Genomic DNA, 94249 nt, shown 5'->3' on the forward strand with positions numbered 1-94249 from the left:
CTCGGTGACGAGATGCTCTCGGTGAACCTCTCAGGTTCCATGACAGATGGGGAGGACGTCCTCGCCCGTCATGTTTTCCGCCCTTGGGATCCGGGAGCCACCCATGAGCACGTCTGCCCCCCGTCTGACCGCCCTCGATGCCCTGCATCGTTCGCTGGGCGCGACCATGACCGACTTCGCCGGCTGGGACATGCCGCTGCGCTACGGCAGCGAGCGGGACGAGCACGTCGCCGTCCGCACCAAGGCGGGCCTCTTCGACCTCTCCCACATGGGCGAGATCACGGTCACCGGCCCGCAGGCGGTCGAGCTGCTCGACTTCGCCCTGGTCGGCAACATCTCCACGGTCGGCGTGGGCCGCGCCCGCTACACGATGATCTGCCAGGAGGACGGCGGCATCCTCGACGACCTGATCGTGTACCGGCTCGGTGACACGGAGTACATGGTCGTCGCCAACGCCTCCAACGCGCAGATCGTCCTCGACGCGCTGACCGAGCGCGCGGCCGGCTTCGACGCCGAGGTCCGCGACGACCGCGACGCGTACGCCCTGATCGCCGTCCAGGGCCCGGAGTCCCCCGGCATCCTGAAGTCGCTCACCGACGCCGACCTGGACGGGCTCAAGTACTACGCCGGCCTGCCGGGCACGGTCGCCGGGGTCCCCGCGCTGATCGCCCGTACCGGCTACACGGGCGAGGACGGCTTCGAGCTGTTCCTCAAGCCGGAGCACGCCGAGGGCGTCTGGAAGGCGCTGACCGAGGCGGGCGCGCCGGTCGGCCTGATCCCCTGCGGCCTGTCCTGCCGTGACACGCTGCGCCTGGAGGCGGGCATGCCGCTGTACGGGCACGAGCTGACGACCTCCCTCACCCCGTTCGACGCCGGTCTCGGCCGGGTCGTGAAGTTCGAGAAGACGACGAACGAGGGCCGCTTCGTCGGCCGCGAGGCCCTGGAGAAGGCCGCCGAGCGCGCCGAGACCGCCCCGCCGCGCAAGCTGGTCGGCCTGGTCGCCGAGGGCCGCCGGGTCCCGCGCGCCGGTTTCTCCGTCGTCGTGAACGGAGAGGCCGTCGGCGAGGTCACCTCGGGCGCCCCGTCGCCGACGCTCGGAAAGCCGATCGCGATCGCCTACGTGGACGCGGCGCACGCCGAGCCCGGCACGCAGGGTGTAGGTGTGGACATCCGCGGCACCCACGAGCCGTACGAGGTCGTGGCGCTGCCCTTCTACAAGCGCCAGAAGTGACGGCGCACCGGAACTGACGAAGGGGCGGGCGTGAGGTTTCCCACCCCCTCATGTCTCACCCCGCGTCTCATCCCGTAAGACCCGCGTTCATCAGCACTCCCCCGATCCAGGAGAATCACGACATGAGCAACCCCCAGCAGCTCCGCTACAGCAAGGAGCACGAGTGGCTGTCGGACGTCGTCGACGGCGTCGCGACGGTCGGCATCACCGAGCACGCGGCGAACGCCCTCGGTGACGTCGTCTACGTGCAGCTCCCGGAGGTCGGGGACACCGTGACCGCGGGCGAGTCCTGTGGAGAGCTGGAGTCCACCAAGTCCGTCAGCGACCTCTACGCCCCGGTGACCGGCGAGATCGTCGAGGCCAACCAGGACGTCGTGGACGACCCCTCCCTGGTGAACACCGCCCCGTTCGAGGGTGGCTGGCTGTTCAAGGTGCGCATCACCGGCGAGCCGGACGAGCTGCTCACCGCCGACGAGTACACCGCCTTCACCGCAGGCTGACCGAGACCCGTAGGGATCGATCCATGTCGCTTATGAACACCCCTCTCCATGAGCTGGACCCGGACGTCGCCGCCGCCGTCGACGCCGAGCTCCACCGCCAGCAGTCCACCCTCGAGATGATCGCCTCGGAGAACTTCGCTCCGGTCGCGGTCATGGAGGCCCAGGGCTCGGTCCTCACCAACAAGTACGCCGAGGGCTACCCGGGCCGCCGCTACTACGGCGGCTGCGAGCACGTCGACGTGGCCGAGCAGATCGCCATCGACCGGATCAAGGACCTGTTCGGCGCCGAGTACGCCAACGTCCAGCCGCACTCCGGCGCCTCCGCGAACCAGGCCGCGCTCTTCGCGATCGCCCAGCCGGGCGACACGATCCTGGGCCTGGACCTGGCGCACGGCGGTCACCTGACCCACGGCATGCGCCTGAACTTCTCGGGCAAGCAGTTCAACGTGGTCGCGTACCACGTGGACGAGGCCGGTCTGGTCGACATGGCCGAGGTCGAGCGCCTCGCCAAGGAGCACCGCCCGAAGGTGATCATCGCGGGCTGGTCCGCCTACCCGCGTCAGCTGGACTTCGCCGAGTTCCGCCGGATCGCCGACGAGGTCGAGGCGTACCTGTGGGTCGACATGGCCCACTTCGCGGGCCTGGTCGCGGCCGGTCTGCACCCGAACCCGGTCCCGCACGCCGACGTGGTCACCTCGACCACGCACAAGACGCTCGGCGGCCCGCGCGGCGGCATCATCCTCGCGAAGAAGGAGTTCGCGAAGAAGCTGAACTCCTCGGTCTTCCCCGGCTTCCAGGGCGGCCCGCTGGAGCACGTGATCGCGGCCAAGGCCGTCTCGTTCAAGATCGCGGCCTCGGAGGAGTTCAAGGAGCGCCAGCAGCGCACCCTGGACGGCGCCCGGATCCTGGCCGAGCGCCTGGTCCAGGACGACGTCACCGCGCACGGCGTCTCGGTCCTGTCCGGCGGCACGGACGTGCACCTGGTCCTGGTGGACCTGCGCAACTCCGAGCTGGACGGCCAGCAGGCCGAGGACCGCCTCCACGAGGTCGGCATCACGGTCAACCGGAACGCGATCCCGAACGACCCGCGTCCGCCGATGGTCACCTCGGGTCTGCGCATCGGTACGCCGGCGCTCGCGACCCGCGGTTTCGAGGCCGAGGACTTCGCCGAGGTCGCCGACGTCATCGCGGAGACCCTGAAGCCCGGCTTCGACGCGGACGCTCTGAAGGCCCGTGTGACCGCTCTGGCCGAGAAGCACCCGCTGTACCCCGGCCTGAAGTAATTTCGTACCCTTTTGTTGGTATGAAGCTCCGGGGCACCGCGCACACTGGACAGTGAGCCGGTGCCCCACCCCTTTGTCCCGCTCGCTTTCCTGCTCTGTTCTGCACCACCCCGGCAGACAACGGCGTCAGCCCCCCACAAGGAGTCCCCCGTGGCCATCTCGGTCTTCGACCTGTTCTCGATCGGCATCGGCCCGTCCAGCTCGCACACGGTGGGCCCGATGCGCGCGGCCCGGATGTTCGCGCGCCGGCTGAAGAACGAGGGCCTCCTGGCGCACACGGCGTCGATACGGGCCGAGCTGTACGGCTCGCTGGGCGCGACCGGCCACGGGCACGGCACGCCGAAGGCGGTCCTGCTGGGCCTGGAGGGCAACTCTCCGCGCACGGTGAACGTGGAGACGGCGGACGACGAGTTCGAGCGGATCAAGTCGAGCGGCCGGATCAACGTCCTCGGGATGCACGAGATCCCCTTCGACTTCGACGCGGACCTGATCCTGCACCGGCGCAAGGCGCTGCCGTACCACGCCAACGGCATGACGGTCTTCGCGTACGACGTCGAGGGCGCGCTGGTCCTGGAGAAGACGTACTACTCGGTCGGCGGCGGCTTCGTCGTGGACGAGACCGTGCTTTCTCAAGAGGGGGCCGAGGGCTCGGACCCGATCATCCCGGACGACACGGTCCTGAAGTACCCCTTCCGCACGGGCGACGAACTGCTCCGGCTCGCGAAGGAGACCGGCCTGTCGATCTCCGCGATGATGATGGAGAACGAGAAGGCCTGGCGCACCGAGGACGAGATCCGCGAGGGCCTCCTGGAGATCTGGCGGGTCATGCAGGCCTGCGTCTCGCGCGGCATGTCCCGTGAGGGCATCCTGCCCGGCGGCCTGAAGGTCCGCCGCCGCGCCGCGAACACGGCCCGCAAGCTGCGCTCCGAGGGCGACCCGGCGGCGCTCGCGATGGAGTGGATCACGCTCTACGCGATGGCCGTGAACGAGGAGAACGCGGCGGGCGGCCGCGTGGTCACCGCCCCGACGAACGGCGCGGCGGGCATCATCCCGGCGGTCCTGCACTACTACATGAACTTCGTGCCGGGCGCCGACGACGACGGCGTGGTCCGCTTCATGCTCGCGGCGGGCGCGGTCGGCATGCTCTTCAAGGAGAACGCCTCGATCTCGGGCGCCGAGGTCGGCTGCCAGGGCGAGGTCGGCTCGGCCTGCTCGATGGCGGCCGGCGCCCTCGCGGAGGTCATGGGCGGCTCCCCGGAGCAGGTCGAGAACGCGGCCGAGATCGGCATGGAGCACAACCTGGGCCTGACCTGCGACCCGGTCGGCGGCCTGGTCCAGATCCCGTGCATCGAGCGCAACGGCATGGCGGCGGTCAAGGCGGTCACGGCCGCGAAGATGGCCCTCCGCGGCGACGGCAGCCACCTGGTCTCCCTGGACAAGGTCATCAAGACGATGAAGGAGACCGGCGCGGACATGTCGGTCAAGTACAAGGAGACGGCGCGGGGCGGTCTCGCGGTGAACATCATCGAGTGCTGATCACCATGGGCTGATCAGCGCGGGCTGATCAGCGCCTGCTGATTCCCGGGGCGGTCCGGGCCTCGTGCGGGTTCGGCTCGTCCCGCAGCAGTGGCACCGGGCCCCGCAGCGCGAATCCGCCGGGGAGGTCCAGCCGGCCGCCCCGGCGCTCGGCGATCACCGCCCCTTGCGCCCCCAGGCTCACGTCGACGGCGCACTCCCCCGACCGCACACCGGTCAGACGGGCCTCGCGGACCACACAGACGAGCCCGGAGATCCAGAAGACCACACTCAGCTGCACGTCCAGTGTGCCTATCTTCGCGCCGTCCACGTAGACGTCGACGTAGGGCCTGTGCGTGGAGGTGACCCGGTGGGTCGCGAGCGCGACGACCTCCTCGCTGCCCGGCAGGTCCCGGGTACGGCGCGCGGCGGACTTCAGCGCGGAGTGGCCGCGCCAGCCGGCGGCGGCCAGGTCGCACACGTCGAGGCCGAGGAAGTCGTCCACGACGGTGGCCAGCTCGTGCTCGACGGCCCGGTCGGCGGCGGGCGTCCGGCCCCGTACGGGCGCGAGCAGCGGCCCGGCCGTGCCATGGGCGCGCAGGGGGCCGTCAAGACCTTCACCTTCGCCGAGCAGGAACGAGCGGACGGTCGTCGGGGTCGTGGCCCTCAAGGGCGCGGTCGTGGTCATCGGTCCTCCTCGTCGAGGGTCTGCCGACCGGGGTCCGGGTGCGGGTCGAGCCGGGTGGTGTGGGTGGGCGGCTCGCCGGGCGGCCGGTACTCGGCCAGCGCCGTGTCGCCGGTGGCGGGCCGCAAGGTCGCTCGTACGTGGTTGCGCACCCAGCGGGGGCCGCGGTGCAGCCGCCCGAAGTAGACGGCAGCGGCGGCGGCGAGGGCGAGCGCGCCGCCGAGCGACGCGGGGCCGACGACCCATCCGACGGGGGTGGAGCCGCCGCCGTTGCCGCCGGGCGGGACGGTCGGGTTCGGGTCGGTCGGATTCGGGTCCGTCTGGTTGGGGTCGGTCGGATTCGGGTCCGTCTGGTTCGGGTCGGTCGGATTCGGGTCCGTCTGGTTCGGATCCGTCGGGTTGGGGTCGGTCGGGTTCGGCTCGTCCGTGACCTCGTACGAAGCCTCGTCGTACTGCTCCGGATAGTCCTGGCAGACCGCCAGCACCGTGTGCCCGCTCGGCTCCGCGTCGCTCGGTACCGGGATCTCGGTGACGAAGGTGGCCTGCTCCGTGACCGGGGCGGTGGCAAGCGGCTCGTCGCCGTCCCACAGCAGGTCGACGTTCGAGCACCGGAAGCCCGTGCCCTCCGCCTGTACGGTGCCCCCCTTCGCGCCCTCCTCGGCGGCGAGGGTGAGGAGCGGGTCCCCCGGGGTTTCGACGACGTAGGTGGCCTCCGCGGCGAGGGACGGCTCATCGGTGCACACGGCCTGGAACGTGTACGTGTCCGGGTCCGCATCCGCCGGGACGGTCTCCGTATACGAGAAGTCGCCGTTCTCCGACACGGGGATGCCGGACGCGATCTCGGGCCCGCCGACCACGTGGAGATACACGGTGCCGGCGGGGCACCCGTGGAAGCCCGTGCCCCGGACGTCGATCACATCCCCGACGGAGCCGTGGTCCGGGTCGAGCGAGAGGAAGGCCTCGGCATCCGGAGGTTCCGTCGTCGGCGGGGGCGGTTCCGATGTCGTCGGCGGTTCCGTCGGCGGTTCCGTCGTCGGCGGCGGTTCCGACGTGTCCGGTGGCGGCTCCGACGTCGTCGGCGGGGGCGTCGGTTCAGCCGCTGCCGGGATCGCGACCGGTCCCACGCTGATCGCTACGCTCAGAAGCACAGCCATCAGCAATCGACGCACCAGCCGCGCGGCAGTGACCATAGGGAGGAGGGATGAGGGAACACCCCCATTTTCCCACCAGGTTCACACCCGCGCGCGTCGTCCCTCCCGGCGGCTCAGCCCCGGGTCACCGGCGGCCGGACGAGCGGCAACTCACGTGCGTAGGCACGGAGTACGCGCCGCCCGCCCCGCGCGGCCGAGGTCAGGCCTTGCTGAGGTGCGCCCAGAACTCGTCCCACGACAGCTTGCCGTCGTGGTTGTCGTCGCGCTGCTTGATGAGCGCCTCCGCGACCGTCTCGGTGACGTTGAAGTCACCCAGCTGGGCCATGACGCTCTTGTACTCGGAGGCGGTGATGTAGCCGTCCTTGTCCACGTCGAACCGATCGAACGCCGTGCGTGCCGACTCGATGTCCGCCACTGTTTCCGCCCCTTCTTGGTGCTTCTCTGACGGGGTCAGATTAGCGGGCGCCGTCGTATCGGATGATGGGGGTATGAGCGACGATGTGGCACGGATTCTCGCGGACGCGGCCGAAGGGCGGTTCCCGCCGCCGGACGGGACGACGACGGTCGTCCCGCAGCCGAGCACGCGCGACGCCGGGGTCCTCGCCTTCACCGCGCACTCGGTCGTCTTCACCGACCAGGATCCGGAGTGGGTACGGGCGGAGCTGGCCGCGACGGCCAGTGACCCGCTCGCCGCGTCGATGAATCCGGGGTTCCTGCTGGCGCTCATGCGGCGCACCGGGCGGCGGATGAACACCGTCGACCTGCTCACCGTCGCCCCCGCCCTGCCCGGCGCCCCCGAGCTGCCGCTGCGGGAGATCCGGGATCCCGAGCACCCGCGGGTCGCGCGGGCGCTGAAGTACCGCGACGACGTCCGGGTGTGGGGCGCCGACGGCGGCGTGGTCGTCCTCGGGCGTGGCGTCGCCGGGCGCTGGGAGGCCGCGATCGAGGTGGACGAGGACGTCAGGCACCGGGGAATCGGCCGCGCCCTCGCCCTCGCCGCCCGGCACCTCACTCCGGGCGACGTCGTCTGGTCCCAGCAGTCCCCCGGCAACGCGCGCAGCGTCCGGGTCTTCCAGGCCGCCGGCTACCGTCCCGTCGCCTCCGAGGCGCTGCTGGTCGCCGCCTGACGGTCAGCGGAAGACGCCCGTGTGGCCGAGCGAGTACCGGCCCGGCTGCGGGTAGACCGCCAGACCGTGCGGGCCGCCGCCGACCGGGATGCGAGCCAGCTGCTTCCCGGTCGTGGTGTCGATGGCGTACACCTCGGCGTCGTACCGGCCGGACAGCCACAGCACCTTGCCGTCGGCCGAGACACCGCCCATGTCCGGTGAGCCGCCGTCCGGCAGCCGCCACTTCTTCGTCAGCCTGTTCTGGGCGAAGCCGAAGACGGAGATGGAGCCCTCCCCGCGGTTGGGGATGTACATCTCCTTGGAGTCGCGGGAGATGTAGAGGCCGTGGGCGCCCTTGCCGGTCGGCATCAGCTGCGGGGTGGTGAACTTCTCGCCGTCGAGGACCCACACGCCGTGGGCCATCATGTCGGCGATGTAGAAGGTCTTGCCGTCCGGGGAGATCTTCACGTCCTGCGGCATGGCGCCCTCGAAGGGCAGCCGCTGCTGGCCGATGACCTCCATCTTCTCGGTGTCGACCTTCAGGAGCTCGCCCGAGAACTCGCAGGAGACGACGAAGTACCGGCCGTCGGCGGAGAAGTCGGCGTGGTTGACGCCGTAGCAGCTGACCGGGACGGTCTTCTTCCGTTCCATCGTGTGGGGGTCGCGGAAGACCAGTTCGCGGTCGAGGGAGGCCATGACGACGGCGTACTTCCCGTTGGGCGTGAAGTACAGGTTGTACGGGTCGTGGACCTCGACGGCCTTGCCGGCGACGCCGGTGGCCGGGTCGATCGGGGTGAGCGTGTGGCCCCGGTTGTTGTTGACCCAGAGGGTCTTCAGGTCCCAGGACGGCACGACGTGCTGCGGCTGGATGCCGACCGGGATCGTCTCGATCACCTTGTACGTGGCCGGGTCGATGACCGAGACCGTGTTGGAGTTGGTGTTGGGGACGTAGACCCGGCTCGGGAAGCCCTTCACCACGGGCGAGAGCCTGCCGGGGCGGTCGGCGGCGTAGATGTCGTTCGGGTCGAGGACCGGCGGCATGCCCGGAAGCCCCGCGGGGGCGGCCTTCTTCGGTACGGCGGGGAGCACGGCGGCCTCCTCCCGGCCGCCGCCCCGGGGCTCGGCGGCCGGGTCCGCGGTGCCGCACCCGGCTAGCGCGGCGAGCAGCGCGGCGGCGAGGAGGCTCTTCGTGCGCGTCGTGATCGTGCGCGTCGTGATCGTGCGCGTCGTGAGAGGCAGCATCAGGTCAGCAGCTCCGTGGTCGTCACCGCGCGCAGGCCGCGGCGGTCGAGTTCGGCGAGGAGGGGCGGCAGCGCGGCGAGGGTGTCGGGGTAGCCGAAGTGCAGGCTCACCACGGATCCGGCCCGGACGCGCGCGGTGACGTTCCGGACGACGGCCGGGCCGCCGGGCGAGGTGTGGTCGAGGGAATCGACGCCGTACGAGAGGACGTGCGGGTATCCGGCCCGCCGGGCGGCCCGCCGGACGGCCTCGCCGGCGTGCTGGGTCCTGGAGGGGCGGAACCAGGTGCCGATGGAGCCGGTGAGGCGGCGCAGCCGGGTGGCGCAGGCGGCGATCTCGGCGTGTGCCTCGTCCTCGGTCATCGCGTTGACGTCGAGGTGGCGCTGGGTGTGGTTGCCGAGGTCGTGGCCGCCGTCGAGGACACGGCGGGCGAGATCGGGGTGGGCATCGAGCCACTCCCCGACGGCGAGGACGGTGACCCGGGCGCCGCCCTTCTCGGCCTCGGCGAGCAGGGCGCGGGCGAGGGCGGGGTCGCCCTGGCCGTGGAAGGTGAGGGCGACCTGGGGGCGGGCGGGCGGGCCGTCGGTGATCTCGACGGGCAGCCCGGGGAACCTGCGCGGGGCCGGGGCCTCGGGCGGCCTGGGGGCGGGCGCGGGGTCCCGGGGCGGCGCCGGACGGGTCTCGGTACCGCAGGCGGTCGTGAGGGCCCCCGCGGCGGCCCCTGCGAGGGCGGCGGCCGCACCTGCCCGGAGCGCGCCACGACGGTCGGTGAGGGTCACGCGCCCATTAAAGGGGTGATCTGTCCGGAAAATTACGATTGGGCCAATTCAGGACGTTTGCCACCCCGCGCCAGGCGTCCGACATGCGGACAGGTCGAGGAAACACCCGGTGAACGCCATACTTATTCACCATTTACAAGGTTCGTGCTGCACGTCACCAATGATTCATTGGCGATGCGTGACGGTTTGACCGATTTTGGCCCGATAGGGACTTTTGGCGGCAAGGCCACCTGTCTGCCATAGTCGAAGCCACGACCCCCATTGACCCGGGCCAGGTCGTCTTCGAGCACCGTGGGTTACACCCCCCCCGACCCGCGGCGCTCCCCACACAGAAGCCCCCGCTCCGGGGGTTTTTGTGTATCAGCGGTCGGAGACCCGCATCTCGAACCAGGTGGTCTTGCCGCGCGGCTGCAGGTCCACGCCCCAGCGGTCGGAGAGCTTGTCGACGAGGAAGAGGCCGCGGCCGCTGATGTCCATCTCCTGCACCGGCATCAGACAGGGCAGACCGCGCGAGGGGTCTCTGACCTCGATCCGGATCCAGCCCCGGCGGCGCAGCAGCCTCAGGGCGAAGACGCGCGCCCCGGTGTGCCGGACGGCGTTCCCGACGAGCTCCGAGACGAGTAAGACCGCGTGCTCCGCGATCAGCGGCGTCAGGGCCCACTGCCGGAGCACCACGCACTGCGTGAGCCGGCGGGCGACCGCGGCGGACTCGGGACGGGACGGCAGGCGGACATCGTCCTCGGCCGGGTTGCCGTACAACTCCAGGGTCTTGAGGGCCTGTTCGTCCTCGGCGGTCGGCACCCACCGTGCGGCGGTCGCACCGCCGTGCTGCCGCGGTTGTTCCACACCCTCCAGGCCCGCCATGCCCCCATCATGGCCGCACGGACGCGGCCGCGTGGCCGTTCCGGAGGAATCCGTACCCCGGAATTGACGATTCCGCGAGATTCCTCCGGCATATGCCAGCGGCCATACCCTCCACCTGCGGCCGAGCGGCCGTCAGACGAACTTGGCCTTGCCCGGGCCCTCCTCGACGAAGCTCCGCATCCCGGTCTCCCGGTCCGCGGTCGCGAACAGGCCCGCGAACCAGGTGCGTTCGATCGCGAGGCCGGTGTCGATGTCGGCCTCCAGGCCCTGGTCGATCGCCTCCTTGGCGGCGCGCAGCGCGATGGCCGGGCCCTGCGCCAGCTTCGCGGCCCAGGCGTGCGCCTGCTCGTACACCTCGGCCGCGGGGACGACGCGGTCCACCAGACCGAGTGTCAGGGCCTCCTCCGCCTTGACCATCCGGCCGGTGAAGATGAGGTCCTTGGCCTTGGAGGGGCCGACGAGGCGGGAGAGCCGCTGGGTGCCGCCGGCGCCGGGGATCAGGCCGAGCAGGATCTCGGGCTGGCCGAGCTTGGCGGTGTCGGCGGCGATGCGGTAGTCGGCACAGAGCGCCAGTTCGCAGCCGCCGCCCAGGGCGTAGCCGGTGACCGCGGCGACGACGGGCTTGGGGATGCGGGCGATCGCGGTGAAGGAGTCCTGGAGCGCGCGCGACCGCTTCACCATGGCCGCGTGGTCCATGACCTGCATCTCCTTGATGTCCGCGCCGGCCGCGAACACCTTCTCGCCGCCGTACAGGATCACGGCGCGCACGTCGTCGCGGTCGCTCGCCTCCTGGGCCAGCTCGCGCAGGCGGTCCTGGACGGCGATGTCGAGGGCGTTCATCGGGGGGCGGTCGAGCCGGATCGTGCCGACGCCGTCCGCGACTTCGAGGTTCACAGTCATACCCGGCAGGTTAGCCGCCGTTAACGACAAGGGGCCCGGTGCTGTTGCTCACAGCACCGGGCCCCTCCAAGAAGGTTGTTACTTGATCCACTCCGACCAGGACATGTTCCAGCCGTTGAGGCCGTTGTCCGGCTGGATCTGCTTGTCCTTCGAGTTCTTCACGACGACCACGTCACCGATGAGCGAGCGGTCGTAGAACCAGGCCGCCGGGGTCGAGCTGTCACCCGCGCCGCGCGCGTCGCGCAGACCGACGCAGCCGTGGCTGACGTTGGCGGAGCCGAACGTGCCCGAGGAGGCCCAGTAGTTGCCGTGGACGAAGGTGCCCGAGGTGGACAGGCGCATCGCGTGCGGCACGTCCTTGATGTCGTACTCGCCACCGAAGCCGACCGTGGCGCCGTTCATCCGGGTCACCTTGTACTTCTCGCTGATGACCATCTGACCGTTGTACGTGGTCGTGGACGGGGCGCCCGCGGTGATCGGGATGGTCTTGATGATCTTGCCGTCGCGCTCGACCTTCATGGTCTTGGCGCTGGCGTCGACCGTGGAGACCTGGCGGCGGCCGATGGTGAAGGAGAGCGTCTTCTTCTGCTTGCCGTAGACACCCGGGCGGCCCTCGACGCCGTCCAGGTTGAGCTCGACCTTCACCTTGGTGCCGGCGGCCCAGTAGTTCTCCGGGCGGAAGTCGAGGCGGTCGTTGCCGAACCAGTGGCCCTCGATCTCGACGGCGGGCGTCGCGGTGACCTTGATGGCCTTCTCCACGGCCTCGGGGTCGGTGATGCCCCGGGTGAAGCGGATGGAGACCGGCATGCCGACGCCGACGGTCGAACCGTCCTCGGGCGTGTAGTGGCCGATGAACGTGTTCTTCGGGGTCAGCGTGGTGAAGGTGGTGTCCTTGGCCGACTCACGGCCCTCGGAGTCCTTCGCGATCGCGTGGACCTTGTACTGCGTGCCGGCGGAGAGGTGCCCGACGGGCTGCCAGCTGGCGCCGTCCGCCGATATCTTGCCCTCGATCTCGGCACCCTTGGTGTCCGCGACCGTCACCGTCGTCAGCTTGCCCTGCTCGGCCGTGACCTTCAGCGCGCCGCTGGTGGCGACCGCGTCGGCGCCGTCCTTCGGAGTGATCGTGACGACCGCCTGCGAGGCGGCGATCTCCTGCTTGGCCCCGCCGTCCTTGCCCGGCTCCTGCCCGCCCTTCGCGCCGGTGGTGTCGCCACCACCGCACGCGGTCAGGACGAGGAGCAGCGCCCCCGTCGCCAGCGCCCCCAGGCGGGTGCCGCGGCGCCTGCGTCCGGTGGTCGTTCCGGATATCGGCTGCCCGTTCACTATGGTGTTCTCCCCTCGCACGACCCGGCACTGCCTGGGCCCCACCCCCGTGCACATCCTCTCGCGCACACGGCGCTAGATAATCACACTGGAAGACACGAAAGTTCCACGCGAATGTCACCGTTCAGTCCCAGTTCGCACGGGGTTCGGGTCGGCTGCCCCTGTCATCGCAAGGCGCTACCCGCCTTCCACTCCTCCCATCCCATGTTCCATCCCCCGAGGCCGTTGTCGGGAGCGACCTTTCGGTCACGGGAGTTGACGACCTCGACGACGTCGCCGATGAGCGTGCGGTCGAAGAACCAGCCCGCCGGGGAGTCCGCGCTGCCGCCCTTCTCGTCCCGCAGACCCACACAGCCGTGGCTGACGTTGGCCGAGCCGAAGGTGGAGGGTGCGGCCCAGTAGTTGCCGTGCAGGAAGGTCCCGGACTCGGTCAGCCGCATCGCGTGCGGCACGTCCTTGATGTCGTACTCCCCGCCGAAGCCGACCGTCCGGCCGTCCATCCGCGTCACGTCGTAGAGCTCCGTGACCACCATCTTCCCGTTGTACGTCGTGGTCTTCGGCGCCCCGGCCGTGATCGGCAGCGTGGCGAGCAGATCGCCGTCCCTGCGCACCTCCATGGTGTGCTCGGCCGCGTCGACGAGGGAGACCTGGGAGCGGCCGACGGTGAACCCGACGCGCTTGCTCTGGATGCCGTACACCCCGGGCGCCCCTTCCAGGTCGCGCAGGGCGAGGTCGACGGTCACCTTGGTGCCGGGCCGCCAGTACTCCGCCGGGCGGAAGTCGAGCCGCTCCTTGCCGAACCAGTGGCCGACCACGTCGACCGGCGGGTCGGAGGTGACGGTGATGGCCCGCTCGACGGCCTCGCGGTTCTCGATGGCGCGGTTGAAGGAGAAGGAGACGATCATTCCGGTGCCGACAGTGGAACGGTTCTCCGGCTTGAAGTAGCCGATGAACCGCCGCTCGGGAACGACGGTGGTGAAGGTGGTGTGCCGGGCGGAGCGCCGGCCGTGCGCGTCGAGCGCCACGGCGTCCACGCTGTACTTGGCCGCGAGGGCGAGCCGGGAGTCCGGCCGGGGCCGCCAGCGCAGCCCGTCCGCGCTGATCTCGCCGGGCACCTCGGCCCGCTGGGCGTCCTCGACCTGGACGACGGTGACCCGCTCCAGACGTCCGCTGTCGATCCTGACCTCGATCGGTCCCTCGGCCGGCACGCCCTTGCTGCCGTCCTCCGGGCTGACCCGGATGACGTCGCCGGGAGCCCGCGCCTTCCCGGGCAGCGGGAGGCCGATGCCTCCGCCGCCCTCGCCCGTGCCGGTGCAGCCCGCCACGCCCGCCATCAGTGCCGCCACCGCGAGCGCGCGGCCCGCCCGCTTCCATACGAATCTCACGCTCGGCCCAACGACGGCCACCCTCCAGGGGAAACGTCCGTGCGGGTCATGTTGGGAGTACGGCCGTACGGGCAGAACAGGTGGGAGGACCCCGTGCGGGGAGCCGTGGCCGGGACGCCGCGGGGCCGCGCCGCGCGGAGCCCGACGAGCCGCGGGAGGCCGACAGGTGTCGAGCGCAGCCGAGCAGAAGGCGGAGGCGGTAGGGGACGGCGGGGGGCTCTCCGCCGCCCCGGAACGGGCCCGGCCGCCCACCGGGTGGCCGGGCCCGGTGTGGCCGGGCGCGCCGACGCCGTTGGGGGCGCGCGTCCGCAACGGGCCCGACGGCGTCACGGGCACGAACTTCGCGCTGTGGGCCGGCGGGGCGGAGGCCGTCGAGCTCTGTCTCTTCGACACGGACGGGGCCGAGCGGCGGCTGCCGCTGACCGAGCTGACCCACGAGATCTGGCACGGCTTCGTGCCCGGGGTCGGTGCCGGGCAGCGGTACGGGTTCCGGGTGCACGGCCGCTGGGACCCGTGGACGGGCGCCCGCTGGAACCCGGCCAAGCTGCTCCTCGACCCGTACGCGCGGGCGGTCGACGGAGACTTCGCGCTGCCCTCGGAGGTGTACGGGCACGTCCGGGACTGGCCGCAGCAGCATGTGGCCGACACCGTGCGCGACGACCGGGACTCCGCCCCGTACGTGCCGAAGGGGGTCGTCGTCCTGGACGACGACGACTGGGCGGACGACCGCAGGCCGAAGACGCCGTGGCCGGACTCGGTCATCTACGAGCTGCACGTGAAGGGGTTCACCCGGCTGCACCCGGGCATCCCCGAGGAGCTGCGCGGCACCTACGCGGGGCTCGCGCACCCGGCTGCCGTGGACCACCTCGTACGGCTCGGGGTGACGGCGGTGGAGCTGTTGCCGGTGCACCAGTTCGCGCACGAGGACCATCTGCTGCGGCGGGGGCTGCGCAACTACTGGGGCTACAACTCCATCGGGTACTTCGCCCCGCACGCCGGCTACTCGTCCTCGGGGACCACCGGGCAGCAGGTCGGCGAGTTCAAGCGGATGGTGCGGGCGCTGCACGCGGCCGGGATCGAGGTCATCCTCGACGTCGTCTACAACCACACCGCCGAGGCGGGCGAGCTGGGGCCGACGCTGTCCCTGAAGGGCATCGACAACCGGGGCTACTACCGGCTCCAGTCGGACGCCCGCCGGTACGCCGACTACACCGGCTGCGGCAACACCCTGCACGTCGTCCAGCCGCAGGTGCTGCGGCTGATCACCGACTCGCTGCGGTACTGGGTGACGGAGATGGGCGTCGACGGCTTCCGGTTCGACCTGGCGGCGGCCCTGGCCCGCTCGATGCACGACGTCGACATGCTCTCCCCGTTCCTCGCGGTCATCGCCCAGGACCCTGTCCTTCGGCGGGTGAAGCTGATCGCCGAGCCCTGGGACGTCGGCAACGGCGGCTACCAGGTGGGCGCGTTCCCGCCGCTGTGGACGGAGTGGAACGACCGCTACCGCGACGCCGTACGGGACTTCTGGCGCGGCGCGCTGCCCGACGTGCGCGACCTCGGCTACCGGCTCTCGGGCTCCAGCGACCTGTACGCCTGGGGCGGACGGCGGCCGTACGCCTCGGTCAACTTCGTCACCGCCCACGACGGCTTCACGCTGCGGGACCTCGTCACCTACGAGCGCAAGCACAACGAGGCCAACGGGGAGGGCAACCGGGACGGCACGAACGACAACCGGGCATGGAACTGCGGGGCCGAGGGCGAGACCGACGACCCCGACGTGCAGTCGCTGCGGCTGCGTCAGCTGCGGAACATGCTGACCACGCTGCTCCTGTCGACCGGGGTGCCGATGCTGGTCGCGGGCGACGAGATGGGGCGCACGCAGGGCGGCAACAACAACGCCTACTGCCAGGACAACGAGACCAGCTGGCTGGACTGGTCGCTGCCCGAGGACCCGGGGCGGCGCGAGCTGCTCGCCCTGACCCGGCGGCTGCTCGCACTGCGGCACCGGCATCCGGTGCTGCGCCGCCGCGCGTTCTTCTCCGGCCGCCCGCAGGGCGCGGACGGGCTGCGGGACCTGGCGTGGTTCACGGCGGACGGCACCGAGATGACGGAGTCCGACTGGTACGCGCCCGCGGCCACGCTGGGCCTCTACCTCTCGGGCCGGGACATCCCCGGGCGGGACGAGCGGGGCCGGCAGGTCACCGACGACAGCTTCCTGGCGATCCTGCACGCGGGCCCGCGCCCGGCGGAGTACCGGCTGCCGGGACCGCCGTGGGCGGAGTCGTACGAACTGGTCCTGGACACCGCCCTGGAGGACCAGACGCGCGCCCCGGAGACCGTGTACGCGGGCGGGGCGACGGTGACGGTGGGGGCCCGGTCGGTGTGGCTGCTGCGGGTCGGGGGGTGAGGCGGGGCCGCCCGGTCAGGCGCGGCCCAGGATGCCGCGTTCGTACGCCAGCGCGACCGCCGCGGCCCGGTCCTTGGCACCGAGCTTGGCGTAGATGTGCGTCAGATGGGTCTTCACGGTCGCCTCGCTGATGAAGAGCTCGGCGGCGATGGCGCGGTTGGAGGTGCCCTTGGCGACGAGTTCGAGGACCTCGCGTTCGCGGGCGGAGAGCGGCTCGTCGGCGGGGGCCGCGGGGGTGCGGACGCGGGAGACGAGGCGGCCGGCGACGGCGGGCGAGAGGACCGTGCGCCCCTCGGCGGCGGCCCGGACCGCCGCGAACAGCTCCTCGCGCGGGGCGTCCTTGAGGAGGTAGCCGGTGGCGCCCGCCTCGATCGCGGGCAGGGTGTCCGTGTCGGTGTCGTACGTGGTGAGGACGAGGACCCGGGAGCGGGCGCCGCGCCGGGTCAGCTCGGCGATGGCGTCGACGCCGTTGCCGCCGGGCATCCGCAGATCCATGAGGACGACGTCCGGGTCGAGGCTCAGGGCGAGTTCGACGCCCTGGACGCCGTCGGCGGCCTCGCCGAGGACGCGGAACCCCGGGTCGGCGGTGAACATGCCGCGCAGGCCGTCCCGTACGACGGGATGGTCGTCGACGATCAGCAGGGTCGTGGGGGTGCGGTCAGCCATGGTGCACCAACGGTACGCGCGCGGAGACCGCCGTGCCCTCGCCGGGGGAGGTCTCCAGGGTGACGCGGCCGGCGAGGCGTTCGGCCCGGGCGCGCATGCCGTCGAGACCGAAGCCGCCGCCGGTGGTGCGGGCGGGGACGGCGCGCGGGTCGAAGCCGCGCCCGTCGTCCCGTACGTCGAGGGTGATCTCGTCGCCCATGTACGAGAGGGTGACGCCGGCCCGGGTGGCGCCGGAGTGCCGTTCGGCGTTGGCGAGCGCCTCCTGGGCGATCCGCAGGAGGGTGGCTGCGACCTCCTCGTGGGTGGGTTCCTCGGTGCCGGTGACGGTGAACCGGGCGGTGATGCCGGTCCGTTCGGACCAGGCGGCGACCGACTTCCTGAGCGCCTCGGGGAGCGGGTCGTGCTCCAGGGCGGCCGGGCTCAGGTTCTGCACGGAGCGGCGGGCCTCGCCGAGGCTGTGCCGGGCGAGGTCGGCGGCGCGCTGGACGTGGACCCGGGCGAGGTCGGCGTCGGGGGTGGCGGTGACGACCTGGAGCTGGGCGATGATGCCGGTCAGGCCCTGGGCGATGGTGTCGTGGATCTCGGCGGCGAGCCTGCGCCGCTCGTCGGCGACCCCGGCCTCGCGGGCCTGGAGCAGGAGCTGGGCCTGCAGGGCGGCGTTCTCGGCGAGGGCCTGTTCCAGGCGGGCGTTGGCGCGGCCGAGTTCGGTGATGGTGGCCGCGCGCTCGGCGGCCTTCACGGCCTCCCGCGTCCCGAGGTGGGAGAAGCCGATGGCGAGGCAGGCGTTGAGCGCGAACAGGCCGCCGAAGGCGACCCAGACGACGGGCGTGCGGGGCGGGAGGCCGCCGGACTGGGATCCGGCCATGATGACGGCGGTGACGAGGAGCCCGGCGCGGACAAGCCGGCGGGGCAGCAGCTGGGGGCCGTCGAAGTAGCCGATGGTCGCGTGGACGGCGAAGAAGGGGTTGAGCCAGGTGAGCGCGAAGGCCAGGGCGGTCCGGACGGTGAAGTAGACGGTGGACGCCGGGCCCGGGGCGCCCAGGAGGAGCGGGCCCCCGCCCTGCTCGGGCGCGGGCTCCGGGGGTGCGGGGGCGCGGCGGCGGTGGACGTCCCAGCCGACCTGGACGACGAGCGTGACGGCGACCAGGGCCGCGGCCGCGGTGGCCTCCGTACCGCTCATGGCGATCGCGTCGGCCGTCGTCGCGGCGAGGACCGCCGCGAGGGCGAGCAGGCCGTACGGCCCCCAGCGGAAGAACTGACGCCAGCGCTCCTCGACCGTCGTCGTGCCCATCGCGGCCCCTCCCCCGTCTCCCCGTATCGGTCCGCGGCCGTCACTCCCAGCGGAAGCAGCGTGCCGCCGTGCCGGTCAGGACGACCGTCCACAGGGCCATCACCCCCAGCGCGGCCCAGGCGGTACCGGCGCCGGCCGCCGCGGTGTCGAGGGCTTGGGAGGCGGCGCCGGAGGGCGTGAACCGCACGATGTCGCGCAGAGTATCCGGCATGGCCTGGACGGGGAGCCAGACTCCCGCGGTGAACATCGTCGGGAAGAAGACGGCCGTGCCGACGGCGGTGGCGATCTTCTGCGTACGGGACACGGCGCAGACGGCGGCACCGAGCGCGAGTCCGCCGGCGACGGCGAGCAGCAGCGCGAGGGTGTACCCGGCGAGTTGCCGGGGCAGCCGGACGTCGAAGGCGAGGCGGCCGAGGGCCATGACGAGCGTGCCGGAGACGAGGGCGGCGGCTCCGTGCAGGACGATCTGGGCGGTCAGGAGGGAGGCCGGGCGGACCGGGGTCGTGGACATCCGGCGCAGGATGCCGCGTTCGCGGTAGCCGGCCAGGACGGGCGGCATGGCCTGGACCCCGGCCATGATCACGGCGAAGAGGACGGCGACGGGGACGTACAGGTCGACCAGGCGCCGGCCGCCGAGGTCGGCGGAGACCTCGCGGAAGGACGGGATGGAGCCGAGGATCGCGAGGAGGACGGCCGGCGAGACCATCATCCAGAACAGGGAGCCCGGTTCCCGGGCGAAGAGCCGGAGTTCGGTGCGCAGGACGGCGGCGGTGGCGGAACGGTTCGCCCGGGGCGTGGCGGTGGTGGTGGCGGTGCTCACGGCTGGTCGGCTCCTGTCAGGTCGAGGAAGGCGTCGTCGAGGGTGGCGTCGGCGACCCGGAGTTGGCGGGCGGTGACGCCCCGGCGGGCGAGGAGGGCGACGAAGGCGTCGACGGTCGCGTCCGTGCCCTCGACGACGGTCCGGCCGTCCCGGGTCTCCACCGCGGCCGCCTGCGGCAGGGCGCGCAGCTCGGCCGGGTCCAGCGGGGTCCCGGCGGCGAAGGAGATGACCTTCGCGGCGGTGGAACGGCCGATCAGGCCGTCGGGGGTGTCCAGGGCGGCGATCCGACCCTTGTCGACGACGGCGATCCGGTCGCAGAGACGCTGGGCCTCCTCCATGAAGTGCGTGACGAGCAGGACGGTCACCCCGGATGCCCTGACGTCCTCGATGAGCGACCAGGTGTCGCGCCGGGCGCGCGGGTCGAGCCCGGTGGTGAGCTCGTCGAGGACGACCGCGCGCGGGTCGCCGATCAGGGCGAGCGCGATGAACAGCCGCTGCTTCTGCCCGCCGGACAACTTCCCGAACCGGTTCCCCAGCTGCCCTTCGAGCCCCAGGCGCTCGACGAGCCCGCGCCAGTCGGCGGGCCGTTCGTAGAAGGAGGCGTACAGCTCGAGGGCCTCGCGGACGGTGATCTTCGGCTGGAGCTCGCTCTCCTGGAGCTGGACGCCGAGGATCCGGGTGACCTCGGCATGGCGCGCGACGGGGTCGAGCCCGCCGACCCGTACGGTCCCTGCGTCCGGGGTCCGCAGCCCCTCGACGCACTCCACGGTGGTGGTCTTGCCGGCGCCGTTGGGGCCGAGGATCCCGAAGATCTCGCCCTCCTCGACCGTGAAGGAGACCCCGTCGACGACGACCCTGTCGCCGTAGGCCTTGCGCAGGCCCTGTACTTCGATCATTGGCATCGACATGGCTCAAGGCTCGCGCCGCCGGGCGCGGCGCGGCATCCGCCATCGCGCTCGACCTCCGGTCAACCGATCGGTTGATGCCCGGTACGACCTGCGGGTCTCCGGTGCGACCGCCGGGTGGCCGGAAAACCACATGAGCGGTGTCAGTGGTGAACCGTAGGCTCGCTCGTGATGCCCGGAAAAGATGCAGTCACCAAGAAGTCCGCCGTGCGGAACCTGCTGCGCCTGTGGCCGTACGTGCGCCCGGTCCAGGGGCGGTTGGGCTCGGCCGCCGTGGTCGCGATCGTCGCCTCGTGTCTCTCGCTCGTCATTCCGCTCGTCCTGAAGTGGATGGTGGACGGGCCCGTCGCGGCCGGGGATCCGGGCGGGGTGTGGCTCGGGGCGCTGTATCTGCTGCTCCTCGGGATCGCGGAGGCGGTGCTCTTCGGCTTCCGGCGGTGGCTCGTGGCCCGGCCGCTGGCCGGGGTCGAGGCACGGATGCGGGCGGATCTGTACGCGCGGCTGCAGCGGCTGCCGATCGCCTTCCACGACCGCTGGGCGTCGGGCCAGCTGCTCTCGCGCGGCACGACGGATCTGATGCTGGTCCGGCTCTTCCTCGCCTTTCCGCTGACGTTCCTGATCGTCAACGGCGTGACGATCCTGGCCGGTTTCGTGCTGCTGCTCGCGCAGGACTGGACGCTCGGGCTGCTGCTCCTGACCCCGGTGATCCCGCTGATGGTGCTCTGCTCGCTCTTCGAGGCGCGGTACGCGGTCGTCGCGCGCCGGGCCCAGGACCAGGTCGGCGATCTGACGACCGTGGTCGAGGAGAGCGTCCTCGGTATCCGGATCGTCAAGGGCTTCGGGCGCCACCGCAGCCAGGCCCTCGCGTTCCGGGCGCTCGCGGAGCGGCTGCGGGGTACGGAGCTGGTCAAGGCCCGGCTGCTGGCCGGGATCTGGGCGCTCATCACGATCATCCCCGAGCTGGCGATCGGCGCCGCGCTCGTGCTCGGCACCGTGCGGGTGGCCGACGGGCAGCTGTCGGCCGGCACGCTCGTCGCCTTCCTGTCGACGGCGCTGGCGCTGCGCTGGCCGGTGGAGTCGATCGGCTTCCTGCTCGCGATGAGCCAGGAGGCGGCCACGGCGACGGAACGGTACTTCGAGGTGATGGACGCGCCGGAGGAGACGTCGAGCGAGGCGTCGGGAGAGGCGTCGGGGGCGGGCAGCCCGCCCGGCGTCGCGGTGTCCGGCGCGCGGGACGGGGTGCGGTTCGAGAGCGTCACCTTCCGCTTCCCGGACGCGCCCCCGGGCGCTCCGCCCGTGCTCGACCGCGTCGACCTCCACATCCGGCCCGGTGAGACCCTCGCCCTGGTCGGCGGGACCGGTTCCGGCAAGACGACCCTGACCGCCCTCGTACCGCGGCTGCACGAGGCGACCGGCGGGCGGATCCTGCTGGACGGCGAGGACATCGCGCTCATGGAGCGGGAACGGCTGCGCGGGCTCGTCGCGACGGCCTTCGAGGAGCCGACGCTCTTCTCGGCGACCGTCGGCGAGAACGTCCTGATGGGCGCCGCGGACGCGGCCGGCGAGCCCGAGCTGTGGCGCGCGCTCGCCGTGGCCCAGGCGGAGGGCTTCGTCGCCGCCCTGCCCGAGGGCGCGGACACCCAGGTCGGCGAGCAGGGGCTGAGCCTCTCCGGCGGCCAGCGCCAGCGCCTCGCGCTGGCCCGCGCGGTCGTCGGCCGGCCCCGCTTCCTGGTCCTCGACGACCCGCTCTCCGCGCTCGACGTCCACACGGAGGCGCTGGTGGAGGCCGCCCTGCGCGAGGTGCTGCGCGACACCACGGCCCTGGTCGTGGCCCACCGTCCTTCGACGGTCCTGCTCGCGGACCGGGTGGCGCTCCTGTCGGAGGGCCGGATCGCGGCGGTGGGCACCCATCACGAACTGCTGCGGAGCAACGCCGAGTACGCCTGGCTGATGTCCGGCGAAGGGGCTGAGGGACGATGACGGATCCGAAGAAGTCCGGGAACACCGGCGGTGCCGCGACGACCGGCGGCGGCGCCGGGACCGGCGGCGGTGCTGCGACCGGCGACCCCTTCGACCAGGACGACCTGCCGACCGCTCCCGGCGCCACCGGAGCCCTGCTGCGCTCGCTGCTCTCCGCGCACCGGGCGCGGGTGGCCGTCGCCGCGCTTCTGCTGCTGCTCCAGCAGGGGGCCCTGCAGGCGGGGCCGTTGCTCGTCGCGTACGCCATCGACCGGGGCGTGCCGGCCCTCGGGGACGGGGACTACGGCCCCGTCGTGGCCGTCGCTCTCGGGTACCTGCTCTGCGCGCTGGCGGGCGGGTTCTTCCAGTACGCGTTCCTGCGCCGGGCCGCCCGCGTCAACCAGGACGTGCTGCTCGATCTGCGCGGGCGGATCTTCCGCCACGCGCAGGTGCTGAGCGTCGACTTCCACGAGCGGTACACCTCGGGCCGGCTCATCTCCCGGTCCACCACCGACGTGGAGTCCCTGCGCGAGCTGCTCTCGGAGGGGCTGCAGGAGCTGATCGCGGTCGTCCTGGCGTTCGTCTACATCTCGGCGATGCTGCTCTGGCTGGACCTGGGGATCGGCGCGGTCGCGGTCGCCTCCTTCGTCCCGCTGTATCTGCTGGTGCGGCTCTACCAGCGGCGCTCCGCGGTCGTCTTCGCCGACCGGTCCACCGCCATCGCGGGCGTGATCGTGAAGTTCGCGGAGACGATGAACGGCATCCGGCCGGTGCGGGCGTTCCGCCGGGAGCGGGCCAACGAGACCGAGTTCGCCGGGCTCAACCACCGGCACGAGCGGTCCAACGGCGACGCGCTCCTGGAGATGGCGCGCTATGTCGTCGGCTCCCGGCTCGTCGCGAACACGGCCGTGGCGGGGATGTGTCTGTGGGGCGCGTACCGGGTCGCGGGCGGGACGCTGGAGCTGGGGGTGCTCGCGGCGGCGGTGCTCTACATGCGGCGGCTGTACGACCCGATCGACCGGCTCGGGATGTTCCTCAACTCCTACCAGTCGGCGGCCGCCTCGCTCGGCAAGATCGCGGGCCTGCTCGCGCAGGAGCCCGGTGTCCCGGAGGCCGCTGCGCCGAAGGAGCTGCCGGCGAGCCGCGGCGGTCGCCCCGGCCGCGAGGTCGTCTTCGACCGCGTGCGCTTCGCCTACCGGACCGGCGGCGAGGTACTCCCGCGCTTCGACCTGACGATCCCCGCTGGGCAGACGGTCGCGGTGGTGGGTGCCACGGGCGCGGGCAAGTCGACGCTCGCCAAGCTGCTCGCCCGGTTCTACGACCCGACGGAGGGGCGGGTGCTGCTCGACGGCGTGGACCTGCGCGAGCTGGCCACGCCCGAACTGCGGCGGGGTGTGGTGATGGTGACGCAGGAGGCGTTCCTGTTCTCCGGGACGGTCGCCGAGAACATCGCGATCGGGCGGCCGGACGCGAGCCGGGAGGAGATCGAGCGGGCGGCGAAGGCGATCGGCGCGCACGACTTCATCGCGGGCCTTCCGGACGGCTACGACACGGACGTACGCAAGCGCGGCGGCCGGATCTCGGCGGGGCAGCGGCAGTTGGTGGCCTTCGCGCGCGCCCTGCTCGCGGACCCGGCGGTGCTGATCCTGGACGAGGCGACCAGTTCGCTGGACGTGCCGGGGGAACGGGCGGTGCAGCGCGCCATGGACACGGTGCTCGCGGGCCGTACGGCCGTGGTGATCGCCCACCGCCTCTCGACCGTCGAGATCGCGGACCGGGTCCTGGTGATGGAGGCGGGGCGGATCGTGGAGGACGGCGCGCCCGGTGAACTGAGCGGTGGCGAGGGGCGGTTCGCGGGGCTGCACCGGGCCTGGCGGGACAGTCTCGTGGGGTGAGACGCTCGCTTCGCAGGGTGGCTTCGGCACGGACGGCGGGGGGGCCGGCATGGCGGGGACGAGCTGGGCGACACACGAGTGCCGGTGCGGTCATCCGCGCTTCCGGCACGGCGAGCCGGCGTTCTCGGGCGCCTGCGGGACGTGCGACGGCTGCCGTCGCTTCTCGACGGCGCCCGCGGCGCACGAGGAGACGTGCGCCTGCGGCTGGTGTTCGTACCGGGGGCTGTCCGAGCGCGAGGTGCGCAGACCCCACCCGAGCTGCCCGAACCAGGACCCCGACTGCATCGGCATCCACCACCTGGACGGCTGAGGACCGGCGCCGCCGGGGACCGACCGGCCCGGCGGCAGTAGGGCCGTAACAAGCCATGCCGTGGCGCGAATCCGAGGGTGGCCCGATGCCGTCGCGGAGCGGTCGGCGGACGGGCGCAGAAGCGGTCCAGCGCCGTGGCCGCCCCGCGCGCTCCGGCCTCGGCGAACGGCGGACGGCGTCACGACCATGATCGATGAAACGTCCGGTTAACGAACGCGGGGTTTCGGGCTCCGGACGATTTCCGGCCAAGTTGTTGACGCGCTCCTGACAGATCACGGTCACGGCTGCCACTCTCTCCCCGTCTCGTATGAGAGTTCGTGCTCCACAGCTCTGTTTGCACTGCCCGGACGACCCACCCAGCCGCCCGGTACCCCCTCGCAAAAGGAGTCTGCGTGAGATCCACGCCCAGCCGTCGCGCCACCGCGACCGGCGCTCTGATCGCCGCCGCCGCCATGATCGCGGTCGGCGTCCAGACCGGTTCCGCCACGGCCGCCGACCCCGGCCTGCCCGTCGCCCCCAAGGCGCAGGCGGCCGGCCAGGCCAACCCCGGCAAGCTCCCGGCGGACCTCTCCCCGGCCCAGCGCACCGCGCTGATACGCGCGGCCGACGCGGACAAGGCGGCCACCGCCAAGTCCCTCGGGCTCGGCGCCCAGGAGAAGCTCGTCGTCCGTGACGTCGTCCAGGACCGCGACGGCACGACCCACACGCGCTACGAGCGCACGTACGCCGGGCTCCCGGTCCTCGGCGGCGACCTGGTCGTCCAGGAGACCAAGGCCGGCGTCACGCAGGGCGTCACCAAGGCGTCCCGCGCGGAGCTGAAGAACGTCGACACCACCGCCGACGTCGCCCCGGCCGCCGCCGAGAAGCAGGCCGTCGCCGAGGCCAAGGCGGAGGGCTCCAAGGAGAGCGCCGCCGAGCGCGCGCCGCGCAAGGTCGTCTGGATGGCGCAGGGTTCGCCCGTCCTCGCGTACGAGACCGTCGTCGGCGGCCTCCAGCACGACGGCACGCCGAACGAGCTGCACGTCGTCACCGACGCCACCACCGGCAAGAAGCTGTACGAGTGGCAGGCCGTCCACACCGGCACCGGCAACACCCAGTACAGCGGCCAGGTGACCCTCGGCACCGCGCCGTCGTACACGCTGACCGACACCGGGCGCGGCAACCACAAGACGTACAACCTCAACCGCGGCACGTCCGGCACCGGAACGCTCTTCTCCGGCGCCGACGACATCTGGGGCGACGGCACCCCGCAGAACCTGGAGACGGCGGGCGCGGACGCGCACTTCGGCGCCGGCGTCACCTGGGACTACTACAAGAACGTGCACGGCCGCTCCGGCATCCGCGGTGACGGCGTCGGCGCGTACTCCCGCGTCCACTACGGCAACGCGTACGTCAACGCCTTCTGGCAGGACTCCTGCTTCTGCATGACGTACGGCGACGGCTCGGGCAACACCAAGCCGCTCACCTCGATCGACGTGGCCGCGCACGAGATGACGCACGGCGTCACCTCGAACACGGCCGGCCTGGTCTACAGCGGTGAGTCCGGCGGTCTGAACGAGGCCACCTCGGACATCTTCGCGGCGGCCGTCGAGTTCTACGCCAACAACGCCCAGGACCAGGGCGACTACCTCGTCGGCGAGAAGATCGACATCCGCGGCAACGGCACCCCGCTGCGGTACATGGACAAGCCGAGCAAGGACGGCTCGTCCAAGGACGCCTGGTACTCGGGCATCGGCTCGATCGACGTGCACTACTCCTCGGGCCCGGCGAACCACTGGTACTACCTGCTCTCCGAGGGCAGCGGCGTCAAGACCATCAACGGCGTCACCTACGACTCCCCGACCTCGGACGGCCTGCCCGTCACCGGCATCGGCCGGGACAAGGCGTCGCTGATCTGGTTCAAGGCCCTCACCACGAAGTTCGGCTCCAACACGAACTACGCGGGTGCCCGTACGGGTACGGTCGCGGTCGCCACCGAGCTGTACGGCGCCGGCAGCCCCGAGGTCCTGGCCGTCGAGCACGCCTGGGCCGGCATCAACGTGGGCTCGCGCCCCGGCGGCGGCAACCCGGGCGGGAAGGTCTTCGAGAACACCGCCGACGTGTCCATCCCGGACAACGGTGCCGCGGTGACCTCCACGGTCAACGTCACGGGTGTCACCGGCAACGCGCCGTCGACCCTCAAGGTGGACGTGGACATCGTCCACACCTACCGCGGTGACCTGGTCGTCGACCTGGTCGCCCCGGACGGCTCGGTCTACAACCTGCACAACCGGACGGGCGGCAGCGCCGACAACATCGTCCAGACCTACACCGTGAACGCCTCCTCGGAGGTCGCCAACGGCGCCTGGAAGCTCCGCGTCCAGGACCGGGCCGCGATCGACACCGGGTACATCAACAGCTTCAAGCTGACGTTCCCGTAAGCCGGCAGGCACGTACGGCGGCCCGGACGGACTCGTTCCGTCCGGGCCGCCCCGCGTTCTGCATAGGCTGGCCGCATGATCAGGGTGTTGCTCGCGGACGACGAGGCGATGGTGCGGGCCGGGGTGAAGGCGATCCTCGCCGCCGATCCGGGGGTCGAGGTGGTCGCCGAGGCGGGCGACGGCCGGGAGGCCGTGGAGCTCGCGCGTCGGCACCTGCCGGACGTGGTCCTGCTCGACATCCGGATGCCCCGGCTCGACGGGCTCGGGGCGGCGGAGGAGCTGCGGCGGGTGGTTCCGGACGCGGCGGTCGTGATGCTCACGACCTTCTCGGAGGACGCGTACATCGCCCAGGCGCTCGGCTCGGGAGCCGCCGGCTTCCTGCTCAAGTCCGGTGACCCGAGGGAGCTGCTCGCGGGTGTGCGGGCGGTGGCGGGCGGGGCCGCGTTCCTCTCCCCCGAGGTCACCCGCCGGGTCATCACCCACCTGCCGACCGGAAGGCTCTCGCGGGCGGCGGAGGCGCGCGAGCGCCTGGACCCGCTGACGGTCCGGGAGCGCGAGGTGGTCGCGCTGGTCGGCGCGGGTCTGTCGAACGCGGAGATCGCGGCCCGGCTGTACGTCGTCGAGGGCACCGTGAAGGCCCATGTGAGCGCGGTCCTGTCCCGGCTCGGCCTGTGCAACCGGGTCCAGTTGGCGATCCTCGCCTACGAGGCGGGCCTTGTGGAGGACTGACGGGCCCCGACCGCCCCGACTTTCGTCGGGGGTCGCGGGGTGCGGCCGTCCGGCAAGCTGGGGGGATGCGCCGTGTACGACTCCGGGACCTGCTGCTCGACCTGGGCCTGTGGGGGCTGCTCGCCACCCCCGTGATGCTGCGGCTCGACCCGAACGACGGCGGCTCCTGGACGCAGGTCGTCGTGGGGGTCGTCGTGCTCGGCGCGGCCGTGGCCTGCTGCCGTGCCCTGCCGCTGGTCTCGCTCGGCCTCGCCGTCGCGCTGAGCCTGGCCACGTCGCCGGAGCTGTTCACCCCCGCGTACGCGCTCGCGCTCGTCGTCTTCGGCTACCTCGCCGGGCGGCGGCAGCAGAAGCCCCTCTGGGCCGCCCCGGCCCTGTTCGCCACGGTCGCGGCGCTCGGTTTCGCGCTCGTCCCGCTCTCGGACGGGAACGTCTCCCAGGGGTTCACGGTCGTCCTCGTCCTGGCCCTCGCGATCGTGGCGCCCTGGCTGACGGGCCGGTACGTGCGCCAGTACGCCCGCCTTGTACGGGCCGGCTGGGAGCTGGCCGCCCACATGGAGGCCGAGCAGGCGGCCGTCGCGGACCGGGAGCGGCTGCGGGAGCGCTCGCGGATCGCGGGCGACATGCACGACTCGCTCGGCCACGACCTCGCGCTGATCGCGCTGCGGGCCGCCGCTCTGGAGGTCGATCCGGCGCTCGGCGCGCGACAGCAGGCGGCGGCCGGGGAGTTGCGGCTGGCCGCGGCCGACGCGACCGCTCGGCTGCGGGACATCATCGGGGTGCTGCGCGAGCCGGGCGCGCCGACCACGCCCGTCGGGGAGACGGTCGAGGAGGTCGTGGAGCGGGCCCGCGCGTCCGGTCTCGGGGTGGAGCTGACGCGGCGCGGGCCGGACGGCACGACCCCGCCGATGGTCGACCGCGCGGTCCACCGCCTGGTGGTCGAGTCCCTCACGAACGCTGCCAAGCACGCGCCCGGCGCCCCGGTCCGGGTCGTCGTCGAGCGGACGGCGGACACGGTCACGGTCGCCGTCTCGAACGGGCCCGCCGACGGGTCGGCCGACGGGCGCGCCGACGGATCCGCCGACGGATCCGCCGACGGGTCCGCCCTCGCCGCCACCGGCGGCTCCGGGCTCGTCGGGCTCGACGAGCGGGTGCGTCTGGCCGGCGGGCGGTTGAACCACGGGGCGCGGGCGGACGGCGGGTTCGTGGTGCGGGCGGTGCTGCCCCTGGACCCCGGGGCGGCCACGCCCGCGCCGGTCCCCGCGCCCACCTCCGTACGGGAACGGGACCGGGCGCGGCGGGAGGTGCGGCGCGGGCTCGCCCGGGCGATCTGGATCCCTCTGGCGCTGGTCGCCGCGCTCGGCGTCGTGATGCTGGCCTTCGGTCTGTGGACGCAGTCCCGGTCCTTCCTGGACCGGGACGACTTCGCCGCCCTCCGCGTCGGCGCACCGCTGGCCGCCGACTCCGAGGAGCTACCGCCGCACCCGCTGGACGGGCCGCCCGCGACCGCCCCGGCCGAGCCGCCCGGCATGGACGGCTGTCTGTACTACCGGGCGACGCTGACGGCCTCGGTGCCCGTCTACCGGCTCTGTCTGGTCGACGGGCGCCTCGCCGACAAGGCGGTCGTGGGGTGAGCCCGGGTCAGTTCGGGTTCCCCGCGTGGGTCAGGGTCTCCCAGGAGACGAAGTAGTTGTCGGTGCCGGAGGGCCGGTGGGACTCGGTGTAGGCCTTGGTGTTGGTCATCCCGATCCCCATCCGGCCGTTCAGCGCGTTGTACCCCATCTCCGTCACCCGGCCGAGGCCCGGCTTGATCGTGCCGCCGCAGAGCCAGGACGGGACCGCCGTGCCGTTCTCGTACTTCGTGTGGAAGCCCAGCGCGTGCCGCAGCCGCTCGGAGACCTGGGGGTAGAGGTCCGCGCCCTGGATCCGGCTGGTCTCCGCGGTGTGGACGGCGGCGGCGAGGCCCCAGCCCGTGTGGCCGAAGTCCCGGCAGGTCTCCTGGGAGATGCCGTCGACGAAGGTGGACTGGCCCTGCCAGTACTTCACGATCTCGTCGCGGGTGTCGATGGAACTGTTCGGCGGGGGCTTCGGCGTGGAGCCGTCCGAGGCCAGGTAGATGTAGGCGGGGACCCGCCCGAGGTAGGTCGACACGGCCTTGTCGTAGGCCGCGCGGTCCTCCAGGTGGACCGCGATGCCGATCGCGGCCTCCGTCATGATGAGTTCCCAGTTGCCGTTCTTGGTGGCCGCGCCGTTGATGACCTCGGGCAGGTAGACGTTCCGCAGCATCGTCGCGAACCGGCCGGAGCCCGCCCAGCTCCCGGTGTACGTGTGTTTGATGATCTCGGCGGCCCGGGGCCAGGAGGAGCCGGCCCAGCCGGTCTGGAGCGGGGCGTTGGAGTTGGTGTGGTCGGTGATCACGGCCGACCAGGCGTCCATGATCTCGATCGCCTTCTGGGCGTGCCGGGCGTCCCGGGTGATGTACCAGGCGAGCGCCTGCGTGTACGCGGCGACCGCGTCCTGGCGCTCGTCCGTGCAGCCGTTGTTGGGGTTGGAGGACGAGCCGCACTCGACGATCGCGCGGGGCTTGGGCGCCCGGCTCAGGGAGGCGTACGAACTCGCCGTCATCTGGTCGTACGCGGCCTTCCAGGGCTGCGCGCCCGCCTGCACCTTCGCGCGTACGAAGTCGAGTTGGGGACGGGAGACGACGACGCCGGGGTGGGTGAAGGCCGCCGGGGCGGCGACCTTCGCGGGGGTCGAGGCGGACTGCGGCGGGCCGGCGAGGGCCGGCGGCGTGACCGTGACGGCGACGGCCGCCGCGAGGGCGAGGACCAGGGCTCTGAGGCGCATGTGGGGGGTGCCTTTCGTTCCTGTGTGTGAACGCCGGACGGAGGATTGAACTCCGCGTCGAACGTGGAACGTAGAGGCACCCCATGGACACGTCAAGACCCTGGTCCAGACCACGTCACCTCAGGAGCACCCCGGCCCCCTCCCCCGTGCACTCCGTCGGCAGGGTCACCAGACCCATCTCGGCCGCCGAGGCGAGCAGCGGATGGGCCGGCAGCACCCGAACCGTACAGCCGAAGCAGCCCGTACGGTCCAGGACGAGGGAGCCCTCGTAGAGCTGCCTACCCTCCAGGTCGGGTCCGCCCACCGGCTTCAGCACACAGATCCGGGTCTCCACGAGCGCGTCGTCGGGGGTCACCCGGCCGGCCACCGCCTGCACCTCGACGTCGTCCGAGCCGAGTTCGCCGAGGGCCACCCGGACCCGTACCGCCGTCGTCGCGCCCAGCTCCGCGTCGGCCAGGTCCTCGTCGAGCTCACCGATCTCGACGTGGTCGAGGGCCACCTTCGGCCAGCCGCCCCGCACCCGGGACTTCCAGCCCGCCAGCTCCCGCGCGGCCGCCGGGGCGAGCGCGCGGTGGGCCAGGGCGGCCGGGGCGTACAGCTTCTCCACGTACTCCCGCACCATGCGGTCGGCGAGCACCTTCGGGCCGAGGTCCTGCAGCGTCCTGCGGACCATCTCCGTCCAGCGGGCCGGCACGCCGTCAGGACCGCGATCGTAGAAGCGCGGTGCGACCCGGCGCTCGATCAGCTCGTAGAGCGCGGCCGCCTCCAGGTCGTCGCGGCGCTCCTCGTCCGTCGCCGCCGCCCCGTCGGCCGTGGGGATCGCCCAGCCGAAGTCCGACTCGAACCACTCGTCCCACCAGCCGTCCAGGACCGAGAGGTTGAGGCAGCCGTTCAGGGCCGCCTTCATCCCGCTCGTGCCGCAGGCCTCCAGCGGGCGCAGGGGGTTGTTGAGCCAGACGTCGCAGCCCGGGTACAGCTTGCGCGCCATGGCCATGCCGTAGTCCGGCAGGAAGACGATCCGGTGCCGCACCCGGGGGTCGTCGGCGAACCGCACCAGCTCCTGCACGAGCCGCTTCCCGCCGTGGTCGGCCGGGTGCGCCTTGCCCGCCACCACGAGCTGCACGGGCCGCTCGGGGTGGAGCAGCAGCGCCCGCAGCCGGTCGGGGTCGCGCAGCATCAGCGTGAGCCGCTTGTAGGAGGGGACCCGGCGCGCGAAGCCGATGGTGAGCACGTCCGGGTCCAGGACGGAGTCCGTCCAGCCGAGTTCGGCGGCCCCCGCGCCCCGCTGCCGCCAGGACGCCCGCACCCGTTCCCGTACCTCGGTCACGAGCTGTTCGCGCAGGGTCCTGCGCAGTGCCCACAGCTCCCGGTCGTCGGCGCCCTCGGCGCGTCGGCCGATCTCGGGCGCGGTCCACGTCGGCGCGTGGACTCCGTTGGTGATGGAGCCGATCGGCACCTCCTCCGGGTCGAAGCCCGGCCACAGGCCGCCGAACATCGCGCGGCTGACGGAGCCGTGGAGGGTGGAGACGCCGTTGGCGCGCTGGGCGAGCCTGAGGCCCATGGCGGCCATGTTGAAGAGCCCGGGTTCGCCGCCGAGCGGGGTCTCGTCGCCGAGGGCGAGGATCCGGCCGACGTCGACGCCGGGCAGCTCGCCGTCCTCGCCGAGGTGGCGGGCGACCACGCTCCGCTCGAAGCGGTCGATGCCGGCGGGGACGGGGGTGTGGGTCGTGAAGACCGTACCGGCGCGGACGGCCTCCAGGGCCGCGTCGAAGTCCAGCTCCTTCCCGTGGGGCCCGTTCCCCGCGAGTTCGCGGATGCGTTCGAGGCCGAGGAAGCCCGCGTGGCCCTCGTTGGTGTGGAAGACCTCGGGTGCCGGGGCGCCGGTGAGCCGGCACCAGGTGCGGACGGCGCGGACCCCGCCGATGCCGAGCAGCATCTCCTGGAGCAGCCGGTGCTCGCTGCCGCCGCCGTACAGCCGGTCGGTGACCTCGCGTTCGGCGGGGGCGTTGCCCTCGACGTCGGAGTCGAGCATCAGCAGCGGTACGCGGCCGACCTGCGCGGTCCAGATGTGGGCGTGCAGGCCCCGGCCGCCGGGCAGCGCGAGGGTGACCCGGGCGGGTGTGCCGTCGCTCTCGCGGAGCAGCGTGACGGGCAGTTCGCCGGGGTCGAGGACGGGATAGTGCTCCTGCTGCCAGCCCTCCCGGGAGAGCGACTGGCGGAAGTAGCCGTGCCGGTAGAGCAGGCCGACGCCGACGAGCGGGACACCGAGGTCGCTCGCGGCCTTGAGGTGGTCGCCGGCGAGGATGCCGAGACCGCCGGAGTACTGGGGCAGGGCCGCGGCGACCCCGAACTCGGGCGAGAAGTAGGCGATGCCCGCGGGCAGCCGCGCGCCCTGCTCCTGCTGTTCCTGGTACCAGCGGGGGGCGCGCAGATAGTGGTCGAGGTCCTCGGCGGCCGCGCGCAGCCGGGCCAGGAACTCCTGGTCGTCGGCGAGCGCGGCGAGCCGGGCGGCGGAGACGGAGCCGAGCAGCCGGACCGGGTCGAGGTCGTCGGCGCTGCGGATGTCGCCCGCGCGGCCCGCCTGGTCGGCGTGGTCGGGGTCGACGGAGCGGAAGAGTTCCCTGGTGGGGTCGTGCCAGGACCAGCGCAGGTTCCGCGCCAGGTCGGTGAGGGGTCGAAGGGTGTCGGGGAGGACGGGACGCACGGTGAATCGACGGATTGCCTTCACGCGTTCCACCTTCGCAGGCGAGTACGGAGCGGAGCCGACGCACCACGCTGTGCAGTCGGTCTGTGCATCCAACGAAGGTAGGTCACGCACGCGCTCCCGGGCCACGGCGCGCGGGGGTGGTGCCGTGGCCCGGGAGGGGCGTCAGCGCGGCGCGGCGGCCGGAAGGACCGGTTCCGCGGGCCGCACGTCGTAGGGCGAGCCCTGGTTGACGGTGGTCGGCTCGGCGGCCCCGGTGGCGGCGTAGCGCTCGGCGATGTCGGCCAGTTCGGCGGCGGGGATCACCTGGTGGATGTCGGTGAAACCGTGCGGGGCCCGCTGGTGCGCCAGGTTGATGACGACCTCGGGGCCGAGCCGGCGGCCCGCGCGCTGGAGTTCGGTGGTGACCGGCCTGCGGGCCGCTTCGTACGCGGCGAGGGCCTCCGCCGGGTCGCGGTGGAGCGCGAGGGAGTGGGCGAGGGCGCGCGCGTCGAGGATCGACTGCGAGGCGCCGTTGGAGCCGATCGGGTACATGGCGTGGGCCGCGTCGCCGATGAGGGTGGTCCGGCCGTGGGTCCAGCGGGCCAGCGGCTCTCGGTCGACCATCGGGTACTCGTGGGCGGCGGTGGCGGCGCGGAGCACCTCGGGGACGCTGACGCCCCCGAACTCCCAGCCCTCGTAGTGGTGCAGGAACGTGTCGACCGGCACCGGCCGGTTCCAGTCGCCGAGGTACCTGTCGTCCGTCTCGCCGACGGGCCGGGCCAGGGCCCAGTTGACGAGGACCTCGCGGAAGGGACCCGAGGGCGTGCTCATCGGATAGACGACGGCCTTCTGCCGGTCGTCGCCCGCGATGAACATGAAGGTGCCCACCGACCGGGCGGGCATCCGGGAGACGCCCCGCCAGATCAGCGTCCCGTTCCACGGCGGCGCCCCCTCGCCGGGGTTGAGCGCCGCCCGGACCGCCGAGCGGATCCCGTCGGCGCCGACGAGCACGTCCGGTTCGAGGGAGGCCCTGCCCCGGACCGCGCCGTCGCGGTGGACCAGCTGGACGCGGGGGCGGCCGTCGGCCAGCGGCTCCACGCCGGTCACCCGGACACCGCTCACCAGGGCGGCGGTGCCGAGCCGTTCCCGTACCGCCTCGGCCAGGACCTGCTGGAGGTGGGCGCGGTGCAGGGAGAGCTGCGGCCAGCGGTAGCCGGCGCCGAGACCGCGGGGCTCGCGGGAGATCAGGCCGCCGGAGCGGTGGTAGTAGCGCAGCTCCCGGGTGCGCAGCGCCCCGGCTTCGAGGCGGGGCAGCAGGCCCAGCGCGTCCAGTTCGCGCACGGCGGCCGGCATCAGGTTGAGGCCGGCGCCGACGGGACGGCTCGCGCGGACGGACTCGACGACGGTGACCCGGTCGAACCCGGCGGCGTGCAGGGCGAGGGCGGCGGTGAGCCCGGCGATGCCGCCGCCCGCGACGACGACATGGAGCAGGCCGGCGTCGGGGTACGGGGGTGCGACGGCGGTCATCGGACGCCTCCCCGCTGCGCGGCGGCGTGGGCTCCGTGGCCGGGCGTCCCCAGCGCGCCCTGCGCCGCGCGGCGCACCAGCGTGTCGTTGTCCCGGGTCAGGTCGAGGATCGTGCGCAGCAGGGCGACGGGTGCGCCGCCGCTGCCCTCCTCGTACAGCCGCACGTCCTCGGCGTAGGCCTTGCGGGCGATGCCGATGTGGCGGGCGCGGAAGGTCTTGAGGATCTTCAGGACCCGGCCGAGCGCGAGCGCGGAGGCGGCCAGCTGCGGGGGCAGCCGGTGGCCGCTCTCCCAGCTGACGGCCGCCGAGAGCTTGCTGACGGCGGACACCCCGCCGGCGTGCCGGGCGTGGAAGGCCCGCCAGGACGGCAGGCCGTACGGGACGGACTCGGCGAGGAACGCGTCGTACGCCGGGTCGGAGCGGTCGCACTGCCAGAGCGTCAGATCGATCAGCCAGAGCGGGACCTGGGCGGCGGCGGGTCCGAGGTAGGAGCGCCCGCCGATCTCGACCTCCTCGAAGTACGGCCGCAGGGTCAGCGCGAAGTACTCGGGGCTGACCTGGGCGACGGTGACGTCGATGGCGTCGACGATCGACTGGACGTGGTGCGCGATCCGGTCGAGCGCGACCGCGAAGCCGGGGTCGTACGGTTCGAGGCCGGCGAGCCGCCCGCAGCTGTCGAGGGCGGCGACCAGACCGGGGAAGGCCGTCCGGACGGCGTCCTGCAGCCGGGCCTCCATCGGATCGCCGGTGTACGTCCGGCGGCGCGGGCCGAGCGGGTTCCACGTCGTGTAGTGGTGGACGGTGTCGCGCGGCACCATGTCGGTGCGCCGGGCGAGGAGTTCGAGGATCGGGAGGACCTCGGGCACGGCGGCCGCGGGCTGGATGCCGTGACGTTTCAGCGAGCCGAGCAGAAGGCCGAGGTCGCGCATGGCCGCGAGCGCGTCGATCACGCTCCACTCGGCGGCCGCCTCCCGGTCCGGGACCAGCGCCCGCAGGGCGACGGTCAGCGCGGCCGTGTCACCGCGCTCGTTCATCCCCGGCACCGCCGCCAGCAGTGCGTCGGCGCCGAGCGGGTCGGCGGCGCGTATGTCGGCTATGCGGTACCGCGGATCGCCGCGTTCCTCCAGCCGGGGCGCGACGAGGTCGTACAGGGCCATGGGAATGCCCCCTCTGTCAGGGCGCGTTCGCCTCCGGGCACCGCGCGCGGACGTCGCCGGCCGCTCGCGCGCGGGCCCTCGTTCCTCGAGACCTGCGCACGCGCTTCCGTCACGACTCCCGCGGCGCCCTTCGGATCACGCGCCGGGTCTACGGGTGGTCACCGTGCTCACCGTGGTTCGGTCACGCGTCCCTGGCGTGGCGGCGCCGGGCTGGGCGTGGGCAGGCGCAAGCGTAGAGAGGCCACCGCGGCGACGGCGGCGAAGGCCCCGCCGACGAGCAGAGCGGCCCGGAAGCCGTCGGTCTGGGCCGCCGCCGTGGCCGATTCCGTACGGGTGGTGGCGACGGCCACCAGGACGGCGAGGCCGAGCACCGAACCGAACTGCTGGGCCGTGTTGACGAGTCCGGAGGCGAGCCCGGTCTCCTCGGGGGCGGCGTCGGCGGTGGCGGCCACGTTGGTGGTGACCATGACCAGCGGCAGCGCGGCGCCGAGGAGCAGGCTCGGCGCGAGGACGGTGGTGAGGAACGTGCCGTCGGAGCGGAGCGCGAGGGCGAGCCAGACCGTACCGGCGCACAGCAGCACGAAGCCGAGGGTCATGGTCCGGGTCAGCCCGAAGCGGAAGATCAGCCGCCCGGCCTGCGGGGCGACGGCGACGACGACCGCGGACAGCGGCAGCAGACCGAGGCCGCCGCCGAGCGGCGCGTACCCGATGACGCTCTGCAGATAGAGGCTGACCAGGAAGAACATCGGGAACAGCGTCATCTGGGCCAGCGCGCTGAGGATGTTGGCGAGCCGGAGCGCGGGACGGGCGAGGACCGCGGGCGGGACGAGCGGCCTGCGGGCCCGGGTCTCGACGACGGCGAAGACGGCGAGCAGGAGCAGTCCCGCGCCGCCGGCGGCGACCGTGTGCGCGGACACCCAGCCCTGATCGGCGGCGCCGACGAGGGCGTACGCGACGAGGGCGAGTCCTGCGGTGACGGCGAGGGCGCCCGCGAGGTCGAAGCGGTCGCCGTCCTCGGGCGGCGCGGTGCGCCCGTCCAGGAGGCGCACGACGAGGACGCCGAGGAGCAGCGCGGCGAGGACGTTGAGCCAGAAGGTGGAGCGCCAGCCGAGGAGGTCGGTGAGGACGCCGCCGAGCACGGTGCCGAGGACACCGCCCAGGCCGCCCATCGCGGCGAAGGCGGCGAGCGCCTTGTGCCGCGCGGGCCCGTCGGGGAAGAGGACGAGCAGCAGGGCGAAGGCGGCGGCCGCGGCGAACGCGGCGCCGACCCCCTGCGCGGCCCGGGCGGCGACCAGGACACCGGCGTGCGGGGCGAGCGCGCCGAGCGCCGAGGCGGCGGCGAGCAGCCCGAGCCCGGCGAGGAACACCCTGCGGTGTCCGAGCAGGTCGGCGGCGCGGCCGCCGAGGAGCAGCAGCCCGCCGAAGGCGATGAGGTACGCGTTGGCCACCCAGGACAGCCCGGCGGAGCCGGCGCCGAGGTCCTCCCCCATCGAGGGCAGCGCGACGTTGACGATCGCGGTGTCGAGGATCAGCAGCAGCTGGGTGGCGGCGAGCAACGGGAGCGCGCCGCGCGGGACCGGGGCGACCGTCGGGACCGGGGCGGACTTCCGGAGCCGGTCGGACTTCGCGACCGCGTCGGACTTCTGGCGGCGGCCGGCCTCCGCGACCGCGTCGGGCTTCGGGCGGCGGCCGGCCTTCACGCGGCGGCCTCCACGCGGCTCGGGGCCGCGTTCCGCCTGCCCCCCGGCAGGCGGAACGCGCCGGGAGCCGGCGGGCGTCGCCGATGCCAGCCGGGGTCAAGGGCGCGAGCCCGGCGCGGTCCGGCCCCGGGCTCGCACCACCCTCGTGGGCGAGGATGTCGCCGACCCGCGCAGGCCCCGGGCGCCGTCACTTCGTCGTGCCCAGGTCGTAGCCGTCCAGGCAGGTGCGGGCGAGGCTCTCGCAGGCGTCGGCGGCCCCGGCCCAGGTCTGCATCGTCAGATAGACGTGCGGGGCGCCCTGGTAGAAGCGCTCGTACTGCTCGTGCCGGCCCGCGAACTCCGAACCGAGTGCGTCCCAGGCCAGCTTGAGGAGCTTGAGCCGGTCCTCCGCGGGGTCGCCGGGGGTGCGGACGTACCGCTGGATCAGCGGCCCGAGCTCGGGATGGAGCAGATCGCGCGAACTCGCCGGGGTCTGCACGATCGCACCCCCCGCGAGCAGCTTGATGTCGGCGACGACCCGCGGATAGATCTCCCCGGCCATGATGCGCTGGGCGAAGGAGAGTTCCTGCCCCGGCCGCACTCCGCCGCGCCCGCCGGTGACGGGTTCCCAGGAGGCCTCGGCGCCGAGGACGAACGCCTTGGCCTGGGCGACCGCGCCGAGCAGCCGCCCGATGGCCTGGACGACCTGCGGGACCTGGTCCGTCCCGTTGGAGCGGGCGAGCAGGATGGCGAGTCCGGCGAGGAACTCCAGCTTGGTCCAGAAGCGGGTGGACGACTGGTGGGTGAAGTGCAGATAGGCGGGCGTCTCCCACCAGATGGCGCCGGTGGCGGCCACGTCCCGATAGGTCAGCACGCGTTCCCAGGGCACGAACACGTCCTCGCACACCAGCAGTGCGTCGTTCTCGTCGTACCGCGAGGAGAGCGGCGCGTCGAACACCGACCGGGCGTTGCCTTCGTACGAGGTACGGGAGATGAGCTTGAGGCCGGGGGTGTCGACGGCCACGGAGAAGGTCACGGCCCGGTCGACGGCCTCGGCCGGAAGCGGCTCGATGGTCCCCACCAGAATCTCGTCGGCGAAGACGGCCCCGGTACCGATGGTCTTGGCCCCGCGCACGACGATCCCGCCGTCGCGCTCCTCGACGACGCGCACGCCCTCGCAGGCGGGATCGGTGATGGTGAAGGCGCCGTACAACCCGCCCTCGGCGAGCCGCCGATGGAAGGCGAGCGCGTGCTCGCCCCCGGCGAAGTCCCCGCGGTCGAACACCTCGGGCGCCGCGGCGAACCCGGCGGCGCCGGAGGCCATGTAGTCGGGCGTGCGCCCCAGGAACCCGTAACTGGCCTCCGCCCACACCTTGTACGCGCGCCGCCGGGCGACGAGGTCCTCGTAGGACCGCGGCACGGCGTAGGCGCGGTGCACGCCTCCGGAGAGGAGCGTCTCGCGGTGCGCCGCGTCGTGGGCGAGGTCGAAGAGCCCGGCGAAGGAGGCCGCGGTGGCCCGGAAGGCGGGGTGCGCGGTGACGTCCTTGACCCTCTCACCGTCGAGCCAGACCTCCCGCCCGTCGCGCAGCGCCTCCAGATACTCCTGCCCGGACCTCGTCACGGTGGTATCGCCTCTCCTCGTACGTCACGGCTGACTGCCGGTCCCGAGCCTTCACGGCCCGACACGCACGAGGCAATGAACGACCGTCCACCGGTCCTTAAGAACCGGCCAGTCCGCGTACGCTCACGCGGCTTTTGTGCCCATCGCGCACCCCCACCCGCCGCCGTCGGCACAGCCGGACGCCCCTCGCCGCGCGCTCCCGTCGTGCGGCTCACGCCGCATGGCAGATCCCCGCGCGGTACTCCCCCGGTGTCATCCCGAACCACTTGCGGAACGCGAGGTGGAAGCCGACCGCGCTCTGGTAGCCGACGCGGGCGGGGACCGCGGACTGGGGGAGGGAGGTCTCGGCGAGGAGGCGGGCGGCTTCCTGCATGCGGCGGGAGGTGAGGTGGCGGGCCGGGGACTCGCCGACGAGTTCGCGGAAGGCAGCCGTGAACGCCGAGCGGGACATGCCGACCTCGCGGGCCAGGGAGTCGATCGTCCACGGCTGCGCGAAGCGGGTGGCGATCATCACCACGGCCTGGCTGATGCCGGGGTGCCGGAGCAGGGGCAGCGAGGTCGGGTTGTCCGCGAGGTCGCGCAGGAGCGGGCGGAGCGCCAGGACCAGGGCCATCTCGAAGGCACGCAGAGTGATGAGCCGGTCCCCCGGGCCGACCGGCCGGTCCGGGGCGGCCAGCAGGCGCAGGGTGTCGCGCAGCAGCGGCTCGCGGTCGACCTGGGCGCCGTCCAGGACGAGCGCCCAGGGCAGCGAGGTGTAGAGCGTGCTCGCCGCGCTGGCGTCGTAGTGGAGTCCGGCGCACAGCAGCCGGCTCACCGCGCCGGTGCCGTCGATGCGGATCTCGCCCGACGTGCCGGGTTTGCGCTCGGGCAGGACGGCCCGCAGCGGTACGCCCTGGCGGTCCGGCGTGTCGGAGAGCCGGTGGGCGCTGCCGGTCGGGAAGACGATCAGGTCGCCCGCGTGCAGCTCCAACGGAGGGTGACCGTCGCCGGTGATCCAGCAGCCCCCCTCGACGATGTAGTGGAGCACGGCACAGCTCTGCTCCGCGTCCCCCTCGATGGCCCAGGGTGCGCGGACGTGCCAGCGGCTGTCGAAGACTCCGGTGAGCCGGAGCGGTTTGAGCAGCTCGCTCAGGAGGTCCTCGGCCTCGTCTTCCTCACGCCGGTCGTCACGGTCGGTTGCCACGGTGTCCATGGACGATCCTTCAACTTCCGCCCCGGTTTGTTAATTGAACGGTGTGAGCCGCCGCCGCCAGCCTGGAGGAGACGACACGGCAGCCACCACACCCTATCGAAGGGCCTCTACGACACATGTCCAGTCAGATACCGATGCGGGTCGCGGTCGTGGGAGCGACCGGTTTCCAGGGCGGCGCGATCGCACGTCTGCTCGTCGAGCGGCACCACCGGGTGCGGACGCTCACCCGTCGCCCCTCGGGCGACCGGCCGCCGCTGCCCGGCGCCCTGTTCGTCGCGGGCGACCTGGCCAGACCCGCGGACGTACGGCGGCTCTTCGAGGGGACGACGCACGGTGTGGTGACGCTGCCGCTGGTGTACGAGCCCGAGCGGATCCGCGCCTACGCGCGGAACGTGGCCTTCGCGGCCCTGGCGGCCGGCACCGTGCGGCTGGTCCTGAACGCCAACACCCGTGTCCCGCAGGGCCCGACGTCGGTGGCCGCGTTCGAGACCCGGCGGATCGCCGAGGAGGAGCTGCGGAGCGCCGGCGTCCCGCTGGTGGTCGTACGGCCGCCGGTCTATCTGGACAACCTGTTCTCGCCGTGGAACGGACCGGCCCTGGTCGACGAGGGCGTCCTCGCCTATCCGCTGCCCGCGTCCACGCCGACGGCCTGGCTCTCCCACCGGGACCTGGCGGAGGCGGTGCACGCGGCGCTGACCGTCGAGGGTCTGGAGGGACGTACGTTCGACATCGGCGGGGCCCGGTCGCTCACGGGCGACGAGCTGGCGGCCGCGTTCGGCCGCGGGCTCGGCCGCGCGGTGCGGTACCTGCAGCTGGCGCCGGAGGTCTTCGAGCGCGGGCTCGCCCAGCTGCTCGGTCCGGAGACGGCGGCGGGTGTCGCCGGGATCTACCACTACATGGCGACCGGCGCCGACCCGCTGCTGCTCGCGGGCGACGACGGGGTGTCGGCGGACGTGCTGGGGGTGCGGGCGGCGCCCGTGGAGGAGTGGGTGACGCGCCAGCCGTGGCAGATGTGGTCGGGAGACGCGGAGGAGCAGTCGCCCTCGGCCCAGGGCTGACGATCGAGACGACCGGCCTCGTCCCTCAGGGACGGGGCCGGTTTTACGTGTCGGGGCGCTTGCCCGCGCGACTACGCCCGAGTAGTTAACAAAGCGCCGGATTGCCCACCCGAAGTGGGTGGAAGGCTCCTCCGGTACAACCCCGTGTCACCCCCGTACGAGCCCCCCGTACGGGCCCCGGCCGAACCGGGCCGAGGCACGTACGCGCACCACCGGACAGAAGCCCGTACGTCCACCCGAACCACCCCCGTACGTCCACCCCGAACCACCCCCTTACGTCCACCCGGTACACCCCCGTAGACCCGCCATCCGAGTGAACGCGGACAGGAGCGGCCATGCCCGCAACCCGCCAGCCGTCGACGGAGCTACAAAGAGCGCACCACCACCCGCACCCCCGTACCCCCTCAGGTGATGCTGTGAATCCGCTCATGGGACGCATTCCCGTACTCGACGTCCGCCCTCTGGTCGACTGCGGCCGACGCCCCGCGAAGGCGGTGGCCGGGGAGACCTTCGAGGTCACCGCCACCGTGTTTCGCGAGGGCCACGACGCGGTCGCCGCCAATGTCGTGCTGCGCGGCCCCTCCGGCCGTCCCGGCCCCTGGATCCCGATGCGTGAACTGGCCCCCGGCACCGACCGGTGGGGCGCCGAGGTCACCCCGGACGCCGAGGGTCTGTGGACGTACACGGTGGAGGCGTGGAGCGACCCGCTGGCGACCTGGCGGCACACCGCGAAGATCAAGATCCCGGCCGGGATCGACTCCGAGCTGGTCCTCGCCGAGGGCGCGGAGCTGCACGAGCGCGCCGCCAAGGGCGTCCCGAAGAAGGGCGGCGGCCGGGAGGCCGTCCTCGCGGCCGCCGACGCGCTGCGCGACGTCTCCCGCACCGCCGCCGCCCGGCTCGCGGCGGCGCTCGCCCCGCAGGTCACCGAGGCGCTGACGCGGCACCCGCTGCGCGAACTGGTCAGCTCCTCCCCCGCGTTGCCGCTCCGGGTGGAGCGCGAGCGGGCGCTGTACGGCTCCTGGTACGAGTTCTTCCCGCGCTCGGAGGGCGTGAAGAAGGTCCGGGGCAGGACGGTCGCCGGGACGTTCCGTACCGCCGCCGAGCGGCTGCCGGCGATCGCCGCGATGGGCTTCGACGTGGTCTACCTCCCGCCGATCCACCCCATCGGCACCACGCACCGCAAGGGCCCCAACAACGCGCTCGCGGCGAGCCCGAACGACGTCGGCGTGCCGTGGGCGATCGGCTCCCCCGAGGGCGGCCACGACGCCGTCCACCCGGACCTGGGCACGATCGAGGACTTCGACGCCTTCGTGGCGCGCGCCCGCGAGCTGCGCCTGGAGATCGCGCTCGACTTCGCGCTGCAGTGCTCGCCCGACCACCCGTGGGTGGAGAAGCACCCGGAGTGGTTCCACCACCGCGCCGACGGCTCGATCGCGTACGCCGAGAACCCGCCGAAGAAGTACCAGGACATCTATCCGATCGCCTTCGACCGGGACATGGACGGCATCGTCGCCGAGACGGTCCGGGTGCTGCGGCACTGGATGGACCACGGTGTGCGGATCTTCCGGGTCGACAACCCGCACACCAAGCCGGTGGTGTTCTGGGAGCGGGTGATCGGTGAGGTCAACGGCACCGACCCGGACGTGATCTTCCTGGCGGAGGCGTTCACCCGGCCCGCGATGATGCGCACGCTCGGCACGGTCGGCTTCCAGCAGTCGTACACGTACTTCACCTGGCGCAACACCAAGGCCGAGCTGACGGAGTACGTGACCGAGCTGTCCGGCGACGCGGCCGCCGCCATGCGGCCGAACTTCTTCGTGAACACCCCGGACATCCTGCACGCCTACCTCCAGCAGGGCGGCCGGCCGGCCTTCGAGGTGCGGGCGGTGCTCGCCGCCACCCTCTCGCCGACCTGGGGCGTGTACGCCGGCTACGAGCTGTGCGAGGCCACCGCGCTGCGCGAGGGCAGCGAGGAGTACCTGGACTCGGAGAAGTACCAACTGCGGCCCCGCGACTGGGAGTCGGCCGAGCGCTCTGGCGCCTCGATCGCGCCCCTGATCACCACGCTCAACCGGGTCAGGCGCCGCCACCCGGCGCTGCGAAGGCTGCGGAACGTGCACTTCCACACGACCGACAACGACGCGGTGATCGCGTACAGCAAGCGCTCGGGTTCGAACACCGTTCTGGTGGTCGCCAACCTCGATCCGCACCACACCCAGGAGGCCACGGTCTCGTTGGACATGCCGGAGCTCGGCCTCGACTGGCACGAGACCGTACCGGTGCGCGACGAGCTCACCGGTGAGACCTATCACTGGGGCAGGGCCAACTATGTGCGCCTCGAGCCGGGCGTCACGCCCGCGCACATCCTCGCCCTGCGACCGTCCCCGACGATCGGAGGGTCACCCACATCATGACCGTCAACGAACCCGTCCCCGACACCTTCGAGGACACGCCCGCCAAGGACCGTGACCCGGACTGGTTCAAGAGGGCCGTCTTCTACGAAGTGCTCGTGCGCTCCTTCCAGGACAGCAACGGGGACGGCGTAGGCGACCTCAAGGGCATCACCTCGCGCCTGGACTACCTGCAGTGGCTCGGCGTCGACTGCCTCTGGCTGCCACCGTTCTTCAAGTCCCCGCTGCGGGACGGTGGCTACGACGTCGCCGACTACACCTCCGTGCTCCCGGAGTTCGGCGATCTCGCCGACTTCGTGGAGTTCGTGGACGCGGCGCACCAGCGCGGCATGCGCGTGATCATCGACTTCGTCATGAACCACACGAGCGACGCGCACCCGTGGTTCCAGGAGTCGCGCTCGGACCCCGACGGGCCGTACGGGGACTACTACGTCTGGGCCGACGACGACAAGCAGTTCCAGGACGCCCGGATCATCTTCGTCGACACGGAGACGTCGAACTGGACCTTCGACCCGGTGCGCAAGCAGTACTACTGGCACCGGTTCTTCTCGCACCAGCCGGACCTCAACTACGAGAACCCGGCGGTGCAGGAGGAGATCCTGTCGGCGCTGAAGTTCTGGCTGGACCTCGGCATCGACGGCTTCCGGCTCGACGCGGTGCCGTACCTGTACCAGCAGGAGGGCACCAACTGCGAGAACCTGCCTGCCACCCACTCCTTCCTCAAGCGGGTCCGCAAGGAGATCGACGACCACTACCCGGACACGGTGCTGCTCGCCGAGGCGAACCAGTGGCCGGAGGACGTGGTCGACTACTTCGGGGACTTCGCCTCGGGTGGCGACGAGTGCCACATGGCGTTCCACTTCCCGGTGATGCCGCGCATCTTCATGGCGGTACGGCGGGAGTCGCGCACCCCCGTCTCGGAGATCCTGGCCAAGACCCCGGCGATCCCGGACGGCTGCCAGTGGGGCATCTTCCTGCGCAACCACGACGAGCTGACCCTCGAGATGGTGACGGACGAAGAGCGCGACTACATGTACGCGGAGTACGCCAAGGATCCCCGGATGCGCGCGAACATCGGCATCCGGCGGCGGCTCGCCCCGCTCCTCGACAACGACCGCAAGCAGATGGAGCTGTTCACCGCGCTGCTCTTCTCGCTGCCGGGTTCACCGGTGCTGTACTACGGCGACGAGATCGGGATGGGCGACAACATCTGGCTCGGCGACCGGGACGGCGTGCGGACGCCGATGCAGTGGACGCCGGACCGGAACGCGGGCTTCTCGTCCTGCGACCCGGGGCGGCTCACGCTGCCGGCCATCATGGACCCGGTCCACGGCTTCCAGGTGACGAACGTGGAGTCGGGGATGGCCTCGCCGTCCTCGCTGCTGCACTGGACCAAGCGGATGATCGAGATCCGTAAGCAGAACGTGGCCTTCGGCCTCGGGTCGTACACGGAACTGCCGTCCTCCAACCCGGCGGTGCTCGCCTTCCTCCGGGAGTCCGGGGACGACCTGGTGCTCTGCGTGAACAACTTCTCGCGGTTCGCGCAGCCGACGGAGCTGGACCTGCGGCAGTTCGACGGGATGAGCCCCGTGGAGCTGATCGGCCAGGTGCGGTTCCCGGCGATCGGACAGTGGCCGTACCTGCTGACCCTGGCGGGTCACGGCTTCTACTGGTTCCGCCTGAAGAAGAGCCGGTTGACGACTCCCACCCGCAGTTCCTGACGAGTTGTCAGTCAACTGCCCGGGGTGGAGCGGGTTTCCCCCGCGCCACCCTGGGCACTGTGTCCCACACACAGTCGATTCAGGTCCATACGGGCCTTCTTGTCGGGCCCATACGGATCTTCCCCATCCGACACGTCCCGCACATCCGGACAGCCGAAGCCGCCATCCGGGACACTCTGCGCATTTGAACTCGATTCACGCGAACTCAAATCTGCGCCCCCCGGGGAAAGGACGCGATGCCATGCCGGAGACCGCATCCACCACCCGGGCCCCGGCCGCCCTCCTCCCGTCACTCGCTCCCCTGCTCCATGAATGGCTGCCCCGGCAGCGCTGGTTCGCGGGCAAGGGACGCCGGGTCACCGGATTCACCCTGGAGGCGGCCACCGAGCTGCTGCCACTGGACGGCACGGGACCCGGGCTGCTGCATCTCCTGGTCCGGGTCGAACAGCCCGGCCGCCCGACGGGCACACCCGCCGACTGCTACCAACTCCTCCTCGGTGTCCGCACCCAGCTGCCGCCCCGGCTCGCCCCCGCCCTGATCGGGCGGATCCGGCAGGGGCCGCTGGCAGGCCGGGCGGTCTACGAAGGGCTGCGGGACCCGCGGCTCGCCGGACTGCTCTACGAACGGCTGCGCACCCCCGGCCGGATCGGCCCGCTGACCTTCCGGGGCACGACCGAACTGCCCGCGTCCCTCGCGCCCAGGGTCCTGGACGCCGAGCAGTCCAACTCCTCGCTCGTGTACGGCGATACGTACATCCTGAAGATCTTCCGCCGGGTCAGCCCCGGGCTCAACCCCGATCTGGAGCTGCCGCTCGCGCTCGCCGGCGCGGGGTGCGCGCGGGTGCCCGCGCCGGTGGCCTGGTTCGAGTCGGGCGCGAGCACGCTCGGAGTCCTCCAGCCCTATCTGCGGGACTCCCGCGACGGATGGCGGCTTGCCCTCGACGCCCTGGCCGAGGGCCGCGAGTTCACCGCAGAGGCGCACGCGCTGGGCCGGGCGACGGCCGAGGTGCACCTCGCGCTCGCGACGGCGCTGCCGACGGAGCGGCTGCGGCGGACCCAGAGCGCGCACCTGGCCGCCGAGATGGACCAGCGGCTGCACGCTGCCGCGCAGGCGGTGCCGGCGCTGCTGCCCCACGTACCGGGGCTGCGGTCGGTCTTCGCGGCGGCCGGCGAGGGCTCCGGGTACCTCCAGCGCGTCCACGGCGATCTCCACCTCGGTCAGACCCTGCGGGCTGCGGACGGGGGCTGGGCGGTGATCGACTTCGAGGGCGAGCCGGCGAAGCCGCTCGCCGAGCGCTGCCGCCCGCAGCCCGCGGTCCGTGACGTGGCGGGCATGCTCCGCTCCTTCGACTACGCGGCGCGCACGCACCGCCCCTGGAAGCCGGAGTGGGCGGCGCGCTGCCGGGCCGCGTACTGCACGGGCTATGCCGAGGCCGCGGGCACCGACCCGCGCGCGGACCCGGCGCTGCTGCGCGCCTACGAGACCGACAAGGCGGTCTACGAGGTCCTCTACGAGGCCCGTCACCGCCCGGACTGGCTCCCGGTGCCGATGGCGGCGATCGAACGCCTGGCGGGCGGGGAGTGACCCCCGAAGGGCCGTGCGAGGCCCGTTCGGCGGAGTGTCCTGTGCGGGACCCGCGCCGTTGCGGTTGCGTGGGAACCGGCGCGTATTCCTCAGCCCCACACCTTCCGACACCCTTGCAGGAGGCATCCCCGTGACCGCCCGATCCGCTCGCAAGACGGCAGCGCCCCCGGCCAAGACGCCCGCCCCCCGGGCCGCCCAGGAGGCCGAACGGAAGGCGGTACGGAAGGCGCCGCCGCTCGACCCCGGGGACCGGGCGCGGCTGCTCGCCGGCGAGCACCACGACCCGCACGCGGTGCTCGGCGCGCACCCGGTCCGCGGCGGCGTCGCGATCCGGGTCCTGCGCCCGTTCGCCCGTGAGGTCGCCGTCCTCGCCAAGGGCAGGCGCGTCGCCCTGCACGACGACGGCGACGGCTTCTTCTCCGGGCTGCTGCCCCTGCTGCGCAAGATCCCGCCGTACGAGCTTCGCGTCCGCTACGACGGCGACGAGCTGCCCGTGGAGGACCCGTACCGCTTCCTGCCCGCCCTCGGCGAGCTGGACCTCCACCTCATCGGCGAGGGCCGGCACGAGGAGCTGTGGAAGGCGCTCGGCGCGCGGACGATGGTTCACCAGGGCGTCACGGGCACCCGGTTCACGGTCTGGGCCCCGAACGCGCGGGGCGTGCGCGTCACCGGCGACTTCACGCACTGGGACGGCACGGCGCTGCCGATGCGCTCGCTCGGCGCCACCGGCGTCTGGGAGCTGTTCGTCCCCGGGATCGGCGAGGGCGCGGTCTACAAGTTCGACATCACCCGCCCCGACGGCTCCCACACGCTGCGCGCCGACCCGATGGCCCGCCGCGCCGAGTGCCCCCCGAACACCGCGTCCGTGGTCACCGACTCGTACCACGAGTGGGAGGACGCCGGGTGGATGGCGAGCCGCGGCGCGCGCCCGCACCACGAGGCCCCGCTCTCCGTCTACGAACTCCACCTGCCGTCCTGGCGGCCGGGGCTGACGTACCGCCAGCTGGCCGAGCAGCTCCCGGCGTACGTCCGCGATCTCGGCTTCACGCACGTGGAGTTCATGGCCGTCGCCGAGCACCCCTTCAGCGGCTCCTGGGGCTACCAGGTCACCGGCTACTACGCGCCGACCTCCCGGCTCGGCACCCCCGACGACTTCAAGTACCTCGTCGACGCGCTGCACCGGGCCGGCATCGGGGTCCTGATGGACTGGGTGCCCGCGCACTTCCCGCGCGACGACTGGGCGCTCGCGGAGTTCGACGGCCGGCCGCTGTACGAGCACGAGGACCCGCGCCGCTCGGCCCACCCCGACTGGGGCACGCTGGAGTTCGACTACGGCCGCAAGGAGGTGCGGAACTTCCTCGTCGCCAACGCGGTGTACTGGTGCGAGGAGTTCCACATCGACGGCCTGCGGGTGGACGCCGTCGCCTCGATGCTCTACCTCGACTACTCGCGCGAGCACGGCGAGTGGCTGCCGAACGAGTTCGGCGGGCGGGAGAACCTGGACGCGGTCGCCTTCCTCCAGGAGATGAACGCCACCGTGTACCGGCGCTGCCCCGGTGTCGTCACCTTCGCCGAGGAGTCGACGGCCTGGGACGGCGTGACCCGGGCGACCGACCAGGTCGGCCCCGGCGGCTTCGGCGGGCTCGGCTTCGGCATGAAGTGGAACATGGGCTGGATGCACGACTCCCTCGGCTATGTCTCCAAGGAGCCGGTGCACCGCAAGTACCACCACAACGAGATGACGTTCTCGATGGTGTACGCGTACAGCGAGAACTACATCCTGCCGATCTCCCACGACGAGGTCGTGCACGGCAAGCAGGCGCTGGTCTCCAAGATGCCCGGCGACTGGTGGCAGCGGCGCGCCAACCACCGCGCGTACCTCGGTTTCATGTGGTCCCACCCCGGCAAGCAACTCCTGTTCATGGGGCAGGAGTTCGCGCAGGGCGCGGAGTGGTCCGCCGAGCACGGCCCCGAGTGGTGGCTGATGGACGAGACGTACCACTCGGCCGGTGACCACCGGGGCGTACGGGACCTGGTGCGCGACCTGAACACGGTGTACGCGGCGACCCCGGCGCTGTGGGAGCGGGACACCGCCCCCGAGGGCTTCCAGTGGGTGGTGGGCGACGCGGCGGAGGACAACGTCTTCGCCTTCCTCCGCCACGACGCCGAGGGCGCTCCGCTCCTCGCGGTGAGCAACTTCTCGCCCGTCGTGCGGCACGACTTCCGGCTCGGCGTCCCGGACACGTGCGCGGCCTGGGCGGAGGTCCTGAACACGGACGACCAGCGGTACGGCGGCAGTGGCGTGGCGAACACCGACCCGGTGAAGACCGAGTCGGTGCCCTCCCACGGCCGTTCGGCGAGCGTGCGGATGACGCTGCCGCCGCTGGCGACGGTCTGGCTCAGGCCTGCGTGACGAGCCGCCCGGGCCCGCCTGACGGTCAGGCCCGGGTGATGATCCCGAGTCGCTGGGTGGCCCGGGTCAGCGCCACGTACAGGTCGTTGATGCCGTGCGTGGCGCCGGCCCGGATGCCGTCCGGGTCGACGACCAGGACCGTGTCGAACTCCAGGCCCTTGGCGTGCCGGGGGTCGAGGACGACCACCGGCCGGGTCAGGTCCGGGTCGGGGCCGTGGGAGGCCTCCGGGAGCGCGGCGGTGAGCGCCGGGTGGAGGTCCGCGGGGGCGATCACGGCGAGGCGGCCCTCTTCGCGCGCCTCGGCGGCGACCACGTCGGCGGCCTCCTTCACCGGGTCCTCGACCACGCGCCGCCAGGGCTCGACGCCCGTGGAGCGGACCGAGCGGGGCGGCTCGAAGGCCGGGTCGGCCTCGCGCCGGACGTCGGCGGCGACCGCCATGATCTCGGCCGGGGTGCGGTAGTTGACGCCGAGCCGTACGAGTTCCCAGCGGTCGTCCACGTAGGGCGCGAGGATCTGCTCCCACGCGCCGACGCCGGCCGCGTCACCGGTCTGCGCCGGGTCGCCGACCAGGGTCATGGAGCGGGTCGGGCTGCGGCGCATGAGGAGCCGCCAGGCCATCGCCGAGAGCTCCTGCGCCTCGTCGACGATGATGTGGCCGAAGGCCCAGGTCCGGTCGGCGGCGGCGCGTTCGGCGGCGCTGCGGTGGTCGGCCTCCTCGTGCCGCTCGGCGAACCGCTCGGCGTCGATGATGTCGTGGGCCGAGAGGACCTCGGCGGCGTCCTTGTCCAGCTCCTCCTTGTCCTCGAACTCGTAGGTCCGCGAGGCGTAGCTGACGTCGAGGACGCCCTGCGCGTACTGGATCCGCTTGTCCCGCTCGGCCTCCTCGGCGGCGCGGGCGGCGGAGTCGTCCACGCCGAGGAGCTCGGCGGCCTCGTCGAGCAGCGGGACGTCGGCGGAGGTCCAGGGGCCCTCCGCGCGCCTGATCGCGTCCGCGTCCCCGTCGGTGTCGAGGTGGGTCGGCTCGGCGAGGTAGTCGGCGAGGAACGACTCGGGGGTGAGGGCCGGCCAGAGGGTCTCGACGGCGGAGTGGACCTCGGCGTTGGCGGCGATGCCCTTGGCGAGCAGGGCGATGTCGTCGGGGCCGAGGAAGTTGGGGCCGCCGTACGGGTCGGCCCCGATGCGGTCGGCGAGCTGGGCGGCGAGCGCGTCGAGGATGTTGAAGACGAAGTACGGCCGGGCGAGGTTGTGCGGCAGTCCGGTCTCGCGGGCCTTGTGCCGGGCCTCCAGGGCCATGTCCCAGTCGATGACCAGGTCGCCGTCGTCGTGGGGGACGATCAGCGGCGCGCCGCGCTCGGGGACCTGCTGCCGGTCGCGTACCGCCGCGGCGAGCGCGGCGGCCATGCCGGCGGCGCCCTTCACTGCGGCGGCGCGCGGGGTGTCCGTGCCGGTGGCGCGCACGCCGGGGAACAGTTCGGCGGGGGTCGCGAGCAGGACGCCGGTCTCGCCGAGGGAGGGCAGCACGTTGCCGATGTAGCCGAGGAAGGCGGGGTTGGGGCCGACGATGAGGACGGCGCGCTTGGCGAGCTGCTCGCGGTGGGCGTAGAGCAGGTACGCGGCGCGGTGCAGGGCCACGGCGGTCTTGCCGGTGCCGGGGCCGCCCTCGACGACGAGGACGCCCCGGTGCGGGGAGCGGATGATGCGGTCCTGCTCGGCCTGGATGGTCTGCACGATGTCGTGCATGCGCCCGGTGCGGGCGGCGTCGAGTGCGGCGAGGAGGACCTCGTCGGCGTCGCGGTTCTCGTGCCCGGTGCGGGTCGCGTCGGCGAGGTCGAGCACCTCGTCATGGAGGGCGGTCACCTCACGGCCATGGGTGGTGATGTGCCGGCGGCGGCTGAGACCCATCGGTTCGTAGCCGGTGGCGAGGTAGAAGGGCCGCGCGATCTCGGCGCGCCAGTCGACGACGAGCGGGGTGCGGTTCGGGTCGTCCTCGCGGATGCCGATCCTGCCGATGTGGTGGTCGCGTCCGTCCCGGAACACGAGCCGCCCGAAGCAGAGTCCGGTCTCCCCGGCGTCGAGCGCGGCGAGGACCCCGCTCTGTTCGGCCACCAGCACGTCCCGCTCCAGACGGCCCTGGTTGCCGACCCAGGGCGCCTTGAGCGCCGTGCCGACGGCGGCCTCGGCCTGGTCCCTGAGGTCGTCGAGTCGGGCGTAGAGCTCGGTGATGAATTTCTGCTCGTTCCGAAATTCCTCGGTTGACAATTCGACTCCCGGCGCGATACAGTGCTTTTAGTGAACTTCTCCGTGCCTTTGCCGTGCACAGACACGGAACTTCAAAATATACGCGACGCACAACCCCGACTGTCAATTCTAGTCGGGGTATTTTTGTGTGCCATGGGGAGAGACAGCACGGGGAGAGACAGGGCAGCGGCGGCACGCGATCTGCTGATCGCGCGAGGAGCGGACCGGCTCGACCACCCGGGCGGCACGCTCCTGGCCCACCTGGAGCGGGCCGAGACCCGACTGGCCGCCTGGGGCGCCCGCGAGGAGCTGCGACTCGCCGGCCTGTGCCACGCCTTCTACGGCACGGACGGCTTCGCCGAGAGCCTGCTGCCGCTGGAGCGGCGGGCGGAACTGGTGGAGGCGATCGGCGCGGGCGCGGAGGAACTCGTGTACTTCTACGCGAGCTGCGACCGGGAATTCTCGTACCCGGCCCTGGAGACCGAGGACGGCCCCTTTCGGGACCGTTTCACGGGCGGGACGTGCATTCCGACGGCCCGGCAGCGGGCCGACTTCGCGGAACTCACGGCGGCGAACGAGCTGGACGTCCTCGCGGCGAACGAGGAACTGCGCGCCCGTTACGGCGCCGCCCTGCTGCGGCTCTTCACCCGCTGGCGGGGGCTGCTCAGCGAGCGAGCGCTGGAGGACCTCGCCCTCGTCGAAGGACTCGGAAGCCGCCCCGACGACCGCGGCCGTTAAGCCCGTGCGCTGCGGACCCGGCTCCGTTACCCTCGGCCGTATGAAGCCTGCCGCGGTCATCACGACGACGCCGGAGAGTGTCCCGGCGCGCTGACCGCTGTCTTGACGTCACGAAGCCCCGGGGCCGAGCGCCCCGGGGCTTCGTCGTTCCTCCGGTGGCCGTTCGCCCCACCCGTAGGAGGACCGGATGAACCACGACCGCCACGACCACCGCAGGCTCGGCCGCGAGCTGGAGCTGTTCGGGACCGACCCGCTGATCGGGGCCGGACTCCCGTACTGGCTGCCCGACGGGGCCGCCGTGCGGCACGCGTTGGAGGAGTACGTCCGCGAGGTCGAGCGGCGGGCCGGGTACCGGCACGTGTACTCGCCCGTGCTCGGCAAACGCGAGCTGTACGAGATCTCCGGGCACTGGGAGCACTACAGCGACGACATGTTCCCGCCCATGGAACTGGGCGGCGAGCAGGTCGTCCTGCGGCCCAGCCTCTGCCCGCACCATGCCGTCGTCTACCGCTCCCGGGCGCACAGTTACCGTGAGCTGCCGTTGCGCATGGCCGAGCTCGGCCCCATGTACCGGTCCGAACTCTCGGGCGTCCTGGGCGGGTTGACCCGGGTGCGGTCCATCCAGCTCAACGACGCGCACATCTTCTGCACCCTGGACCAGGTCCGCGAGGAGGCGGCCGGCGCCCTGGAGCTGATCCGGAGGGCGTACGAGGCGATGGGCATCGAGCCCGCGCGGTACCGGCTCTCCCTGCCGGGGCCGGGCGGCAAGTACGTGGACGCGCCCGAACTGTGGGCCCGCTCGGTCGCCCTCCTGGAGGAGGTGCTCGACGCCTCCGGGCTGCCGTACGAGGCGGCGGAGGGCGAGGCCGCGTTCTACGGCCCGAAGATCGACGTCCAGGTCGCGGACCGCGCGGGGCGGGAGTCGACCCTGTCGACCGTACAGATCGACTTCCACCAGCCGGAGCGGTTCGACCTGCACTACATCGGCGCCGACGGCGCCAGGCACCGGCCGGTCATGATCCACCGCAGCGTCGTCGGCAGCGTCGAGCGGGCCGTCGCCCACCTGCTCGAACAGCACGGCGGCGCGTTCCCCGCCTGGCTGGCCCCCGTGCAGCTCGTCGTCCTCCCGGTCGCCGAGTCCGAACGCCCCGCCGCCGAGGCGCTGGCCGCCCGCTGCGTCGCACGCGGCCTGCGCGCCGAGGTGGCGGGCCCGGACCGCGGCACCCTGGGCGCCCGCGTCCGGGAGGCCCGCCTCGTCCCGTACCAGGCGGTGATCGGCGCCCGCGAGGCGGAGGCCGGCCAGGTCGCCCTGCGCCTGCGCGACGGCCGCCGCCCCGCCCCGCAGGCGGCGGAGGAACTCGTGCGCCGCATCGAGGAACGGGTGGCCGCGCACGACACCGTGCTCTGGGACGAGGTCTAGGCCGTGTCCGGAAAGTATGGCCGTCCGCCCGACAGGGCGTCGCGAGCCGGGCCAGACTTTCCGGACACGACCTAGGCCGTCAGGGGGTCACCGGTCGATGCCCGTGCCGCGGGTGGGCCCCGGCACGGGCGGCGGGGGTGTCGCCGGGGCGGCGGGCCCCCGGGGAGCCGGGGGCCGGCTCGGGGCGATGGTCACACCGGGCATGAACGCGGCGCCCGGGTTCACCCGGATCGTGGTGTCGCCCTGCTGAAACCCACGGCTGGGCGCGGGGACGGCGGCTGCCGGAGAAGCCGGTTGCGGGCCGAAGTCGCCGCGGTCGGTGGTGATCAGCCCGGTGGCCAACCCCTGCGCGGCGAGCTTCTCGGCGTTCTCCCGACCGACGGAGTAGCCCCGGCCCGTCACCGTGTCCGCGTACAGGCTCCGGATGAACCCTTCCGGCGCCATGCGGCCGCCGTACCACTCCGCCCCGGTGTCGAACCTCTGCCGGCCGGTCAGCCAGCGGTCGGCGTTCTGCGCAAGACACTGTTCCTCCGGGACCTCGACGGAGAGCACGACACGCTGGTCGTACCCCTCCCTCTCGAGGTCCGTGAAGAGGTTCGCCGTCCAGTCGAACGCCCGCAGGGACTGGTCGTAGAGCAGGTTGTAGCCCTCGGCTCGGGCCCACGTCTCGACCAAGTCCTGAACATGGCCCGACTCCCGGTGCACCAGGGACGCCTTCTCCGACGGGGCCAAGCGGCGCCCGTCGGACAGACGGTCGAACTCCGCCGGCAGCTCGGGCGCGCCACCGTACTCGAACAGCTGCACCTTGAACTCGTCCGGGTCGAGCACGACGTAGTCGTCGAGGTCGACACCGTGGACGCGGCGCAGCTGCTCACCGAGCTCGGAGTCCTGGCTCTGCCACTCCGGCAGGCTGCCCTGCGCCCTGCCCTTGCCGGACCCCGGCGCACCACCCGTGAAGAGCACGGCGTGGCCGTCGCGGGGCTTCCCCTTGCACTTTTCCTTGAACCCTTCGATGAGCGCGTCGTGGATCCGCGCCCGCTCGGGAGTCCAGATCCCGCCCATGGAATGGCGGTTCGTGGTGTCGAACTCGCCCCCCATCGCCAGGTCTCCCCCGATGCCCATCCGGTGCTGAAGCTCCCGGTAGACCGGCTCGTACTCCCCCGTCACCCACACGCGCGCTTCCCTCCCCCTGCTCGCGACCTACGTTCCGCCGTCAGAACCCACGCCGCAGAAGCAGGGCGCGGATCTCCTCGATGTCCTCGGCGGTCAGCCTGCCGAGCCCTCGTGCCTGGTTGACCACGGCGAGCGTGTTGTCCTGGTGCGTCGGCGCCGTGTGGGTGGGGTCGAACCACTCCTCCTCGAAGTCCCAGGCGCCGATGGTCGCCAGCGCCTCGGCGCGGGGGATCTCGCCCGCCGCGTAGCGCTCGATGTACGCACGCAACGACGGCTTCCCGTCGGTCACCCGACGCTGCCACCCCTGCGCTTCGCGCGTGCGGATCTCCTCGATGTCCTCGGGCGTCAGCTTGCCGAGCGTCCGTGCCTCGTTGAGCACGGCCCTGGTGTTGTCCGGGTACGGCGGCCCCGCGGGGGCGTTCCACAGCGCCTCGAAGTCCCAGGCGGCGATGGTCGCCAGGGCTTCCTCGCGGGGGATCTCGCCCGCCGCGTACCGCTCGATGTACGCACGCAACGACGGCTTCTCGCCGGTCATGACTCCCACCCTGGCCTCTCTGTCGTCCTCGCCTCGGGCGATCCTGCCAGACCTAGGGCCGGAGCGGCGGTAGTACGTCCGCGAGCTCCTTGAGGAGCAGGCGCTTCGGGCGGGCGCCGACCATCGATTTCAGGGGTTCGCCGGCGCGGAAGAGCATCAACGTGGGGGTGGCCAGGACGCCGTGGCGGAGGGTCGTCTCCGGGTTGTGGTCCACATTGATCCGGACGATCTTCAGGTGGTCCCCCTCCTCCTCCGCGATCGACCTGAGCACCGGGCCCAGTTGGCGGCACGGCGCGCACCAGTCGGCGGTGAACTTCACCAGGACCGGGAGGTCGGGGTCCGCGGCGAGGACCTCGGTGTCGAAGGTCGCGTCGGTCACGTCCGTCACATGGGTCATTTCGTCAGCCTCCGAGTTCGCATGTGGGTTCCGGGCCGCCGGGCTGCTCCGCCTCGGCCCGTAGCAACTGCGCGGCGACCTGGGCGCGTACCGCCTGGAGCTGGTCCACGAGGGCGTCCAGCTCCGCCAGCTTGCGGCGGTACACGTCGAGCGAGGCGGGGCAGGCGTCGCCCGCCGGGTGGCCGGCTCGCAGGCAGTCGACGAACGGCCGGGTCTCCTCCAGTTCGAACCCGAAGTCCTGCAGGGTCCTGATCTGCTGGAGGAGGCGCAGGTCGTCCTCGTCGTACGTGCGGTAGCCGTTCTCCGTGCGCCGGGCGGCCAGGAGGCCACGGGACTCGTAGTAGCGCAGAGTCCGCGTGGTCGTCCCGGCCCGCTCGGCCAGCTCGCCGATTCGCATGGAGGCGAACGTACGCCTTGACGCCGACGTCAAGGCAAGGACGTCGTCAGGGGCGACGGGCCGCCGGCCGCTCGTGGGCGAGCACGGACCAGATCTGGGTGTCGTGGCGGACCCCGTCGTACGGCCAGGACTCGCGCTCCGTGCCCTCCAGGGTCATGCCGAGCCGCTCGGCCACGGCGGCGCTGCGCGCGTTGTCCGCGCGGCAGTGCCACGCGGCGCGGTGCAGACCGCGGGTGCCGAAGGCCCAGTCGAGCAGGACGCCGCACGCGGTCGTGATCAGTCCGTTGCCCTCGGCGGCCGGCTCCAGCCAGCAGCCGATCTCGCAGTTGCCCGAGGCGGCGTCGAGGGACACGAACATCACGCCGCCGACGAGCGTGCCGTCGAGCCAGATGCCGTAGAGGCGGGCGCCGTCGGCGGCCTGCCGCTCGGCGTAGCGGAGCAGGGTGGCCCGGGCCCCGTCGAGGCTGTCGGTGACGAAGGCCTGTCCGACCCACGGCCGGATGTGCTCGCGCGCGCGGTCCAGGTTCGCGGCGAACTCCTCGGCGTGCCAGGTCTCCAGCGGGCGCAGGAGGGCGTTGTCCCGGAGCGGGAGGGAGAACATGGCGGCGACCCCATTCGCATAACAAGCGTTACGGCTATGTACAGTAGCAGCATGCCACGCGCCAAGGGGGACCACGAGGCCCGCCGACTCGAAGTCTCGGAGGCGGTCTGGCGCGTGCTCGCGAGCCGGGGGTTCGGCGGGCTGACCCTGCGGGCCGTGGCCACGGAGCTGGGCGCGACCACCGGTCTGCTGACCCACTACTTCCCGGCCAAGAGCGACCTGGTCGCCCACGCCCTCGACCTGCTCGACCAGCGCACCACCGCACGCTCCCGGCGCACCTCGGGCACGGGCCTCACGGCCGTACGGAACGCGCTGCTCGACATCCTGCCGCTGACCCCCGAGGCCACGGACTCCAACCGGATCTGGGTCTCCTCCTGGGACACCGCACTCGCCGACCCGGCTCTGCGCGCCGACTACGCGGGAAAGTACGCGCGCGGCCGCGACCGGCTCAGGGACGCGCTCGCCGCGGCCCAGGAACTCGGCGAGCTGCCTCCGGGCGACCCGGCGCGGCTCGCCGCGGGCGCCCTGTCCTTCGCGCTCGGCCTGGTCGTGCAGGCCCTGCTCGACCCGGACGCCTTTCCGGCCGAGCGCCAGGTCGAGCTGCTGGACGACTACCTGGCCGCGCTCGCCGCCCGAGCTGAATGAGCTGACCCAGCTGCCCGAGCCGACTGAGCTGACTGAGCCGCCTGAGCCCTCAGGCCTCGTGGGTCGCGCCCGGTGGCAGCAGGGGTTTGCGCTCCACCGGCGAGGACAGGACGATCGAGGTCGTCGTGCGGCCGAGGGCGGAGGTCTGTTCCAGGATCTCTTCGAGGTGGATGGTGTCGGTGACCGCGACCTTGAGGATCCAGCAGTCCTCGCCGACGACGTGGTGCGCCTCGACGACCTCCGGGCGGGCGGTCAGTTCCAGCGTCCGGGGGTGCTTGAGGGTGTAGCCGCCGTGCGGGTTCACCCGGATGAAGGCCTGGATGCCGTAGCCGAGCCTGGCCGGGGAGACATGGGCGCCGTAGCCGGTGATCGCCCCGCACGCCTCCAGCCTGCGCACCCGCTCGGTGACGGCCGCCGGGCTCAGGCGGACGCGGCGGCCCAGCTCGCTGAGCTTGATCCGGCCGTCCGCCTGGACGAGTTCCAGGATCTGCCGGTCGATGGCGTCGAAGGACCCCGCCGAGGTTTCGTTGGCGGCGGGACGCAGATGCCGTGGTTCCTTCGGCGCGGCGGCCTGGACTCCCATGTTTCCCCCTTCAGCTGACGAACGCCCAACGTAACACTTGTCGTATGGACATTCTGATCATTGGCGGGAACCGCTATTTCGGAAAGCGGCTGACGACTCGCCTTTCGGATTCCGGGCATTCCGTGACCCTGCTCAATCGCGGTTCTTCCGGCGCGCCGGAGAGGGTCGCGCACATCGTCGCCGACCGGAACGACGAGGCCGCTCTGGAAAAGGCGCTGGGCGATCTGACCTTCGACGCCGTCATCGACCAGGTCTGTTACACCCCGCTCCAGGCCTCAATCGCCCGACGGGTTTTCGGGTCGCGCACCCGACGCTATGTGATGACGTCGACGGTCGAGGTGTACGCGTACGAGGACTCCGCGGCGCCCGTGCGGGAGGAGGCCGTCGACCCGCGTACCGTCGCCGTCGACCCCGACCTCCCCTGGGACGACCAGGAGTTCCTCGACGCGCACTACGGAGAGGGGAAGCGGCAGGCGGAGGCGGTCTTCGCGGCCGAGCCCGCGTTCCCGTACACGGCGGTACGGGTCGCCCATGTGCTCGGCGGCGCGGACGACTTCACGGGGCGGGTCGGCCACTACGCGGACCGGATCCGGGCGGGCCGGCCGATCGCCGTGCCGGCGGTGAACCACCCGGCCACCTATGTGTACGTCGAGGAGGTCGCCGAATTCCTGGCGTGGGCGGTGGAGCAGGAATTCACCGGGGCCGTCAACGCGCATTCCCACGGGCCGCTGACCACCGCCGAGATATGCGCCGAGATCGAGCGGAGAGTGGGCGGTCGTGCCGTATTCCGGGAGGTGGAGGTCGGCGAGGTGTCGCCGTTCTCCTTCGCCCGTTCGTACGGCATGGACAATTCTCGCGCGACCGCGCTCGGATTCTCCTTCCGGCATTCCTCGGAGTGGCTCGGCCAGGCGCTCTCCGAGACGCTGGGGGTGCGCTGATGCGGTACCGCGCGCTCGGGGACGTACGGGTCGGGGCGATCGGGCTCGGCGCCATGCCGCTCTCCATCGAGGGGCACCCGGACGAGGCCCGCGCCCTGGCCACCGTCCACGCGGCGCTCGACGCGGGTGTGACCCTGCTCGACACGGCGGACTCCTACCACCCGCCCGGCGGCGAGCCCGGCGCCGGCGAACTGCTGGTGGCGCGGGCCCTGGCCACGTACGGGGGTCGTGGCCGGACCGGTGATGTGCTCGTCGCGACGAAGGGCGGGCGGGGGCGGACCACCGACGGCGACTGGACGGTGGACGGGCGGCCGGAGCACCTGCGGCGGGCCGCGGAGGCCTCGGCGCGGCGACTCGGTGTCGAGGCGATCGGGCTCTACCAGCTCCACAAGCCGGATCCGGCCGTGCCGTACGCGGAATCGCTGGGCGCGATACGGGAGTTGCTGGACGCGGGCACGATCCGGCTGGCCGGCGTCTCGAACGTGGACGTGGCGCAGATCCGGCTCGCGCGGGAGGTGCTGGGCGAGCGGCTGGTCTCCGTACAGAACCGATACTCCCCCGCCGTGCGGACCGCGGAGGCCGAACTGCGGCTCTGCGCGGAGCTGGGGCTCGCGTTCCTGCCGTGGAGCCCGCTGGGCGGGATCTCGCGGAGTTCGCTCGACGGGGCGTCGGACCTGGCGGAGGACCCGGAGTTCGGGGCGTTCCACCGGGTGGCGCGGGCGCGCGGGGTGAGCCCGCAGCGGGTGGCGCTCGCGTGGCTGCTCGCGCGGTCGGAGACGGTGCTGCCGATCCCTGGCGCGAGTCGGCCGGAGACCGCACGGGACTCGGCGGCGGCGGGCGAACTGGTGCTGGATGCACAAGAGTTGGCCGAGCTGGACGCGGCGGATCCGGGCGAGCCGGGCGAGCCGGGCGAGCCATAGCCGGCCTCGCCGACGTTCGGCGGGGCTTCGACGGTCGAAGACACCGCGCCCATTGACGGGTGCGGTGTCTCCAACTACAAAAGCTTTCTGAGAGCGCTCTCAGGCGCTCGTCCCCCCAGCGGAGGTGTTCTTCCTTGAGCTCCCTGAGCCGCGCCAGACGCACCCCACTCCTCGCCTCGCTCCTCGCCGCCGCCCTCGCCGCGGGCGCCCTGCTCGGCCTGGGCGGCGCCGGCACCGCCAGCGGCGCCGTGCCCCCGGCCCCCGGCTGGTCGCTCCAGTGGAGCGACGACTTCAACGGCCCCGACCGCGCCCTGCCGAACGCCGCCGACTGGCAGATCGACACCGGCCACGGCTATCCGGGCGGCCCCGCCAACTGGGGCACCGGAGAGATCCAGAACTACACGTCGAGCCCCGACAACGTGCGTCTCGACGGCACCGGCAACCTCCGCATCACCCCGCTCAAGGACGGCGCGGGCAACTGGACGTCGGCCCGGATCGAGACCAAGCGCGCCGACTTCAAGGCCCCGGCGGGCGGCACCCTGCGCATCGAGGGCCGCGTCCAGATGCCGAACGTGACCGGGGCCGAGGCCGCCGGCTACTGGCCCGCCTTCTGGGCTCTGGGCGCGCCCTACCGGGGCAACTACTGGAACTGGCCCGCCATCGGCGAGTTCGACATCATGGAGAACGTCAACGGCATCAACTCGGTCTGGGGCGTGCTGCACTGCGGCGTGAACCCCGGCGGCCCGTGCGGCGAGACCACCGGTATCGGTGCCAGCCGCGTCTGCCCGGGCGCGAGCTGCCAGTCCGCCTTCCACACGTACCGCTTCGAGTGGGACCGCTCGGTCACCCCCAACGCGCTGCGCTGGTACGTGGACGACCAGCTCTTCCACAGCGTGGACGAGAACCGGGTCGGCGCCCAGGCTTGGGCCGACATGACCAGCCACGCCGGCTACTTCCTGCTGCTCAACGTGGCGATGGGCGGCGCCTTCCCCGACGCCCTCGGCGGCCCGACCCCGACCGCGGCGACGGTCTCGGGACGGCCGATGCTCGTCGACTACGTGGCGGTGTGGACGAAGGGCGGCGGTACGACCCCGCCGACGACTCCGCCGACCACCCCGCCGCCCTCGGGCTCCTCGCAGCTGTACCTGCGGACCGGCGGGGGCGCGGGTGACGCCCAGGCGGCCGCGTCGACGGTGACGCTCGCCTCCGCGGGCGGCGCCAACCACGACGGCAACCCCACCAACCCGCAGGTCTTCACCTCCGGACCGATCACGCGGACGTACAACGGCGGCGCCACCCAGTTCGACCTGTTCGTGGACGCCGGCGCGGTCGTCGCCAACGGTCAGCAGGTGCGGGTCAGTTACGACCGCACGGGCGACGGGAGTTGGGAACGGGTGGAGACGTACGCGTACTTCGCCACCGATCCGGTCCCGGGGTACGAGCACTACACGCAGGCGAGCGGTCTGAAGTCGGCGACCGGCAGCCACGGGAACCTGTCGAACGGCCGGGTCCGCGTCGAAGTGTGGAACGCGATCGGCAACGGGCCGAGCACCGTCGGTGTGGGCAACCAGTCGGTGGTCCGGATCCCGTTCTCCTGACGGCGGGCGCGGAGCACCAAGGGAGCGCCCCCGGCCGTGTGCACGGCCGGGGGCGTTCCGTACCCCGGAGCCCGGATCCGGCTCAAGGCCCGGGAGCCGGGGCGGTCTTCGGATCGGATCCGATTCGTCGGATCCGGAGCCTTGGATCCGATGTCTTGGATCCGATGTCTTGGATCCAGAGCCTTGGATCCGATGTCTTGGATCCAGAGCCTTGGATCCGATGTCTTGGATCCAATATCCATGATCCTGGATCCAATGCGCCGTATCCAAGGCTCTGGATCCGGTTCGTTGAATTCGGTCCGTCGGCTCCCCAGCCTTGGATCCGATATTCGATATCCGATATCCGATGTCCGATCGGGCTCAGACGGTCGCGCGGACCTTCCCCTCCTCGTCGTCCGCCCGCTGGTCCGGCACCGGACCGTCCTCGTCCGGCTCGGCGACCGGGCCGTGGTCGTCGACGAAGGTCTTCTCGTCGAACGGGACCCGTCCGGCGAGGACCTCCGCGACCCGCTCCTTGTCGATCTCCTTGGTCCAGGTGCCGACGAGGACGGTGGCGACGGCGTTGCCCGCGAAGTTCGTGAGGGCGCGGGCCTCGCTCATGAAGCGGTCGATGCCGACGATCAGACCGACGCCGTCGACGAGCTCGGGGCGGTGGGACTGCAGGCCGCCCGCGAGGGTCGCCAGGCCGGCGCCGGTGACACCGGCGGCGCCCTTGGACGCGATGATCATGAAGACGAGGAGCGAGATCTGCTCGCCGACCGAGAGCGGGTTGCCCATGGCCTCGGCGACGAAGAGGGAGGCCATCGTCAGGTAGATCGCGGTGCCGTCCAGGTTGAAGGAGTAGCCGGTCGGGACGGTGATGCCGACGACGGGCTTGCTGACGCCCAGGTGCTCCATCTTCGCGATCAGCCGGGGCAGCGCGGACTCGGAGGACGAGGTGGAGAGGATCAGCAGGAACTCACGGCCCAGGTACTTCAGCAGCGTGAGGATGTTGACGCCCGCGACGATCCGGAGCAGCGCGCCGAGCACCACGAAGACGAAGAGGGCGCAGGTCACGTAGAAGCCGATCATGATGACCGCGAGCGACTTCAGCGCGTCGATGCCGGTCGCGCCGACGACCGCCGCCATGGCGCCGAACGCGCCGATCGGGGCCACCCACATGATCATCGCCAGGATCCGGAAGACAAGCCGCTGGATGTGCCCGATCCCGCGCAGCACGGGCTCCCCGGCCCGCCCCATGGCCTGCAGCGCGAAGCCCGCGAGGAGGGCGACGAGCAGGGTCTGCAGGACCTCGCCCTCGGTGAAGGCGGAGACCAGCGTGTGCGGGATGATCCCGAGCAGGAAGTCCGTGGTGGACTCGCTCGCCCCGCCCGCCTGCTTGGCGCCCGCCTCGGCCAGTTCCTTGGTGAGGTGGAGGCTGGAACCGGGCTCCAGGATGTTGCCGACGAGCAGACCGATCGCGAGGGCGACCGTCGACATGACGAGGAAGTACCCGAGCGCGAGCCCGCCGACGGCCCCGACCTTCGCGGCCTTGCGGACCGAACCGACGCCGAGGACGATCGTGCAGAAGATGATCGGGGAGATCATCATCTTGATCAGGTTCACGAATCCGGTACCGAGCGGCTTGAGCTCGACGGCGAAGTCCGGCGCCACGAAGCCGACCGTGACGCCGAGGATCACGGCGCCGATGACGGCGATGTACAGATAATGGGTGCGGTCCCGCTGTGCGGCCACGGGGTCCTCCTCGTGCTGATGGGGGTGTCCACGTCCCGGTGGATCCCCGCGACTATCCATCAGCCTGTGACCCGGGTCACGCTTACGTTCGTTTCGTTCATGGCCGAACTGTCACACTGGCCCGCATGCGCATACCCCTCCCCCGGCCCCGCAGCCTCGCCGGCCAGCTCTTCGCGATGCAGGTCGTGCTGGTGGCGGCGATCGTGGCCGGGTGCGCGGTCTTCGCGTACGTCACCGATCGGTCCCAGGCCGAGGAGACCGCGCGCCGCCAGTCCACCGCGGCCGCGACGGCCGTCGCCGCCTCCCCCTCCGTGCCCCAGGCGCTCCGCTCGCCGAACCCCACGGCCCTGCTCCAGCCGTACGCCGAGTCGGTACGGAAGCGGACCGGCGTCGACTTCGTGGTGGTCATGTCCCCGGACGGCACGCGCTGGTCGCATCCCGAGGGCGTCGAGATCGGGCGCACGTACCGGGGCCACATCGAGCCGGCGCTCCAGGGAAGGACCTTCTCCGAGACGCACATGGGGGTGCTCGGGCGCTCGGTGCGGACGATCACGCCGGTGTACGAGGACGGGAAGGTCGTCGCCCTGGTCAGCTCGGGCATCACCATCGAGAAGATCAGCGAACAGGTGCGGGAGCAGGTCACGGCCCTGCTGGGGATGGCGGGGGCGGCCCTCGCCATCGGCGGAGCCGGTACGTACGTGATCAACGCGCGGCTGCGGCGGCACACGCACGGGATGAACGCGAGCGAGCTGAGCCGGATGCACGACTACCACGAGGCCGCGCTGCACGCGGTGAGCGAGGGTCTGGTGATGCTGGACGGGCAGCGCAGGATCGCGCTCATCAACGACGGCGCGCGGGAGCTGCTCGGCCTGGACGCGGAGGTCGTCGGCCGGTCGGCGGCCGACCTCGGCCTGCCGGTCTCGCTCACCACGGCGCTGCTCGCCTCGGAGCCGCGGGTGGACGAGCTGCATCTGACGGCGGAGCGGGTGCTCGTGGTCAACACCCGGCCGGTGGTCGGCGGGGAGCGCCGGGGTACGGTCGCGACGCTCCGGGATCGCACCGAACTGCAGGCGCTGACGGGTGAGCTGACGTCGGAGCGCGGGTTCACGGAGGCGCTCCGCTCGCAGGCGCACGAGGCGGCGAACCGGCTGCACACGGTCGTCTCGCTGATCGAACTCGGCCGGGTGGAGGAGGCGGTCGGCTTCGCGACGGCGGAGCTGGAGCTGGCCCAGGCGCTCACCGACCGGGTCGTGGACGCGGTCGGCGAACCGGTGCTCGCGGCGCTGCTCCTCGGCAAGGCGGCGCAGGCCAACGAGCGGGGTGTGGAGCTGACGCTCACCGAGGACAGCCGTATCGACGACGGGCTCCTGCCGCCGGAGATCCCCTCGCGGGACCTGGTGACGATCCTCGGCAACCTGATCGACAACGCGGTGGACGCGACGAGCGGCACCCCGCACGCGCGGGTCGCGGTCACCGCCCGCACGTGCGACGGTGAACTCCTCCTGCGGGTCGCCGACACCGGGCCCGGGGTCGAGGAGGGCGACCGGGACGCGGTCTTCGACCGCGGCTGGTCCACCCACGGCCCGGCCAGGGGCCTCGGTCTGGCCCTGGTCCGACAGGCGGCCACCCGCGCCTCGGGCACGGTGACCCTGGCGGACACCCCCGAGGGCGGCGCGGAGTTCACCGTACGCCTGCCCCTGGCACAGCCCCTGCCGAAGCCGCGATCACAGCCGAAGCCGCAACCCGGCGTTCCCGACTCGGAGGTGTCCCTGTGAGCACGAGCAGCAGCCGGATCGGTGACCAGGGCATTCGCGTGCTGGTGGTGGAGGACGACCCGGTCGCCGCCGACGCGCACGCCCTGTACGCGGGGCGGGTGGCCGGGTTCACCGTCGTCGGGGTGGCGCACTCCCGCGCCGCCGCCGTGCGGGTCCTCGACCGTACGCCGGTCGACCTCATCCTCCTCGACCTCTACCTGCCCGACGGGCACGGCCTCCAGCTGCTCCGCGCGCTGCGCGCCGGTGGCCACTCGGCCGACGTCATCGCCGTGACCTCGGCCCGCGATCTCGCGATCGTGCGCGAGGGCGTCTCCCTCGGGGTCGTCCAGTACGTGCTGAAGCCGTTCACGTTCGCGACCCTGCGGGACCGGCTCTCCCGGTACGCCGAGTTCCGCGCGGCGGCGGGCGAGGCGTCCGGTCAGGACGACGTCGACCGGGCCCTGGCCGCGCTGCGCGCCCCGCAGCCCGCCTCGCTCCCCAAGGGCCTGAGCGCACCGACCCTGGAGGCCGTCACCCGCACCCTGCGGGGCGCCGCCGAGGGGCTGACGGCGACCGAGGCCGCCGCGGCCGTCGGCATCTCCCGGATCACCGCGCGCCGCTATCTGGAACACCTGGTCACCGACGGGCGGGCGGCGCGGGCGCCGCAGTACGGTCAGATCGGCAGGCCGGAGCTGCAGTACCGCTGGATCCCGTCGGGTGTCCGCTGACCGGACGCCCGCCGCCGGTCACCGAACCGACGGGTGATCATTACGGATGGTTACCACCGGGTTCCCACGTTTCTACGACATCCGGCCTTGGGCGAACGCACCGTAGCCACTGGTCACGTTACGCATCTACGGTGACGGCGTGCACCACACCCCTCCCCCTCCTCCTCCGTTCAACGCGCTCGCAGCGCGCCGCCTCCGTGAGGGTCTCGGCATGGCGCCGGGTCATGTCGCCTACGGTCTGCGCGCGCAGTACGGTCTCGCCGTCGCCCCCGAGACGGTCGTCGCCTGGGAACGCGGGCGCCTCGCGCCCTCCGCCCAGGAGCTCACCGCCCTCGCGGGGGTCCTGTGGTGCGCTCCGGGCGAGCTGATCGCCGACGCCACGACCCTGCGCGAGCACCGGATGGCCCGCGGTCTCCCGTCGGACGAACTCGCCCGGCGGGTAGGCCTGGACGGCCCCGGCTATCTCCGGATGGAGGAGTCGGGCCGCTGGCGCGGCAACGAACGCCAGACCGCCGCCCTCGCCGAGGTCCTCGGCCTCGGGCCCCGCGAACTGCTGCAGGTGACCGGCCGGGCCGACGAGCTGGCGGCGCTGCTGCGGGACGCGGCGACGACGCGCTGGCAGGCGTACGTACGGCCGGTGGTGAAGCTGCTGCCGCTGCCCAAGCGGATCCTGGAGCCTGCGCTCCAGCGGCTGCACACCGACTACCACGCCAAGATGGCGGCCACCAGCAGCTGGGGCGCCTCGGGCGGCAGCGGCGACGCGGGCCGCGAGTACCTGGACGGCATCGTGGCCCACTTCTGGGACGCCGTCGGCCCCTGAGCCAGGACGCCGGACCCTAGGGTGGTGGCGTGAGACGACACATACCCTTCGAGAACCTCCACAACTTCCGTGATCTGGGCGGCTATCGGACCGCCGACGGCGGCACCGTCCGCTGGCAGCTCCTCTACCGGGCCGACTCCCTGGCCAAGCTGCGCGGCCCCGACCTGGGCGGCTTCGGCGCGCTGGGCGTGGAGACCGTCATCGACCTGCGCTACCCGTGGGAGATCGAGGCCAAGGGCCGGCTGCCGCGGACCGCGGAGACCGACGGGATCGCCTGGCACAACCTGAGCATCGAGCACCGCCCGTACGACCAGGCGGAGATCGATCCCGACGTCGACCCGTGGCGCTATCTCGCCGACCGGTTCGCCGAGGTCGCGGCCGACGGCGCGGCGGAGCTGCGCGAGGCCCTGGAGGTCGTCGCGGCGGCGGACGGTCCGCTGGTCTTCCACTGCGCCTCCGGGAAGGACCGTACGGGTCTGCTCGCCGCGCTGCTGCTCGGGCTGCTCGACGTCTCCGACGAGCAGATCCTCGACGACTTCGCCCTGACCGAGCTGGCCACCGCGCGCCTGGTCGCCGACTGGCACGCCGCCCACCCGGGGCGCGAGCTGCGCTGGCCGGGCTACGGCCGCGCACCGGCGGAGATCATGCGGCTCGTCCTCGCGGACCTGCGCGCCACCTACGGGTCGGTGTACGGGTACGTCACCGGTCACGTCGGTCTCGACCCGGCCGTGGTGGAGGCGCTGCGCGAGCGGCTCGTGGAGCCGGCACCGCTCCCGGACCGGCCCTGGGTCGTGTCCGGACACGACCCAGGCGTGTCTAGCGGCGGTCGAAGCTGAAGAGCTGGCCGGCGGCGTCCGCGCGGCAGGGCGCCTGGGCCAGCTTCGCCCACTCGGCGGCCCGGTCGCCGACGACGGTCACGCAGGCGTCCGGGGTCGCCGAGCCGGCGGGGACGATGCGGTAGCCGGTGACCGGGCTGCCGAAGGGTTCCAGGCGGAACGTTTCGACCCGGCTGGTGTTCCCGCACTCGGAGTCCTCGAACGCGGCGTCCGCGATCCGGCCGCCGGACGGGATGCCCGAGCAGCCGGGACCGTAGTCCGGGTGGTCGGAAACGATTCGCCACCCGCCCGCGCCGAGGTCCTTGAGCGCATAGCGGGGAACGTCGGCGCCCGCGCAGGGGCGCTGGTGGATCTGGCCGCTGCGGCCGCCGCGCCGCTCGTTCAGACAGAGCTCGGAGCCGATCACCCGGATCTGCACGTCGCCCTCGGCGGGCGCGGTGACGGTCTTCGGCCGGTCGCCGCTCCCGTCCGTCACGAGGGCGCCGACCAGGCTGACGGCGGCGAGGACGAGCCCGGCGACGGCGACGACGGCGACGAATCCACGGCGGAACCGGGACGGAGGGCCGGAGGACTCCTCGTCGGCTCCCTCGCCGGTCCGGCCACCGTTCCCGGCACTGGCACCGGCACCGGAGCCGCGTTCGGCCGCGTGCACGACCTCCTCGGACCTCGGCCAGGATGCCCCCGCCTCCACCGCGCCCTGATCCGCCGGGCCTTCGTCCTCCGCGCCCTGCCCCATCGCCACCGTCCCCGCGTACACCCCCCGTACCGCCAGCTCCTTGCGGACGCCCTGCCAGCTGTCCAGCTCCCCGGGGCTCACGCCACAGGCGCGCACGAAGGTCGCGAGCAGTTCCTCTCGGGGGACGGTCGAGCGGGCGAGCATGTTCGCCACGGTCGAGCGGGGCAGGACCTCGCCGAGCGCCTCCGCGCGGGCCGACAGCTCCCGGTAGGTCAGCCCGGACCAGTCCTTGAGCTGCTGCAACAGGGCGATGAACGAGGCGGCGTCGGTGGCCTCGCGCGGGTCGGGTGCGCCGCCCCCGCCGGCCGTTCCCTCGGTCATGCGCACTCCCCGCCCCTCCCCCGGGCCGAGTTGGGACATGTCCGGGACAGCCCCAAGCCTTGTTGATCCGCCTGTTCAACTCAAGAGTGGAAATCGGCAATTCCGGTCAGGGCCGGAATCGGCACGGGGGAAGCACAGGGGCACGGGGGAAAGCACGGGGGAACGGGAAGGGCCCCGATCGTCCACGGGGGGACGATCGGGGCCCTTCACCGGAACTCGGGACCTCCTCGGGACCTTCGTCCCGGACGGCCGGGTCAGAAGACCGACTCGGCCTCGGACATCCGGCTCTCCGGCACGGTCTTCAGCTGCGTCACGGCCTCGGCCAGCGGCACCATGACGACGTCCGTGCCGCGCAGCGCCGTCATCCGGCCGAACTCGCCCCGGTGCGCGGCCTCCACGGCGTGCCAGCCGAAGCGGGTCGCGAGCACCCGGTCGTACGCGGTCGGCGTGCCGCCGCGCTGGACGTGACCGAGGATGACGGGCCGGGCCTCCTTGCCGAGGCGCCGCTCCAGTTCGACCGCGAGCCGGTTGCCGATGCCCTGGAAGCGCTCGTGGCCGTACTGGTCGATCTCGCCCTTCTGGTACTCCATGGAGCCCTCGGCGGGGTGCGCGCCCTCGGCGACGCAGACGACGGCGAACTTCTTGCCGCGCGCGAAGCGCTCCTCGACCATCTTGACCAGGTCGTCGACCTGGAAGGGCCGCTCGGGCAGGCAGATGCCGTGGGCGCCGCCGGCCATGCCGGACTCCAGCGCGATCCAGCCGGCGTGCCGGCCCATCACCTCGACGACCATCACGCGCTGGTGGGACTCGGCGGTGGTCTTGAGGCGGTCTATGGCCTCCGTCGCGACGCCCACGGCGGTGTCGAAGCCGAAGGTGCGGTCGGTGGAGGAGATGTCGTTGTCGATCGTCTTCGGTACGCCGACGACGGGCATGCCGGCGTCGGAGAGCATCCGGGCGGCGGTCAGGGTGCCCTCGCCGCCGATCGGGATGAGGACGTCGATGCCGTACTTCTTCGCCAACTCCGGGGCGGACTCGGCGGCTTCGGCCAAGCGGTTGCGCTCCAGGCGGGCGGAGCCGAGGATGGTGCCGCCGCGGGCGAGGATGCCGCTGACCGCGTTGAGGTCGAGCGGGCGGACATGTCCGTCGAGGAGACCCTTGAACCCGTCCTCGAAGCCGATGACTTGGTCGTCGTGGCCGGTGAGCGCGCGGTGCACGACCGACCGGATCACTGCGTTCAGGCCAGGACAGTCGCCGCCTGCGGTGAGAACTCCGATGCGCATCGTGCTGTGTCTCCTGCTCGGTAGCGGTACATGTGAGCTCTGTCGATTCTCACACGCCCAGCGAGGCACCCGCGCTCCCTGCTACTCCGCACGCCGGACTTCTGGGGCCTTTCGTCCCGGTTTTCAGGCCGTTCGCCCGCCCTGCGTCCTATCCACCCCCAGAGGTATTGTCAAGGGGGTATCGCCACCCTCACGGGGTTTTTTGAACACACCCGGTTGACGAGACCGGGCGGACAGGACTGGACAGGAGCCACGGCGTGACGCGCAGCGTGTACGTGACCGGGATCGACCGCGGAGACGGCCGGCAGGTGGTCGAGCTGGGAGTCATGGAACTCCTGACCCGCCAGGTGGACCGGGTGGGGGTGTTCCGGCCGCTGGTCCACGACGGGCCCGACCGTCTGTTCGATCTGCTGCGGGCGCGCTACCGCCTCACCCAGGACGCCTCGACGGTCTACGGCATGGACTACCACGAGGCCTCGGCGCTCCAGGCCGAACAGGGCACCGACGAGCTGGTCTCCCGGCTCGTCGACCGCTTCCTCGCGGTGGCCCGCGACTACGAGGTCGTCCTCGTCCTCGGTACGGACTTCGCCGCCACCCAGCTCCCCGACGAGCTGGCGCTCAACGCCCGTCTGGCCAACGAGTTCGGCGCCTCGGTGATACCCGTGGTCGGCGGCAAGAACCAGACCGCCGAGTCCGTACGGGCCGAGGCCCGCAACGCCTTCCGGGCGTACGACGGGCTGGGCTGCGACGTCCTCGCGATGGTCGTGAACCGGGCGGCCGGCGAGGACCGCGCGGCCATCGCCGAGCGGCTCGGCGCCCGGGTCCCCGTGCCCTGCTACGTGCTCCCCGACGAGCCGGCGCTCGCGGCGCCCACGGTCGCCCAGATCACCCACCACCTGGGCGCCTCGGTGGTGCTCGGTGACGACGCGGGCCTGGCGCGCGACGCGCTCGACTTCGTCTTCGGCGGCGCGATGCTGCCGAACTTCCTGAACGCGCTGACCCCGGGCTGTCTCGTGGTCACCCCCGGGGACCGCGCCGACCTCGTCGTGGGCGCGCTCGCGGCGCACTCGGCGGGCACCCCGCCGATCGCCGGTGTGCTGCTCACCCTGAACGAGCGGCCCAGCGAGGAGATCCTGACCCTGGCGGCCCGGCTCGCGCCCGGCACGCCGGTCATCTCCGTCCCCGGCAACAGCTTCCCGACGGCCGCCGAACTCTTCTCCCTCGAAGGCAAGTTGAACGCGGCGACGCCCCGCAAGGCGGAGACGGCGCTCGGCCTCTTCGAGCGGCACGTGGACACCGCCGATCTGCTGAAGCGGATCTCGCTGGCCCGCAGCGGCCGGGTGACGCCGATGATGTTCGAGCACGAACTCCTGGAGCAGGCCCGCGCCGACCGCCGCCGCGTGGTCCTCCCCGAGGGCACCGAGGAGCGGGTGCTGCGCGCGGCCGACGTGCTGCTGCGCCGCGACGTCTGCGACCTGACCCTGCTCGGCGACGTCGAGGTCATCCGCAAGAAGGCGGCGGACCTGGGCATCGACCTGTCCTCGCCGGCCACCCAGCTGATCGACCCGCAGACCTCCGAGCTGCGCGACGGCTTCGCGACGAAGTACGCGGAGCTGCGCGCCCACAAGGGCGTGACGGTGGAGCTGGCGTACGACGTCGTCTCGGACGTCAACTACTTCGGCACGCTGATGGTCGAGGAGGGGCTCGCGGACGGCATGGTCTCCGGCTCGGTGCACTCCACGGCCGCGACGATCCGGCCCGCCTTCGAGATCATCAAGACCAAGCCTGGGGGCACCTCCCAGGGCGAAGCCTCTGGGGGAGCCTCGATCGTCTCGTCGGTCTTCTTCATGTGCCTCGCCGACAAGGTACTCGTGTACGGCGACTGCGCGGTGAACCCGGACCCGGACGCGGCGCAGCTCGCGGACATCGCCGTGCAGTCGGCGGCCACCGCGGCCCGCTTCGGCGTGGAGCCGCGGATCGCGATGCTCTCGTACTCCACCGGCACTTCGGGCTCGGGCGCGGACGTCGACAAGGTCCGCGAGGCGACGAAGCTGGTCCGGGAGTCCCACCCGGAGCTGCGGATCGAGGGGCCCATCCAGTACGACGCGGCGGTCGAGCCGTCCGTCGCCGCGACCAAGCTGCCGGGTTCGGAGGTGGCGGGCCAGGCGACCGTGCTGATCTTCCCCGACCTCAACACCGGCAACAACACCTACAAGGCCGTGCAGCGCTCGGCCGGTGCCGTGGCGGTCGGCCCGGTCCTTCAGGGTCTGCGCAAGCCGGTGAACGACCTCTCGCGCGGCGCGCTCGTCAGCGACATCGTCAACACGGTCGCCATCACGGCGATCCAGTCCCAGGTCCCCCAGGAGCCCACGGCATGACCTCCCCCACGCGTGTCCTCGTCCTCAACTCCGGTTCCTCGTCCCTGAAGTACCAGCTCCTCGACATGAAGGAGCACAGCCGGCTCGCGGTCGGCCTGGTCGAGCGGATCGGCGAGGAGACCTCCCGGCTCGTGCACACCCCGCTCCTGGGCGGCGGCGGCGAGAAGCGCGAGCGGACCGGGCCGATCCCCGACCACGCGGCGGCCCTGAAGGCGGTGGCCGAGGAGCTGACGGCGGACGGCCTCGGCCTGGACTCCCCCGAACTGGCCGCGATCGGCCACCGGGTGGTGCACGGCGGGCTGCGGTTCACCGCGCCGACCGTGATCGACGAGGAGGTGCTCGCCGAGATCGAGCGGCTCGTGCCGGTCGCGCCGCTGCACAACCCGGCGAACCTCACCGGCATCCGTACGGCGATGGCGCTCCGCCCCGACCTGCCGCAGGTCGCGGTCTTCGACACCGCGTTCCACACGACGATGCCGGAGTCGGCGGCCCGGTACGCGATCGACGTGGAGACGGCGGACGCGCACCGCATCCGGCGGTACGGCTTCCACGGCACCTCGCACGCCTACGTGTCGCGCGAGACGGCGAAGCTGCTCGGCAAGGAGCCGGCGGAGGTGAACGTGATCGTGCTGCACCTGGGCAACGGAGCCTCCGCCTCCGCCGTCAGGGGCGGCCGGTGCGTGGACACCTCGATGGGGCTGACCCCGCTGGAGGGCCTGGTCATGGGCACCCGCTCGGGCGACGTCGACCCGGCGGTCACCTTCCACCTGAAGCGGGTGGCGGGGATGTCGGCGGACGAGATCGACACACTGCTCAACAAGAAGTCCGGGCTCGTCGGGCTCTGCGGCGACAACGACATGCGGGAGATCCGGCGCCGGATCGACGAGGGCGACGAGCGGGCCGCGCTCGCCTTCGACGTCTACATCCACCGGCTCAAGAAGTACATCGGGGCGTACTACGCGGTACTCGGCCGGGTGGACGCGATCGCGTTCACGGCGGGTGTCGGCGAGAACGCGGCCCCGGTGCGGGAAGCTGCGATCGCGGGCCTGGAGGAGCTGGGCCTGGCGGTGGACGCCGACCTCAACGCCGTACGGTCCGACGAGGCCCGGATCATCTCGCCGGAGTACGCGCGGGTGGCGGTCGCCGTGGTGCCGACGGACGAGGAGCTGGAGATCGCGCGCCAGAGCTACGACCTGGTGGCTCGATAGGGGGCTTCTCGGGCCGCTCGTCGGGCGCTCCGGAAGTGAACGCCTGAGCGACCCCGCGCCCATTTGTACTTTCCACCAGACGGAATATTCCGCCGCGAAACAAACCGATAGGATCCGCCTCATGCGCCGTTCCAAAATCGTCTGCACGCTGGGCCCCGCCGTCGACTCGTACGAGCAGCTGAAAGCGCTCATCGAGGCCGGTATGAACGTGGCCCGATTCAACATGAGCCACGGGACCCAGGCAGAGCACCAGGAGCGGTACGACCGTCTCCGCAGGGCGGTGGCCGACACCGGCCGCGCCGTCGGCGTGCTCGCCGACCTCCAGGGCCCCAAGATCCGTCTGGAGACCTTCGCGGAGGGTCCCGTCGAGCTGGTGCGCGGTGACGAGTTCACCATCACCACCGACGACGTCCCGGGCGACAAGTCCATCTGCGGCACCACGTACAAGGGCCTGCCCGGTGACGTCTCCAAGGGCGACCAGGTCCTGATCAACGACGGCAACGTCGAGCTGCGGGTCGTCGAGGTCGAGGGCCCGCGGGTGAAGACCGTCGTCATCGAGGGCGGTGTCATCTCCGACCACAAGGGCATCAACCTGCCCGGCGCGGCGGTCAACGTCCCGGCCCTGTCCGAGAAGGACGTCGAGGACCTGCGGTTCGCCCTCCGGATGGGCTGCGACATGGTCGCCCTCTCCTTCGTCCGCAACGCCGACGACGTCAAGGACGTCCACAAGGTGATGGACGAGGAGGGCCGCCGGGTCCCGGTCATCGCCAAGGTGGAGAAGCCGCAGGCGGTCGAGAACATGGCCGACGTGGTCGCCGCGTTCGACGCCGTCATGGTCGCCCGTGGCGACCTCGCGGTGGAGTACCCGCTGGAGAAGGTCCCGATGGTGCAGAAGCGCCTCGTGGAGATGTGCCGCCGCAACGCCAAGCCGGTCATCGTCGCCACCCAGATGATGGAGTCGATGATCACCAACTCCCGCCCCACCCGCGCCGAGGCCTCCGACGTGGCCAACGCGATCCTGGACGGCGCGGACGCGGTCATGCTCTCCGCGGAGTCCTCCGTGGGCGCGTACCCGATCGAGACCGTCAAGACGATGTCGAAGATCGTCGCGGCGGCCGAGGAGGAGCTGCTCGCCAAGGGCCTGCAGCCGCTCGTGCCCGGCAAGAAGCCACGTACGCAGGGCGGCTCGGTGGCCCGCGCGGCCTGCGAGATCGCGGACTTCCTGGGTGGCAAGGCGCTGATCGCCTTCACCCAGTCCGGCGACACCGCGCGCCGTCTGTCCCGTTACCGGACGATCCAGCCGATCCTCGCCTTCACCACGGACGAGTCGACCCGCAACCAGCTCACCCTGAGCTGGGGCGTGGAGTCCTTCCTCGTCCCGTTCGTGGAGACCACGGACGCGATGGTCGACATCGTCGACGCGGAGCTGCTGAAGCTCCAGCGCTACGGTTCGGGCGACACCATGGTCATCACGGCCGGCTCGCCCCCCGGCGTCCCGGGCACCACGAACATGGTCCGGGTCCACCACCTTGGCGGCGACAAGGTCTGACGCCCCCACAGCACACGACATGGGGAAGGCCCCCGTCCGGATCGGACGGGGGCCTTCCCCATATGCGGCTCCCGGATGGCTCGGGGGTGGTGCGTCAGCTGGGCTCGACCGTGTTGCGCAGGCCGGGGACCTTGAGGGTGCCGCCGAACTGGCCCGCCTGGATGACTTCCACGTTCGTGAAGAAGGCGAACGGGACGTCGAGCGGCGGCGGGGTCTGCGGGTTGAAGGTGATCGGGATCAGGCCGAAGAGGTTGCCCTTCAGCTGCTCCGTGTACATGGTCACCGTGCCGTTGCGGATGGTCGACGTCGAGCCCTTGTCGGAGCGGACGTGGCCCGTGTAGCCCGGCTCGTGCACCGTGAGCTGGTGCAGGTCCTTGATGTCGACCTCGCTCGCGGTGAACTTCAGCGCCTTCTTGATCTTGCCGCTGCCGGTCTTGACCTCGACGATGCCGTGGTACTTCAGGCCCTTCAGCGTGAGCAGGCTGCTCTCCAGCTTCCACGGCTCGTCCGGCAGGAGCGGGATCCCCGGCTCCAGTTCGGCCGCCGCGAGCGCCTTGGGGTCGGGCTCAGGGCACGGGAAGCGCGGCTTGGCGCCGTCGGGTATCGCCTCGTCCTTCTTGGCGTCGAGACCCTTGGCGTCCTCCGGCAGCTCCTCGACCTTCTGACCTGCCTCCTCGGCGGCCTTCTCGATGGCGGCCTTGGTCTTGTCGACCGGGCCGTCGGTGGAGTCGGCCCTGCCCGCGTCGGCCTCGCCCTTGTCGGGGTCGGTGGTCGGGGGCTTGGCCGGGGCCGTGGTGGCCGTGGGCGCGGGCTTCGCCGGCTTGGTGGCCGTGGCGGAGGGCGTCGGGGTGGCCGTCGGCGTGGTGTTCGGACCGTCGAAGAGGTCCTTGATCTTGTCACCGAGGCCCAGCGGGTCGAGCGGGTTGACGCTCTTCGTCGCGGTGGGAGTGGGCGTCGGCGCGGGGGACTTCTCCTGCGTGGCCTGCTGCTCCGTGGTGGCCGTCGCCGACGGAGTGGCGGTCGGCTTCGGGGACTCGCCGCCCTCGCCGGTCTCCGGCTTGGGCGACTCGCTCGCGCTCGCGCTCGCCGTGGGCTTGGGCGTCTCGGCGGGCTTCGTCGTCTCCTCGGTCACCGGCTCGTCGGAGCGGGTCACGCACGGGCCGGGCGCGAAGGGGATGTCCTTCTCGTCGGCGACGGCGAGCCTGGGCGCCATGCCCATGCCCATCAGTACCGCGGTCGGCATGGCGGCCAGGGCCATGGCCTTGCCCGCGGGCCCCTGGATCTTGTTCAGCAGCGACTTGCGCGGAGCCGCGTGCCGCGGACCCCTGCGAGCCAGAGTGGCGCCGTCCGCAGCCGCCGCCGACTGCGCCGACTGTGTGTCGTCACCCCGCACTGTTCCTCCCGCCGTTGGCGTCGATCGTCGATTCGGTCGCCTGCGCACCGGGACCCGCCTGCGGGTCCGGCTCCTCACCGGCGCGCTGCTCCGGGACCGGGGCCTTGCCGAAGTCGACCGTGCCGGTCGTCTCCGTCGCCTCGGTGCCGTGCTGCTGACCGTCGTACTCGTGCTCGCCCGCTACGGCCTCCGTACGCTCGCCGGCCGGCTCGGCCGACGGCTGCGCGGTCGTCTCCTCCGCCGGCTTGCCCGGGGCCCACGCCACGGAGAGTCCGCCGCCGACCAGGGCGAGCAGGAAGCCCATGAAGAAGCCGCCGAGGTTGGAGACCGGGATGGAGACGAGTGCCAGGACGATCGCCGCGACGCCCGCGAACACCCGGACGATGGGCTGGAACCACATCGTCAGACCGAGCGTCACCAGAAGCACGCCGATGATCAGGGCGCCGGCGCCGCCCGTGGTCGCCATCGCGATCGTCATGTTGCCGAGTCGCAGGTCGGCGTACGGGAAGTAGGCGATCGGTACGCCGCCGATCATGGTGAACAGTCCGGCCCAGAAGGGACGGCTGCCCCGCCAGTCGCGGAAGCGGCGCACGCTCTGGTTCGGGACTCCGCGGGAAGCAGTGGACTCGGCGCTCATGGAAAACAGCTCCCTGGAAGCGGTGTTGCGATGAGAAGTGGAGAAGGTGGCACTGGGGCCGGGAACGGGCGGGGCCGTACGGAACGAGTCGACGGCCCGCGCCCGCCGGGCATTGCTGCCGGATACCGCACCGAGTGACTACTCGGTGAAGCACTCCTTGGTGCCCTTGTGCAGCTTCAGGCTCAGGTTGCTGAGCTTGAAGGTTCCGGCGGTGGTCGCCCACGCCTTCTGCTCCACGTTGGTCAGCGTCGCCGTCTCGGCGCGCTGCGAGAAGCCGTACGGGTTGGCCTTCGTACCGGGCTGGATGCCCGGCTTGCCCTCGGACTTCGGGAGCGAACCCGCGGCCACACCGATGTCGATGTTGCCGAACTCGGCGTCGGCCTTCAGCGAGGAGACATCGAGGTAGATGTCCTTCGCGTAGACCGGCTTCTTCGGGTCGGTGCCGGCGCGCAGCTCCAGCGAGACGTTGCCGATGAACGGCACGTCCGGCGTCACCACGGACTGGCACATGTTGCTGATCCAGGCCTCGGAGAAGCCCGAGACACCGACCGGCTCGGCGAACGGCTTGCCGTGCAGGTCCTTACCGGCGGCCACGCTGCCGTACTGGACGAAGTCCTTGCCGACAAGGCTGTCGGCCTTCACCTTGAACTCCTGGCCGGAGATGCTGAAGGACGCGGCGAGCGCGCCCTGAGCCAGGCCGACACCGATCGCGGCCGTCGCGGCCACACTCGGCACCATGACGACGGCGAACCGCTTCCATCTGGTCCCGCCACGAACCTGGGACTTCATGAGAATCCTCCTTCTCGGACGTACATCTCCGGATGGGCCCAGGGCCCGTCCTGGGATGGGAGAAGTGCTACGTCCTCGGGAAGGAGCGCCGAACACCGGGCGCGCGGAGCGTCCGACTTCACCGGCGATCACCCCCGAGCGACAACCACTGGCCACGCCTTGCGCGCAACCTCTTGGACAGGCCCTGCCGGTAAGAGCAGGAACCCCCCTGTCCACGGCCGGCGCCACTGCCACCGGCCCGCTCGGTGGGGACCCTCCGCCGCGGACCCGGATGGTTGCCGGGGTGGTGCGGTATCGGACCGAGCGTCGCCGATCGTGGTCCATTCCGGGCGCCCGCACAAGGGGGTTCGTTACTCGCTAGTAACGGACGGATAACCTCGCCACGACAGCGCGATGCCGCGTGGCCACACAGGGTGCAGCCCGCGGCATCGGCAAAGCGGGAAGAGTATGCGGAAACCCGGACACAATCACGGGTTCGATTTACTGCAAGTAACAGCGGCCGCGATTACCAAGTTTTGGTAAAGCGCGGCCGCGTCATGTCGCTCTGTCGCCAAATCGGCGCGCCCTCCCGGGGGAGGGAAAGGGTCAGAACAGCACCCGGGCGAGGGCCTGTCGAGCCGCCGTGACCCGGGGGTCCTCCGGGCCGATCACCTCGAAGAGCTCCAGGAGCCGCAGCCGCGCCGCGTCCCGCTCCTCACCCGCCGTGCGCCGCACGGCGTCGACGAGCCGGCCGAAAGCGTCCTCGACATGACCGCCCACCAGATCGAGATCGGCGGCGGCGATCTGCGCGGCGGAGTCGGCCGGGTTGTCGGCCGCGTTCTTCCGCACCTGCTGCGGATCCATGTCCTGGACACGGGCGAGGAGTTCCGCCTGCGCGAGGCCCAGCTTCGCCTCCGGGTGGCCGGGGTCGTCGGCGAGCACGTTCTTGTACGCCTGGACGGCGCCGGCCAGGTCACCGGCGTCGAGCGCCGACATGGCCGCTTCGAGCAGCGCGTCGTACGGGCCCGCGGGCACCGGGGCCTGGGCGGCGGCGCCGTCGGACTCGGCGTCCGGGTCGACGGCGATACCGGTGAGGCCGAAGCGCTCCTCGCCGACCTGGATCAGCTGGTCCAGGGTCTGGCGGATCTGGGCCTCGGGGGCCGCGCCCTGGAAGAGCGGCAGCGCCTGGCCGGCGACCACCGCGAAAACGGCCGGAATTCCCTGGATGCCGAACTGCTGCATCAGCATCTGGTTGGCGTCGACGTCGATCTTGGCCAGCAGGAAGCGGCCGTTGTACTCGACGGCCAGGCGCTCCAGGAGGGGGCCGAGCTGCTTGCACGGCTCGCACCACTCGGCCCAGAAGTCGATGACGACCGGGACCTCGGCCGAGCGCTGCAGGACGTCGCGCTCGAAGCCGGCCTCGTCGACATCGATCACCAGGGCAGAGGGGGCGACGGCCGCCGCGCCGCCCTGGCGGGCGACCTCGGCGCGCGCCTGCTCCGCCTTCGCCTTGGCCTCACCGGCCGCCTTCACCGCGGCGAGGTCGACGACGCCGCTCATGGACATGTTTCTGGGCTGCATGAGTACATCCTCCCCCTTCCGCGCGCGTAACCGGTACGTCATGGCTGAACCGTGCACCACGGTGCACGGCTCTCGTTCGTTTTTTCGCGCCCGGGTCCCCACCCGGCGCAGGTGGTTGTCGCTCAAGGCCGGTCCAGCCTTTCGCTACGGGTCGTAGCGTAACTGTCCCGATCCACCGGGGGGAAGGGTTCCCCGGTGAACTGGCTCACATCACGGGCCCCTGGCGCAATACCTACCGGCGGGTATGGTCGATCCCCATGTGTAAGCGCACCAGCCCCCGCACCCGAACCGGACGCCCGCGCAGCGTCGAGGCCGATACGGCGATCCTCGACGCGACCCGGGCCGCGCTGGTCGAACTGGGCTGGTCGAAGCTGACGATGGGCGATGTGGCGAGCCGCGCGGGGGTCGCCAAGACGACCCTCTACCGGCGCTGGGCGAGCAAGAACGAGCTGGTCGTGGACGCCGTCGCCGTCCTCTTCGACGAACTCGAACTCCCCGACCTCGGCTCTCTCAAGGCCGACATCGAGAACGTGGTCCTGCAGTTCGCCGCGCTCCTCCAGCGCCCCGAGACCAAGACGGCGCTGATGGCGGTCGTGGCGGAGTCCACCCGTGACGAGCCGCTGCGCGAACGCATCCGCACCTCGATCGTCGACCGGCAGAAGCGGCTGGTCCTCGAAGGCCGCCAGCGCGCCCAGGAGCGCGGCGAACTCCCGGACGACCGCGACCCCGGCACGGTCGACAGCACCGACGACCTGATCTTCGACGTCATCGCGGGCGCCGTGGTCCACCGCGCCCTGGTGAGCGCGGAGCCGGTCGACGAGGCCTGGGTACAGCGCTTCACGGCCCTGCTGATCGGCGGCCTGGGCGCGGCGGCGGCCACACCCTAGGGTCGCGAGCCCGGCACGTCCGACGGGCCACCCCCTAGGGTGAGGCGTCGTGACGATCTCTCTGAACAGCGCCGTGCGCGCACTTCTGGACGGCACCAACCCGGCGATCCTGGCGACCGTGCATCCCGACGGCTCCCCTCAGACCTCGGTGGTCTGGGTGGGCAGGGACGGCGACGAGCTCCTGATCTCCTCCCAGGCGGGCCGCCGCAAGGTGCGGAACATCGAGGCCGACCCCCGGGTCAGCCTGACCCTGTACGACAGCGGGGACCCGCAGCTGTACGCCGAGATACGGGGCACGGCCACGGTCACCGAGGACGTCGGGCGGGCGCTCGCGGTCTCGCTCGACGAGCACTACGAGGGGCCGGGCGCCGGCCAGGACTACCTCGAACTGCCGCCGGAGGTGGTGCGGGTGGTCATCCGCGTGACGCCGACGAAGGTGGTCGGCACGGCGACGCGGTAGCGCGTACGCGAAGGGGCGGTACGGGAGTCCCGTACCGCCCCTTCGCCCTGTCCGCAGGACTAGAAGCCCGGGGGCTCGGTGTAGACGCCCCACTCCTCGCGGAGCACGTTGCAGATCTCGCCCAGGGTCGCCTCGGCGCGGACCGCGTCGAGCATCGGGGCGATCATGTTCGAGCCGTCGCGGGCAGCCGCCAGCATCGCGTCGAGCGCGGCCTTCACCTTGGCGTCGTCACGGCGGTCCTTGCGCTCGCCGAGCACCCGGACCTGCTCCCACTCGACCTCGTGGCTGACCCGGAGGATCTCCAGGTCGCCGGTGACCGAGCCGTGGTGGACGTTGACGCCGACGACCCGCTTGTCGCCCTTCTCCAGGGACTGCTGGTACTGGAAGGCGGACTCGGCGATCTCGCCGGTGAACCAGCCGTCCTCGATGCCGCGCAGGATGCCGGAGGTGATCGGACCGATCGGGTGCTGCCCGTCCGGGTGCGCCCGGCGGCCGCGCTCCTTGATCTGGTCGAAGATCTTCTCGGCGTCGGCCTCGATGCGGTCCGTGAGCTGCTCCACGTACCAGGCGCCGCCGAGCGGGTCGGCCACGTTGGCCACGCCCGTCTCCTCCATCAGCACCTGCTGCGTGCGCAGCGCGATCTCGGCGGCCTGCTCGCTGGGGAGCGCGAGGGTCTCGTCGAGGGCGTTGGTGTGCAGCGAGTTCGTCCCGCCGAGGACGGCGGCGAGCGCCTCGACCGCGGTCCGTACGACGTTGTTGTACGGCTGCTGGGCGGTGAGCGAGACACCGGCGGTCTGGGTGTGGAAGCGGAGCCACTGGGCCTTGTCGGTCTTGGCGCCGTAGACCTCCTTCATCCAGCGCGCCCAGATCCGGCGGGCGGCGCGGAACTTGGCGATCTCCTCGAAGAAGTCGAGGTGCGCGTCGAAGAAGAAGGAGAGGCCGGGCGCGAAGACGTCCACGTCGAGCCCGCGCGAGAGCCCCAGCTCCACGTAGCCGAAGCCGTCGGCGAGGGTGTACGCGAGCTCCTGCGCGGCCGTCGCCCCGGCCTCGCGGATGTGGTAGCCGGAGACGGAGAGCGGCTTGTAGGCGGGGATGCCCTGGGCGCAGTGCTCCATCAGGTCGCCGATGAGGCGCAGGTGCGGCTCGGGCTGGAAGAGCCACTCCTTCTGCGCGATGTACTCCTTGAAGATGTCGGTCTGGAGCGTCCCGTTGAGGACGGCCGGGTCGACACCCTGGCGCTCGGCGGCGACCAGGTACATGCAGAAGACGGGCACGGCGGGCCCGGAGATGGTCATCGAGGTGGTCACGTCGCCGAGCGGGATGTCCTTGAAGAGGACCTCCATGTCGGCGGCGGAGTCGATGGCGACGCCGCAGTGGCCGACCTCGCCGAGCGAGCGCGGGTCGTCGGAGTCGCGGCCCATGAGGGTGGGCATGTCGAAGGCGACCGAGAGCCCGCCGCCGCCGGCGGCCAGGATCATCTTGTACCGCTCGTTGGTCTGCTCGGCGTTGCCGAAGCCGGCGAACTGCCGGATGGTCCACGTGCGGCCCCGGTAGCCGGTGGGGTGCAGTCCGCGGGTGAAGGGGTACTCGCCGGGCCAGCCGATGCGCTCGAAGCCCTCGTAGGTGTCGCCGGGCCTGGGCCCGTAGACGGGCTCCACGGTGTCGCCGGAGAGCGTGGTGAAGTCGGCGTCGCGCTTGCGGGCCTTGTCGTACCGGGCCTGCCAGCGGCGGCGGCCCTCTTCGATGGCGTCAGCGTCCATGCTTCAAATTTACTAGGACGTCCTAGTAAATGTCGATGGCAAACCTCCGCACATCCGTGCGGAGGTTCAGGCTCCCTGTCGGATCAGGCCTTGGCCGGGGCCGGCTGCGCGCCGTTGACCAGCGGGAGCGTCTCGCGGACGACCTTGCGCTCGACGAAGAAGGCGGCGAAGGGGATCGTCCCGGACAGCAGCACCCACAGGAGCTTGCCGAACGGCCACTTCGCCTTGGAGCCCAGGTCGAAGGCGAAGATCAGGTAGATGATGTAGAGGACGCCGTGGGTCTGGGAGACCGCGAAGGTCACGTCCTCGCCCATGTCGAACCCGTACTTGAAGACCATGCAGGTGCACAGCACGAGCAGCATGACGGCGGTGATGTACGCCATCACGCGGTAGCGGGTCAGCACGCTGGATTTCATGCCGTCGAGCGTAACGGCACGTTCCGGGCGATCTTCGGGCGGGTGGGAGCTCACGCGCGGGTTCCTGTCCGGGCCGCCCCGAACCCGCGCTCAGGACTCGTCGAAGTCCTCGGCGGAGACCCGCAGCGGGCGCAGCATCGCGAAGATCTCGGCGCACTCCTCGGCGTCGTAGACCCCGAGGCCGAAGTCCATCTCCATCAGGTCGCGGGTGGCCGCCTCGACCACCTCGCGGCCCTTCTCGGTGATGGAGGCGAGGGTGCCGCGCCCGTCGTTCGGGTTGGGCCGCTTGTCGACCAGACCCGACTTGACCAGCCGGTCGACGGTGTTGGTGACCGAGGTCGGGTGGACCATCAGCCGCTCGCCGATCTTCGACATCGGCAGCTCGCCGGCCTTGGAGAAGGTGAGCAGGACCAGGGCCTCGTAGCGCGCGAAGGTCAGTCCGTACGGCTTGACGACGGCGTCGACCTCCGCGAGGAGGATCTGGTGGGCGCGCATGATCGAGGTGATCGCGGCCATCGAGGGGACCGGCCCCCAGCGCTTCTGCCAGAGTTCGTCGGCGCGTGCGATGGGATCGAAGGGGAGACTGAGCGGCTTCGGCACGCGTCGACCTTACCCACTGGTCACATGCCGGTCAGCCCCGTCTCGCACTTCGGTCGCCCTTCGGTCGCCCGCACTTCGAGCACGACCGCGACGAGGCAGAGGGTGCCGAGGACACCCGTGGCGGCGACCACGAGGTGGACGGGGAGGAACTCGGCGGCGAGCCCGGCGCCGGCCATGCCGACCCCCTGCGCGGTCATCATCCCGGCGGTCATCAGCGTCATCGCCCTCCCCCGCCGGTCCTCGGGGACTGCGGCGACGAACCAGGCGTCGAGGCCCAGGGTGTACGCCCCGGTGGCGCCGGCGAGCGCGAGGGCGAGGCCCGCGAGGGCGGCCCCGGGCTCGACGGCGTAGAGCAGATAGGGCAGGACCCCGACGAGCACGAGCGGGTACACGAGCCGCGACCGCGTGGTGGCACCGAGCGCGGACCCGGCGAACAGCTCGCCCGCGATGGTGCCGACGGGCAGGGCGCACATCAGCAGCCCGAGCGCGGCGGTGGAGCCGCCGGCCTGGTCGGCGTAGGGGGCGGCGAGGGCCTCGGGGACGACGGCGAACATGGGCGGCAGCCAGAACATGAGCATGAGGGCGCGCACGCGCCGGTCGCGCAACAGACCGAGGTTGCCGCCGCGCTTCTCCGCCCTCCCGGCCCCACGGGCGGGCCGCCTCCGCGTCCCGAGCCGCAGCAGGAGCGCGGAGGCGAGGAAGGTGCCGGCGGTGAGGGCGATCGCGCCCGCGCGGGGCGACGACGGTGAGGAGCAGGCCGCCGACGGCGAAGCCGGTGAGCAGGGCGCTCTGGGAGACGATCCGCAGGAGGGAGCGGCCGAGGACGAAGAGGTCGCCCTCGCCGAGGATGTCGGCGAGGGTCGCCATCCGCGTCCCGTTGAAGACCGGCGCGACGGCGGCGACGACGCACCGCAGCACCAGCAGCCCGGCAACCGGGGTGGCGGGCAGCACCATGAGCGCGACGCACCCCGCGCACACCAGGTCGCAGACGACGAGGACCCGACGGGGCGGGTACCGGTCGGCGACGCCCGCGAGGAGGGTGCCGCCGACGAGGTACGGCAGGAAGCCGAGGGCGAAGGTGAGCGCGGAGAGCAGCGGCGAGCGGGTGAGCTCGTAGACGAGCACGGTGAGCGCGATCTCGCTGACGACGACGCCGAGCAGCGAGAGCAGGTGCGCGCCGAAGACGACCCGGAACTCGACGACGGCGAAGACGGCCCGGTAGCCGGGGGTGCGGGCGGCGGGCTCGGGCCGTGGGCCGGGGGGCGCGGGGGTCGTGTCGTGGTTCGGCATGGGCGCAGCCTGCCGTCGACGGCCTCCCCCACCTAGACTTTCGCCTCCACCCGAATCTTCCGTTCTCCTCCGTGGAGCCGCGCCCCCATGCCGTACCACCTCCACTTCGGCGAGGCCGACACCCTCCGCGTCCGGTTCGCGCTCTCGCCGCTCTGGGAGACACTCGGCGCCGTGCGCGTGCTCGCGCGGCCCCGGCAGCAGGGGTACCACCTGCCCTGGCTGCGGCGGATCCGGGGCGCGGCCGAGGGGCTCGACCTCCGGCCGCTGCATCTGCTGATGCCGCGGCGCGGACACAGCCCCGACTGCATCGGCCCGCCGCCCCTCGGGCCCGCCTGCTCCTTCGACGAGGAGATCGCGGCGGTACGGGAGACCGATCCGGCCCTCGCCCGGGACGACTTCGCGCGGGCGCTCGCCGACACCCAGGGCGCCACGACCTCCGAGGAGGGGCGGCGGATGCTGGCCGATCCGGCGGGCACCGTCGAGCGGCTCGCGGATCTGCTCCAGGCGTCCTGGGAGGCCCTGGTCGCGCCGGACTGGCCCCGGCTGCGGGCACTCCTGGAGGCGGACGTGGCGTACCACTCCCGCAGGCTCGCCGAGGGCGGCCTGGAGCGCCTGCTGGCCGAACTCCATCCCGGCTTCGCCTGGCGGCCGGACACCGCCACGCTCACGGTGGCGTACCGCGGCGAGCACATCCGCGCCCTCGAAGGCCGGGGCCTGGTCCTGATGCCCTCCGTCTTCACCTGGCCGGACGTGGTGAGCGGCTTCGACCCGCCCTGGCAGCCGACCGTCGCCTACCCGGTGCGCGGGATCGGCGGCCTGTGGACCGAGGCGCCCGGCGACCGGACCCCCGACGCGCTCGCCCGGCTGCTCGGGCGGGCCCGCGCGGACGTGCTGTGCGCGCTGGACGAGCCGGCCGGCACGACGGCGCTCGCGCACCGCCTCGGCCTCGCCCCGTCCTCGGTGTCGGCGCACCTGTCGGTGCTGCGGGACGCGGGCCTGCTGACCTCGCGCCGCTACGGCCACCAGGTGCTGTACGAGCGCACGCCGATCGGGATGGCCCTGACCGGCTCCACGGTGTCGCACCCACCCACCGACTGACCGTTATGCCACGATGATCCGGTGTTGTCCCGCCGCATCGCCCTCGCCACCGCCGCCGCTCTGGCCACCGCCCTGATCATGACCGGCGTGGCGAGCTGCGGCGAGGACGACAGGTCCGCCCGCACGCCCGTCGGCCCGCCGTCCGGCCGCGCCGAGACCGTCGCCCCGACCGGCGGCTCCCCGTTCTGGGTCGACCCGGACAGCGACGCGGCCCGGCAGGTGCGGCAGTACGAGTCGGAGGGCCGCGCCGAGGACGCGCGGCTGCTCAAGCGGATCGCGGAACGGCCCGTCGCGGACTGGCCGGACGGCGCCGATCCGGTACCGGACATCACCAAGGCGGTGCGCGGGGCCGCCGCCGACGGGCGGACCGTGGTCTTCGTCGCGTACAACATCCCGCACCGGGACTGTGGGATGTACTCGGCGGGCGGCTCGCACGACGGACAGGCGTACCGCACCTGGGTCGACTCCTTCGCCTCGGCGATCGGGGACGCGTCCGCGATCGTCGTCCTGGAGCCGGACGCGGTGCCGCACGCCGTCGACGGCTGCACCCCCGCCCAGTACCACGACGAACGCTTCCAGCTCCTCTCCGAGGCGATCGACCGGCTGAAGCGTCAGCCGAACACCCGGGTCTACCTGGACGCGGGGAACCCGGCGTGGATCGACGACCCGGGCAAGCTGGTCGAGCCGCTGCGCCGCGCGGGGATCGACCGGGCCGACGGCTTCTCGCTCAACGTCTCCAACTTCCAGACCAACGACACCGTGAAGGGCTTCGGCGCCGAACTCTCCGGCCTGCTCGGCGGCACGCACTTCACCGTCGACACCAGCCGCAACGGCGACGGCCCCCTGCCGGGCAACCGGGAAGAGGCCTGGTGCAACCCGCCGGGCCGCGCCCTCGGCGTCCCCCCGACCGACCGCACGGGCGACGACCTCGTGGACGCCTACCTGTGGATCAAGCGCCCCGGCGACTCCGACGGCCCCTGCCGCGGCGGCCCGTCGGCCGGCACCTGGTGGCCCGACTACGCCCTGGGCCTGGCCCGCCGAGCGAAGGCCTAGAGCCACTCGGGCGTCACCCCACCTGGATCCACTTCGCCTCCGACGAGCTGCCGTCCCGGTCCGTGACGAAGAGCATGTACCAGCCGGGGGGAACCAGGGTGCGGTCCAGGGGGACGTCCACCGTGATCGCGTCCTTCGTCTTCTTCAGGCCCAGTTCCACCGAGCGCTGTTCGACGTCCGTGGTGTGCGTGACCGCGCTCGGGCGCATCAGGCGGGCCTTGGTGATGCGGGCGGCGTCCTTGGTGCGGATCGTGACGCGGCCGTTCTGGTCGAGTTCCTGCGGGCCCTCGCCGAGGACCGGGCGGTCGGTGCCGGCGCGGTGCAGGGAGGGCGGGGTGAAGATCTCGATGCGCTGCTCGAAGCTGCCGAGCTTGGTGTTGGCCTGGTTGCCGTAGAGCGGGTCGGAGCCGAAGGTGGCGACGCGGCCGTCGGGGAGCAGCAGCGCCTCGGAGTGGTAGTTGCGGCCGACCGTCGGCTCGGCGGCGGCCGAGAAGGCGTTGGCGCTCGGGTCGTAGAACTGCGCCTTGAGGATGTCGCTGCCGCCCGCGCCCCGGTACCGCACCGAGCCTCCCGTGGTGAAGACGGTGTCGTCGGGCATGAGCACGCTGCTGAGGTAGCGGGTGCCCTGCGGCAGCGCCGGACCGTCCTTGAAGGCCGGGGTCTCCTTCGAGAGGTCGATGATCGAGGTCCGGGCGGTGGACTTCGGGGACTCGCCGACCCCGCCGCCGCCGAGGACCATGAGCTTCTGGTCCTGGACGGGCGGCAGCATCAGCGAGGCGGAGGTCTCCAGCTGGTCGGGGTCGGTGAGCCCGTTCAGCTTGGTGAAGGAGTTCTTCTTCAGGTCCCACAGGCCCGGCTCGCGGCCCTTCTCCGCCGGGCCGTAGCCCGCGTTGGAGCCGGTGTAGAGCAGCTTGCCGCCCTGGGTGAGGAAGAGGGCCGGGTAGGTGGGGAAGTAGCGGAAGGGGCCCTTGGACCACTTCTTGGTCTTCGGGTCGTAGATCTCGTTGTCGCCGGGGACGACGTCGCCGACGTCGTTGAGCCCGGAGACCGCGAGGACCTTGCCGTCCTGGAGGGTGACGAGCGTCGGGTACCACCGGGCGTCCTTCATCGGGGCGACGGGGATGTACTTCTCCGCCTTCGGGTCGAACTCGTAGGCACCCCTGATGCCCTGGAAGTCCTGCTTCTCGGTGGTGAGCCGCTGCGCGAGGCCGTAGACGTTGTCGGCGTCCTCGCCCTTGAGCCCGACGACCTCGTACTGCGCGGCCTGGGTGGTGAGCGCCTGCGCGCCCTCCTTCCTCGCCTCGACGAAGACCCGCGCCTCGGCGGCGGTGACCTTGGTCTTCCAGGGCTTCATCTGGCCGCTCTTGAAGTACGAGATCTCGAAGTCGCGCTTGGCCTTGGGGACGGTGACGTCGAACTTCGACACGTACTCGACGCCGGACGGGGAGCGGAAGACCGTGCCCTTCTTGAGGGTGACGGCCTTGTCGGGGCTCTCGTTCTTGACCCGCATCCCGCCGCCCGCGCGCTTGACCTCGCCGTCGAGGATCTCGTAGCGGGCGGTGCCGCCGGCCACCAGGAGGCGGCCGTCGGCGAGCTGGGTGTGGCCGGAGCAGAAGAAGTCCTCGGGGGTGGGGATCTTCTTGAAGGTGTTCTTCTTCGGGTCCCAGAGGATGGTGTCGAAGGTGCCCGAGTCGAACTTCTTCTGGTCGTTGCCGGAGCCGGCGATGAGCAGCACCTTGCCGGTGTGCAGCAGCGCGGCGTGGATGGCGTTGACGCTGTATCCCTCGGGGACGGAGACCGGCGCCCAGGAGCCGAACCGCTTCTTGTAGCCGGGCTGGGCGATCTTGTACGCGTGGTACTTCTCGCCGACGAACGAGACCGCGGCGGGTGCGTTCAGGGCCGCGAGGACCACGACGGCGCCACTGCCGAACAGCGTCTTCTTGAGTTTCTTCGACGGCCGGTAGGCCATGGCTCAGTTCCCTCCGGTCGTCGTGGGCGCGGGTGCGGTGGCCGCCGGCGGGTGCGGGGTGGCGGCGGCGCGGACCTCGACGCTCTCGTGGGCGGGGGTGAGGCGGCGGGCGCGGGTGCGGGCCCGGGCCTGGGCGCGCACCTGGCGGCCGCGCCGCGCGCGCAGGGCGGTCCAGGTCCAGACGGCCACCGGGGAGAGGGAGATGACGAGGGCGAGCACGGCCCAGGTGCGCATGGCGGCGTGGGTGTGCTGGAAGTGGACGGAGGCGAGCAGCGAGGCGGTCAGCACCGCCGCCCAGTACAGGTGGATACGGAAGGTCAGGACGCGGTCGGGGCTGGCCTCGCCGCCCTTGGGGGTGACGACGAAGCGGCCCCGGGTGCGCAGCACCGCCGAGCCGAGCGACTTGAGGTAGATCGGCGCGGAGAGCGCGGACATCGCCATGCCGGCCAGGCCGCCGGAGCCCTCGGGCTCGTGGGGTGAGACGTTGTGGCGCCGGTTCCAGAGGTAGAGGCCGATCTGCAGGGCGACCGCGTCGCTGTAGATCATCAGCCAGACCGAGGAGGAGACCTGGGTCCCGGAGGCGCCGAGCCAGAGGAAGAGGACGCAGCTGAGGATGCCGAGGAACCAGTTGACGGCCGTCATCGGGTAGTAGACGAGCATCAGGGTGTAGTTGAGGAAGCGGCCCGGCGGAACCCGGAACGGCGTCTTCCAGTACTGCTTGAGCAGCGTCTCGTACGTGCCCCGGGACCAGCGCAGCTGCTGGGTGAAGAAGTCCGTCCAGGAGGCCGGGCCCTCGCCGACGGCGAGCACGTCCGGGGTGTAGACGGAGCGCCAGAAGTGCCCGGTGTGCGGGTTCTTCCTCCGGTGCAGCTCGAAGCCGGTGGCCATGTCCTCGGTGATGGAGTCGTAGAGCCCGCCGACCTGCTTGACGGCGGAGATCCGTACGACGTTGTTGGTGCCGACGAACATGGGCGCGTGGTAGCGGTTGCCGGCCCGCTGGATCAGCGCGTGGAAGAGGAACTGCTGGGACTCGGCGGCCTTGGTGACGGGCGAGGTGTAGTTGCCGTAGACCTGCGGTCCGACGACGAAGGCGACGTCCGGGTCGCGGAAGAAGCCGAGCATCCGCTCCAGGAAGTTGGGGAGCGGGACGTGGTCGGTGTCGACGGAGGCGAAGAAGTCGTACGCGTCCCCGTGCATCGCGAGCCAGGCGTTGTAGTTGCCGTGCTTGGTGCGGGCCTTGTGGACGCCCTTCTTGCGGTTCCACTCCGGGACGCCGGCCCGGGTGAAGTGCCTGACGCCCAGTTCGGCGCAGAGCGCCTTGGCGCGTTCGTCGTCGCCCTCGTCCAGGAGCCAGACGTCGAGCGTGCCGTCGTGCCGGAGGCGTACGGCCCCTTCGAGGGTGGCGCGCACCATGGCGAGGGGTTCCTTGCCCGGGACGTACGTGGTGAGGAAGGCGACCCGGGTGCCCTTCTCCGGGTGCACGGGTATCGGGTCGCGGGCGACCATCGTGGCGTGCGCGATCGAGGTGACGTTCACCAGCATGAAGAAGCAGATGAGCCCGATCGACACGAGCATCACGGCGTCGAGCCCGACGAGCCATCGGTCGCCGCCCTCTCGGACGGTCCAGTGGCTGGGCCAGACGAGGTAGACGAGCAGCAGCGCGGAGAGCACCGGCGCCAGGCTCATCAGGAGGACGGCACGTATTCGGTGCGGCTCCTTCGAGAGCAGACTCCGGTACTGCACCGTGTAGGCCGCTGTTTCCGGTTCCGTGAGGGGACCGGCGAGTCGGCTGTAGGTGTCGTAGTCGTAGCCTCGCGGCCGCACGGTGCCTCCAGCTGTCGTCGAACGGGTCGATACCCCCACAAAAGGGGAGAAGCATCGGCGTGTCGACTGGAGTCGTCCGAGCGAGTTGTTCTCGCCGCGCGTACGGGTGAGCCCCCGGCCCTGAGGGGTCGGGGGCTCGTCCGCGCGGTAGAGGCGGGTCAGCCGTTCAAGTGACGTTCGACGGTGTCGACCTTGCTCGTCAGTCCGTCGGTGACACCGGGTCGGATGTCGGCCTTGAGGACGACGGAGACCCGGGGAGCGCGCGCCTCGACGGCGGCGACGGCGCGCTTGACGACGTCCATGACCTCGTCCCACTCCCCCTCGATGGAGGTGAACATCGCGTCGGTGCGGTTCGGCAGCCCCGACTCACGGACGACCCGGACGGCGTCGGCCACGTACGCGCCGACCTCCTCGCCGACGCCGAGCGGGGTGACCGAGAAGGCGACGATCACGCGGCGTTCACCTTGCCCTCGCCCCGGGCGCGGGAGGCGATGACGGCGTCGGCGGCCTCGCGCTTGAGCTTGCGCTCGGCGAAGAAGCCGCCGAAGGGCAGCACGGAGAGCACGAAGTAGAGGGCGGCGGTCTTGAACTGCCACTTGGTGCGGTTCCAGGCGTCCAGCCAGAACAGCACGTACAGGATGAAGAGGATGCCGTGGATCGCGCCCATCACCGGCACGGCGTTGAAGTCCGTGGTGCGCTTGAGCACCGAGCAGACCAGCAGCAGGAGGAAGGAGACGGCCTCCGGCGCGGAGACGAGTCGGAGGCGGTGGAGCGAGGAGGCGGTCTTGATGTCCACGGGAGGGGGTCACCTTCGTTCGATCTTGTGAACGGATGCACAAGGATGGGCGGGTCCATTGTGCACGCCGACTTTGCTGTCTCTTTAGGCGGGGGGCCCGTAATCTCCCTCCGTGGCTACGTTCCGACTCCAAGGCAGCAAAGTGCTCGCCGTCTCCATGACCGGCGACGCCGTCAAGGCGAAAAACGGCTCCATGGTCGCCTACGACGGCCAGATGGCCTTCAAGAAGATGTCCGGCGGCGGCGAGGGCCTGCGCGGCATGGTCACCCGTCGGCTGACCGGTGAGCAGATGGAGGTGATGGAGGTGAAGGGCCAGGGGACCTGCTGGTTCGCCGACCGCGCCTCCGAGATCAACCTCGTCTCCCTGCACGGCGACAAGCTCTACGTCGAGGCGAGCAACCTGCTCTGCACGGACGCGGGGCTGCGCACCGGTACGAGCTTCACCGGCATGCGTGGCGGGGCGACCGGCAACGGTCTGTTCACCACGACCGTCGAGGGCACGGGCCAGGCGGCGATCATGTCCGACGGCCCGGCGGTGGTGCTGCGCGTGACCCCGCAGTACCCGCTCTCCGTCGACCCCGGCGCGTACGTCGCCCATCAGGGCAACCTCCAGCAGAGCTTCCAGTCCGGTGTGACGTTCCGCACGTTCCTCGGCGAGGGTGGCGGCGAGGCGTTCCAGATCCGCTTCGAGGGCGACGGGCTCGTGTATGTCCAGCCGAGCGAGCGGAACACGATCGGGGGCGACGTCTGATGCCGTTCCGTGAGATCAACTCGAAGATGGTCGAGGCCCAGGTGATCCCCGGGCAGCGCATGTTCAGCCAACGCGGCGCGATGCTGGCGTACCGCGGCGACGTCACTTTCACGCCGAACATGGCCGGCGGCCAGGGCGGTGTGATGTCGATGCTCGGCCGCCGGGTGGCCGGCGAGGCGACGCCGCTGATGACGGTCGAGGGCAACGGCACGGTGATGTTCGGGCACGGCGGCCACCACATCCAGGTGATCCAGCTGACCGGCGACACGCTGTACGTCGAGGCCGACCGGCTGCTCGCCTTCGACGGCACCCTGCAGCAGGGCACGATGTTCATGGGCTCCCAGGGCGGGGTCATGGGCATGGTGCGCGGCCAGGTGACCGGCCAGGGGCTCTTCACCACGACGCTCAAGGGCCACGGCGCGGTCGCCGTGATGGCGCACGGCGGCGTGATCGAGCTGCCGATCACGCCGGGGCGCGCGATCCATGTGGACCCGCAGGCGTACGTCGCGCACCACGGCGACGTACGGAACAAGCTCTCGACCGCGCTGGGCTGGCGCGACATGGTCGGGCGCGGCTCGGGCGAGGCGTTCCAGCTGGAGCTGAGCGGCAGTGGTGCGGTGTACGTGCAGGCCTCGGAGGAGAAGCTGTGACCGGTCCCGTCGTCCTCGACCCGCACTCGCTCCCGTCCGACGACAACGTCAATCCGTACACCTTCTGCGTGGAGCTCAAGGGCTCCCAGTGGTTCCTGCAGAAGGGGAAGATGATCGCCTACTACGGGCGGATCGACTTCAACGGCATCGGCCACGGGCGTCTGGACCGGCTGGTCCGTACGTCCTTCCACTCGCCGCTGCACGCGAGCGACTGGGTGGTGGCGGAGGGCAGCGGCAAGATGCTGCTCGCCGACCGGGCCTTCGACGTGAACTCCTTCGACCTGGACGAGGGCAATCTGACGATCCGCTCGGGCAATCTGCTCGCCTACCAGCCGACGCTGGCGCTGAAGCAGTCGATCGTGCCGGGCTTCGTGACGCTGATCGGCACGGGCAAGTTCGTGGCGGCCTCGAACGGCCCGGTGGTCTTCATGGAGCCGCCGATGCGGGTGGACCCGCAGGCGCTCGTCGGCTGGGCGGACTGCCCGTCCCCGTGCCACCACTACGACCACGGCTACATGACGGGCGTGATGGGCGGGGTGCGGGCGCTGACGGGGATCGGCGGCACCTCGGGCGAGGAGCATCAGTTCGAGTTCGTGGGAGCGGGTACGGTACTGCTCCAGTCGACCGAGTTGCTGATGCCCGAACGGGCGATCGGCGAGGCGGGCGGGCAGCCCGGGGTTCCGGGCGGCGTTCCCGGGGCGCACGGTTCCGGCCACGGGGCGCACGGCCAGGCACCGCGCCTTCCCGGACAGCTCGGAGACCTCCAGCGGCGCTTCGGGCTGTAGCCGGTAGTCTGCGGAGTGTGACGCCCTCGAACGTCTGCACCCCGTACGTCGGGCCCGGGTGCCTGGTGTCACACTCCCTGACTTCGTCCAGTTTTCAACTTCTTAGGTAGAATCCATATATGGAGACCGAGACGGCCACCCCCTGGCTCACCGACGCCGAACAGTGCGCGTGGCGCACATACCTGGACGTCTTCCGGATGCTGACGTACCAGTTGGAGAAGGACCTCCAGCCCTTCGGCCTGACCATGAACGACTACGAGATCCTGGTGAACCTCTCGGAGTCGGCGGAGCGGCGGCTGCGCATGAGCGACCTCGCCACGGCGACGCTGCAGTCCAAGAGCCGGCTCTCGCACCAGATCACCCGCATGGAGAACGCGGGGTACGTCCGCCGCGTCAACTGCGAGTCGGACCGCCGCGGCCTGTACGCGGTCCTGACTGACGAGGGCATGGAGACCATGCGCAAGGTCGCCCCGCACCACGTGGAGTCCGTACGCAGGCACTTCATCGACCAGCTGACCCCGGACGCCCTGGGCGACCTCCACGAGTCCCTGAAGCCGGTCGCCGAGCAGCTGCGCGGCCGCCGCGGCAAGCCGTAGCGGGCGGGACAGGCACGACGACGGGGGCCCCGGTGCGCGATCGCGCACCGGGGCCCCCGGCCCGCCGGTGGGGCCGCCGGGGCCGGTGCGGTGCGCCCCGCGCGGGGCGGGCGCCCCGGACGGGTCCCGGTCGCCCGCCCCCCTGGG

The 94249-nt window shown here is 71.9% G+C and carries 79 protein-coding genes and 1 pseudogene; 38 read left to right on the forward strand and 42 right to left on the reverse strand.

Annotated features, from left to right (window positions below):
- Positions 1 to 103 precede the first annotated feature (103 nt).
- The 4 genes from gcvT to ACF09C_RS16970 all read left to right on the forward strand — a co-directional run bounded on the left by gcvT (position 104) and on the right by ACF09C_RS16970 (position 4550).
- Positions 104 to 1231, forward strand: a complete 1128-nt coding sequence (gcvT, locus tag ACF09C_RS16955; protein ID WP_392092217.1) for a glycine cleavage system aminomethyltransferase GcvT — start codon at positions 104 to 106, stop codon at positions 1229 to 1231.
- Positions 1232 to 1353: 122 nt separating this feature from the next.
- Positions 1354 to 1731, forward strand: a complete 378-nt coding sequence (gene gcvH, locus ACF09C_RS16960) for a glycine cleavage system protein GcvH (RefSeq protein WP_362410617.1) — start codon at positions 1354 to 1356, stop codon at positions 1729 to 1731.
- A gap of 23 nt (positions 1732 to 1754) precedes the next feature.
- A complete protein-coding gene (glyA, locus tag ACF09C_RS16965; RefSeq protein WP_392092218.1) occupies positions 1755 to 3014 on the forward strand; it encodes a serine hydroxymethyltransferase in 1260 nt (419 codons plus the stop codon).
- A 150-nt stretch (positions 3015 to 3164) separates the two neighbouring features.
- Complete coding sequence (locus ACF09C_RS16970) at positions 3165 to 4550, forward strand: L-serine ammonia-lyase (RefSeq protein ID WP_392092219.1); 1386 nt, start codon at positions 3165 to 3167, stop codon at positions 4548 to 4550.
- Positions 4551 to 4578: 28 nt separating this feature from the next.
- Here the strand turns inward: ACF09C_RS16970 and ACF09C_RS16975 are convergent, their stop codons facing one another.
- The 3 genes from ACF09C_RS16975 to ACF09C_RS16985 all read right to left on the reverse strand — a co-directional run bounded on the left by ACF09C_RS16975 (position 4579) and on the right by ACF09C_RS16985 (position 6780).
- Positions 4579 to 5217 (reverse strand): hypothetical protein, encoded by a 639-nt coding sequence (locus ACF09C_RS16975; RefSeq protein WP_392092220.1) that lies wholly within the window; start codon positions 5215 to 5217, stop codon positions 4579 to 4581.
- A complete protein-coding gene (locus tag ACF09C_RS16980) occupies positions 5214 to 6362 on the reverse strand; it encodes a hypothetical protein (RefSeq protein WP_392092221.1) in 1149 nt (382 codons plus the stop codon). Before ACF09C_RS16980 ends, ACF09C_RS16975 begins: the two co-directional genes overlap by 4 nt.
- A 202-nt stretch (positions 6363 to 6564) precedes the next feature.
- The gene (locus tag ACF09C_RS16985) at positions 6565 to 6780 is read right to left on the reverse strand and encodes an EF-hand domain-containing protein (protein ID WP_392092222.1); all 216 of its coding nucleotides are present in this window, start codon (positions 6778 to 6780) and stop codon (positions 6565 to 6567) included.
- 73 nt (positions 6781 to 6853) lie between these two features.
- On the opposite strand from ACF09C_RS16985, the gene ACF09C_RS16990 reads away from it, so the two are divergent.
- On the forward strand, positions 6854 to 7492 hold the full coding sequence (locus tag ACF09C_RS16990; RefSeq protein WP_392092223.1) for a GNAT family N-acetyltransferase: 639 nt from the start codon (positions 6854 to 6856) through the stop codon (positions 7490 to 7492).
- A 3-nt stretch (positions 7493 to 7495) separates the two neighbouring features.
- Here ACF09C_RS16990 and ACF09C_RS16995 read toward each other — a convergent pair whose 3' ends face one another.
- From ACF09C_RS16995 to ACF09C_RS17020, 6 genes are all read right to left on the reverse strand, one after another.
- Positions 7496 to 8713, reverse strand: coding sequence for a YncE family protein (locus tag ACF09C_RS16995; protein ID WP_392092224.1), 1218 nt, complete (start codon positions 8711 to 8713; stop codon positions 7496 to 7498).
- Positions 8713 to 9489, reverse strand: a complete 777-nt coding sequence (locus ACF09C_RS17000; RefSeq protein ID WP_392092225.1) for a polysaccharide deacetylase family protein — start codon at positions 9487 to 9489, stop codon at positions 8713 to 8715. Before ACF09C_RS17000 ends, ACF09C_RS16995 begins: the two co-directional genes overlap by 1 nt.
- A 360-nt stretch (positions 9490 to 9849) precedes the next feature.
- Positions 9850 to 10353: an ATP-binding protein gene (locus ACF09C_RS17005; protein WP_392092226.1), complete on the reverse strand. Its 504-nt coding sequence runs from the start codon at positions 10351 to 10353 to the stop codon at positions 9850 to 9852.
- 132 nt (positions 10354 to 10485) lie between these two features.
- Positions 10486 to 11253 (reverse strand): enoyl-CoA hydratase/isomerase family protein, encoded by a 768-nt coding sequence (locus ACF09C_RS17010; protein ID WP_392092227.1) that lies wholly within the window; start codon positions 11251 to 11253, stop codon positions 10486 to 10488.
- Positions 11254 to 11331: 78 nt separating this feature from the next.
- Positions 11332 to 12576 carry an Ig-like domain-containing protein gene (locus ACF09C_RS17015; RefSeq protein ID WP_392092228.1) on the reverse strand — a complete coding sequence of 415 codons (1245 nt, stop codon included), beginning with the start codon at positions 12574 to 12576 and terminating at the stop codon, positions 11332 to 11334.
- 164 nt (positions 12577 to 12740) lie between these two features.
- Positions 12741 to 13961: an Ig-like domain-containing protein gene (locus ACF09C_RS17020; protein WP_392092229.1), complete on the reverse strand. Its 1221-nt coding sequence runs from the start codon at positions 13959 to 13961 to the stop codon at positions 12741 to 12743.
- A gap of 166 nt (positions 13962 to 14127) precedes the next feature.
- Between ACF09C_RS17020 and glgX the strand changes: the two genes are divergently transcribed.
- Complete coding sequence (gene glgX, locus ACF09C_RS17025) at positions 14128 to 16368, forward strand: glycogen debranching protein GlgX (protein ID WP_392092230.1); 2241 nt, start codon at positions 14128 to 14130, stop codon at positions 16366 to 16368.
- 15 nt (positions 16369 to 16383) lie between these two features.
- On the opposite strand, the gene ACF09C_RS17030 is transcribed toward glgX, so the two are convergent.
- The 4 genes from ACF09C_RS17030 to ACF09C_RS17045 are packed head-to-tail and all read right to left on the reverse strand — an operon-like array spanning position 16384 to position 20047.
- Positions 16384 to 17034 carry a response regulator transcription factor gene (locus ACF09C_RS17030; protein WP_362410660.1) on the reverse strand — a complete coding sequence of 217 codons (651 nt, stop codon included), beginning with the start codon at positions 17032 to 17034 and terminating at the stop codon, positions 16384 to 16386.
- Positions 17027 to 18325: a sensor histidine kinase gene (locus ACF09C_RS17035; RefSeq protein ID WP_392092231.1), complete on the reverse strand. Its 1299-nt coding sequence runs from the start codon at positions 18323 to 18325 to the stop codon at positions 17027 to 17029. The genes ACF09C_RS17030 and ACF09C_RS17035 overlap by 8 nt, the downstream gene beginning before the upstream one ends.
- A 40-nt stretch (positions 18326 to 18365) precedes the next feature.
- Positions 18366 to 19145, reverse strand: a complete 780-nt coding sequence (locus tag ACF09C_RS17040; RefSeq protein ID WP_392092232.1) for an ABC transporter permease — start codon at positions 19143 to 19145, stop codon at positions 18366 to 18368.
- On the reverse strand, positions 19142 to 20047 hold the full coding sequence (locus ACF09C_RS17045; RefSeq protein ID WP_392092406.1) for an ABC transporter ATP-binding protein: 906 nt from the start codon (positions 20045 to 20047) through the stop codon (positions 19142 to 19144). The genes ACF09C_RS17040 and ACF09C_RS17045 overlap by 4 nt, the downstream gene beginning before the upstream one ends.
- Before the next feature lie 174 nt (positions 20048 to 20221).
- Here ACF09C_RS17045 and ACF09C_RS17050 point away from each other — a divergent pair, with 174 nt between their 5' ends.
- The 6 genes from ACF09C_RS17050 to ACF09C_RS17075 all read left to right on the forward strand — a co-directional run bounded on the left by ACF09C_RS17050 (position 20222) and on the right by ACF09C_RS17075 (position 28997).
- On the forward strand, positions 20222 to 22030 hold the full coding sequence (locus ACF09C_RS17050; RefSeq protein WP_392092233.1) for an ABC transporter ATP-binding protein: 1809 nt from the start codon (positions 20222 to 20224) through the stop codon (positions 22028 to 22030).
- Complete coding sequence (locus ACF09C_RS17055) at positions 22027 to 23904, forward strand: ABC transporter ATP-binding protein (protein ID WP_392092234.1); 1878 nt, start codon at positions 22027 to 22029, stop codon at positions 23902 to 23904. Before ACF09C_RS17050 ends, ACF09C_RS17055 begins: the two co-directional genes overlap by 4 nt.
- 49 nt (positions 23905 to 23953) lie before the next feature.
- Complete coding sequence (locus ACF09C_RS17060) at positions 23954 to 24214, forward strand: hypothetical protein (protein ID WP_392092235.1); 261 nt, start codon at positions 23954 to 23956, stop codon at positions 24212 to 24214.
- A gap of 392 nt (positions 24215 to 24606) precedes the next feature.
- Positions 24607 to 26634, forward strand: coding sequence for a M4 family metallopeptidase (locus ACF09C_RS17065; RefSeq protein ID WP_392092236.1), 2028 nt, complete (start codon positions 24607 to 24609; stop codon positions 26632 to 26634).
- Positions 26635 to 26709: 75 nt separating this feature from the next.
- Entirely contained in the window at positions 26710 to 27363 is a 654-nt protein-coding gene (locus ACF09C_RS17070) for a response regulator (protein ID WP_392092237.1), read from the forward strand.
- A 65-nt stretch (positions 27364 to 27428) separates the two neighbouring features.
- Positions 27429 to 28997: a sensor histidine kinase gene (locus ACF09C_RS17075; protein WP_392092238.1), complete on the forward strand. Its 1569-nt coding sequence runs from the start codon at positions 27429 to 27431 to the stop codon at positions 28995 to 28997.
- A 7-nt stretch (positions 28998 to 29004) separates the two neighbouring features.
- Here ACF09C_RS17075 and ACF09C_RS17080 read toward each other — a convergent pair whose 3' ends face one another.
- The 7 genes from ACF09C_RS17080 to ACF09C_RS17110 form a co-directional block, all read right to left on the reverse strand.
- Positions 29005 to 30210: an alginate lyase family protein gene (locus tag ACF09C_RS17080; RefSeq protein ID WP_392092239.1), complete on the reverse strand. Its 1206-nt coding sequence runs from the start codon at positions 30208 to 30210 to the stop codon at positions 29005 to 29007.
- A gap of 115 nt (positions 30211 to 30325) precedes the next feature.
- Positions 30326 to 32938: an alpha-glucan family phosphorylase gene (gene glgP, locus ACF09C_RS17085; RefSeq protein ID WP_392092240.1), complete on the reverse strand. Its 2613-nt coding sequence runs from the start codon at positions 32936 to 32938 to the stop codon at positions 30326 to 30328.
- A gap of 141 nt (positions 32939 to 33079) precedes the next feature.
- Entirely contained in the window at positions 33080 to 34423 is a 1344-nt protein-coding gene (locus tag ACF09C_RS17090; protein ID WP_392092241.1) for an FAD-dependent monooxygenase, read from the reverse strand.
- Positions 34420 to 35580, reverse strand: coding sequence for a monodechloroaminopyrrolnitrin synthase PrnB family protein (locus ACF09C_RS17095; protein WP_392092242.1), 1161 nt, complete (start codon positions 35578 to 35580; stop codon positions 34420 to 34422). The genes ACF09C_RS17090 and ACF09C_RS17095 overlap by 4 nt, the downstream gene beginning before the upstream one ends.
- A gap of 167 nt (positions 35581 to 35747) precedes the next feature.
- On the reverse strand, positions 35748 to 37280 hold the full coding sequence (locus tag ACF09C_RS17100; RefSeq protein WP_392092243.1) for an MFS transporter: 1533 nt from the start codon (positions 37278 to 37280) through the stop codon (positions 35748 to 35750).
- Between the two features lie 187 nt (positions 37281 to 37467).
- Positions 37468 to 38880 (reverse strand): 4-hydroxyphenylacetate 3-hydroxylase family protein, encoded by a 1413-nt coding sequence (locus ACF09C_RS17105; RefSeq protein ID WP_392092244.1) that lies wholly within the window; start codon positions 38878 to 38880, stop codon positions 37468 to 37470.
- A 211-nt stretch (positions 38881 to 39091) separates the two neighbouring features.
- Positions 39092 to 40072: an AraC family transcriptional regulator gene (locus ACF09C_RS17110; protein WP_392092245.1), complete on the reverse strand. Its 981-nt coding sequence runs from the start codon at positions 40070 to 40072 to the stop codon at positions 39092 to 39094.
- A gap of 116 nt (positions 40073 to 40188) precedes the next feature.
- On the opposite strand from ACF09C_RS17110, the gene ACF09C_RS17115 reads away from it, so the two are divergent.
- From ACF09C_RS17115 to glgB, 5 genes are all read left to right on the forward strand, one after another.
- Positions 40189 to 41130, forward strand: coding sequence for an SDR family oxidoreductase (locus ACF09C_RS17115; protein WP_392092246.1), 942 nt, complete (start codon positions 40189 to 40191; stop codon positions 41128 to 41130).
- Between the two features lie 428 nt (positions 41131 to 41558).
- Entirely contained in the window at positions 41559 to 43544 is a 1986-nt protein-coding gene (locus ACF09C_RS17120) for an alpha-1,4-glucan--maltose-1-phosphate maltosyltransferase (RefSeq protein WP_392092247.1), read from the forward strand.
- Positions 43541 to 45262, forward strand: a complete 1722-nt coding sequence (gene treS, locus ACF09C_RS17125; RefSeq protein WP_392092248.1) for a maltose alpha-D-glucosyltransferase — start codon at positions 43541 to 43543, stop codon at positions 45260 to 45262. Before ACF09C_RS17120 ends, treS begins: the two co-directional genes overlap by 4 nt.
- Positions 45263 to 45503: 241 nt before the next feature.
- Positions 45504 to 46847: a maltokinase gene (locus ACF09C_RS17130; protein WP_392092249.1), complete on the forward strand. Its 1344-nt coding sequence runs from the start codon at positions 45504 to 45506 to the stop codon at positions 46845 to 46847.
- A gap of 130 nt (positions 46848 to 46977) precedes the next feature.
- On the forward strand, positions 46978 to 49260 hold the full coding sequence (gene glgB, locus ACF09C_RS17135) for a 1,4-alpha-glucan branching enzyme (protein ID WP_392092250.1): 2283 nt from the start codon (positions 46978 to 46980) through the stop codon (positions 49258 to 49260).
- Between the two features lie 25 nt (positions 49261 to 49285).
- Here the strand turns inward: glgB and ACF09C_RS17140 are convergent, their stop codons facing one another.
- A complete protein-coding gene (locus ACF09C_RS17140) occupies positions 49286 to 51520 on the reverse strand; it encodes a HelD family protein (RefSeq protein WP_392092251.1) in 2235 nt (744 codons plus the stop codon).
- Between the two features lie 132 nt (positions 51521 to 51652).
- Here ACF09C_RS17140 and ACF09C_RS17145 point away from each other — a divergent pair, with 132 nt between their 5' ends.
- Both ACF09C_RS17145 and thrS read left to right on the forward strand, forming a co-directional pair.
- The gene (locus ACF09C_RS17145; RefSeq protein WP_392092252.1) at positions 51653 to 52237 is read left to right on the forward strand and encodes a DUF6817 domain-containing protein; all 585 of its coding nucleotides are present in this window, start codon (positions 51653 to 51655) and stop codon (positions 52235 to 52237) included.
- Between the two features lie 187 nt (positions 52238 to 52424).
- Positions 52425 to 53657: a threonine--tRNA ligase gene (gene thrS, locus ACF09C_RS17150; RefSeq protein ID WP_392092253.1), complete on the forward strand. Its 1233-nt coding sequence runs from the start codon at positions 52425 to 52427 to the stop codon at positions 53655 to 53657.
- An 87-nt stretch (positions 53658 to 53744) separates the two neighbouring features.
- Here thrS and ACF09C_RS17155 read toward each other — a convergent pair whose 3' ends face one another.
- Genes ACF09C_RS17155 through ACF09C_RS17175 form a run of 5 tightly spaced genes read right to left on the reverse strand, consistent with a single transcriptional unit; the run spans position 53745 to position 56760 of the window.
- Positions 53745 to 54830, reverse strand: coding sequence for a zeta toxin family protein (locus ACF09C_RS17155; RefSeq protein WP_392092254.1), 1086 nt, complete (start codon positions 54828 to 54830; stop codon positions 53745 to 53747).
- 40 nt (positions 54831 to 54870) lie between these two features.
- The gene (locus tag ACF09C_RS17160) at positions 54871 to 55365 is read right to left on the reverse strand and encodes a hypothetical protein (RefSeq protein ID WP_392092255.1); all 495 of its coding nucleotides are present in this window, start codon (positions 55363 to 55365) and stop codon (positions 54871 to 54873) included.
- Positions 55366 to 55417: 52 nt separating this feature from the next.
- The gene (locus tag ACF09C_RS17165; RefSeq protein WP_392092256.1) at positions 55418 to 55762 is read right to left on the reverse strand and encodes a thioredoxin family protein; all 345 of its coding nucleotides are present in this window, start codon (positions 55760 to 55762) and stop codon (positions 55418 to 55420) included.
- A 4-nt stretch (positions 55763 to 55766) separates the two neighbouring features.
- Positions 55767 to 56159 carry a MerR family transcriptional regulator gene (locus ACF09C_RS17170; protein ID WP_392092257.1) on the reverse strand — a complete coding sequence of 131 codons (393 nt, stop codon included), beginning with the start codon at positions 56157 to 56159 and terminating at the stop codon, positions 55767 to 55769.
- Between the two features lie 46 nt (positions 56160 to 56205).
- On the reverse strand, positions 56206 to 56760 hold the full coding sequence (locus ACF09C_RS17175; RefSeq protein WP_392092258.1) for a GNAT family N-acetyltransferase: 555 nt from the start codon (positions 56758 to 56760) through the stop codon (positions 56206 to 56208).
- Positions 56761 to 56811: 51 nt separating this feature from the next.
- Here ACF09C_RS17175 and ACF09C_RS17180 point away from each other — a divergent pair, with 51 nt between their 5' ends.
- Positions 56812 to 57405 (forward strand): TetR/AcrR family transcriptional regulator, encoded by a 594-nt coding sequence (locus ACF09C_RS17180; protein ID WP_392092259.1) that lies wholly within the window; start codon positions 56812 to 56814, stop codon positions 57403 to 57405.
- Between the two features lie 49 nt (positions 57406 to 57454).
- Here ACF09C_RS17180 and ACF09C_RS17185 read toward each other — a convergent pair whose 3' ends face one another.
- Entirely contained in the window at positions 57455 to 57988 is a 534-nt protein-coding gene (locus ACF09C_RS17185) for an Lrp/AsnC family transcriptional regulator (RefSeq protein WP_392092260.1), read from the reverse strand.
- A 44-nt stretch (positions 57989 to 58032) separates the two neighbouring features.
- Here ACF09C_RS17185 and ACF09C_RS17190 point away from each other — a divergent pair, with 44 nt between their 5' ends.
- The 3 genes from ACF09C_RS17190 to ACF09C_RS17200 all read left to right on the forward strand — a co-directional run bounded on the left by ACF09C_RS17190 (position 58033) and on the right by ACF09C_RS17200 (position 61444).
- Positions 58033 to 58926, forward strand: a complete 894-nt coding sequence (locus ACF09C_RS17190) for an NAD-dependent epimerase/dehydratase family protein (protein ID WP_392092261.1) — start codon at positions 58033 to 58035, stop codon at positions 58924 to 58926.
- Positions 58926 to 59846 (forward strand): aldo/keto reductase, encoded by a 921-nt coding sequence (locus tag ACF09C_RS17195; RefSeq protein WP_392092262.1) that lies wholly within the window; start codon positions 58926 to 58928, stop codon positions 59844 to 59846. Before ACF09C_RS17190 ends, ACF09C_RS17195 begins: the two co-directional genes overlap by 1 nt.
- A 134-nt stretch (positions 59847 to 59980) precedes the next feature.
- The gene (locus tag ACF09C_RS17200) at positions 59981 to 61444 is read left to right on the forward strand and encodes a glycoside hydrolase family 16 protein (protein ID WP_392092263.1); all 1464 of its coding nucleotides are present in this window, start codon (positions 59981 to 59983) and stop codon (positions 61442 to 61444) included.
- A 360-nt stretch (positions 61445 to 61804) separates the two neighbouring features.
- On the opposite strand, the gene ACF09C_RS17205 is transcribed toward ACF09C_RS17200, so the two are convergent.
- Complete coding sequence (locus ACF09C_RS17205; protein WP_392092264.1) at positions 61805 to 63238, reverse strand: cation:dicarboxylate symporter family transporter; 1434 nt, start codon at positions 63236 to 63238, stop codon at positions 61805 to 61807.
- A 65-nt stretch (positions 63239 to 63303) separates the two neighbouring features.
- Between ACF09C_RS17205 and ACF09C_RS17210 the strand changes: the two genes are divergently transcribed.
- The 4 genes from ACF09C_RS17210 to ACF09C_RS17225 all read left to right on the forward strand — a co-directional run bounded on the left by ACF09C_RS17210 (position 63304) and on the right by ACF09C_RS17225 (position 67316).
- A complete protein-coding gene (locus ACF09C_RS17210) occupies positions 63304 to 64953 on the forward strand; it encodes an ATP-binding protein (protein WP_392092265.1) in 1650 nt (549 codons plus the stop codon).
- The gene (locus ACF09C_RS17215; protein WP_392092266.1) at positions 64950 to 65660 is read left to right on the forward strand and encodes a response regulator; all 711 of its coding nucleotides are present in this window, start codon (positions 64950 to 64952) and stop codon (positions 65658 to 65660) included. Before ACF09C_RS17210 ends, ACF09C_RS17215 begins: the two co-directional genes overlap by 4 nt.
- Before the next feature lie 211 nt (positions 65661 to 65871).
- Positions 65872 to 66480 (forward strand): helix-turn-helix domain-containing protein, encoded by a 609-nt coding sequence (locus ACF09C_RS17220; RefSeq protein ID WP_392092407.1) that lies wholly within the window; start codon positions 65872 to 65874, stop codon positions 66478 to 66480.
- Between the two features lie 29 nt (positions 66481 to 66509).
- A complete protein-coding gene (locus tag ACF09C_RS17225; RefSeq protein WP_392092267.1) occupies positions 66510 to 67316 on the forward strand; it encodes a tyrosine-protein phosphatase in 807 nt (268 codons plus the stop codon).
- Here the strand turns inward: ACF09C_RS17225 and ACF09C_RS17230 are convergent.
- Positions 67297 to 68373 (reverse strand): helix-turn-helix domain-containing protein, encoded by a 1077-nt coding sequence (locus ACF09C_RS17230; RefSeq protein ID WP_392092268.1) that lies wholly within the window; start codon positions 68371 to 68373, stop codon positions 67297 to 67299. The two genes, ACF09C_RS17225 and ACF09C_RS17230, sit on opposite strands and share 20 nt — an antisense overlap.
- Positions 68374 to 68627: 254 nt before the next feature.
- On the reverse strand, positions 68628 to 69653 hold the full coding sequence (locus ACF09C_RS17235) for an ATP-dependent 6-phosphofructokinase (RefSeq protein WP_392092269.1): 1026 nt from the start codon (positions 69651 to 69653) through the stop codon (positions 68628 to 68630).
- 257 nt (positions 69654 to 69910) lie between these two features.
- Between ACF09C_RS17235 and pta the strand changes: the two genes are divergently transcribed.
- From pta to pyk, 3 genes are all read left to right on the forward strand, one after another.
- Positions 69911 to 72031, forward strand: coding sequence for a phosphate acetyltransferase (gene pta / locus ACF09C_RS17240; RefSeq protein WP_392092270.1), 2121 nt, complete (start codon positions 69911 to 69913; stop codon positions 72029 to 72031).
- Positions 72028 to 73239, forward strand: coding sequence for an acetate kinase (locus tag ACF09C_RS17245; protein ID WP_392092271.1), 1212 nt, complete (start codon positions 72028 to 72030; stop codon positions 73237 to 73239). Before pta ends, ACF09C_RS17245 begins: the two co-directional genes overlap by 4 nt.
- 121 nt (positions 73240 to 73360) lie before the next feature.
- A complete protein-coding gene (gene pyk / locus ACF09C_RS17250; protein ID WP_392092272.1) occupies positions 73361 to 74788 on the forward strand; it encodes a pyruvate kinase in 1428 nt (475 codons plus the stop codon).
- A gap of 94 nt (positions 74789 to 74882) precedes the next feature.
- Here the strand turns inward: pyk and ACF09C_RS17255 are convergent, their stop codons facing one another.
- The 4 genes from ACF09C_RS17255 to ACF09C_RS17270 form a co-directional block, all read right to left on the reverse strand.
- Positions 74883 to 76181, reverse strand: a complete 1299-nt coding sequence (locus tag ACF09C_RS17255; RefSeq protein WP_392092273.1) for a hypothetical protein — start codon at positions 76179 to 76181, stop codon at positions 74883 to 74885.
- Positions 76171 to 76818, reverse strand: a complete 648-nt coding sequence (locus ACF09C_RS17260; protein WP_392092274.1) for a DUF6114 domain-containing protein — start codon at positions 76816 to 76818, stop codon at positions 76171 to 76173. The genes ACF09C_RS17255 and ACF09C_RS17260 overlap by 11 nt, the downstream gene beginning before the upstream one ends.
- Positions 76819 to 76956: 138 nt before the next feature.
- Complete coding sequence (locus ACF09C_RS17265) at positions 76957 to 77607, reverse strand: DUF6230 family protein (RefSeq protein WP_362410811.1); 651 nt, start codon at positions 77605 to 77607, stop codon at positions 76957 to 76959.
- 585 nt (positions 77608 to 78192) lie between these two features.
- Complete coding sequence (locus ACF09C_RS17270; protein WP_392092275.1) at positions 78193 to 79167, reverse strand: tetratricopeptide repeat protein; 975 nt, start codon at positions 79165 to 79167, stop codon at positions 78193 to 78195.
- Positions 79168 to 79424: 257 nt separating this feature from the next.
- Between ACF09C_RS17270 and ACF09C_RS17275 the strand changes: the two genes are divergently transcribed.
- Together ACF09C_RS17275 and ACF09C_RS17280 are read left to right on the forward strand one after the other, a co-directional pair.
- A complete protein-coding gene (locus tag ACF09C_RS17275) occupies positions 79425 to 80054 on the forward strand; it encodes a TetR/AcrR family transcriptional regulator (RefSeq protein WP_392092276.1) in 630 nt (209 codons plus the stop codon).
- A gap of 49 nt (positions 80055 to 80103) precedes the next feature.
- Positions 80104 to 80514, forward strand: coding sequence for a PPOX class F420-dependent oxidoreductase (locus tag ACF09C_RS17280; RefSeq protein ID WP_392092277.1), 411 nt, complete (start codon positions 80104 to 80106; stop codon positions 80512 to 80514).
- A 59-nt stretch (positions 80515 to 80573) separates the two neighbouring features.
- Here the strand turns inward: ACF09C_RS17280 and ACF09C_RS17285 are convergent, their stop codons facing one another.
- The 4 genes and pseudogenes from ACF09C_RS17285 to ACF09C_RS17300 all read right to left on the reverse strand — a co-directional run bounded on the left by ACF09C_RS17285 (position 80574) and on the right by ACF09C_RS17300 (position 84580).
- Complete coding sequence (locus tag ACF09C_RS17285) at positions 80574 to 82274, reverse strand: methylmalonyl-CoA mutase (RefSeq protein ID WP_392092278.1); 1701 nt, start codon at positions 82272 to 82274, stop codon at positions 80574 to 80576.
- Between the two features lie 83 nt (positions 82275 to 82357).
- Positions 82358 to 82690, reverse strand: a complete 333-nt coding sequence (locus ACF09C_RS17290; protein WP_362410826.1) for a DUF3817 domain-containing protein — start codon at positions 82688 to 82690, stop codon at positions 82358 to 82360.
- A 90-nt stretch (positions 82691 to 82780) separates the two neighbouring features.
- Positions 82781 to 83290, reverse strand: coding sequence for a MarR family transcriptional regulator (locus ACF09C_RS17295; protein ID WP_362410829.1), 510 nt, complete (start codon positions 83288 to 83290; stop codon positions 82781 to 82783).
- 9 nt (positions 83291 to 83299) lie between these two features.
- Positions 83300 to 84580, reverse strand: a pseudogene (locus ACF09C_RS17300) (MFS transporter).
- A gap of 87 nt (positions 84581 to 84667) precedes the next feature.
- Between ACF09C_RS17300 and ACF09C_RS17305 the strand changes: the two are divergent.
- Together ACF09C_RS17305 and ACF09C_RS17310 are read left to right on the forward strand one after the other, a co-directional pair.
- Positions 84668 to 85678, forward strand: a complete 1011-nt coding sequence (locus tag ACF09C_RS17305) for a DUF5937 family protein (RefSeq protein WP_392092279.1) — start codon at positions 84668 to 84670, stop codon at positions 85676 to 85678.
- 78 nt (positions 85679 to 85756) lie between these two features.
- Positions 85757 to 86731, forward strand: a complete 975-nt coding sequence (locus ACF09C_RS17310) for a glycoside hydrolase family 6 protein (RefSeq protein ID WP_392092408.1) — start codon at positions 85757 to 85759, stop codon at positions 86729 to 86731.
- Positions 86732 to 86744: 13 nt separating this feature from the next.
- Here the strand turns inward: ACF09C_RS17310 and ACF09C_RS17315 are convergent, their stop codons facing one another.
- The 4 genes from ACF09C_RS17315 to ACF09C_RS17330 all read right to left on the reverse strand — a co-directional run bounded on the left by ACF09C_RS17315 (position 86745) and on the right by ACF09C_RS17330 (position 91320).
- Positions 86745 to 88700 carry a galactose oxidase-like domain-containing protein gene (locus ACF09C_RS17315; RefSeq protein WP_392092280.1) on the reverse strand — a complete coding sequence of 652 codons (1956 nt, stop codon included), beginning with the start codon at positions 88698 to 88700 and terminating at the stop codon, positions 86745 to 86747.
- 3 nt (positions 88701 to 88703) lie between these two features.
- Complete coding sequence (locus ACF09C_RS17320; protein WP_392092281.1) at positions 88704 to 90524, reverse strand: glycosyltransferase family 2 protein; 1821 nt, start codon at positions 90522 to 90524, stop codon at positions 88704 to 88706.
- 158 nt (positions 90525 to 90682) lie between these two features.
- Positions 90683 to 90976, reverse strand: a complete 294-nt coding sequence (locus tag ACF09C_RS17325) for an MTH1187 family thiamine-binding protein (RefSeq protein ID WP_392092282.1) — start codon at positions 90974 to 90976, stop codon at positions 90683 to 90685.
- Positions 90973 to 91320, reverse strand: a complete 348-nt coding sequence (locus ACF09C_RS17330) for a DUF3817 domain-containing protein (protein ID WP_362429484.1) — start codon at positions 91318 to 91320, stop codon at positions 90973 to 90975. Before ACF09C_RS17330 ends, ACF09C_RS17325 begins: the two co-directional genes overlap by 4 nt.
- A gap of 112 nt (positions 91321 to 91432) precedes the next feature.
- On the opposite strand from ACF09C_RS17330, the gene ACF09C_RS17335 reads away from it, so the two are divergent.
- The 4 genes from ACF09C_RS17335 to ACF09C_RS17350 all read left to right on the forward strand — a co-directional run bounded on the left by ACF09C_RS17335 (position 91433) and on the right by ACF09C_RS17350 (position 94102).
- Positions 91433 to 92071, forward strand: a complete 639-nt coding sequence (locus tag ACF09C_RS17335; protein ID WP_392092283.1) for an AIM24 family protein — start codon at positions 91433 to 91435, stop codon at positions 92069 to 92071.
- Positions 92071 to 92721 (forward strand): AIM24 family protein, encoded by a 651-nt coding sequence (locus ACF09C_RS17340; RefSeq protein ID WP_392092284.1) that lies wholly within the window; start codon positions 92071 to 92073, stop codon positions 92719 to 92721. Before ACF09C_RS17335 ends, ACF09C_RS17340 begins: the two co-directional genes overlap by 1 nt.
- On the forward strand, positions 92718 to 93506 hold the full coding sequence (locus ACF09C_RS17345; protein ID WP_392092285.1) for an AIM24 family protein: 789 nt from the start codon (positions 92718 to 92720) through the stop codon (positions 93504 to 93506). The genes ACF09C_RS17340 and ACF09C_RS17345 overlap by 4 nt, the downstream gene beginning before the upstream one ends.
- Positions 93507 to 93625: 119 nt before the next feature.
- Positions 93626 to 94102, forward strand: coding sequence for a MarR family transcriptional regulator (locus ACF09C_RS17350; RefSeq protein WP_362429492.1), 477 nt, complete (start codon positions 93626 to 93628; stop codon positions 94100 to 94102).
- The last annotated feature ends 147 nt before the right edge of the window (positions 94103 to 94249 follow it).

Origin of the sequence: Streptomyces sp. NPDC014870, assembly GCF_043081505.1 — a bacterium.
Classification (GTDB): Bacteria; Actinomycetota; Actinomycetes; order Streptomycetales; family Streptomycetaceae; genus Streptomyces.

Excerpts from the sequence above, each read along its gene's own strand:
- ACF09C_RS17275 (WP_392092276.1), top strand. The coding sequence starts at position 79,425 with ATGTGTAAGCGCACCAGCCCCCGCACCCGAACCGGACGCCCGCGCAGC.
- ACF09C_RS17190 (WP_392092261.1), top strand. The coding sequence starts at position 58,033 with ATGGACATTCTGATCATTGGCGGGAACCGCTATTTCGGAAAGCGGCTG.
- ACF09C_RS17265 (WP_362410811.1), bottom strand. The coding sequence starts at position 77,607 with ATGAAGTCCCAGGTTCGTGGCGGGACCAGATGGAAGCGGTTCGCCGTC.
- ACF09C_RS17305 (WP_392092279.1), top strand. The coding sequence starts at position 84,668 with ATGCCGTACCACCTCCACTTCGGCGAGGCCGACACCCTCCGCGTCCGG.
- ACF09C_RS17055 (WP_392092234.1), top strand. The coding sequence starts at position 22,027 with ATGACGGATCCGAAGAAGTCCGGGAACACCGGCGGTGCCGCGACGACC.
- ACF09C_RS17210 (WP_392092265.1), top strand. The coding sequence starts at position 63,304 with ATGCGCATACCCCTCCCCCGGCCCCGCAGCCTCGCCGGCCAGCTCTTC.
- ACF09C_RS17315 (WP_392092280.1), bottom strand. The coding sequence starts at position 88,700 with ATGGCCTACCGGCCGTCGAAGAAACTCAAGAAGACGCTGTTCGGCAGT.
- thrS (WP_392092253.1), top strand. The coding sequence starts at position 52,425 with ATGAACCACGACCGCCACGACCACCGCAGGCTCGGCCGCGAGCTGGAG.
- gcvH (WP_362410617.1), top strand. The coding sequence starts at position 1,354 with ATGAGCAACCCCCAGCAGCTCCGCTACAGCAAGGAGCACGAGTGGCTG.
- ACF09C_RS17170 (WP_392092257.1), bottom strand. The coding sequence starts at position 56,159 with ATGCGAATCGGCGAGCTGGCCGAGCGGGCCGGGACGACCACGCGGACT.
- ACF09C_RS17005 (WP_392092226.1), bottom strand. The coding sequence starts at position 10,353 with ATGGCGGGCCTGGAGGGTGTGGAACAACCGCGGCAGCACGGCGGTGCG.
- ACF09C_RS17090 (WP_392092241.1), bottom strand. The coding sequence starts at position 34,423 with ATGACCGCCGTCGCACCCCCGTACCCCGACGCCGGCCTGCTCCATGTC.
- ACF09C_RS17260 (WP_392092274.1), bottom strand. The coding sequence starts at position 76,818 with ATGAGCGCCGAGTCCACTGCTTCCCGCGGAGTCCCGAACCAGAGCGTG.
- ACF09C_RS17145 (WP_392092252.1), top strand. The coding sequence starts at position 51,653 with ATGGGGAGAGACAGCACGGGGAGAGACAGGGCAGCGGCGGCACGCGAT.
- ACF09C_RS17050 (WP_392092233.1), top strand. The coding sequence starts at position 20,222 with ATGCCCGGAAAAGATGCAGTCACCAAGAAGTCCGCCGTGCGGAACCTG.
- ACF09C_RS17175 (WP_392092258.1), bottom strand. The coding sequence starts at position 56,760 with ATGTTCTCCCTCCCGCTCCGGGACAACGCCCTCCTGCGCCCGCTGGAG.
- ACF09C_RS17070 (WP_392092237.1), top strand. The coding sequence starts at position 26,710 with ATGATCAGGGTGTTGCTCGCGGACGACGAGGCGATGGTGCGGGCCGGG.
- ACF09C_RS17060 (WP_392092235.1), top strand. The coding sequence starts at position 23,954 with ATGGCGGGGACGAGCTGGGCGACACACGAGTGCCGGTGCGGTCATCCG.
- gcvT (WP_392092217.1), top strand. The coding sequence starts at position 104 with ATGAGCACGTCTGCCCCCCGTCTGACCGCCCTCGATGCCCTGCATCGT.
- ACF09C_RS17110 (WP_392092245.1), bottom strand. The coding sequence starts at position 40,072 with ATGGACACCGTGGCAACCGACCGTGACGACCGGCGTGAGGAAGACGAG.
- ACF09C_RS17080 (WP_392092239.1), bottom strand. The coding sequence starts at position 30,210 with ATGCGCCTCAGAGCCCTGGTCCTCGCCCTCGCGGCGGCCGTCGCCGTC.
- treS (WP_392092248.1), top strand. The coding sequence starts at position 43,541 with ATGACCGTCAACGAACCCGTCCCCGACACCTTCGAGGACACGCCCGCC.
- ACF09C_RS17340 (WP_392092284.1), top strand. The coding sequence starts at position 92,071 with ATGCCGTTCCGTGAGATCAACTCGAAGATGGTCGAGGCCCAGGTGATC.
- ACF09C_RS17035 (WP_392092231.1), bottom strand. The coding sequence starts at position 18,325 with ATGGGCACGACGACGGTCGAGGAGCGCTGGCGTCAGTTCTTCCGCTGG.
- ACF09C_RS17095 (WP_392092242.1), bottom strand. The coding sequence starts at position 35,580 with ATGGCCCTGTACGACCTCGTCGCGCCCCGGCTGGAGGAACGCGGCGAT.
- ACF09C_RS17185 (WP_392092260.1), bottom strand. The coding sequence starts at position 57,988 with ATGGGAGTCCAGGCCGCCGCGCCGAAGGAACCACGGCATCTGCGTCCC.
- ACF09C_RS17245 (WP_392092271.1), top strand. The coding sequence starts at position 72,028 with ATGACCTCCCCCACGCGTGTCCTCGTCCTCAACTCCGGTTCCTCGTCC.
- ACF09C_RS17220 (WP_392092407.1), top strand. The coding sequence starts at position 65,872 with ATGGCGCCGGGTCATGTCGCCTACGGTCTGCGCGCGCAGTACGGTCTC.
- ACF09C_RS17030 (WP_362410660.1), bottom strand. The coding sequence starts at position 17,034 with ATGGCTGACCGCACCCCCACGACCCTGCTGATCGTCGACGACCATCCC.
- glyA (WP_392092218.1), top strand. The coding sequence starts at position 1,755 with ATGTCGCTTATGAACACCCCTCTCCATGAGCTGGACCCGGACGTCGCC.
- ACF09C_RS17160 (WP_392092255.1), bottom strand. The coding sequence starts at position 55,365 with ATGACCGGCGAGAAGCCGTCGTTGCGTGCGTACATCGAGCGGTACGCG.
- ACF09C_RS17310 (WP_392092408.1), top strand. The coding sequence starts at position 85,757 with ATGACCGGCGTGGCGAGCTGCGGCGAGGACGACAGGTCCGCCCGCACG.
- ACF09C_RS17195 (WP_392092262.1), top strand. The coding sequence starts at position 58,926 with ATGCGGTACCGCGCGCTCGGGGACGTACGGGTCGGGGCGATCGGGCTC.
- ACF09C_RS17075 (WP_392092238.1), top strand. The coding sequence starts at position 27,429 with ATGCGCCGTGTACGACTCCGGGACCTGCTGCTCGACCTGGGCCTGTGG.
- ACF09C_RS17270 (WP_392092275.1), bottom strand. The coding sequence starts at position 79,167 with ATGCAGCCCAGAAACATGTCCATGAGCGGCGTCGTCGACCTCGCCGCG.
- ACF09C_RS17235 (WP_392092269.1), bottom strand. The coding sequence starts at position 69,653 with ATGCGCATCGGAGTTCTCACCGCAGGCGGCGACTGTCCTGGCCTGAAC.
- ACF09C_RS17010 (WP_392092227.1), bottom strand. The coding sequence starts at position 11,253 with ATGACTGTGAACCTCGAAGTCGCGGACGGCGTCGGCACGATCCGGCTC.
- ACF09C_RS17180 (WP_392092259.1), top strand. The coding sequence starts at position 56,812 with ATGCCACGCGCCAAGGGGGACCACGAGGCCCGCCGACTCGAAGTCTCG.
- pyk (WP_392092272.1), top strand. The coding sequence starts at position 73,361 with ATGCGCCGTTCCAAAATCGTCTGCACGCTGGGCCCCGCCGTCGACTCG.
- ACF09C_RS17045 (WP_392092406.1), bottom strand. The coding sequence starts at position 20,047 with ATGCCAATGATCGAAGTACAGGGCCTGCGCAAGGCCTACGGCGACAGG.
- ACF09C_RS17130 (WP_392092249.1), top strand. The coding sequence starts at position 45,504 with ATGCCGGAGACCGCATCCACCACCCGGGCCCCGGCCGCCCTCCTCCCG.
- ACF09C_RS17285 (WP_392092278.1), bottom strand. The coding sequence starts at position 82,274 with ATGGACGCTGACGCCATCGAAGAGGGCCGCCGCCGCTGGCAGGCCCGG.
- ACF09C_RS17205 (WP_392092264.1), bottom strand. The coding sequence starts at position 63,238 with ATGGATAGTCGCGGGGATCCACCGGGACGTGGACACCCCCATCAGCAC.
- ACF09C_RS17350 (WP_362429492.1), top strand. The coding sequence starts at position 93,626 with ATGGAGACCGAGACGGCCACCCCCTGGCTCACCGACGCCGAACAGTGC.
- ACF09C_RS16995 (WP_392092224.1), bottom strand. The coding sequence starts at position 8,713 with ATGCTGCCTCTCACGACGCGCACGATCACGACGCGCACGATCACGACG.
- ACF09C_RS17290 (WP_362410826.1), bottom strand. The coding sequence starts at position 82,690 with ATGAAATCCAGCGTGCTGACCCGCTACCGCGTGATGGCGTACATCACC.
- ACF09C_RS17115 (WP_392092246.1), top strand. The coding sequence starts at position 40,189 with ATGTCCAGTCAGATACCGATGCGGGTCGCGGTCGTGGGAGCGACCGGT.
- ACF09C_RS16975 (WP_392092220.1), bottom strand. The coding sequence starts at position 5,217 with ATGACCACGACCGCGCCCTTGAGGGCCACGACCCCGACGACCGTCCGC.
- ACF09C_RS17230 (WP_392092268.1), bottom strand. The coding sequence starts at position 68,373 with ATGACCGAGGGAACGGCCGGCGGGGGCGGCGCACCCGACCCGCGCGAG.
- ACF09C_RS17120 (WP_392092247.1), top strand. The coding sequence starts at position 41,559 with ATGGGACGCATTCCCGTACTCGACGTCCGCCCTCTGGTCGACTGCGGC.
- ACF09C_RS16990 (WP_392092223.1), top strand. The coding sequence starts at position 6,854 with ATGAGCGACGATGTGGCACGGATTCTCGCGGACGCGGCCGAAGGGCGG.
- ACF09C_RS17165 (WP_392092256.1), bottom strand. The coding sequence starts at position 55,762 with ATGACCCATGTGACGGACGTGACCGACGCGACCTTCGACACCGAGGTC.